The following is a 115,343-nucleotide window of genomic DNA, read 5'->3' as shown; positions in this document are numbered from 1 at the left end:
GCCATCACTAATAGCTTTTGCTTTTAATGCTAATATTTTACTTTTATCTTCAATTATTTGAATACAGCTATATATGTTGGAGACGGTTGATAAAATAGCTGCTTCACTTAATTCAAATAACTCAATGTTACCATTTTGATTTTCTGCTGTTTTTATCATTATAATGGATTTTCCCATTGATGCAGCTTCGAAGAGCATTGAACCAGGAGCTGTAATGATTACTTTTGATTGATACATTAAGTCAGCTAAGTTTGGAGGTGCTTGATGCCAAGTTATGTTTAAATTTGTATTTTCAATGAGGCTTTTTAGCGTTTTTCCGTGTGCATAACCCAAACCTGTAGTTAAACAAATTTTACCCTTGTATTGTCTTACATCAAGTTCATATAACGAAGCAAAGCTATTGTTTTGAGGATCTGAGGCGCCAAAACATATAAATATGTCATAGGCTAAGTGCTCATCGTTTAATTTTCGAATGAATTCATCTCTGATAATTCCATATTTAGGACCCAGTAGAAGTTTGCATTGCTTAGGCACAAGCTTTTTATAAGCGCTTAGTCTAGACTCTGATGCCGTATCAATTAGTAAATTACAAAGATGTGCTCTATCAGCTAGATCATCGATTATAACTATATAATCAGCTATTAATTGTTGCTCCCATTGAATATCTATTTCATAATGGTCAATTAAAATACTTTTGATATTGTATTTTTCAAGTATTTGGTTGGTTTCTTCAAGTCCATTATTTGCTGTAGATACTTTTAAATAACTAACTAACTGGCTCTTTAGTAAAGATTTCGCTAAAGCAGACTCTTTTACAATGAATCTAATTTTTATATTTTTTTCGGCTAAAGTGTTTGCTAACTCTAAACAGCGCATTAAATGGCCGGCACCGATTAATTCGTTGGCATCTGTTCTTATGGCTAATTGCATTATCTCACCTTAAAAACGGGCTCTAATAGTTTACCTTTAAAAATATCATACAAATTTTGCGTTTCTATTGTATTTTTTAAAATAAAAATAACTTCATCGTATGCATTAAGTAATTTCTCTATATCATCATGTGTATGGGCAAAGCTAAGGTTATGACTACCACCAATTAAAATACCTCTAGTGCACATCTCTTGAATAAATAAAGATTTTAGCTCTAATGAGGAATATTTTTGAGTGTCTTTAATAATAATAAAAGACCATGACGGATGGCCTGCAGTACTCAGCCAATCTTTTACATCGTGTTTTTCTATTAATTTATTAAGCTCACAAATTAATTTTTCACCTAAAGTGTGAATATGTGTCAGTACTCTTTCTTGCTGCATTTTTTTTAATGTTGTTTTTGTAGCAACTAAAGACATGGTTTCGCCCGCAAAGGTGCCGGAAAAGAAAATGTCTTCCATCAATGACATTATTTCTTTCTTTCCAACAATAGCTGAAATAGGGAATCCGTTTGCCATGCCTTTGCCAAAGGTTGCTAGGTCAGGTGTAATATTAAATAAGCCTTGAGCACCATGTAGATCAAACCGAAAACCGGTAATTGTTTCGTCAAAAATTAGTACAGAGCCATGTTTTTTACAAAGTGCTTGTACTCCTTCAAGAAATCCAGCTTCTGGAAAGGCTATATTCATTGGCTCCATAATTACAGCAGCAAGCTGTTCAGGGTATTCAGTAAAGAGCCTTTCTAATGAGCTAAGGTCATTGTATGTAAACGTATGGGTAAGCGCTCTAACACACTCAGGAACACCTAAATTTCTGGTTGTTGAGCCAATATACCAATCTTGCCAACCATGATAACCACAGACAGCAACATGCTCTCTTTTTGTATAAGCTCTTGCTAGTCGAATAGCAGCAGATGTTGCGTCACTGCCATTTTTACCAAAACGCACCATTTCAGCGCAAGGTATTAGCTTTGTGAGTTCTTCGGCGACTTCCATTTCTAACCTATGAGGAAGGGAGAAAGTGATCCCTGAGCCAAGCTGGTCAATAACAGCTTGATTTACATCGGCATCACAGTAACCTAAAGAAACAGAAAGTAAGCCATTCACAAAGTCAATATACTCATTATTATCAGCATCCCACACTTTAGAACCTAAACCTCGTTCAATAAATAAAGGTGCTGCATTTTGTGGGAACGCAATTCTACTCTTACTAAAAGTTTGGGAACCTAGAGGAATGGTTTTTTCAGCTCTATGTAGCCACTCCGCTGAATTAGTGTAATTATTCATAGCCTTCTTCTTTATCTTGTTTTAATGATTTAACCATTCCCTCATTTCGAGCAATTTGGGAGTTTAATAAGTTCAGCTCTGGTTTATGCGATAACAATTCCAGTATATCTTGATAATTAAAATTAGGCTTTTTTACATATAAATTTTCATATATTGATGAAATCAACTCAAAGTCATTGGGTTCGTCAACAGTCCATCTATAGGCAGAGAGGTCTTGCTCACTTTGGATATTCTGTAACTTATACTTATCAGGGTGACTTGTTATATAAGGTGTTACGTGTTCTAGCTCAGAAGGCTTTTCTGCATATTTATAAGCGTTATGTAAGGCCTTTTTACTGATCACTTCAATATCGAGACCATCAGGGTATGTGGCTACTAAGCAGTTTGAAGTATAATCATTGTTGTTTTTTAAATGACTATTAATGACATAGTCCATGAGCTCAGGGTCAATCACTGGGCAGTCAGCTGTTATTCTAACGATAGCATCACAAGGGTAATTGAGTTCAGCATGAAAGTACCGGCTGAGAACATTGCTTAAACTTCCTCTAAAGCATAATAAATTATTCTCATTGCATAACTGTTCAATAATGTCGTCACTTTCATCAGTACTTGTGACAATAACTAGGTTGTCTACTAATTTTGCTCGTTGTACACGCTTAGCTTGTTGAATAAACATAGGTAAACCTTGGAGGTTCTTTAAAACTTTATTAGGTAAGCGTGTTGATCCTGTCCTAGCTTGCATGAAAGCATTTATCATATTTTTAATCCTAGCGCTTAATTAACCAAGCCATTGCGATGGATTGATTAATGCTAAATTACTTGAAGCTAAAGAGGCTAAAACGTCATCCGAGGGGAGTGTAAGCTTTTTTGCGGCGCAGTAGCTGTCTATTAATTGTGTTAACTGTTCTTGTGAGCAACATCCTATAATTGCATTTTCGATATGAGGGGCTTTTTGCGCAATAATTGCTAATGCGAAAGTTAGCCGATTGCAGCCTAATTCATTAATAACACGATTATACTGAGAAAACTCATTATTAAACTGTGAAAAATAAGCGTTATTTTGAATCATTGGCTCTAATAAAAGCCCTTGTAAAAATATCGAGCGAGCGTGAAGCTTTATATTTTTTTCTATTAGCTTATCGATAATTTCAGGTTGTATAAAACGTTGATCTAACCAATTAACAGGAGCTTGAATCAGATCTAAATTAAACCTTTCACTAAGTAATTCAAGTTCTTTAGGATTATAAACAGAAACACCTATTCGCTTAACTATGCCTTTGGTTTTTAACTGCTCTAGCTGCGAAAAATAGTCTTCCCCTGAACTGCTTAAAAGCAACTCACAATTATGAAATAACACTGCATCAATTGAGTCACAGTTCAGATTTTTTAAGCTTTTTTCTACCTGCGCGTGAATATTTTCACTTGATACTTTAGTAACAATAGATAAAGCTTGGCTTAAACCCGATTGGCCAATATTACTCTCGCTAATTCCATAAGCTGATGCCGTATCAACCACTGTAATGCCAGCGTCTAGCGCAGCACTAAGTATTCGTTTGATCTCATTTTTTTTTACCTGCCCAAGGGTGTTACTAATACCATAATTCAAACCAAATTGGGCGGTTCCTAAAGCGATTTTCATAGTTGTTTAGCTAATGTTTCTATTATGAAGTTTTGTTCTGAATTAGTTAATCCAGGATGCAAAGGTATGGTGAGAGCGCAGCTGTAGTATCTCATTGCATTTGGAAAGTCATTTGCCTTAAAGCCAAGCTCTTTGTAATAAGGTTGTATATGAATTGGAATGTAATGCAAATGACTCGTTATGCCTTGCTCTCTTAAACTACAGATAAGAGAATCATGTTTTACAATTGCATCACCAGACAAGGTTAAAATATATAGATGGTAACTAGAATAGCTTTGGTGTGATTGAGTTAAATGATTGATAGACATATCTTTTAGCTTGCTAGTATATACTTTAGCTAGCTGATTGCGTTTTGCAACAAATTCATCAAGCTTTGAGAGCTGGCTAAGGCCTAGTGCAGCTTGTAACTCAGTCATTCTATAATTAAAGCCGAGTTCAACTTGCTGATAGTACCAAGGGCCATGACTTGGCTCTGTCATTTCACTCTGATCGGATGTAATCCCGTGACTACGTAAACGCACCATTTTATTAGTAAGTCGTTTGTTGTTTGTTACCGCCATTCCACCTTCAGCTGAGGTGATTATTTTGACTGGATGAAAGCTAAATACGCAAATATCTGAAAACTCACAGCTGCCCACAGGCTTACCTAAATATTTTGCACCAATAGCATGTGAAGCATCTTCAATAATCTTAAAGCCATATTCAACTGCAAGTTGATATATAGCCTGCATATCACATGATTGACCTGCCAGGTGAACTGGGATGACTACCTTTGGTAAACGATTATTTTCTTTAGCAATAATAAGTTTTTTTTCTAACTCATCAGTGCACATATTCCCTGTTGCTACATCAATATCCACAAAGTCTATTTGAGCACCACAGTACAGTGCACAATTTGCGGAAGCAACGAACGAAATAGGGGAGGTCCACACGATGTCATCTTTCCCCACATTTAACGCTAAACATGCAACGTGCAATGCTGATGTGGCACTGTTTGTTGCACATGCATAGGTGCTGCCACAATAATTTGCGATGGCTTGCTCAAAAGCGGGTACTTTTGGGCCTTGCGTTAACCAATCAGATTTTAAGACATCAACTACTGCGTCGATGTCTTGTTGAGAGATAGCTTGTTTGCCGTATGGGATCATGGAGTCATTACTTTTAAATTAAGGCTTCAATATTGAAGGCTTCAATTTCTTCAATCGTCATGTAATGTGGGTTGTTCAAAGAGTTATATTCAAAGCCTTGCTGAACTTTTTTTCCCTTTTCATTAAGTGCATTAACTGTAAAGTCATTACTACGACTGCTAAATTTGATGCCTGGTGCAATTACAAAATGATCGTTATATTCATAGGTTTCAAAACACAGATCGGCAGGGCACATAACTTCATGAAGTTTCTCTCCTGGGCGAATACCAATAATTTTAATAGGTAATTCAGGAGCCATTGCTTTTGCTAAATCAGCAATTCGAATTGATGGGATTTTAGGTACGAAAATTTCACCGCCCAACATGCGCGCGAAATTTGTTAAAACAAAATCAACACCTTGTTGAAGGCTTATCCAAAAACGAGTCATTTCGTCATGAGTGATAGGGATGTGATCACGGCCTTCATTAATGAATTTTTGGAAAATAGGCACAACTGACCCTCGCGAACATACTACATTCCCATAACGCACTACTGAAAAAGTCGTTTTATGGCCGCCTGCAATATTGTTTGCCGCTACAAATAATTTATCCGAGGCTAATTTAGTGGCACCATACAAATTAATAGGGTTAGCTGCTTTATCTGTAGAGAGGGCAATGACTTTTTCAACATTGTTATCAAGTGCTGCATTAATGACGTTTTCTGCGCCATTAATATTAGTTTTGATGCATTCCATTGGGTTGTACTCTGCGGCAGGTACCTGCTTAAGGGCTGCAGCATGGATGACATAATCAACGCCACGCATTGCGCGATTTAGTCGTTCTTTATCTCGAACATCACCAATAAAGTAGCGCATGCAAGGCTGATCAAAATCTTGCTGCATCTCAAACTGTTTTAACTCGTCACGAGAAAAGATAATAATTTTTTTTGGACTGTACCGCTCTAATAGTGTTTTTACATACTTTTTACCGAACGACCCTGTTCCACCTGTTATTAAAACTACCTTTCCATCAAACATGAGATTCTCTCCACAGCTAACCAGCCTAATATTGCCAAATCTATTTTAAAAGTTAGATTTATACTTATTTACAGCTTTTTTATTTTTTTGATTACCAACTATTTTAACCGCTAATAGTTGTTTTTGAGCATCCATTTTAGCAGATAGCTGTTCTATTAGGTTAATTAAAAACTCAAGTTCAGTCGCAGAGTAAAAAGCTTTTTCTCTTGTAAGTGATTCACTTATATATGTATCAAGCTTATTATGAATACTCAGCGCTTGCTCAATATCCCAATCCTCTGAGTCATTAATCAAACTCACTAGCTCATTACAATATTTGCGAGTTTCACTATCTGTAACTTGTGAACTCGTTATTTGCTTTAAAGCCATTATAGTTGTGGTTCTCTTTGCTCGAATGGAATTGCTTCCCAACCTGATTTAATCTCTTTAATCAAGGTAATTACTTCATCGATTTTATCTATATTGTTTTCAAGGTTTGCAGTTAATAAGCAGCGCTGGCAGTAGTCATACAAAGAGTCTAAGTTAGTTGATACTTCATTATTGTGTTCAAAATTTAATACCTGCTGCAACGCACCAAGTAGCACAATACAATCAGAGATTGCGTTGCCTTTTTTTTCTAACTCTTTACGTTCAATAAATCCTTTTGCAGCAGAGAGCTTGCCAACAATATTCACAAACACGAGTTTAACTTGGTCGTAAGGCGTCATTTCTTTAACACTGCTAACTGTTATTTGACGGTATTTATTGATTGATGCATGAGCCATAGGTAATTCCTCAAATTTTAATAACATGTTCAGAACTCTAAGCAAGTTTAGTTCCAACATAAGTTTGACTATTACTTTATCGGCAAAAACAGTCACACCTTTAAGTAATAATAGCAGTTTTTATGTGTTTCTTCTGTGTGGAATCGTATCATTGAAAATCGCATTATATGTCGTTTAATTCATCCTAAGTATGTATATCACTAAAACTACCTAGGCAATTAATAGTTATAAAGTATTGACTTTGTGCGGCCAGTGTCTGTTTTTTGGCGTTAATGTCAAAAAATCGCCGCTATTGCTTGCATCCAAACCCAACTGGCTTACAATTTGATTAATAAAACAAATTAGTGAAATAAATGGCTCGCTAAAGATGATCTTAATTTTAGATAATAATAACAATCGCTCTATTGGATTATACGCATCGCTTACTTTTATTGGTGAGGCTGTACAGTTGCAAACAGAAGCTGACTTTGAACAGGCATGCAGCCACTATCAAAACAAAGAATGTATTGTGGTGTTAGGTGCTTTGCAGTCTTTAGATCACGAAAGTTTAATTAAACGATACCCAACATTTCCTTTTTTACTCATTGGTGAAACGCTTAAACCTTTGTTGAGTTTGGCTAATGTTGTGGGGTTGATATGTGAGCCATTTACTCATGAAATAACCACACAGCTGTTACACGACTGTCAGCAATATCAGCGCATGTTGCCGCATGAACATAAAAATAACAAAGAGAAAAGCACCTTTGATGGTCTTGTTGGTGAAACCAAAGCGGTAAAAGATTTACGCTTTTTAATTACGCAGGTTGCTAAAACCGATGCTAACGTACTTATTTTAGGTGAGTCGGGCACAGGTAAAGAAGTAGTTGCCCGTAACGTACATTTGCTCTCTAAGCGTAACAAAGGCCCATTTGTGCCAGTAAACTGTGGGGCTATTCCTGCTGAGCTATTAGAAAGTGAACTATTTGGTCATGAAAAAGGCGCGTTTACTGGGGCTATTTCAGCACGTAAAGGCCGGTTTGAATTGGCGCAAGGTGGCACGCTATTTTTAGATGAAATAGGGGATATGCCGCTGCAAATGCAGGTTAAGTTACTGCGAGTACTACAAGAGCGTAGCTATGAGCGCGTTGGCGGTACCAAAGCGATTCAAGCCGATGTACGTGTTATAGCTGCAACCCACCGTGACCTTGAAAGCATGATAGAAAAAGGCTCATTTAGAGAGGATTTATACTATCGTTTAAATGTTTTTCCTATTGAGAGCCCATCTCTTGCTCAACGCGCAGAAGACATACCATTACTACTTAAAGAGCTTATGCGCCGTGTAAATGAACAAAGCGGTACTACGGCTAAGTTTACAGAGCGTGCTATTGATAGTTTAAAAGAACATTCTTGGCCGGGTAATATTCGTGAGCTCGCTAACTTAGTTGAGCGTATGGTTATTATGTTCCCAGACAAGGTGGTTGATGTTCCTGATTTACCCAATAAATACCGCTACATTGAAGTTGAAGCCTATGAGCCACAGTACCCAGAAGAGCTGATGGAGCGTGATGCCTTTAATGATATTTTTAGTGGCGGATTTAGCGAAGATGAAATAGATCTAGAAGATGATTTTGTTCAGGCTGCACCTGGTTTATTGCCCGATGAAGGTATTGAGCTCAAAGAGTACTTAGCTGAGCTTGAAATTAACTTAATCACCCAGGCATTAGAGCGCTTTGATTACGTTGTTGCCCGTGCTGCTGAAGTGCTTGGCGTAAGACGAACCACACTGGTCGAAAAAATGAAAAAATATAACCTTTCTAGAGATTGAGAGCTAAGTGCATGTGCTAGGTACTAGGCGCTAGGTGTTAGGTTAGAAAAAATAAACACCGCGTTTAATGCAAACTCGGCGCTATACTTGTCAGCGGGTTTACCCCGCGTCTCGTAACCCGTAACCCCCACCTAGCCTAGCTTTTTAACTTCTTCTTTTCTAAAGCAATTATTACTATGATCGTTAACCATTCCACAGGCCTGCATGTAGGCATACACTGTGGTTGGGCCTAAAAACTTAAAACCGCGCTTTTTTAAATCTTTTGCAAATAACGTTGATGCTTCAGTAACTGCAGGGTAATCCGCAAGCGTCTCTAAATCGTTTACCTGAGGTTTATTACCAACAAACCGCCACTGGTAATCACTAAAGCTGCCAAACTCTTTTTGAATAGCAATGAAGCACTTTGCATTATTAATTGTTGCGGCTATTTTTAAGCGGTTGCGAACAATTCCCTCATTTTGCATTAATGTTTCTAGGTCCTGCTCAGTAAAGGCCGCTACTTTATTTACATCAAAGTTTGCAAAGGCGTTTTTATAATTAGCGCGCTTTTTTAATATGGTGTACCAACTTAACCCTGCTTGTGCAGATTCTAACGTTAAAAACTCAAAAAGTAGTTGATCGTCATACACAGGAACGCCCCATTCATGGTCATGGTAATCCACATAGTCGGGCTTTGAGGTATCTAACCATGGGCAGCGGCACTGAGTCTCTTTATTCATGCATGTTCCTTTGCGCGTCATTTTTACGACACGCGTTTTGTTGGTTTAATTTATTGAATTTACTAGTAAATAATTTTGGTACATATTGTGCATTAGATACAGTATCTACATTATTTTAGAGAGTTGATTATGGCCCTTGCAAGTGTGCTAAAACCCCAGTTTATTTCTGCTAATCAGTATAACCCATGTTTACTGCAAGAGGAGTATGTTGGTGAGTTGAGTGATTTGCGTCAACAAGCAAGTTGGCTCTCTCATCTGGTTGATACCATGCCTGCGGGCGTGATTGTACTTGATGGTAAAGGAATGATCGCTAAGGCAAACCAAATAGCTATCGATATGCTCGGCGAGCCATTAGAAGGAGAGAAGTGGTTTAGCGTTATTCAGCGCTCATTTCGTCCTCATCAAGATGATGGTCATGAAGTGTCGTTAAAAGATGGACGCTTAATAAAGCTCGATATTACTGCACTCGCGCCTGAGCCTGGGCAACTTATACTAATGACCGATTTAACCGAAACCCGACGCTTACAAAAGCGAGTCGCGCATATGCAGCGTTTAAGTGCCTTAGGTAAAATGGTTGCGTCTTTAGCTCATCAAGTACGCACACCGTTATCAGCGGCTATGTTGTATGCCGCAAATTTAGGCTCAAAACGCTTACCCGAAGCGTCTCGCGGCAGTTTTCATACTAAATTAATGTCACGTTTAAAAGATTTAGAAACCCAAGTAAACGACATGCTGTTATTTGCTAAAAGTGGTGATCAGCAAGTTGTTGAGCAAGTGTCGATGCAACAGCTACTAAGTGAAGTTAAAGCCGGTGCCGATGCTATGGTAGCGCTCAATGATAGCGAATTAAATGTGAGCTTACCTGAACCCGATATTGAAATTATGGGTAACAAAACAGCATTGGCAAGCGCAATTCAAAACCTAATTCATAATAGTATTCAAGTCATTGGCAGTGGTGCACAAGTACATCTTAGTGCTTTGCGTGATATGCAAGATCCTGATTATGTTCGCATTAGTGTTAGTGATAATGGCCCTGGGCTTGATTTAGCACAAACTGAAAAAATATTTGAACCCTTTTATACCACTAAAAGCCAAGGTACTGGTTTAGGACTTGCCGTTGTAAGTTCAGTGGCCAGTGCACATCAGGGACGTGTTGAAGCAAACAACAACCCACAAGGGGGAGCAATTTTTAGTATGTTGCTACCTATTAGTGTCACATCTAAATTAGGGGAGTCACAATGAGTAACACTATTTTAGTTGTAGAAGATGACGCCGGACTTCGTGAAGCATTAATTGATACGCTTGAAATGTCAGGTATAGCCTGTATGGCCGCCAATAGTGCCGAGCAAGCCATGGTGCTACTAAAAAAAGAAGCATTTTCATTGGTGGTCAGTGATGTACAAATGGGCGCAATGAGCGGCTTGGATTTATTACGTAGTATTAAATTAAATTACCCTGATTTACCCGTACTAATGATGACGGCCTACGCCACTATTGATGATGCTGTAGAGGCTATGCGTTTAGGCGCGATTGATTATATGGCCAAGCCATTTGCACCAGAAGTGCTATTGAATATGGTGAGTCGTTACTTACCAGAAAAAGAAAAAGAAACAGACGGGCCCATTGTCGCCGACCCTAGTAGTATTCAATTACTCGAACTTGCTAATAAAGTTGCTCGTTCAGATGCCAGTGTGATGGTGCTTGGGCCAAGTGGCTCTGGTAAAGAAGTACTGGCGCGTTATATTCATGACAAATCAAAACGCTGTAATGAACCGTTTGTAGCGATTAATTGCGCTGCTATTCCAGAAAATATGCTCGAAGCCACTTTATTTGGTTATGAGAAAGGTGCGTTTACCGGTGCGATACAGGCTTGTCCTGGTAAATTTGAACAAGCGCAGGGGGGTACTATTTTACTTGATGAAATCACCGAAATGGATTTAGGCCTGCAAGCCAAGCTGTTACGTGTACTTCAAGAGCGTGAAGTTGAGCGTTTAGGTGGTCGTAAAACCATTGCACTGGATGTACGTGTGCTTGCCACAAGTAACCGAGAGTTAAAAGAAGCGGTTGCTGAAAACCAGTTCCGCGAAGATTTATACTATCGACTCAATGTTTTCCCACTGCTATGGCGACCACTGTGTGAGCGCCCAGGGGACATTATTGTGTTGGCTAAGCATTTGATTGAACGTCACTTAAGTAAAAGCAAAGAGCCAATGGCGTATTTAGATAGCAGTGCAGAGCAAAAACTGCTTAGCCATAGCTGGCCCGGTAACGTACGCGAACTAGATAACGTTATCCAGCGAGCATTAATTTTACGCAGTGGAAATAGTATTGATGAGCATGCTATTTTTATCGAAAATCTAGCCCCAACGCATTTTGTGGCAGAAACTAAAGCTGACATTGAACCTGTAAAAAGTAGTCTCAGTAACGCTTATTATGATGAAAAAGCAGCGCCTGCAGATGAGCAAAAAAATGATTTGTTAGCCGTCGATACTGGTAGTTACAAAGATGAGCTTAAAGATAAAGAACATCGTATTATTTTAGAAACCTTGGCACGCTGCCAAGGAAAACGTAAAGAGGTCGCCGAAACCTTAGGTATTAGCCCGCGTACTTTACGCTACAAATTAGCACAAATGCGTGATTTAGGTATTTCCCTCCCAGCATAACCCCCATAAGCCCTAAGTTCAATCACTTGAATTTAGGGCTGTCAAAACTCTGACTGCTTAATTATTTTACTTAAAGCTTTGTTTTAATTGGTTTTAATTTCTGGCATGTTTTGTGCTTTATTCTCTTTAAGAGTTTACTGCATTATCAGAGACAATTATGAAAATTCAAAACAGTGCTTTATTTCAAGAAATGCAATCAATGGCTGCGGAGGCCACACGTAGTAATCAAGTTAATAACTTGCCAACGCAAGTGCAATCAACCTCTACAGCACAGTTTGGTGACATGTTGAGTAATGCCCTTAATACAGTGCATGAACTTCAGCAAGACACAGGGCAAAAAGTAAAAGCGGTAGAGAATGGCGACAGAAGCGTATCGCTTGCCGAGGCTATGATTGCTTCGCAAAAGTCTTCTGTGGCATTTGAAGCTACGGTACAGGTTCGTAATAAGCTTGTTGAGTCTTATAAAGAAATTATGAACATGCCTGTTTAACTAGGTAGTGGAGAATTATTGTGGCGCAATCTAATCAATCTACAGATCTGGCACTTGCTGATGGCATGATGGAGCAAAGTGAAAACGAAGATCAACAAGAGCAAAAATCAGGCTATTTCAGTGCCCTTGGCGGTGTTGATGTTTTACGTCAAATTACCCTGATTGTTGCATTAGCTATTTGTTTAGCCATTGCTATTTTCGTTATTATTTGGGCTCGTCAGCCAGATATGCGCCCTTTAGGTAAAATGCAAACTGAAGAGTTAATAGAAACACTCGACTTTTTAGATGCACAAAAAATTGACTACCAACTTGATGGCAATGTGGTCTCGGTGGATGAAACTGAATATCAAAATATCAAGTTATTGATGACCCGTGAAGGTTTAGATCAAGGGCCTACATCAGGTAGCGACATTATTATGCAAGACATGGGGTTTGGGGTAAGCCAACGTTTAGAGCGTGAGCGCCTTAAACATGGCCGTGAGCAACAACTTGCCCGTACTATAGAAGAGCTAAATAATGTTACTCGCGCCAAAGTATTGTTAGCGATTCCCAAAGAAAATGTGTTTGCCCGTAGAGAGAAAAAACCCTCTGCAACTGTTGTACTTACTCTTAAACGCGGTCGCTCTTTAGATGGCGAAGAAGTTGACTCGGTTGTTGATATGATAGCTTCAGCGGTACAAGGGCTTGAGCCTTCGCGCGTTACTGTGACCGATCAAAATGGTCGTTTATTAAATTCAGGCTCGCAAACCTCTTTAGCTGCACGCTCGCGTAAAGAATACGATATAGAACGTAAACGTGAGCAAGAATACCTAGAAAAAATCGACAGTATTTTGATCCCCGTGGTTGGATTAGGTAATTACACCGCACAAGTAGATTTAAGTATGGACTTTAGTGCGGTAGAAGAAACACAAAAACGTTACAACCCAGATTTACCTGCGGTAAGAAGTGAAACGACCTTTGAAGAAAATAATATTGGTGGCCTAGCGGTTGGTATTCCAGGCGCGCTTACTAATCAGCCACCAGTTAACTCAACTATTCCTGAAGATGCGATGGCGGGCGGTGCAGGCACTGCAACCTCACCGAGTAGAACTCACAAAGAAGCCACTCGTAACTATGAACTCGATACCACTATTTCACATAAGCGTCAGCAAACTGGAGTGATCCGCAGAATAAGCGTCTCTGTTGCGGTTGATTACCTGCCTACGGTGGGTGAAAATGGTGAAACAACTATGACGCCACGCTCGGTTGAAGCCCTGTCAAATATTCGTCGCTTGTTACAAGGTGGCGTAGGCTTTGATATGCAACGTGGCGATGCACTTGAAGTAGTGACCGTACCATTTGTTCGTGAAGACTCAGCGCTTGATTTCGAGTTACCTTTATGGGAACAAGATTGGTTTATGAAAATGATGCGCTTAGTATTAGGTGCACTGGTTATTATTGTACTGATTTTAGCTGTCGTTAAACCTATGCTTAAACGCTTAATCTACCCAGATAATACACTTGAAGAATACGATGAAGATTCTCTTAGTTCAGGTGTTGATCTTGGTGACAGCACATTAGATATGCTAAATAATGACTTTGATTCTGCTTCTGTTGGCTTCTCAAGCGATGGTACACTACGCTTACCAGACCTACACGGCGACGAAGACTTACTCAAAGCGGTTCGTGCCCTTGTAGCCAATGAACCAGAACTATCATCACAAGTAGTGAAAGCGTGGTTAACAGAAGATGACTGATCAAGAACAAAAACAACTACCTCAAGCGTTTGATGTTGATAAACTTGATGGTGTAGATAAAGCGGCAATATTATTGCTGAGCTTAACTGAAGAAGATGCAGCGCAAATCCTCAAGCACTTAGAGCCAAAACAAGTGCAAAAGGTCGGTATGGCCATGGCGGCAATCGATGATTTGTCGCAAGCTAAAATTAGCGCGGTTCATAATTTGTTTATTGAACAAATTCAAAGCTTTAGTACGATTGGTTTTCAGTCTGAAGACTTCATCAAAAAAGCACTTACAGCCGCATTAGGTGAAGATAAAGCCGCCAGCTTGATAGACCAAATAGTGATGGGCTCAGGCGCTAAAGGTCTTGATTCATTAAAATGGATGGACTCTAAACAGGTGGCTAACATTATTCGTAATGAGCATCCACAAATTCAAACAATTGTTCTCTCTTACCTAGAGCCTGAACAGTCGGCTGAAATTTTAGCGCAATTTCCTGAAAAAGTGCGCCTCGATTTAACCATGCGTATTGCTAATTTAGAAGAAGTACAACCGGCAGCATTACAAGAATTGAATGAAATTATGGAAAAACAATTTGCCGGTCAAGCGGGTGCACAAGCTGCGAAAATGGGTGGCTTAAAAGCTGCGGCAGATATCATGAACTACCTCGATACCAATGTTGAAGGGCAGTTAATGGATTCAATCCGTGAGCATGACGAAGAAATGTCGCAACAAATTCAAGACTTAATGTTTGTCTTCGAAAACTTAATGGATGTAGACGACAGAGGCATTCAAGCAATCCTGCGTGAAGTGCCGCAAGATGTATTAATGAAAGCCATTAAAGGGACCGACGATGCCCTTAAAGAGAAAATTTTGGGTAACATGTCAAAACGTGCCGCTGAAATGCTCGCTGATGATTTAGAAGCTATGGCTCCTGTGCGCATTAGTGAAGTAGAAGCGGCGCAAAAAGAAATTTTATCAACAGCACGTCGCCTTTCTGATTCAGGTGAAATTATGCTTGGTGGTGGCGGTGGTGAGGAGTTCTTATAACCTATGAGTCACTCTAAAGGTCGCCCATTACATGCAGATGAAGCTGATGAGTTATTAAAAAATTGGCCAATTCCTGATGTTGCTCCCGATGAGCGAAGCTTTCGCAATCGCTCTACGGCTTATGGCACACCCTTAGCCGAGCTATACCGTAAAGAAATAGCAAAAGAACAAGTAGAAGAACCGGAAGAACCAGAGCTGCCTTCATTAACTATGGTAGAGCTGGAGCGTATTCGCCAAGATGCCTACGAAGAAGGCCTTAAACAAGGGCACGAACAAGGCTATATAGATGGCTTTGACAAAGGCGTAACCGAGGGTAAAGAGGCGGGTTACAAAGAAGGTGTAGAGCTGGGTAAAACACAAGGCCAAGAAGACGTTAAACCATTAATTGATGAGCAGTTGACCAGCCTGCGTGGCTTACTAGATAGTTTAAGCGACCCGCTTAAAAAAGTGGACGAACAAGCAGAAAAACAGCTGGTACAGCTAGCCACTATGCTCAGTGAAGCGATTATTTATCAAGAAGTAAAAACATCACCTGATATTATTTTACATACTTTGAAAAAAAGCATTGATGCACTTAATGCAGAACAAGAAAAAGTTCGAATTCATCTTCATCCAGATGACTTATCGCTGATAAAAACCAGTTATGGCGAACAAGCTATTGAAGATAATCATTGGCAATTAATTGCAGAACCCACTCTAGAGCGGGGCGGTTGTGAAGTTAAAACAACGTTATCATCTTTAGATATGACCTTGAAAACCCGTGTCAAAGAAACGTTGGATAGCTTTTTGCATAACAGTGGTATCTAACTTTTTTATTGGCGTGTTATGTCTGTGAGCGATACTTCATTAAGCGAACGCTTATCTCAATACCAACGGCATATTAAAATTCCAGCGCCTGCAGTCGCGGGAGTTTTAACGCGTGTGGTTGGTTTAACACTGGAAGCCAAAGGTTTGCGCGCTCCGGTAGGCAGCCAATGTAAAATTGAAACAATGAACGGCTTTGTTGACGCTGAAATTGTTGGATTTAACGATCAAACTTTGTATTTAATGCCTAACGACCACATTTCAGGCGTACTTCCTGGTGCGCGAGTTATCCCCCAAGTTAATGACACAGGTTTGCCTGTTGGCATGAGCTTACTTGGTCGAGTGGTAGACGGCTTAGGCAGACCTTTAGATGGCTTAGGTAAAATTAATGCAGAACATACACTCAAATTTGCTCAAAATGCAATAAACCCTCTTGCAAGACGCCCCATTAGTAAGCCTATGGATGTGGGGGTACGTGCTATTAACTCGGTGATTACTGTCGGCCAAGGCCAGCGCATGGGCTTATTTGCAGGCTCTGGTGTGGGTAAATCAGTATTATTAGGCATGATGACCCGAGGCAGTGAAGCCGATGTGATTGTAGTGGGTTTAGTCGGTGAGCGTGGTCGAGAAGTAAAAGAATTTATTGAAGAAATACTGGGTGTTGAAGGGCGTAAACGTTCAGTTGTTGTTGCAGCCCCCGCTGATGCCTCACCATTAATGCGATTAAAAGGCTGCGAAAGTGCGGTAACCATTGCAGAGTATTTTCGAGATCAAGGTTTAAACGTATTGTTATTACTCGACTCGGTGACGCGTTATGCTATGGCACAGCGTGAAATCGCGCTGGCTGTAGGTGAGCCCCCTGCAACAAAAGGCTACCCACCTTCAGTATTTGCTAAATTACCTGCGCTGGTGGAAAGAGCGGGTAATGGCGGGGAAGGGCAAGGCTCTATTACTGCCTTTTTTACCGTACTGAGTGAAGGCGATGACATGCAAGACCCGATTGCTGATGCTGCACGTGCCATACTTGACGGACATATTGTTTTATCACGTGATTTAGCCGACAGCGGCCATTATCCTGCCATTGACATAGAAAAATCGATTTCACGGGTTATGCCACAAGTGGTGTCTGAGTCGCACATGCAACAAGCTCGTGTGCTTAAGCAAGTGTATTCAATGTATCAACAGAACAAAGACATGATCACCTTGGGCGCTTATCAAAAAGGCAGTGATCAAATGCTCGATCAGGCGATAAACATGATGCCAAGAGTGAACGCATTTTTACAACAAGGGATGCGTGATGTGATTAGTTATGATGACGGCCTTCAAGGGCTAGCGCAATTATTAGGACAAGCATAATGGCTAAAAATAAACTGCATTTGTTGCTCAGGCTCGAAAACGAAAAAGAAGAAACGTTACGCATGAGCTACTTGCAAGCTAATCAAAATTTGCAATTAAATCAGCAAAAGCTGCAAGGCTTAAATGACTTTCGACTTGAATACACGCAGCAACTTCATATTAAGGGGCTGTCGGGTTTATCAAGTGCCGGATTTAGTCAGTATCATGCATTTATTGCTAAAATTGAAGAAGCGATCCGTCAACAAGCAAGCATTGTTAATACCGCAAAGCAGGTGGTTAGCCAGCGTAAAACTTTGTGGTTAAAGCAACAAGTAAAAGCGAAAGCGGTTGCTAAGTTAATTGAAAAACAACAGATAAAAGCGGATATATTGGTCGCTAAGAATGAGCAAAAAATGCTCGACGAGTTTTCCTCTAATCAGTTTTATCAAAGGCATAAAGCACTATAAGGTAGGCATGCTAATTGCTTAGATTCTACAAGAGCAATGATTTTTAGGATTGTGCGGTGGGCTGTTGCCGCTTTTATTAGGTGATTTATGGCGATAAATGATATTTCAATGTTAGCGGTATCTGAGCAAGACTCATACTTAGTTAAAAAAGACAGTGATAAAGCAAAGTTAGACAGCAGTAATGATGCGGGCTTTTTTGATCAATTAGCACTTGCTAACCAAGCCTCTGAAACACATAGTGCGCAAGCCAAAGTGCCACAAAAACAACAATCAGATGAACAAGTCGACCTAAAAGAGCAAACCAGCGAAGAAAAGCCTTTGAGCGGTGAAGATATGCTGGCGCAAATTAATGCGGCACAAGTCATCGATACCTCAGTAAAAAATAACCCCCATGGTGGTGCGCAGTTAATAGACAAAGACGCTGTTAAAATAAACGCTAAGCCTGAAGATAAGCTGGCACCTATTGTTATTAATTTACCAAGTGATGAAATTGTTGATGATACGGCCATTGTGCAGTCACAAAAGACTGTAGGTTCTGAATCAGCAAGCAAAACTGCAGCTGAGTCTTCACAGCTTGACACGAAACCTTTAGCTACAGCTGCCCCAACCGGACAGTATGAGGCTGTTACAAATGAACTCGCGGCTGCTAAACCATCGGATAAGCCGACCGAGACTATGAACATTAAAGCATCGCTAGATGCTTCCGTTTTGGCGCTGTTATCAAAAGATGATAATGCCATTAAAGCAGATAAATTATTGGCAAATTTAACACCTGCTCAGCAAGGTGAATTAGCCACTGAGCTTAATGCGATGAGCAAGCCAATTAATAAAGATAACCTAGCGGATTTAAAGCAATTACTCAGTAAGTATGTGAGTGAAAGTGAGAAGCCGCAAACTCCTCAACAGGCCATTAATACGCAAATAAGCGCGTTAACTACTCCAGAAAAACAGGCTTTACTCAATCAGTTACAGGGGTATATTAAAAATGAGTCTTTACCAACGAAAGAACTTGCCTCGTTAAAAGGGGTAATTAGTGATTTAGAGACAGCCATTAACGCGGACAGCTTGTTTAGCGCCAAAGATAAGCCGCTATTTTCAAATAATGCTTTGGCGGGAGCAATAGCGCCAAAAGCACAGGCTGGTACTGAATCAGCTAATGTAAAACCTGAGCTAAAATTAGAGAGTTCAAAATCGGTAGCTGATAACCCTGAAGAGCTTGCCAAACAGTTAGACGCGCTACAAAAAGAGAGCATGCGCGGCACTAATGCTGAGCAAATGCCACCGCGTGCAGCACAAATTTTCTCTCAGATCATTAATTTATTTGATAAACAGTCGCTTAATACACTCGCTAAATACGATACTTTAGGGTACGAACAAGCTATTATTGAAGCGCAAAGCTTGCAAGCAGGGCAGTTACAAAGTACTGCACAAGCTAAACAAGTAAGCATTGATCCTGCCACGTTACAGGCATTAAACATTATTAAAAGTGATGCGGCAAAAATGCTACAAGAGCGGGTTAGCTCAATGTTAAGTATTAATAATAAAGAAGCTGAAATTCGCCTAGATCCGCCAGAAATGGGCAGCATGCAAATTCGTATTAGAAGTGATGCTGAGCAAGCACAAATCAACTTTGTAGTGCAAAACCAGCAAGCCAAAGAAGCGCTGGAGCAGTCGTTACCTAGGCTTAGAGAAATGCTGATGCAGCAAGGTTTAGAACTAGGTGAAAGCAGTATTTCTTACGGTGATTCCTCAGGTGAGCAAGCACAGCAACAAGAAGGTGATGCACAAGGGCAAATGGCCAATAATCGCTCTACAGATGAGACAAATAGTGAGCAACCAGATAAGCAAATACAGGGTTCTGGACAACAAACGTCATCATCAATAGATTACTATGCCTAAGTCCTGCTATTATAATAGTTAAAACAAGCAAATACCTTTGCAAATAAAGGAAATACAATGGCTGAAGATACTAATTTAGAAATAGAAGAAGTAAGTAAAAGTAAAAGCAAACTCATAATAATTATTGCCGCTGTATTACTTATTGTTGGCGCTGTGGCAGGGTACTTTTTATTATCAGGTGGTGATGAGCCAGTAGAAACCCTTGCTGATGATGCTGCCAATGGTGAGGTAGCTGCTGCGCCAACAAGTTCTTCGGCAACGGTTGGCAGTGCTTTATATGTTGCTATGCCTAGACCGTTTATTTTTAATGTGCCAGGGGCTAGTCGCGATAGAATTGTACAAATTAAAGTACAATTATTAGTGCGCGGCGATGGTAATGAAGAAACGGCTAAAAAACACATTCCACTGATTGAAGGCACACTCCTGAGTGTATTTTCCATGACAACGGCTGATGAACTTAGCACCAGTGTAGGCAAAGAAACACTGCGTTTTACTGCACTTGATAAAGTACAGGCCGCTATGATGGATGTTGAAGGGAACAAAGTAATTGAGCGGGTACTATTTACCGGCTTTGTGATGCAATAAGGGGCCAGTGTGAGCGATTTATTATCCCAAGACGAAATTGATGCACTATTACATGGTGTCGATGAAGTCGAAGAGGAAGATATACACGACGGTGAAGATGGTGAGGGAAGTACACTACAGTACGACTTTTCTTCGCAAGATCGCATCGTGCGTGGTCGCATGCCGACACTTGAAATTGTTAACGAGCGATTTGCCCGTCACATGCGAATTAGCTTATTTAACATGATGCGCCGCACCGCTGAGGTGTCAATTAACGGCGTGCAAATGATCAAGTTCGGTGAGTACATACATACCTTGTTTGTACCAACGAGTTTGAATATGGTGCGTTTTCGCCCACTAAAAGGCACCGGCCTTATTACCATGGAAGCACGCTTAGTATTTATACTGGTAGACAACTTCTTTGGTGGCGATGGCCGTTATCATGCCAAAATTGAAGGACGTGAATTTACCCCAACAGAACGCCGAATCGTGCAAATGCTGCTAAAAATAATCTTTGAAGATTACAAAGAAGCATGGGCACCGGTGATGGATGTGTCGTTCGAGTACCTCGATTCTGAGGTAAACCCTGCGATGGCTAATATTGTTAGCCCAACCGAAGTAGTGGTTATCAGCTCTTTTCATATTGAGCTGGATGGTGGCGGGGGAGACTTTCATATTGCGCTACCTTATTCAATGCTCGAACCTATCAGAGAGCTATTGGATGCGGGTGTTCAGTCTGATACTGAAGATACCGATTTACGTTGGAGTAAGGCGCTTCGTGACGAAATAATGGACGTAGAAGTCGATTTATCGACCCAGCTACTTGAAGTTGATTTAAGCTTAAAACAAATAATGGAGCTCAAAGCTGGGGATATAATTCCAGTTGAAATGCCTGAGCATATTACCGTATTTGTGGAAGAACTCCCTACATTTAGAGCTAAAATGGGTCGTTCACGCGATAACGTTGCGCTACAAATTAGTGAAAAAATTAAACGCCCTGATTCAGTTAAATCTGAGCTGCATGTCTTTACCAAAGGCGGCAAAAAAATTGATTCAGATGCAGAATTAGCAGAACTAGAAGATGATTTACACCTTTCAAACGGTGTAGACTTAGACTGGTAATTGATTAAAAGGTTAAAAGTATGAGCGATGATCAAGATACAATGGACGAATGGGCAGCAGCACTTGCTGAAGCTGAAGGCACTGACGATAGTCCTGAGGTCAAAGTAACCGAGCTTGATGAGCTTGATGATTCAAAGCATGAACTCAGCGGTGAAGAAAAACGTAAACTCGATACTATTTTAGACATTCCCGTTACTATTTCTATGGAAGTAGGGCGTTCTAAAATTAATATTCGTAATTTATTACAACTTAACCAAGGTTCGGTCGTTGAGCTTGACAGGGTTGCCGGCGAACCGCTCGATGTTTTAGTTAATGGTACTTTGATTGCGCATGGCGAAGTGGTTGTGGTGAACGATAAGTTCGGTATTCGTTTAACGGATGTAATTAGCCAGGTTGAACGGATCAAAAAGTTACGATGATAGCACTAGTCAGTTTAAGCAATTCGGTGTTTGCAGCAACAGATGCTGCAACACCGACCACAGATATCGTATCCATGGTGTTATCTTTGGGTATGGTTGTGGTGTTAATTTTAGTGTTGGCTTTTTTTGTAAAAAAGCTCAATCCAAATTTAACCAATAACGATGAGTTTAAAGTGATCCGCAGTCTTCCGTTGGGATCACGTGAGCGCTTAATGGTGGTTGAAATAGATAATGCACAGCACCTATTAGGGGTTACTCCACACAGTATTAATTATCTACACAAGTTAGAAACCCCCCTAACAGAAAAAGAGTTACCAGAATTAGCGAAGCGGTTTGGCAAAATGTTGAATCCGCAACTTAATCAAAATAAAAAGAACTAATATTATGACTAAATGGCTGCTTTTCCTATTTGCCATGGTGTTCGTCCCAGGGGTCAATGCCGAGGGGATTGACGCGCTGACGATCACCACTAATGCCGATGGCACCCAAGACTACTCAGTGACGCTACAAGTGTTGGCGATCATGACGGCTATGAGCTTTATTCCAGCCGCCATTATCATGATGACCTCTTTCACTCGAATTATTGTTGTTTTAGCTATTTTGCGCCAAGCCATTGGTTTGCAGCAAACGCCTTCGAATCAAGTATTACTAGGTATGTCGCTGTTTTTAAGTATTTTTATTATGGCGCCAATTTATGAGCAAATAAATGAGCGAGCTATCGAACCGTATTTAAGTGAACAAGTAACGTCACTTGAAGCACTTGATTTAGCCAAAGAGCCAATGAAAGCGTTTATGCTCTCACAGGTACGTATAAAAGATTTAGAAACCTTTGCTAAAATAGCAGGTTACGATCAGCTTGACTCGCCTGAAGCAACGCCAATGGTTGTGCTTATTCCTGCGTTTGTGACCAGTGAGTTACAAACCGCTTTTATTATTGGTTTTATGTTTTTTATTCCCTTTTTGATTGTCGATTTGGTGGTTGCATCGGTATTGATGGCCATGGGTATGATGATGTTATCGCCCATGATTGTGTCGCTACCGTTTAAAATTATGTTGTTTGTATTGGTTGATGGGTGGAGCTTGGTGATGGGTACACTCGCTAAAAGCTTTGGCTTGGGCACGTAGTTGTGCACTCTTCATTGAACCAACCACACTAGGAGTCGTCCATGGAACCTGAAGTATTTGTTGATATTTTAAGTGGAGCCCTATTTTTAGTGATTAAGCTGGTGTCTGCCATTGTGGTACCTGGCTTAATTATTGGGTTGGTTGTGGCTGTGTTTCAGGCAGCAACCTCAATTAACGAACAAACACTGAGTTTTTTACCGCGTTTATTAATCACCATCAGTGCTCTGATTGTGGGAGGACATTGGTTTACTCAAGAGCTAATGGACTTTTTTAATCGCTTAGTGCTGCTTATCCCCGAAATTGCAGGTTAACAATGGAATTTCCATTTTCCGTTGTCATTCAATGGTTAAGTGATTTTTTACTGCCCTTAGTGCGCATCAGCTCTATGATCATGATCATGGCGGGTATTGGCGCAAAAAACGTACCTGCTCGAATAAAAATGGGCTTGGCTGTTGTGGTCACCTTCTTAGTTGTTCCTGTTCTTCCTGCTGCTACATTTACTAATCTATTTTCTTTTGAAATGATTTTAGTGGTACTCCAACAAATGTTGATTGGTGTCGCAATTGGTTTTGCGTCCACACTATTACTCAATACGTTTGTGTTAGCCGGTCAAATTCTTGCTATGCAAACCGGTTTAGGTTTTGCATCTGTTGTTGACCCCTCTAATGGGATGAGTGTGCCTGCAGTGGGGCAATTTTATCTAATATTAGCTACCTTATTATTTTTTGTGTTTAATGGTCATTTAATGATGATTCAAATGGTAGTGCACAGTTTTGAAGTACTCCCGATTGATGGCAATTGGTGGGCGGTTGATCATTACTGGGACATAGTGACATGGGGTGGTTGGATGTTTACCACTGCATTAGTACTGTCATTAGCACCATTAACCGCCATGCTGGTTATTAATATGGCATTTGGTATTATGACCCGTGCTGCACCGCAGTTAAATATTTTCTCGATAGGCTTCCCGTTTACCTTAGTGGCAGGGCTCGTTATTATTTGGGCAACGCTCGGTAACTTTGTCACTCAGTTTGAGTTCCAATGGCTAAAAATGGTTGAGCTGATGTGTACTCTAGTTGGTTGTTCCCCTTAGGAGAGCGTAATGGCTGAAGATTCCGGACAAGAAAAAACCGAAGAACCCACCCCCAAAAAAGTTGATGATGCTAAAAAGAAAGGCCAAATAGCGCGTTCTAAAGAGTTAGGTACCATGTTTGTGCTTATTTTTTCTGCTATTTCCTTATTAATGTATGGGCCTGAAATTGGCAAAGGCTTGTACCGCATTATGGGAAGAATGCTGAGTCTTAACCGCAATGAAACCTACGACACCACCAAAATGTTTGCCGTATGGGGAGAGGTGGCCGACGTACTGTTATTTCCTATGTCGATGTTTGTACTCATTATTGTATTGGCTGCATTTATCGGTAATACCATGCTTGGCGGCTTTAATTTTAGTTGGCAAGCAGCTGCGCCCAAGGCCAGTAAAATGTCGCCAATGAAAGGCTTTACCCGCATGTTTGGTCCACAAGCGGCTATAGAATTGCTTAAGTCATTATTAAAGTTTGGCTTAGTAGCCGCATTTGCTATTTTTTTAATTAATACGTTTTTTGATGAAATCTTACATTTAAGTATAGAAAGTGCGCCTGGCAATATTGTTCATGCTTTGGAAATTTTAGCGTGGATGTTTTTAGGCATGTCTTGCACCTTAATTATTATTGCTGCTATTGACGCCCCATTTCAAAGCTATAGTCATAACAAACAGCTTAAAATGACTATGCAAGAGGTAAAAGACGAATATAAAAACTCAGAAGGTGATCCGCAGATTAAAGCGCGCATAAGGCAAACCCAACGTCAAATGTCGCAAAAGAGAATGATGCAGGATGTGCCAGACGCCGATGTTATTGTTACCAACCCTACTCACTATTCCGTAGCTTTAAAATACGATACAGAGCGAGCAGGCGCGCCTATTGTATTAGCCAAAGGTGTGGATGAGCTCGCCATGCAAATTCGTAAAATTGCATTGGGTAATGAAGTGCCTATTGTTGAGTCTCCAACTTTAACCCGAGCGCTTTATCATACTGCAGAAGTGGGTGAGCAAATCCCCGATCAGCTCTTTACTGCGGTTGCTCAAGTGCTTGCTTATGTGTTTCAGCTTAAACGGTTTAAAAAAGGCCGTGGAAAACGCCCTGTTGCCCTTAATAAAAAGCTGCCTATCCCCGATGAATTTAAGTATTAACTGCTAACCAACTAACTTGGAATAGTTATTGCAATTTCAGCGTAGTGTCAATTTTTTGAAATTGTAGAGTTATGGAATTTAAAGCGGTATTACAACAACTTAATAAAGATAAAAAAGAATATGCGAAGGGCGTTGGTACACCGCTTTTGGTGTTGGCTGCGCTGGGCATGGTTATTTTACCGCTGCCTCCATTCCTGCTTGATATATTATTTTCGTTTAATATCGCGCTTGCGTTAGTTGTATTACTGGTCACTGTATACACCATGAAGCCGCTTGAGTTTGGTATGTTCCCAGCGGTGCTGTTAATTGCAACCATAATGCGCTTGGCACTCAATGTGGCCAGTACCCGGGTGGTACTGCTTGAGGGTCATAACGGTGGGGATGCTGCTGGTAAAGTCATTGAAGCATTTGGTTCAGTGGTAATCGGTGGTAACTACGCCGTGGGCTTGGTGGTGTTTTTAATTCTGATCATCATTAACTTTGTGGTAATCACCAAAGGTGCTGGTCGTATTTCAGAAGTATCAGCGCGTTTTACTCTAGATGCTATGCCAGGTAAGCAAATGGCCATAGATGCAGATATGAATGCCGGTTTTATCAGTGCCGAGCAGGCCAGAGAACGTCGTGAGGAAGTAACCCGTGAAGCTGACTTTTATGGTTCTATGGATGGTGCTAGTAAATTTGTAAAAGGCGATGCTATTGCTGGCATAGTCATTTTAGTAATCAATATTGTGGGTGGCTTATTTGTTGGCATGATCCAACATGATTTAAGTTTTTCACGCGCTATGGAAGTGTACACACTATTGACCATTGGTGATGGCTTAGTCGCGCAATTACCTTCATTACTACTTTCAATTGGTACTGCAATTGTTGTAACCCGTCAAAATGAATCGCACAACATGGGCGATCAGTTTAAGAAGCAATTAGGTAACGAAAAGTCGTTATTTATTGCCTCAGGTATCCTTATTACTATGGGCTTAGTCCCAGGTATGCCACACCTTGCATTTTTAAGCTTAGGGGCGCTTTTAGGTTACCTTGCATACTATACTCAGCAAAATAAACTGAAATTAGCCGCTGCAGAAGCAGAAGAAGCCGAAAATGCCGCCTCAGGTACCGGAATTGCGGCTAAACAAGAGCAAAAAGAACTGGGTTGGGATGATGTTCAACAAGTTGATGTTATTGGTTTAGAAGTCGGTTACCGACTCATTCCTCTCGTTGACCAATCACAAGGTGGCGAGCTGTTAAACCGTATTAAAGGAGTGCGTAAAAAACTATCTCAAGAGCTGGGCTTTTTAGTGCCGCCGGTGCATATACGCGATAATCTAGAACTCGACCCAAATGCATACCGCATAACCATGATGGGTGTATCAAGTGGTGAGGGTGAGCTTAAACATGGTGATGAATTAGCGATTAACCCAGGCCAAGTATTTGGCCCGCTAAAAGGAATTGAAACTAAAGATCCTGCGTTTGGTTTAGATGCAGTTTGGATAAAACCTGATCAAAAAGATGAAGCACAGTCTTTAGGTTACACGGTGGTTGATTCGGCGACCGTGGTGGCAACCCATATTAGCCAGTTACTCACCAATAGCGCCGCATTATTACTCGGACATGAAGAAGTACAAAACTTATTAGATATGTTAGGTAAGAGTCACCCTCGCTTAGTTGAAGGACTTGTACCTGAGGTATTACCGCTGACCACCATCGTTAAAGTACTACAAAATTTATTAAATGAAGGGGTAGCAATACGAGATATGCGCTCAATTGTTCAAACCCTTGTTGAGTATGGCCCTCGTAGCCAAGACCCCGATGTATTAACGGCTGCAGTGCGAATATCACTGCGTAGATTAATCGTCCAAGATGCCGTTGGTATGTCTTCTGAAATCCCTGTCATAACCTTGGCGCCCGAGTTGGAACAGATGTTGCATCAGTCACTTCAAAATGCAGGTGATGAAGGTGCCGGAATAGAACCAGGGCTTGCTGATAGACTTCAAACATCATTGAATGAAGCGCATCAAAATCAAGAAATGGCCGGTGAACCTTCAATATTGCTAACGTCAGGAATGTTACGCACTGTGTTATCTCGATTTGTTAAATACACCATTCCAGGATTGCGAGTGATGTCTTATCAAGAGATACCAGATGAAAGACAGATCAAGATTGTCAGCTCTGTAGGCCAACAATAAGATTTTAAAGGGGTTTGAATTATGAAAATTAAACGTTTTTTTGCTAAAGACATGCGCACTGCACTAAAAGAAGTAAAAGAAGAGTTGGGTGTTGATGCGGTTATTATGTCAAATAAAAAACTAGCTAATGGCGTTGAAATTGTTGCTGCAGTTGATTACGACAAAGCAGCGACAAAACCGCCAGAGCAGCCTCAAAGCCAACCCGCTGCAAGAGCTTCATTTGCACATACTGAGCAAAGTTCACATAATTTTGTTAAACCAGAACCGCAACGCGCTCAACCTAAGCCACAAGCAAAGGTTGCAGATAGCTTACAAGCCTTACTAGAGCGTCAGTCTCCACGTCCTCGTTCAGCAGAGCTTGCTTCAATGTTTTCACACTCTGGCATTGACACTTCTGGTCACTATCAAGAACAAGAGCCTGTGCAATCACGACCTAAAAATATGTTTGAACGTGAACAAAGCGCGCCAGTGCGCCCTCGCACCCAAGCCGATAGCTTAGGTTTTGACGATTTAGACAGTGGCTTTGACGATTTAGATTCACCTAGCGCACCGCGTCAGCAAACAATGCATAAAGAATCCAGTGACATCAGCACAATGCGTGAAGAAATGAACGCAATTCGTCAACTATTAGAGCACCAAGTATCAGGTTTAATGCAGCAAGATATGGCACGTCGCGACCCGACCCGTGCATGTATGATTGACCGCTTAGTCGGTATGGGGATAGAGAAAAATGTTGCTGAGCAAATGGCATGTTTTGTACCAGACGATGTGTCTCGCCAACAAGGCTGGAAAGCTTTATTGAACATGGTTGAAGATCAAATGCAAACTACGAACAACGAAATACTTCGCCAAGGCGGTGTTTTTGCGTTAGTCGGGCCTACAGGCGTGGGTAAAACCACCACAGTTGCAAAACTGGCAGCATTGGGTGCACAAAAATACGGTGCCGATAAAGTAGCGCTTATTACTACCGATACTTACCGTATTGGTGCTTATGAGCAGCTAGCAACGTATGGTCGTATTATAGGTTGTGGCGTTAAACAAGTTAAAGATGCAAATGAATTAGCAGAAGTTTTATACCATTTACGAAATAAACGTCTAGTCTTAATTGATACAGCGGGAATGAGTCAACGTGATTTACGCTTAACCGAGCAGTTAAACACCTTAATGCGTAATCAGCGTGTTGATATACGTAGTTATTTAGTATTAAGTGCGACGGCGCAAATTAATGTATTACAAGAAACAGTAAGGCACTTTAAAAAAGTACAGCTAAGCGGATGTATTTTTACTAAACTTGATGAGTCATTGAGTTTAGGTGAGATTATTAGTATTGCGATTCAAAATCGTCTCCCAATAGGGTATCTTACTAACGGTCAGCGAGTACCAGAAGATATTAGAGTGGCAAATGCCGAAAAACTAGTAAAAAAAGCTGAGCAATTGTATTTAAAAAGAATAAAAGCACAACAATCACGACACCAATCAGTGGCGTCGAGCACAGTAGAGATGTATGATTAACACAGTTTTAGATCAAGCAAGCGGCCTTCGCAAAATGAGCAAGAATAATAATAACGGCGTAAAAGTTATCGCTGTCACCGGCGGCAAAGGTGGAGTGGGTAAAACGAACGTATCCCTTAACACGGCAATCGCGTTAGGCCAACAAGGCAAACGTGTGCTTGTACTAGATGCTGATTTAGGATTAGCGAATTGTGATGTGATGCTTGGACTGCGCGTTGAGCGTAATTTATCTCATGTTTTATCGGGCGAATGTGAACTTGATGATATTTTAGTCGAAGGTCCCGCAGGCATAAAAATAGTGCCTGCAACATCGGGTTCGCAAAGTATGGTTGAGTTATCACCCTCAGAGCACGCTGGACTTATTCGTGCATTTAGTGAACTTAACACCGACTTTGATATTTTAATTGTTGATACCGCTGCGGGTATTTCCGATATGGTGCTGAGTTTTTCTCGCGCAGCGCAAGATGTGGTTGTGGTGGTATGTGATGAGCCTACATCAATTACCGATGCCTATGCTTTAATTAAAGTACTTAGCCGTGAGCACGGCGTTTATAAATTTAAAATTGTTGCCAATATGGTGCGTAGTTTACGCGAAGGGCAGGAATTGTTTGCAAAACTTTCAAAGGTTACCGACCGATTTTTAGATATATCAATGGAGTTGGTTGCAACGGTTCCATATGATGAAAATATGCGCAAATCAACGCGCCGCCAAAAAGTAATTGTTGAGGTTTTTCCTGGGTCGCCTGCTGCAATTGCTTTTAAAACACTGGCTACAAAAATTGCTAAGTGGCCAACACCTAGTCAAGCCTCGGGTCATTTAGAGTTTTTCATTGAGAAACTAGTTAGTAACTAACAATGACAATACCGGTGAATAGAGCTATGGGATATCAGTCAACACAAAATTTAAATATGATTGTTGAAAAGCATGCCTCATTAGTCAAAAAAGTGGCGTGCCATTTAATTGCTCGTTTACCGGCCAGTGTGCAGCTAGATGATTTAATTCAATCGGGTATGATTGGTTTAATTGAAGCTTCAAAAAACTTTGATGCGAGCAAAGGCGCAAGCTTTGAAACCTTTGCCGGTATTCGTATTCGTGGTGCGATGATAGACGAAATGCGCCGAGGCGATTGGGTTCCACGTTCAGTTCACAGAAAAAGCCGTTTGGTTGCAGAGACTATTGTTGCGCTTGAGAACAGTTTAAACCGTGAACCTAAAGATAGTGAAGTTGCTGAAAAACTTGAAATTTCGCTAAATGAGTACCATCATATTTTAAACGATGTAAATGTAAGCAAAGTGTTAGGTATTGAAGACCTTGGTATAGATGACGATGTGATTACACCTCATGGCCAAGATTTAGCACTAGACAAACCGTTCAATAATGTTAAAAATGAACGGTTTAATGAGTCTTTACTCAGTGCAATAAAGTCGTTACCGGAAAAAGATGCAATGGTGCTTTCTTTGTACTATAACGATGAGATGAATTTAAAAGAAATTGGGCATATACTCGATGTAAGTGAATCGCGTGTAAGTCAGATACATGGTCAGGCGATGATTAAGCTTAAAGCAAAAATCAATGACTGGATAAACTAGAAGTAAGTAAATAAAGGTTCAGGCCTCACTGGAGGATGTTTTGGATAAAAACATTAAAATTCTTGTTGTTGATGATTTCTCAACAATGAGACGTATTATTAAAAACCTGTTGCGCGATTTAGGTTTTACCAATGTTCAAGAAGCAGATGACGGGTCAACTGCTTTGCCTATGTTGCAAAATCAAGCGTTTGATTTTGTTGTAACAGATTGGAATATGCCAGGCATGCAAGGTATTGATCTTTTGAGGGCAATTCGAGCTGATGAAAAATTAAAGCATATTCCTGTTTTAATGGTTACAGCAGAAGCTAAAAAAGAACAAATAATTGCTGCGGCCCAAGCAGGTGTTAATGGTTATATTGTTAAACCATTTACTGCAGGTACATTGAAAACTAAATTAGAAAAAGTGTTCGAACGCTTAGGTTAATGAGAGGGAGAGGCTTATGTCAGCACCTGCTGCGCCTCAGATTACTTTAGAACAAGCTCGCCAGTTAGTTGTTTTTTTAGAAAATGGTGAGCAAGATAAAGCGAATCAGTTAATTTTAGAAACAGCTTCACAAGAGCAATCACAGTTATTTGCTGAGGTGGGTAAGTTGACGCGTCAACTGCACGAAGCTTTAAAAAGTTTCGAGTTAGACACGCGTTTAACAGACATTACCACTGATGCCATCCCTGACGCAAAAAAACGCCTTAACTATGTCATGGAAATGACAGAAAACGCAGCCAATAAGACAATGGATGCGGTTGAAGCAAGCTTACCATTAGCACAAGAAATCGCTGACGAAATAGCTGATATCAAGCCAACGTGGGATCGTTTAATGAACCGCGAAATAGAGCTTGGTGAGTTTAAATCACTTTGTCATAGTATTGATAAGTTTATGAGCAGTTCTCATCACAAAACCGATGAGTTACAAATGCTGATGACTAATGTGCTGATGGCTCAAGACTATCAAGATTTAACCGGTCAGGTTATTCGCCGTGTTATTGAACTTGTCCGTGAAGTTGAAGAAAGTTTAATTCACCTGTTGACTGCATTTGCAGCGCAAGGTGGTGAGGTTGAACCAACTGAACAACCAGAAAAAATAGAAGATCCCATTGTTGCACAAACACTAGCAGGTCCCGAAGGGCCTATTATTGATAAAGAAACGCGTAATGATGTTGTATCTGATCAAGATGAAGTTGATGATCTATTATCAAGTTTGGGCTTCTAATAGGAGAGTACTGCATGAGCTTTGAAGTCGATGAAGATATTTTACAAGACTTTTTAGTAGAGGCCGGAGAAATCCTTGAGCTTTTATCTGAACAGTTAGTAGAACTGGAAAACAACCCAGATGATACTGAGCTACTAAACGCAATATTTCGCGGTTTCCACACTGTAAAGGGTGGCGCTGGCTTTTTGGCTATGACAGAGCTTGTTGATGCATGTCATGGTGCTGAAAATGTGTTTGATTTACTGCGCCAAGGTGTAAGAACAGTTAACTCTGAATTAATGGATGTGATTTTACAAGCACTGGATACCATTAATGAAATGTTTGCCACGATTAAAAATCGTGACCAGCCAGAGCCTGCTGATCCAGAATTACTTGCAGTACTTCACAAACTTGGACAGCCACCGACAGCAGAAGAGCTTGCCGGCGATTCTGTGGTTGAAGATATAGCTCCTGTCGAAACCCCATCGGTAGAGCCCGAACCAGTTGCAGAGCAACCGAGCAACGATGCTGAAGAAGACCCGTTTGCTTTTGATGAATTATTTAGCGGCCCAGATAGCAGCAGTACTGAGTCTCAGATTGATGAAATAACCGAAGACGAATTCGAAAGCCTACTTGATGAACTTCATGGAAAAGGGCAAGCCCCACAAGAAAAACAATCATCATCAAGTGACAATGATGTCAGTGGTGATATAACTGACGATGAGTTTGACAGCTTATTGGATGAACTTCATGGTGTAGGCAGCTTTGGCGAAGTGAGCCAAGCAACCGCAAGTACACCACAACAAACACCATCAGCCCCTGTGGCTCCACCAAGTAACGAGCAAAGCTCGGGCGATGATGAAATAAGTGACGACGAGTTTGAAGCGTTACTTGATGAACTTCATGGTAAAGGTGCACCTAAGTCGATAGAAACACCGGCTCCTGTAAGTAAACCAGAACCAGTGGCAGCTAAAAAGCCAGAACCAGTTGCTGCAGCTAAGCCACAGCCTAAACCAGAGCCAGCTAAGCCTGCTCCTGCGGCACAAGCAGCTAAAGCTGCGCCGCCTAAAAAAGCAGCGCCTCCACCGGCAGAAACAACAGTACGTGTTGATACCAAACGCCTAGACCAAATAATGAACATGGTGGGCGAGTTAGTACTTGTGCGAAATCGCTTAGTGAGTTTGGCGACTAATTCTGATAGCGAGGCTATGGGTAAAGCTATTTCCAACTTAGATGTTGTGACTGCTGATATCCAAGGTGCAGTAATGCAAACACGAATGCAGCCAATTAAAAAAGTATTTGGCCGTTTTCCTCGTGTTGTACGTGACTTAGCACGAACACTTAAAAAAGATATTAATTTATTACTTGTCGGTGAAGACACCGATTTAGATAAAAATTTAGTGGAAGCATTGGCCGATCCATTGGTGCATTTGGTTCGCAACTCGGTCGACCATGGTATTGAAATGCCCGATATTCGTGAAGCATCGGGTAAACCTAGAACAGGTACGGTGACTTTATCAGCTTCGCAACAGGGTGATCATATTCTACTTACCATCCAAGATGATGGTGCCGGTATGGATGCTGAAAAGCTTAAAAAGATTGCGATTAGTAAAGGGGTGCTTGATCACGACCAAGCGAGTCGTCTTTCTGATACTGAAGCTTATAACCTTATTTTTGCACCTGGGTTTTCAACCAAAGAAGAAATCTCAGATATTTCTGGCCGTGGTGTTGGTATGGATGTGGTTAAAACAAAAATCACTCAGCTCAATGGCTCGGTTAACATAAAATCAGAAATGGGCGTAGGGACTACTTTAGAAATCAAAGTTCCACTAACACTTGCGATATTGCCTACCTTAATGGTGGTGGTGGGAGAGCAAACCTTTGCCTTGCCGCTAGCGGGTGTAAGTGAAATATTCCACTTAGATTTAACAAAAACTAATGTGGTTGATGGCCAGCTAACGATTATTGTTCGTAAAAAGTCGATTCCATTATTCTACCTTGAACATTGGCTTATAAAAGGCGCTGATAGAGGTCAGCGAAAAGCACAAGGGCATGTCGTTATTGTGCAAATAGGGACTCAAAAAGTAGGGTTCGTTGTTGATTCACTAATAGGTCAAGAAGAAGTGGTGATCAAGCCTCTAGATGCATTATTGCAAGGTACGCCGGGTATGGCGGGTGCGACTATTACCTCTGATGGTGGAATTGCACTGATATTAGATGTACCGAGTATGCTAAAGCATTACGCTGGATAATAAAAAGTAGGTATAAACTTATGCCTACCCATTCATTGAATAAGAGAGCGAAATGGCTGTTAAAGTTTTAGTAGTTGATGATTCAAGCTTTTTTCGCCGCAGAGTGAGTGAAATTCTTGAACAAGACAGCGGCATTGAGGTAATAGGCTTTGCTGTAAATGGCCGAGAGGCCGTCGAAAAAACAGCTCAGTTACGTCCTGATGTTATCACCATGGATGTTGAAATGCCGGTGCTGGATGGTATTAGTGCTGTGAAAGAGATCATGGCGAGTAATCCAACACCTATTTTAATGTTTTCATCGTTAACACGAGCAGGGGCATCTGCCACTTTGGATGCGCTTGATGCTGGGGCGATGGACTTTTTACCTAAAAAGTTTGAAGATATTGCTCGCAATAACGATGATGCAATTAAGTTATTGCAAAATAAGGTTAAGGAAATAGGCCGCCAGCGTATTGGAAGAATTACGAGAACGGCCCCATCTCCAAGTATTAGTAAACCAGCGTCAAACAGCTCTGAGCGCTTTTCTAACCTTGCTAAAAAGCCGATAGTTCAACCTGATCGTAGCTTTAATAATGCGAGTCCTGCACCTACTAGCAGCAGTGCCTCAGCGCGTGCCAGTGGTAAGCAGTATCAGTTAGTTGCTATTGGTACATCCACAGGTGGGCCGGTTGCACTGCAAACTATTTTGACGCAATTACCTGCTAATTTTCCACACCCTATTTTACTTATACAGCATATGCCTGCTGCATTTACCCCGGCCTTTGCTACTCGCTTAGATGGCTTGTGTAAGATTAAGGTAAAAGAAGCGCAGCAAGGCGATAGATTGCAACCTGGGTGCGCTTATTTAGCGCCAGGTGGCCAGCAAATGATGGTAGAAGGACGTGGCTCTAATAGAACCCTTCGTGTGTTTGAAGATAAAAATGAACGAGTAAACTATAAACCAAGTGTTGATATTACCTTTGCCAGTGCGGCCAAAGCGTATCAAGGTGATGTGCTTGCCATTATTTTGACAGGCATGGGTGCAGATGGTCGTGATGGTGCTCGCATGCTTAAGCAAACTGGCGCTACAATTTGGGCTCAGGATGAAAAAAGCTGTGTTGTCTATGGTATGCCTCAGGCTATAGCCAGTGCAGGTTTAGCGAGCGAAAGCATTAGCCTTCATGATGTGGCTGCACGTTTAAAAAGAGAGGTTGGCTGTGGATAAGCTTTCTGTTTTAGGATTACTGGTTGCATTAGGTGCTATTGCAATCGGTTATTCTTTAGAGGGAGGTGTGGTATCTGCGCTGTTTAATGGGCCTGCACTAATTATTGTATTAGGCGGTACATTAGGTGCGGTGATGCTACAAACATCAGCCAATACATTTAAAAAAATGCTTAGTATTACTCATTGGGTTTTTGTTACCGACGACCATGATATTGAAGATGCTATTGAGCAAGTAAAACGTTGGTCGCATAAAGCCCGTCAAGAAGGGTATTTAGCATTAGAAAACGAAGCACTTGCGCATTCAGATCCCTATGCTGCCAAAGGACTGAGTTTATTAGTTGATGGCTGTTCAGAGCAAAAACTACGCGATACCCTCGAGATTGACTTATTACTTGAGCGAGAACGATTACTTGATGCTAGCCGGGTATATGAAGCAATGGGTGGGTATAGCCCAACTATTGGTATTTTAGGTGCGGTACTTGGGCTTATTCAAGCCATGTCATTTATTAACGATCCTGAGCAGTTAGGAACGGGTATTGCCACCGCGTTCATTGCAACTATATATGGTGTTGGTTTGGCTAATTTATTATTTTTACCTATGGCCAATAAGCTAAAGCAACGGGTTGAACAAAAGATGCTTTATCACGAAATGTTAGCGGAAGGTGTAATTGCTATTAGCCAAGGTGAGAGCCCTATTAATATTGAACTAAAGCTTGAAGCCTACCGCGTTGAACGTCCAATTTTACAGGCCCATTAGCGCCTATGTTACGCCGTCGCTTACGTCATCACCAATTAAAGAGCCAACATACTGAGCGTTGGTTAGTTTCTTATGCGGATTATATGACCATAATGTTTGCATTTTTTGTTGTATTGTATGCAATTGCGATAAACAAAGAAGACAACATCAAGGTTTTATCTGATTCTCTTGAGCATGTTTTTGATAAGTCTGCAAAACAATATTCTCAGCAGGGTAACGGGGTAAATGGTGATGCTTTATTGCTTGAAAGGGTGACCCCTGAGGCTGAAATTCTCTATGGCGAAAGTATTCAAGAGCTAGAGCAAGGCCCAATGTTACTCGATGGTCAAAGTGACAATAGCAATATTAGTCAACGCCACTTAGGTAAGCCGCTGGATAGTTTATTGGCTAAATTACAATCGTCGCTGATTGATGAGATACGCAGTGGCGAGGCTAGCTTAGAACTAAGCCAAGACTGGTTGGTTATTGAGCTCAATTCCGGATTGTTGTTTGCCAGTGGTAGTGCTGTTGCACATAACAAGGCCAAAGAGATTGTAAAAAAAATTGAAGCAATCATCGCATCAGTCGATAACTATATAAGAGTACGCGGGTATACAGATAACGAAACCATACGAAATGAAATATTTCGTTCTAATTGGGAGTTATCAGTGGCGCGTGCAACCTCAATATTAGTTGAGCTAGAGCGTTTGGGCATTGAATCCGCGCGCATGGCCATTGAGGGGTATGGTCAATACTCGCCCTTTGCCGATAATAATACCGAAGCTGGGCGTGCTGAAAACCGTAAAGTCGTGATTGCACTTTCTAAATATGGTTTAGTACCAAAGCCCTCTGATGAACAAACGAAATCATCAATTTCAGTATCAGAGCAAAGTCAGCCAGAAATTGAGCTACCTGCCCAAGACGATACAATAAAAATAATCCGTTTACCGCATGGTGGCATCCGTGTTACAACGCGCAACGAACAGTAATTAGGATGTAATGTGAAAGTTTGGACAGTAGCCAATCAAAAAGGGGGAGTAGGCAAAACCACTACAGCGGTTAGCCTTGCAGGGATCCTTGCGCTTCAAGGCAAGCGCGTGTTATTGATTGATACAGATCCTCATGCTTCACTAACCTATTACTTTGGTATTGATTCAGAAGATTTAGAGGTCAGTGTTTACGATATTTTTACTCGCAGCTCGAGTATGAAAAGCGAAGAAATATTGCAAGCATTATGCCCCTCAACAATTGAAAATCTTGATATTTTACCTGCAACTATGGCGATCGCGACACTTGACCGTAGCATGGGTAATAAAACGGGAATGGGCCTGATTTTAAAAAAAACACTGGCTAAAATTAGCGAGTATTACGATTACGCAATTTTAGATTGCCCACCTGTTTTAGGTGTGCTGATGGTCAATGCGCTTGCCGCCTGTGAAAGAGTGTTAGTGCCGGTGCAAACTGAGTTCTTGGCGCTTAAAGGGCTCGATAGAATGATGCGTACTATGGAGTTAATGCAAACCTCTCAAGCGAAAAGCTATGGATATACTATAATTCCAACTATGTATGATAAACGAACCAAAGCATCGCTTGAGGCCTATAAAACATTACAAGAAACGTATAAAGAAAAAGTATGGCCAGGCGTTATTCCTGTTGATACTAAATTTAGAGATGCAAGTTTAGCGCAAAAAGTACCGGTAGATTTTTGCCCAAATGCGCGTGGAGTCTATGCTTATAAAGCATTACTTAAATATTTAATAAAACAAGGTTAATAAATGAGTAAGCAATTATTTGCTAATGAAAAAGTAGTCACTCAGTACTTAGGGGCGTTATTATCTGATGACGAACCAACAAAAGACCTTGAGCCTGTTGCTAAACTGCTTGAGCAGGTAACGTATGAAGAGCAAAAAGAACAACCAGTAATAGTTGAGCCTGTTGTTGAAGTTGAAAAGCTTAATAAGCAAGTATCGAATGTAGAAATTGACACCCACCAAGAGCAACACGTCGTGCCTGAGCAAGAGGTGGTTGTAGGTGGTGAAGCTGACTACTTTGATGGTGAGTTTCAAGCGCTGTTTTTTGAAGTGGCAGGGCTTACTTTAGCGGTGCCGCTAAAAGCCTTAGGTGGCATTCATGAGCTTGGAGAAGTAAATCATTTATTTGGCAAGCCTAAGTGGTTTAAAGGGGTTATGATCAACCGAGAAGAAAAGCTCAATGTTGTTGATACCGCTCGCTGGGTTATGCCTGAAAAGTACGATGAGCAGTTAGAGGCATCTTTAAATTATCAATATCTCATCACTTTAGGTGATAGCCAATGGGGTTTATTAGCAGAAAAACTAATAAATAACATTACATTGAGTAAAGAAGATGTAAAATGGCGTACAAATAACAGTAAGCGCCCATGGCTTGCTGGAGTAATTAAAGAAAAAATGTGTGCTTTAATAGATGTTAATAATTTAAACGCACTATTAGAGAAAGGCTTAGATAGCCGTCACAAGTAATGACCATTACGAGGTAAGAGCATGAGTGAAGATAAATTACTGTCAGCTAAGAAAAATGCAGATAATAATGATGAGATTTTGCAGTGGGTTACGTTCAAGCTAGAAGATGAAACTTATGGCGTAAATGTAATGCAAGTGCAAGAAATACTGCGTTACACCGAGATTGCTCCTGTACCAGGTGCACCTTCGTATGTGATTGGTATTATTAACTTACGTGGTAATGTTGTTACCGTTATTGATACTCGCTCTCGTTTTGGTTTACCTGATATTGAAGCGACGGATAATTCACGTATTTTAATTATTGAAGCAGAAGAGCAAGTGATTGGCATTCTAGCCGATAGCGTTTCTGAGGTTGTTTACCTACGTAGCTCTGAAATTGACAGTGCGCCAAATGTAGGTACAGAGGAAAGTGCTAAATTTATTCAAGGTGTATGTAACCGCGACAATGAGTTACTTATTCTGGTTGATTTAAATAAACTACTTAGTGATGACGAATGGGATGAGTTAAGCGATATATAAGCTTCTCTACATAAAACTATGTTATTACTTGGTATTGCTATTGCGGGTTTAGTTTTTGGACTATTCTCGCTGCTTTTAATTGTGATGTTTAAAAAGCGCTATGCGAGTGAGCTTGGCGCGCAATTACAACAGTTTAAAGATTCATCAGAGCAGATTAATATTTTACGTAGCGAAGTGTCAGAGTTGCGAACCGGTTTACTGAGTATTGGTAAGCGTGTGCTTGAGGTAGAACAACAAAACCAAGAGCTGGTACAGCAACAAGCAGCTCAAAAATACGATGATCCCGATGCTAAAATATACTCTCGTGCAGTAAAAATGGTTGAGTTAGGTGCTGATTTAGATGAGGTTATTCGCGAATGTGAATTACCCCGCGCCGAGGCTGAACTGTTGTTTTCATTACACAAACAAAAAGGCGCTTAGCGCCTTTTTTGCTTTTATAACACTGCGTTATGCTTTTATATTTAGCTTTCCCTGAAAGTCTTGCCAACCAGGCGGAAACTTTCCTCTAACCACGTATGAAAACGCAATGAGCTCAGCAATAACAAAGTACAACTCTTTGGGGATCTCTTCTGCGAGGTCTAATTTCGATAGCGTATTTGCAAGTGCTTCATCTTGATGGATTAAAATTCCTTTTTCTTTGGCTAGGGCAATAATTTCATCCGCCAGTTCACCAAACCCTTTAGCACTTACAATGGGTGAATGTCCCGCCTCGTAGAGTAGTCCAATTGCTGAATTGCTTTTTGATGACTCAGTCATGGCTAAACCTTAATATTAATAATGGCATGCGATTGGTAAAATGCTTGATGGTTATCATCCGCTCGTTTTAGTTTAAGCTCACCCACTTGTAAGCCTTGTTTTGCCAGTTTTGAGCGTAAATTATCAAGATGTGGATGAGCTAAAGCGCTCACCGCTTGGGTTGAGGCTAACAACTGACAATCTAAAGCTTTATCCATGAGTTCTGCGATTATTTGTAGCTTACCCAGCTCGGCATAATCAAAGTTGAGCCTAACAAACCAGACATTTTTATCCGCTAGTTTACCGCTACTGTGCTTTTTATACTGCCCTAAAGTTATTTCTGTTTGCGCCGCTTCAGCAGGCAGCTTCATCGGTAATAAAAATTGCACTAAGGCGTTTGTGTCAGGTTGTTGGCTAATAGCAGGCGTTTGTACTTGACTTAATGTATTTTTAATTTGGGTTAATTCACCTGCTAATGCTTGTACTTGTGGTTGCTGTAATTGTTCCAACAATTTATTGGCGCTATTACCTACTTTAAACGTCGGTAATAAAACTTGCAGTAAAGCTTCTAAACCCGTTTGATTATTAATACTCACCGCACTTGGATTTTGGTTAATGATAGGCGCGGCTAAAATGCTTAATGAAAGCTGTTCAACACCTCTATTAAACGAGCTCTGTAAAGTGTCGCTTTGAAGTTGTGTGGGCTTTATGGTGCTGAGTATTTCGCGCTGTATGGTTGCTGGGTGTAAATTAGTATCTGACAACATGCGATTAAAAGCCTGATTAACTAAACGGTTTAAATCGGTTCCTTGATCAGTCAGTTTGCTTGTAATGGTATTAAGTTGGCTGCTTATTATTTGGTTGGTCGCATCTTTTTTTTCTATTGAGGTGATTGGACTGTGTTTTATAACCGTCGCTAATAAGAGTTTTTCTAAAGGCTGTAAGCTCTGACCAAATGTAACTGCGTTAGTTGGTGAGGATGAAAAAGGAGTCACTAAAGGAGATAAAGCGTGTGCTGCTAACGGTTGTTGTTGCCACATAGAAACGCTTGATTTTATTTGCTGGGTAAATTGCATTAGGGGCGGCGCTAAATTTGACACGTTTTTTAATTGTGTGATGTCAATTTTTTGCATTGAGGTGAGCCATTTTTGCTGATCATTGCCAGTAAATTCTGGTTTTTGAGATGAGCTTAAGGAAGTCGTAAATGGCTTGCTTTCAAAGTACTTTACCGCATCTAAAATACGTGTTTTAAAATCAGCAAAACTGCTTTTTAACCATGATTGTATGGGACTGTTTATCGTGCTGAGCGGATGCTGTTTACTTGGCGAGGGATCAATTAGGCCTTGTGACTGTTGCAAAGAGAGCATCTCATTAAACGGTTTACTAAATGAGTTTTTAAGGCTCACAGTCATAGTGTGATAAGCGGTTTTGATCAGTAATTTATCTGCTTGGTGAGTAATGTTTACCTTAGTCGGGATGGTAGGTAGTTCACTTAATTGTCGATGACTTAGGTTAATAGTTAATGAGTCTTTAAAAGAGTTTGGGCTTAATACCGCAAACTTAGGCATAGCATGAAGCTGAGCAGGAGTTAAATTACTGGCAAGCAACTGTGTTAGTTTGGCTTGGTTTATTGGCTGTGAATGCACTATATCAGCAAAACGGTTAATAATATTAAGTCGTGTACCTTTGCTATCCGTTTCAATCATCCCCTTTATTAAAGGCTCATCTGCGAGTAATTGTGCAACGTGTTTATTAATAGCAATACTGGCATTAAATTTTTCAATGACCAACTTTGGTGTGGGTTGTAACACCACCTGAAGTGATAGTGGACTGTTTTGAATATCACTTTGGGTGTTTATAAAATTTAAAAATCGTTGCAACTGAGCCGGTTGTTTAATTGTTAAAGTTGTATTGTTAGGGATGATGGTTAAGCTTTTACCATCTGCACTTAACTGTATGTTAGCGCTTGCTATTTTTTCAACGTTTGTGAATGTCTCAGTTGTCCCAAGGCGAATCGTTTGCCAATGCTTATTCATAAACACATCAAGCGTGACTGAATCTTTAGAAAACTGAATATTTTTTGCCGCCAGCACTTCAGGTGGCAGTGTTGCTAACGCAGCCTTACCTGAATCAGTTGTTTGATTACTAACCTGTGGGTTAGACAATGTGATGTGCGTTGGTGTATTCATTATTTTATATCAAGTTTTCTTTATTTTAAGTAAATCGATTCTAAAGCAATATTCGTATTACCCTATCATTATGGTAGACTTACGGCTAATTTTTGGCAGAGAGAATCGTCATCTTGTTACACATTAAGTCCGTTACTTGTATCAAGCAAGAGCGTTGTTTGTTTGATGAACTTAATTTTAGCCTTAAAAGCGGTCAAATCATGCAGTTAGCTGGCCCTAATGGGGCTGGTAAAACATCATTATTGCGCATTATTGCTGGTTTTTCGCTGCCGGATGAAGGTGATATTTTATACCTAAATCAATCTATCAAAAAATATTATGACGAATATGCCAGAGACTTATTATTTATAGGCCATAAAACCGGTGTTAACGTACAACTTAGTGCACTTGAAAATGTAGCACATTGGTTGGCTATTAATGGTTATGTTGATACTCCTGACTTATACCCTTTATTAAGTAAGTTAGGTTTAGTGGGGCTGGAAGATGTACCTGTAAGAACGTTATCTGCGGGTCAACAGCGACGGGTGGCTCTCGTTCGATTATGGTTATCTGAAGCGAAGTTATGGATTTTAGATGAACCTTTCACGGCGCTAGATAAAAGCGGGGTTGCCTTTTTACAGCAACGTTTTACTGAGCACTTATCAAAGGGGGGCGCTATTTTGTTAACAACACACCAAGATTTAACCACCCACTTTAGTGACTTACAAACGTTGACTTTGGAGTACCGCCACTAATGACACGACAGCATTCATATTGGCAGTTATTTGTCGCGGTATTTAGCAAAGACGTTAAGCTCGCTTTTCGTCAGCGCGCTGAAATAGTTAATCCTATCTTGTTTTTTTTAATTGTTATCTCACTGTTTCCATTAGCCATAGGGCCTGAGCCAGGCTTGTTATCAAGGGTGGCACCGGGCATTATTTGGGTGGCGGCTTTATTATCGACCATGCTTGGCCTTGATAAACTATTTAGAGATGATTACCACGACGGCTCTTTGGAGCAGCTCATTGCTTCGTCATACCCCTTATCATTAACGGTGCTGGGCAAAGTAGCCGCACACTGGGTGATCACCGGCCTCCCGTTAGTGCTAATGACTCCTTTATTTGCTTTACTACTAAATTTAGAAACGACTGCCTTAGTGGCAACTTTATTAACGTTATTATTGGGCACGCCTTTATTGAGCTTCATTGGCGCAATAGGGGCGGGCTTGACTGTGGGATTACAAAAAGGCGGCATTTTAATGAGTCTGCTCGTTTTGCCTTTGTATATTCCGGTTTTAATTTTTGCAACTTCCGCTATTGATACCAGCACTATGTCGCTGGATTACAGTGGTCAGCTTGCAATCCTTGGTGCGATGTTAGTCGTTGCGACTATCAGTGCGCCAATTGCCATATCATCAGCATTAAAAGTGAGTGTAAGTTAATATGTGGAAGTGGTTACATCCGTATGCGAAAGCAGAGCGAGCATATCAATTATGCAATACTCTACTGCCATATTTTGCAGTAGTAACGGTTATTAGTATGGTTGTTGGTTGGGTGTGGGGGTTAGGTTTTGCTCCTGCCGATTACCAACAAAAAGACAGTTACCGTATTATTTTTATTCACGTGCCCTCCGCTATTTTATCTATGGGCGCCTATTCATCAATGGCGATTGCTGCCATTGTTGCGCTTGTATGGCAATTACGCAATGCAGAGCTTGCGGTGATTGCAATAGCACCCGTAGGTGCCTGCATGACCGCAATAGCCTTAATCACCGGTGCTGCATGGGGTAAACCTATGTGGGGTGCTTGGTGGGTATGGGATGCAAGACTGACCTCTGAACTTATTTTGTTATTTTTATATCTAGGGGTGTTGTCTTTGTACCATGCCTTTGAAGATAAAAAATCAGCCGGTCGCGCCGCCTCTATTTTAGCTATTGTTGGGGTTATTAACTTGCCTATCATTCACTTTTCGGTGGAATGGTGGAATACCCTGCATCAAGGGGCAAGTATCACTAAGTTTAACCGCGACGCGGTAGATCCAAGTATGTTTTGGCCGTTAATGATTAATATTTTAGCCTTTGCCGCGTTTGTTGGCACTGTGACTTTAATTCGTCTTAAAAATGAAATTTTACACCGTGAAAAGCACCGCCCATGGGTGCGACAGTTGTTAACTAAGGGGTAATTATGCAGTTTGACTCGTTTTCAGATTTTATTGCAATGGGAGGCTATGGCTTTTATGTATGGCTTTCTTTTGGTACATGCGCATTAATTTTATTAGGCATTTTATTTAGCTCGTTACGCGACAAAAAACAAATTTTAGCGTCGGTAGAGCAGCAAATTGCGCGTGAAACTCGAATTAAAAATTCTAAGCAGGAGCAAACCTCGTGAACCCTAGACGTAAAAAACGCCTTTTGGTTATTATTGCCGTACTCTTTGGTATTGGTGGATCAATTGGTTTAGTGTTGTACGCCTTACAAGAAAACATTAATTTGTTTTACACCCCCAGTGAATTAATTGATGGTAAAGGCCCGAATAAAGAAAAGCCTCATATAGGACAAAAGCTCCGCATTGGCGGTATGGTTGTCCCTGGTACAGTGCAAAGAAATGAGCAAAGCTTACAGGTAAGCTTTAAGTTGATTGATACTGGCCCATTGGTCACGGTGCGTTATCAAGGAATTTTGCCTGATCTATTTCGTGAAGGGCAAGGAATTGTTGCACAAGGTGTGTTAGTTGAACCTAACGTCATTGAAGCGTTTGAAGTACTGGCTAAACATGATGAAGAATATATGCCAGCCGAGGTTGCCGAGGCAGTAAAAGGAATTAAGCACGAGAAACCAAAATACAATTTAGATAGTGGGAGCTAATATGATCCCAGAACTTGGTTATTTTTCCCTAACATTGGCCATGGTACTGAGTATTCTGTTGTGTATTTTCCCACTTTGGGGTGCACACACAGGAAACCTTCGTTTGATGCGCGCTGCGCCATCACTTGCTATTGGTCAGTTTGCATTTGTTGCTTTGTCTTTTGCTGCGCTTATTTATGCCAGCTTAACTGATGATTTTACCGTATCTTATGTAGCGTATCACTCAAGTAGCACCTTGCCTTGGTATTATAAAATAACCTCAACATGGGGTGGCCATGAAGGCGCTATTTTACTGTGGTTATTAATGCAGGCCGGTTGGACCGCCGTTGTTGCTGTGCGTTCAAAGTCACTGCCTTGGGTACTTCGTGCTCGCGTATTAGGTGTGCTTGGCTTTTTAGGTGTCGGATTTATGATGTACACCTTGCTACTTTCAAGTCCGTTTGAACGTTTACTGCCCTATTTCCCTGTTGAGGGACGCGATTTAAATCCATTATTACAAGACCCAGGGATGATCATTCACCCTCCATTACTTTATATGGGGTATGTCGGTCTTTCTGTTGCTTTTGCCTTTGCTATTGCCGCGTTGTTAACCGGCAAGCTTGATAACACCTGGGCAAAATGGTCACGCCCATGGACAATGACGGCATGGGGCTTTTTAACCTTAGGTATCACCATAGGTAGTTGGTGGGCCTATTCAGAGCTAGGCTGGGGCGGCTGGTGGTTCTGGGATCCTGTTGAAAATGCATCACTCATGCCATGGTTAGTCGCAACCGCGTTACTGCACTCTTTAAGTGTGACTGAAAAACGTGGCGTATTTAAATCATGGACAGTGTTACTGGCTATTGCGGCATTTTCATTAAGTTTACTAGGCACCTTTATCGTTCGCTCAGGAATTATTGTTTCGGTGCATGCCTTTGCAACAGACCCTGATCGTGGCTTATTTATTCTTGGCTTTTTGGCCGTAGTTGTTGGCGGCGGTTTAGCGTTATATGGCTTGCGTGTCTCACAAGTTAAAAGTGAAGGGCGTTATAAATTTGTATCGCGTGAAGTGGCACTTTGGTTAAACAATATTTTCTTAGTGGTTGCTACGTTAATTGTACTGTTAGGTACATTATTACCTATGGTGCACAAGGAAATGGGGCTAGGCAGTATTTCAATTGGCGAACCTTTCTTTAATAAAATGTTTGCTATTTTACTGGTGCCATTTGCTATTTTAATGGGCATTGGGCCTTTCCTGCGTTGGAAGCAAAATAAGTGGGCCTTTTTACAAAATAAAATATTTGTAGGCGCATTAGTCAGTATTATCATTACCTGTGCGTGGTTATTTAGTAGCTATGAGGTAGTGACTCCATTAACACTTTTAGCAACCACGCTAGGTGTATGGATATTTGTTGCCACTTTTATTGATTTATATACCAAAGCAGCGGTTCATGGCTCGCTTAAACTCGGTATAAAGCGCTTAGGTTTAAGCTATTGGGCAATGGTGCTGGGGCATGTTGGTTTAGCCTTTGTTATAGCGGGCATTACACTCACCTCGGCGTATTCAGTTGAGCGTGATGTATCAATGAAGCCTGGTGATAGCGTACAGCTAAATCAGTATCAATACCGCTTTGAAGGTGTGAAGACTATTCGTGGTGCAAACTACAGTGGTCATGCAGGTGTCGTGACGGTATTAAAAGGGAATGACACTGTAACGCGTTTATATGCAGAAAAGCGTCGTTACGATATTGGTATGCAATTTATGACCGAAGCCGCTATTGATGCCGGATTCACTCGTGATTTATATCTTGCGCTTGGTGAGCAACTAAGTGAAGGGGCATGGTCATTACGCATTTACCATAAACCGTTTGTACGTTGGATGTGGATTGGCGGTATTCTGATCTCACTCGCTGGTTTTGTGATTTTATTCGATAAGCGCTATCGCGCCTCACCGCGAAAAGATGAAATAGAGGGGGCAGTATGAACCGTAAACTTATCGCAATTGCCCCTTTATTAATTTTTATCTTTATCTGTGTGTTTTTATACCAAGGGTTGTTTGCCAACCCGCGGGAAATACAAACAGGGCGAATTGGTCAAACGGTGCCTGCGTTTAATTTACCTGATTTAATGCAAGACGATAAACGTTGGACTGATGAGCAGCTAAAGGGTGACGTGTATTTGCTAAACGTTTGGGGTACATGGTGTCCGACGTGTTTAGCTGAGCTTGGCTATTTAACTAAGCTACGCGAGCAAGGGGTTAAAATTATCGGCTTGTATTATGTACAAAGTTACGACGCCGATTTTGATGGCCCATTTGATATGCAAGCGCTGCGTGATGATGTGAGTAATATGCTTTCACGTGCGGGCGACCCTTATCAATTTAATATTTTAGATTTAGAACGTTCATTGTCTTTAGATTTAGGGGTGTCCGGTGCACCAGAGACATTTTTAGTAGATAAAAATGGCACCATTTTGTTACATCACACTGGTGATATAAACCCTCGAGTTTGGCGTGCTAAGTTTGCGCCTATTATGCAGGAGCTGCAGCCATGAGATTGTTTTTATTAACCCTTAGCTTGTTTGTTAGTGTAGCTGCGTTTGCTCAGCAAGACCGTTATCAATTTGATAGCAACGAGCAAGCTGTTCGCTTTGAAGAGCTAACAAAAGAATTACGTTGCCCGAAGTGTCAAAATCAGAATATTGCTGACTCTGATGCCGTTGTCGCAAAAGACTTGCGCGAGCGAGTGCTGGCGTTGGTAAAAGATGGCAAAACCAAAGATGAAGTTATTGATTACATGATTGATCGATATGGCTATTTTGTTCATTACGATCCACCGGTAACACCTGCCACGTTAATACTGTGGGTACTTCCGGTACTCATCGTAATAATTGGGTTTGGCTTTATTGTGATTCGCCAACGTAAAGCGTCGGTAAAACAAACCTGGAGTGACGCTGATGAAGTGATGCTCAATAAGCTGATTAAACAAAATAAACATCAGGAGCAAAGTTAAATGATTTTAATGTGGGCGTCTTTTGCTTTACTCACACTCATTGCATTGCTGTTTATTATTGTGCCTTTTTTAAAAAAAGAGCGCATAGTAACCATCACCCATAACGCCAATGCACAGCTTATCAGCATTTATGAACAGCGTTTAGTTGAATTACAGGCAGATTTAGATAATCAACGTATAGACTCGCAAAATCACAGCGAAGCTATTATTGAATTAAAACGCCGTTTACTTAATGAATTATCGCCGGAGAAGTCACTAAATAGCCGTGGTGACAATCGTATATTTGCTTTAACAGGGGCGGCGTTTTTAATTGCATTAGCAGGTATTTTCTATGCAATGACAGGCAGCCAGCAACAAATTGCAGCTTGGCATGATGCAATGGATAACTTGGCCGATTATGGTCAGCGCGCCGTAATGCAAAAGGGCGAGCCGTTAACTAAAAATGAGTTACAAGCGTTTGCCCTAGCACTGCGTACTAAGTTAAGTCAAAGCGGTGATGATGAAGTCGCTTGGATGTTGTTAGGGCGTGTTGCTTTAATGCTAAATGAATTTGATATGGCGAAACAGTCATTCGATAAAACATTAAAAATAAACCCTGATAATATGCAAGCGCTTATTAGCTACTCTCAGGTGCTATTACTTGAGGGCAGTGAAGAAAACATGACTCGTGCAGCGGGTATGCTTTCTAAAGTACTGCAAGCTCAACCAAATAACCTTGATGCGATTTCGTTACTTGCACTAATCGCCTTTGAGAGAAAAGACTGGCTACAGGCAAAGGCAGCGTTTGAGGTGCTACTTGCAAGTATGGATGAGTCTGATACGCGCTATGCTATGATCAACCAACGTATTAGCGAAATCGATCTACAAATTGCTCAGCAAAACGTGGCAACCAGTGGCGAGCAGTTAGCGGCTCAAAGTATTCAAGTTACCGTTGATATCGATAGCCAACTTGCAGACAAACAGCCCAATAACGGTATTTTGTTTGTGTTTGCTAAAGCGGCTAAGGGATCACCGATGCCTTTAGCCGTGGTCAAACTAACAGACTATAGCTTTCCAATTACGGTTGAGCTGAGCGATGCTAATGCCATGATGGCAGGGCTAAACTTATCGAGTGCGAGTGAAATTATCATTTCTGCGCGTATCTCTAATGATGATTCAGTTATGCCAAGCACTGGGGAGCTTGAAGGGCATTCTCAAGTGCTTGCTTCTAAAGAGGTGCGCCAAGTGCAACTGAACATTGATACATTAATACCTTAAGGATTTGAGATGTTAAAACAAGGCTTACTTTTATTATGTTTACTCACGTTATCGGGTTGTGCTCAAGTGCCTGAGAGTAAATATGATGAGCGCGATCCCATACAAAGTGTAAACAGACCTATTTATGACTTTAATATGGACGTACTTGATGCTTATATTTTAAGGCCTGCGGCAGTGGGTTATATAACAGTAACCCCACAGCCTGTGCGTCGAAGTATTGTGCATTTTACCGATAATATTACAGCACCGGTTGATATTATTAATGCGGGTCTGCAAGGAAAGCCAAGCAGTGCCGGAATTAATTTTGCGCGCTTTTTAGTGAATTCTACGGTGGGAGTGTTTGGCTTATTTGACGTTGCAAGTTCGTTAGGGCTTGAAGTAACTGATGAAGATTTTGGCCAAACCTTAGGTGTGTGGGGAGTAGGCGATGGTGCCTATTTAATGATCCCGGCAATGGGGCCATCAACTGCACGTAACTTAACCGGTGATGTTGTTGATAATGTGGTTTTACCTAAAATTGCACTGACTACACCACAAACAATTTTAGTGTTTGCGTTAAAGGCGGTTGAGGCAAGGGCGTCTTTAATGGCTCAAGAGGGTTTATTAAATGATTCATTAGACCCATACCTGTTTGTTAAAGACATTTACTTTCAGCGTCAGTTATATGAACTCTACGATGGCAATCCGCCAATAAAAGAAGAGCCTGAAGATTTTGACGAAGATTTCTTAGAAAGCCTTTGATAAAAATAAAAACGCCAGCAAATGCTGGCGTTTTATTTTTAGTTATTAATTACTAATGAGCGCTTTAATTATCAATCATTATCTGCATTTGTTCACTAACCCAATTAAGTGCTTCGTGGTAAGCATCAGGCACATCATCACCTAAGTTAAGCTGTTGGGCTTTATCGTTAGCAGCGTGCCAGTTACCCTGCTCATAGAGGGTTACTAAGTTTAAATACTCAGCAAGCAGCCCTTCATTGTTTAACAGTGCCGCTTTTATCTCATTTGAAAGCGGTAGTTTAAGCATTACACTGTCCATCTCTTCATCTAGTATGGCATCCATAAGCGACATCATGCCGGTTAAAAATGCTATTCCTGTATCTCTAAGTTTGCCATGTGAAATTGCTAAAAGCTCACAAAAACGCGCGCGTGTTAGCGACAACCTAATAAGCTCCAGAGGTTTGTCTGCAGAGACTTGTGCGGCAAATAATAAAGAGAGTAGTTTTTTTATTTCAGCCGCGCCCAATACAATAAGCGCTTGTTTTATTGTGTTTATTTCAGAGCGGCGAGCAAATGCTGCCGAGTTTGAGTAGCGTAGCAGCTTATACGATAAGTTAACATCACGCTCAAATACATCGGTGATTTTTTTAAGATCCATTTCTACGCTGGATGTTTCATAGAGTAGCTCAGCCAGTGCCATGCCCGATGGCGGTAATGCCTTGCTTTGCACCATTTCTGGTTTTGAAAAGAAAAAGCCTTGAAAGTATTCAAAACCTAGTTCAAAAGCTTGATTGTAAAGCGCGTAAGTTTCAACCTTTTCAGCAAGTAATTTTATGTGTGGATAAGGTTTTAAATCCTCTATGATCGTTTTAACGTTTTCAATATCACAAGTTAAAAAGTCGACTTTAATAATATCGATAAACGGATAAAAGTGCCGCCATACAGGTTGATGTGCATAGTCATCTAGCGCTAGCGTATAGCCTTTTTCTTTTAGGTCTTTAACAATTGCCAATAAGCGTTTACCTGGCTGGACGGTTTCGAGTATTTCAATTACCACCCCATCTTTGTTTAAAAGGGTTGGGTAGCCTTTTAACAAGGTGTCTAAGGTAAAGTTAATATAAGCGGGTTTATTATCAGTTAAATCTTCTAAGCCAAAGTTAAATTGACTGCCTTCAATCAGTCGAGACGTGGCTTCATCGCCGTCAATATTTGGAAATACGTTATCAACTCCATCACGAAATAAAAGCTCATAGCCAATTAGTTCTTTATTGCGATCTAAAATAGGTTGCCGAGCAGCGTAAAAATACATATAAGATTCCGAAAGAGTAGAAATTGATTAACATTGTAATAATATATTGGAAAACATTCAAAATAGCATCGGTAAAATGAACATTATTAATAAAATACTATGGTTGGTTTGGTATTTCTTAATCTAATTTTATTGTTTTTCATTTTATTTGTTGCAAAAGTGAGCTAACCGATGGTTTTTTATCTACTTAAATGAGCGGGTTGGAGTTATTAGCAATTACCGTGTTATAGTTCAGTAGAAAGCTTTTATTCCAATACTGTCTTAATTATAAGATTTCAAGAGTCATTATTTGGATTAAAAGCCTGTTATTACTTATTTAAGTGGAGGCAAATTTGGAAACAGGAATGATTATTTCACTGGCATTATATTTTATTGTAATGCTGGGAATAGGACTATACGCATATAAGCAATCTACCAGCGATATATCAGGGTATATGCTAGGTGGTCGTAATTTAGCCCCCAGTGTTGCTGCCTTATCAGCGGGTGCATCAGACATGAGTGGTTGGTTACTTATGGGCCTACCTGGCGCAATGTACTTGTTTGGGCTTAGCAAGGTTTGGATTGCTATTGGCTTAGTGTTAGGCGCATGGGCAAACTATTTCTTAGTCGCCCCAAGACTGCGTGTTTATACTGAAAAAGCAAATGACTCTATTACCATCCCTGATTATTTTGCAAATCGTTTTGATGATAACAAGAATATCCTTCGTGTGATCTCTGCAATTGTTATTATTGTGTTCTTTACTTTGTATACTTCATCAGGCGTTGTCGCCGGTGGTAAGTTATTTGAAAATTCATTTCAGATGAGTTACGAAATGGGTTTATACATCACCACAGGTGTGGTTGTTGTTTACACCTTATTTGGTGGCTTTTTAGCGGTTAGCCTAACAGACTTCGTGCAAGGTTGTATTATGTTTATCTCCTTGCTTGCAGTACCTATCGCTACTTATATGATGCTTGATCAGCCATTTATGGATACTTTAGCAAATGCAAATTACCAGCAGTTGTTAAGTTCACCAAAAGCCAGTGAAATCCATTCATTGAATATGCTTGATTGGTTTGCTGGTGGTTCTACCATTGCTATTATTTCAGCGATGGCTTGGGGCTTAGGCTACTTTGGTCAGCCACATATTATTGTTCGCTTTATGTCTATTCGCTCAGTAAAAGAAATGCCAACTATGCGTCGTATTGGAATGTCTTGGATGACACTATCTGCGATTGGTGCGGTATTTACCGGTTTATTTGGTGCTGCCTTTATGATTGAAAACCAAATGCCAATTGCCGATAAAGAGACCATTTTCTTAGTATTAGCTGAACTTATTTTCCACCCATTAATTGCTGGTTTCCTACTGGCTGCTATTTTAGCTGCGATTATGAGTACGATTTCATCGCAATTATTGGTGTGTTCAAGCTCGCTTACTGAAGACTTCTACAAGATTTACTTAAACCGCGATGCCTCGCAAACTGAGCTGGTGTTAGTAGGGCGTATTAGCGTAATACTGGTTGCGTTATTTGCTATTTACCTAGCGTATGACCGTAATAGTTCAATACTTGATTTAGTTAGTAACGCATGGGCTGGTTTTGGTGCTGCATTTGGTCCACTTGTCTTGTTTAGCCTTTACTGGAAACGTATGAACTTAAAAGGGGCTATTAGCGGTATGGTTGTTGGTGCTTTAACAGTGCTTGTATGGATTTATGCGCCTATTACCATTAATGGTGAGAGCTTAAGCAGTGTAATTTATGAAATCGTCCCAGGCTTCATTTTAGCGAGTATTGCTATTGTGGTAGGAAGCCTTGTGACAGCTGAACCGAAAAAAGAAATTACTGATCTGTTTGATGAAGTTGAATCGTCATTGTAACTGATTAGCTAACGTAAAGTGTTGGTTTTTATAAATGCCAATCAGTTTAACTGGTTGGCATTTTTTATTAGCTTTAGCTGACCTTTAGCTATTATTATTTAAAGGCATAAAAAAACTGAATTCGAATACCGAATTCAGTTTTTTAATAATTACTATTGAGCTTTTGAAAGTACTAACTCGCTGCTTTATCTTTTATATCCGCAACGTTATCTGACTTTGTTTTTTTAGCTTTAGTGGGTACTTCTTTACCACCTTTAAGTACGGCCATAAAGTCGTCTTTACTTTTTGCAATCTCCAGCGCGAGCGACTCAACCTGTTGTTCACTTAGTGGCACATCTACTTTTTCAAGCATGAGTTCTAGTGACTCGGCAATATCGAGCATTTTGTCATAGGCATCAGCTTCTTTTTTAGTAGTAAACGTCATGCGCTCGACTCCGTTTCGTTCTACAACATATTTAACAACAACAGCCATGATTTCTCCTGCTTACTTACGTGGCAATATGATTAATTTAAATCATTAGATTACTGTTTTTATATACAGTACAAGCTTGCGCGTGGTTTTGCAAGCTTTAGCCTTAGTTTATCTGCAGCTTGGTTGACAATAAAGAGTAACTCTACTTTATTTATTAAGTCACTTTATAACGCGTTGCAGTAAAGGAGTCGCAAGGAGTGATTGTTACCGTTAGTACTTAGTAACCACAACGTTATGTAAAAGTGCTGGGTGTAAATAATCAACGAATGTTCATGTAAGAACACAAAAGGAAATAGTATGAAATTAATTAAAATCATCTCATTAGCCGCTGCTTTATGTTTATTACCTATGGGTAGCACCTTTGCGCAAAGCGATATGCTATCAGAGCAGATGCAATCAGCCGTGGTTAATATTAATACTGCTGATTTAAAACAGTTAATTAAGTTACCAGGTGTTGGCAAGAAAAAAGCACAGGCAATTATCGATTATAGAGAAACAAATGGTGATTTCTCATCACTTGAAGATCTAGCTAAAGTAAAAGGGGTGGGTAAAAAAATGCTAGCCAAACTTGATGGAAAGGTGGCGTTTTAACTTAAAAGGGCGCTATGCGCCCTGATTAAACTGTTTTAAGGCAGCACCAAGGTGCTTTTTAGCAAAATTAACATCTACGGGGGCGGTTAGTAGCGGGTAGCTTAAACCAGCCACAATCAAAAAGGGCACGAGTAGCCATCCTTCAAAAAGGGTAAATATTAAAAAAAATGGGCTTAGCAGCATAAGCTTTACAATACGCATTAACACTCTGTCACTAGGAGAGAGCATACTTAACGAGATCGCAATAACGGTTTGTCTTTGACGAACTTTTAAGTGTTTAAGTTCGTCAACGTGGCTTGAAAAAAAAGTAAACATATTAAAGTGACTTTTTAGAGATTAATCGACTGGCCACTAACGCAATAAGTGTGGCGGTAAACAATACAAAAATAACTTCCATCCATGCTGGCATACTTAAGCCTGCAAATTGCCAATCTATGTTTCCGCAATCACCGGTTGCCTCAAAAAATTGCGGTATCCAATGATGTAATGGCATAAACTCTGGAAAATTTGGCTCAAACTCACAGCTAAATGCGAAGGGGTCAGTGGTTGTTTGCATTTCAATGTGCTCACGAGCTATTAGTAACCCCCATACACTTGAAACCCCCCACACTGTATAAGCGACAATACGGACTACGAGGTTGTTTGGTTTACTGGCGCCAATAATACCGGCAAAAAGTAAGCCTAATACCGCGGTGCGTTGGTAAATACACATAATGCACGGTGCTAATCCCATGTTGTATTGAAAAAAGAGCGCGATGACTTCAAGCAGAAAAACAATCCCACTGAATAATAACCAAGGTGTACGTTGAGTACTTAGATTAGCAAGCCAGTTCATAACAAATCCGTATTTAAATAAGGGCTTAGATTATGACGTAGGATAAACAGCGGAGCAAGTAAAAGGGAAAAAGTGAGGAGCTATGAAATTTCCTAGCTCCTCAAAGTCGGGGAAGCTCTTAATGCCCAGAATTCGCTACAGGGATGTGGTGTTGTATTATCCCCCAGTCATAAAACAAACTGGTTATTTCACTCAAGCCAAAATAAGTCGCGCTTAACCCAACAAAGGTAAGCACAAAAGTGTAAGGTAAAGCCATATACACCATTCGACCGTAAGATAGGCGTAACACGGGAGCTAGTGTTGATGTAAGTAAGAATAAGAAAGCAGCTTGACCATTAGGGGTGGCCACGCTGGGTAAGTTTGTGCCGGTGTTTATCGCCACTGCAAGTAAATCAAATTGGTCTCGAGTTATTTGACCTGCTTTTAGAGCTGCAGCAACTTCATTTATATATACAGTGCCGACAAATACATTATCACTGACCATTGAAAGCAATCCATTAGCGATAAAAAACATCACCAATTGTAAGTGCCCTTCAAATGTTAGTACCCAAGTAATCACAGGGGTAAAGAGTTGTTGATCGATGATTACTGCAACCACACTAAAAAATACACAAAGTAGTGCAGTGAAGGGGAGGGCCTCTTCAAAGGCTTTACCGAGTTGGTGCTCTTCTATTATGCCGGCCGACGACGTGGCTAAAATAATTACCGATAAACCAATTAAGCCCACGGTTGCTAAATGTAACGCTAAGCCAGTAATTAACCAGATAGCGATAAGTGCTTGAATTGTGAGGTTCACTCTATCGCGTTTGGTGCGTTTTTTATCAAGTGTTTGTGCATGGTTTTTTAAAATAGCATGAATTGTTTCTGGCAGTTTTGCCCCATAGCCAAAGGTTTTTGTTTTTTCTAATAAAAAGGTTGTTAATAAGCCCGCAAAAAGCACGGGTAAAGAAACGGGCAGCATTCTTAAAAAGAACTCTCCAAATAGCCAACTTGCTCGCTCTGCAATAATTAAATTTTGTGGTTCACCAACCATAGTACACACGCCGCCAAGTGCGGTCCCAATCGAGGCATGCATGAGTAAATTACGTAAAAAAGCACGAAACTCTTCAAGCTCTTGACGGTTTACCTCTTTTACTTGGTTATCATCGTTAATATCGTGCTCACTAATAAAATCTTTTCCTGAGGCCACCTTGTGATAAATACTATAAAAGCCCATGGCCACCGCAATAACAACCGCCATTACAGTTAGGGCATCTAAAAAAGCTGATAAAAACGCAGCAGCTATTGCAAAGGCAAGCGATAAAACGGTTTTACTTCTTACTGAAACCACTAACTTGGTAAAAATATACAGCAGCAGATCTTTCATGAAATAAATACCGGCAACCATAAAAATAAGTAATAAAAGCACATCTAGGTTTTGTGCTATTTCATGTTCAACTTGCGTGGTTGATGTCATACCAATTAATAGTGCCTCAATGGCAAGTAGACCACCAGGTTGCAGTGGGTAACACTTGAGCGCCATGGCCAGTGTAAAAATAAACTCAATAACCAGTACCCAGCCAGACAAATAAGGGTTTAATTGAAACAGCAGCGGGTTAATTATTAAAAATGCAATAATGGTGTATTTATACCATTGAGGTGCTTTACCTAAAAAATTTATAAATATTGCAGATGGGACACTCTGTTGCATGATTTTTCCCTAGGGAGGCGTTTAATAGTCTGGTTAATGTCATTAACTTAGTCCAGCTTATAGAGGGTGTAAACAACTAAATAATAATAGTCAAAGTGTCTGGTATGAATAATAGGTTGGCATTCATATTGTGTTTAAAACCTATCGGTAAAACTAGCGAATCATACAAGTAAAGTTGCCTTTTTAATCACATACCTAGGTAATTTAACTTACTTTACTTGTTAGTTGTGGCTTGTCTGGTACAATCAGTCAGTTAATCGTATGTAGCGATGTGATGTGAATTAATTCGAGTAGGAATTGAATGAGAATTTTTAAAGCGAAAAGCCCAGCAGGATTTGCTGAGGAATACATAGTAGAGTCAATCTGGAATGGTGATTTTCCTCCAGGTTCAATTCTGCCTGCTGAGCGTGAACTCTCAGAGTTAATTGGTGTTACTAGAACCACATTACGAGAAGTATTACAGCGATTAGCTAGAGACGGTTGGTTAACAATACAACATGGTAAACCTACTCGCGTTAATAACTTTTGGGAAACCTCAGGATTAAATATCCTTGAAACACTGGCACGTTTAGATGAAGATAAAATGCCAGAGCTAACCGATCAGTTACTCTCAGCACGTACTAATATCAGCGCAATTTATACCCGTGCAGCTATAAAACTTGCACCAGAGCGTGTTATCGAAATTTTATCACAAAGCGATGAATTAGAAGACAGCGCGCAAGCGTTTGCAGATTATGATTATAAAGTTCATCATGAATTAGCTGTTGCCGGTAATAATCGCATTTATGTGCTCATCCTTAATGGCTTTAAAGGTTTTTATTCTAAGATTGGCTGCCATTACTTTTCAGATCCTCGCACTCGCGAGCTTGCACGCCAGTTTTATAAAGACTTAACTAAGCTTGCTGAGAATAAAGAGCACGATGGTGCAATATTCATGATGCGTAAATATGGTCATCAAACCGGCGAAATATGGCAACATATTCGCGGTGATATGCCTAGCGATATTATGGATTAGTAAAAAGAACCTGCTTAAAGCAGGTTTTTTTATGATTAAAAATCAGTCCATTTATCAAGCGTTCGCTATTTTAGAACGGTGCTATCTATAAATACGATTGTTAATTTATTTTTGATAGCCATAGAATAATGTTTAATTAAATATGGTTGCTATTGTAATTTTAAAATTAGTGCCCATATTAGTAATCAGTATTGCGTAAGCAATTGACAATAAACTCAAAATATTTGGAGAATAAAATGGGTGTATTAGTAGGCCGTCAGGCACCAGACTTTACCGCTGCAGCTGTTCTAGGTAACGGTGAGATTGTAGATAGCTATAACCTTCACGAAAAAATCAAAGGTAAAAAAGCAGTAATCTTTTTCTACCCACTAGATTTCACATTTGTATGTCCTTCTGAGCTTATTGCTTTTGATAAGCGTTATGCAGAATTCCAAAAACGTGGCGTAGAAGTAATTGGTGTTTCTATCGATTCACAATTCTCACACAACGCATGGCGTAACACGGCTGTAGCAGACGGCGGTATTGGTAAAGTTCAATACGCACTAGTTGCAGACGTTAAACACGAAATCTGTAAAGCATACGACGTTGAGCACCCAGAAGCGGGCGTTGCATTTCGTGGTTCTTTCCTAATCGATGAAGAAGGTAACGTACGTCACCAAGTAGTGAACGATTTACCACTGGGTCGTAACATTGACGAAATGATCCGTATGGTTGATGCACTAGCATTCCACAGCGAGCACGGTGAAGTATGTCCTGCTGGTTGGACTGAAGGTAAAAAAGGAATGGACGCAAGCCCTGAAGGCGTTGCTAAATTCTTATCTGAAAACGAAGGCGAGCTATAATTTAGCCCTTTAGTTTAAGAAAAAAAACCGCCAAAATGGCGGTTTTTTTATTATTTTAAATTAAAACGAAAAGCTAACTTTAGTGTAAATGTAACGACCACGAGGGTTGTGTACACCCGATGCGTAACCATACAGATCTGAATCACCGTCACCAATTGCAAACGGTGGCTCTTCATCAAATAAGTTGTTCACACCTAGTGATACTTTTGCTGACTTAGTAATACGGTATGATGTTTGTAAATCTACCAGTACTTGTGAATCAACAGTACGTGATGTATTACTATCGAAGTCTAAGTTACCATCGAAGTCAATATCTGGCGTATCTTCAAACTCACCTACATAACTAATGTTCATGTTTGTGTTGAACTGACCAATTTCCCAGTTAGTTGAGAAAATCCAGCGATGCTCTGGGTAACCATATTCGCCGGTATAATCGCGGCCGTCTTTTTCAAATTTATCTTGATAAGCCCATTCTAAATTGAATTTTAGTAAGCCTAAATCATCCAGTGAGTGGTTGTAATTTGCTGAAATATCAACGCCCGAAACTTCTTGTGATGATACATTTTCAAAAGTACTGAAAATCTTTTGAATAGTCCCTAAACTGTCCGTACCTGAAGGAGGTAAGCGAACACATACGGTACTGTTTTGGTTATTACACTCTGAGTTGTAAATTGGACCAAACTCTTGCTCATCAATTTTATTGTCTTGGGTGATACTCCATACATCTACACTCAAACCAAAGTCAGTTGTAGGTGCCCAAATAAAGCCGACGTTCCAAGATTCAGACTCTTCAGCTTCTAAATCAGGGTTACCGGCAAATTCAATGTTGTAATCTAGCGGATCACAATCTTTACCTGTTGCATCACAGCGATAGTTATCAATAAAGAACTGACTTTCCTGAGATGGCCCTAAACCTACTTGTGCAAGTGACGGTGCTCTAAAGCCTTGCGCCCATGAACCACGTACTGTGATTTCATCTGTAGGTGCCCAGCGTAAAGCGACTTTAGGATTGGTTGTGGTACCAAAGTCACTGTAATCATCGTAACGACCAGCAAGTTGTAGCTCTAAGTTCTCAGCAAGTGGAATTGAAAACTCTACATAGGCAGCGTATTGGTCACGCTCTGCTGCAGCTGACACAGACTCGGTACCAAAGATTAATCCTCGTTGGAATTGATCATCTGGCGTATCCGTTACGTCCTCTTCGCGGTATTCAATACCGGCCGCCATCATGACAACATCATCACCAAAGCTAAATGCTTCACCTGAAATGTTAGCATCGAACGACGTCATATGAGACTCGCCTTGACGAACCAAACTCGTAGTAATTCTATCAATTACGGCCGGATCGTTGTAAGTGCCGCCAAATGGGTTGTAGTTACCGGCATCAATTTCTTGTTGTAAGAAGTCGGTGCGTACCCAACCTTGTGAGCGATCCCCAGTTTGTAATGACTTACTACGTCCTTTTTGTACCGCTGTTTCCCAGCTCCAATCGTTTATTTCACCTTTTAAACCAGCAACAAAACGTAATGTGTCTGATTCGATATCCCATTGGCGCGCACCCGCATCTACGGTTCTGTAACGACCTATTTCAATATCTTGGCCGAATGGGTTATTAGGGTGACTACCTGGTACTGTTAAGCCCGCATCTTCATCAAGTGGCGTTGGGGCACCTGCTGCAATTGAGCTGTTGTGCTGAACGGCCATTTCTAAGAAGCCCGTTATGCCATTATCAAAGCGGTATTCAAATTGTGAAATAGCACCTACACGTTCTGATGCCGGTGCAATATAGCCAAATGGACCATAGTCAAATAAACAACTGCCACTTGATGTTGCATTTTCTGCGGGACACGCAGGGTCAATTGTTTTAACGCCATCAACATAGAAGTAGCCAGGGAAGCCACGTGATGAACGGAAATCTTCACCGCCATATGGAGATTGATTAGCAGTACCTAAACGCCCCATTTCATCTGATGATAAAGAGGTATTTTTAAAGTAATCAATAATAACGGATGCGCTACTTTTTGCACTAGTAGTACCCCAAACAATACTGGCTGTAGTTTCTTCATAGTTAGGGCCATCTGTGCCGCCGTAACCTAAGTTTACTTCAATACCGTCAATATCTTTTTTCAAGATAACATTTACAACACCCGCTACAGCATCAGAGCCATAGATTGCTGAGGCGCCATCTTTTAAAATATCAATACGTTCGATTGCTGAAACAGGAATACTGTTGATATCAACGAATGAGTTGGTGATCCCTTCAGCAAATGCACTGATTGCAACACGACGACCATTAATAAGTACCAAGGTAGCATCGGCGCCTAAGCCACGAAGGCTGACGGCAGCTGAGCCATTTGCGGTTGAGTCTTGGTTATTACCACGGGTTGAAAAAGTACCATTACCTGCAACAGGCATTCTTTCAAGAAGCTGTTGTAGGTTGTCATAACCCATGTTTTCGATGTCTTCTTTATTAATGGATTGTACTGGAGACGGGCCTTCGATGTCCGAACGTTTGATACGAGAGCCTGTTACTTGAATACGTTCTACTTTTTCTGCAGTTTGCTGTGCAGCATAAGTCGTTGTACTAAAACCTGCTGACAATGCGATAGTAGCACCGATGATTAAGCTCGGTGTAAATGCAATTGATTGCTTCATCCTTAAGTCCTTGTTGATATGTTATAATTTACTTGTTTTACAAGTCGAATTATTAATACCATGTAACTTAACTGTTATCAATTGGCCACAAAGATGATTTTGTTATCTGCACTAATATGTACTGATTTTCTCAATAAAGGTAAACGATAGGATGCTCGCTATTTGGCGCTGTAACGTGATTTAGTTATTATTAATAAACAAAACGCCGAGCGACTTTAATTTGTAATAATTTGTATTTTCCTAAAAATTTAGCAAAAAAAAGCCTAACATGATGTTAGGCTTTTTTATTTAAACTTTATGTTTCATTAAGCGTTCTTTTTCACGGGACCAATCTTTATTTTTACCGTCTTCACGTTTGTCATGCATTTTCTTACCTTTCGCTAAATGGAATTCAAGCTTTACCCAGCATTTTTTCCAATACATAGCTGTGGCAATTAATGAATAACCATCACGCTCGGTTGCACCAACCAAACGGTCAAGTTCACGTCTGCTTAGTAATAATTTACGATAACGCAGCGGGTCGCAAATAACATGGGTTGATGCACTATTTAAAGGCTGGATTGTGCTGCCTAATAAAAACGCTTCACCGTTTTTAAGATGAATATAAGTTTCAGAGATATTTACTTTACCTGCTCGGATACTTTTTACTTCCCAGCCTTGGAGTTCAATACCTGCTTCAAACTTGTCGTGTAAAAAATACTCGTGTCGCGCTTTTTTATTTAGCGCGATGGTATTACTTGTCGATTTTGATGAATTTTTCTTAGCCATAGTGCCCTATAATATACGTTATACGAGATGTTTTACATCGATTTTTTTAAATTATACATGCAAAAGCGAAGGATTCATTTAAGCGCGATGAAAGTTTGGGGAAACGCACAAAGCTTGCTAAAATTCCTGCACACAGTTGGGAGTGAGTATGCCACAAATAGAGAAAAGTGCGCTGGTTATGTACAGCACTAAAGAGATGTTTGATCTAGTCAATGATGTAGAAGCTTATTCGCAGTTTTTACCTAATTGTTCAGACTCAAAAATTATTAAGCAGCATGATAATAACATGACCGCCAGTTTAGAAATATCTAAAGCCGGTATAAAAAAATGGTTTACCACTGAAAATACGCTAATTGATGAGCAAACAGTGATGCTTCGCTTGGTCGATGGGCCTTTTAAAACCTTACAAGGTCGCTGGCATTTTCAGCAATTAGATGCGCATGCGTGCAAAGTGCATTTACAGCTAGACTTTGAATTTTCTAGTAAGTTAATAGAACTTGCGTTTGGTAAAATTTTTAATGATGTAGCTAAAAATATGGTGAGTGCCTTTACTCAACGTGCAAAAGCGGTATATGGAGAGCGAGCATGATCAATATTGAAATTGTGTTTGCGTTGCCAACGAAAGCAACCACGTTAAATATAGAAGTATTCCAAGGTACCACCGCAGAGCAAGCAGTGATCCAATCAGGTATTATTAAGAAGTGCCCTGAAATTGATGCAACCGCTTTAACTTTAGGTGTATGGAACAGAACGGTAAAGCTTAATCATGAGCTTAAAGACGGCGATAGAGTTGAAATTTACCGCCCATTAATTGCCGACCCTAAAGATGCCCGCAGAAAGCGCGCCGAAAAAGCCAAAGAAGAGGGCCGCGCAAATAAAGTAACCGGTGGCCGACCGTTAGATCGTTAGATACAAAAAAGGTGAGCTATGCTCACCTTTTTAAATTAAACCCAAATGGCTTATTGCTCTAAAGGGGTTGTAAAGTTTTCTGGTTGCTCATAGTCACCAGAGACCGTCACCAACTTTTCATTTTCAAAGTTTAATACTAATGATTTATATTGTTCATTAGCGCGCCCTTTATTAAAGCTATAAACGTAACGCCAAGTATTTTTATCGAAGGCGTCTTCGGCAATCGGTCTGCCTAGTACATAAATTACTTGCTCGCGAGTCATATTAACGCGAAGCTTATCAACGTCTGATTGTTCTAAAAAGTTACCTTGAGGGATGTTGATTCTGTACACCCAGCTAGAACAACCTGCGGCTGAACTAAGCGTTAAAGCGACGATAAGCCAAAGAGAAAAAGTTTTTAACGACTGCATTGTTAGTTGTGATCCTTATTTTTTATAGTCTGCATGATACCGATTAGTCACTCAAGGTAAAACCCTTTTGAGTAATTGTTTTTGTTTAGCGCGTTAAGGCGAGGTTTTGACCATTAATAATCAAAAAAGTTTAAACGATGAGTTGTGCAATAGTAAAATTAAACCGGCTGTTTGGTCACTGTATATTGTGCAAACACGGTTTGGTCATTGGTATACCGGCATTACAGTTGATGTAGCGCGTCGTTTAGCAACGCACCAAGCGGGTAAAGGGGCAAAAAACCTCAAAGGGAAAGGACCGCTGGTGCTCATTCATCAGCAACAAGTTGGGACTAAAAGCGACGCAAGTAAATTAGAATATGCGATTAAAAAACTTCCACGGGCAAAAAAAGAGGCTTACGTTGCTGCTTTTAAGGGGGGACTGAATACCTCAGGGTTTGTCAAAAGCTGATTAATAAATGCCTCAATTAGCAATACTGCTTCTTGATAAAGAGCAGTGTTAATATTTTCGAGCGTATCTTTTGCTGTGTGATGATAGTTATCGGCGCCCATCGAGAAGTACACATACGGAATTTTTTGTTTAGCGAATGAATAATGGTCGCTGGCTCTGTGCCAGTCTATTTGTTTCGTGTTGGTGAGTCGACTCATTTTTCGTGATGAATAAACGGGCTTTAATTCGACACTCGTATTTTTTATTTGGCTAAATAGTGGAGTGAGTTGACCTTTTAACGAACGACTTGTTAGCGCGTATAACCGCTTATGCGATTTTTTAATTGCCAACATATCTAAGTTAATATTTAAAGCAATAGGAGACTGGCGCATTGTTTTGGCAAAGTGCTCACTGCCGTGTAAACCGTTTTCTTCAGCGTCTGTTGCAACAAACACAAAACCATAGGATGATTGCACCTTTAAAGCGTTCGATAAGTATAGTAATGCGGCAACACCCGAGGCATTATCGTTAGCACCAGGATGTAATTTTCCGGCTTTTAGGCCTAAATGGTCGTAATGCGCTGTAATAACAATAACAGGCAAATTTTTTGCTGTTTTGGTCGCAACAATATTTACGCCTTGCGCCTTAGAAAACAGCCCTGATGGATAAGTAAAAGGTTGTTCAATAACCGTCAGTTGATGCTCTTTAAAGCGTGCTTTTAAATATTCTCTGGTGAGTAAAGCCGAGTGACTATTCGTTTTTCTGCCTGCTAATTTAGAGCTGGTTAGCGTTGTTAAATCAGTGAATAACTGCGGCTCAATCGGCTTTGAGAGTCCACTCCAACTTATAAAAAATACAATGCAGGTTAAGCTAAATAATTTAATAATGATTCGCCTTAACGATAAGTGATTTTAATGCGATGAGTTTATTATCATAGCGTTGTTTGTCATGTGTAAAGTCTGCTTTTTTTCTGGCTTTACGCAAATGAAATTCCGCCCTAGCTATATTATTTAACTCAAAGTAACTTCGCGCCAGTCCAAAGTGGCTTTCATGTAAGGTTGGTGAAATAGCGTTCGCTTTTTTATAGTGGCTAATTGCGCCTGTAAAATTACCACTTACATACTCACTGTTACCAAGCGAGATATGATAGTAAGGATTTTCTTGGCGTTTTTTGTCAAGCTCAGCCAATAGCTTTTCGCCTTCGGCCACTCTATCTGTGAGTGTGTATAATAATGCTAAGTTACCTTGTGCAGTATTATTATCAGTATTTAAGGCAATAGCATAGCGATACATTTGCTCCGCTTGCTTTAAATCATCTAATTGTTTAAAGAGTACCCCTAAATTGCCCCAGCTAGCACTAAATGAAGCGTCCGTATTGATTGCTGCTTTGAAATAGCTAAACGCTAAATCATAGTGTTTATTTACCAGTGCCTCACCCCCTTTATTATTATAAAACATGGCGGTCACTCTTTTTTTTGAAAGCAATGAGGTTGCAAAACGGGCTTGTCGGCTATTGGGATCAAAATCAATGATTAAACGCTTATTACGCTGATAAACAAGTGAGCTGTCTTTGAGTTTCGTTTTATTGTCTATGGCAAGGTTGATGTGCCCCGTGAGTAAATTAAATCCCTGATTTAGTGACCAATACTCCGGAATGTGTACTTTTTGAAAGCGAGCTTTAAGCCCTAAATGCTCAGCTAAACTATATGCTAAAATTGATAGTGACAAGCAATTGGCGTTTAAGTTTTGATAGCTCTGAGATGCGGTTTGTGTCGTGGTGGATTGATAAGATAAAGCGCTATCGCCATTTGTGAGTAAAAAACTAAGTAGGCTATACGCTATTTCATTAACTGATTTACTCGATTGCACGTAAGCATTTAATTGCTGTTTGAGGCTATCGTCGAGTTGAAATATTTGTTGCTCAGACTCTACCAGCTGCTGTTGTAATTGCATGGGAGGAGTAATAGTGGGGATTGGCACGCTTATATTGGCGTTATCTGTGGTGCTACAAGCACACAGAGCCAGCAGACACACAATCAGTAAATAATGTTTACCTTGGAGAGCATTCATACACACCTCTGTACAAAAAACACACTTAAGTATAGTGGTTATTTTGTACAGAGGTTATTTTTTAATGTAACACTCTATTTAACGTTGCTGATTAAACGTTGCAACGAGTGCATCAAGTGTTTGTGCGCTGGTGGCTAAATCACGAATTGCTTGTTCTGTATTGATTTGTTCACTCATTGACTTATCACTGATCTCACTTATTTGCTCAATACTACGACCTACATCATTCACAACGCTACTTTGCTGTTCGGTGGCGGTGGCAATTAAGGTCGCCATATCGTTAATTTCATTGGCTGTTTCAGTAATGGTATTAAGTAACTCAACCGAGTTTTGCATTGCGCTTACGCTTTGTTGTGCTTTATCTTTTGATTGACCGATATCGCTGACAACGTCATCTGAAATATGAGTGAGTTCTTCAATCATTGATTGAATTTCAGTGGTCGATTGTGAGGTACGATTCGCCAGCGCTCTTACTTCATCAGCAACTACAGCAAAGCCTCGTCCATGTTCACCAGCACGAGCAGACTCAATGGCTGCATTAAGAGCCAGTAAGTTAGTTTGTTCAGATATACCTCTAATTGAATCCACAATACTAGCGATATCAATAGTCTTTTTAGAAAGCAAAGCAACTTGCTCGGTTATGCCGTCAATGTCGCTGGCAAGGGCTGAGATTGTCGTTTGGCTTTGTAACACTTGTTGATGGCTTTGCTTGGTGTTATCGCGGCTATCGTTGGTTAACTTAGCTGCATTGGCAGCACTTTGCGCTATTTCTTGCACTGTAGCGCCCATTTCATTAATGGCTGCTGCAACTGAAATAGTTTGCTCTTTTTGCTTATCAAGCGCTAAAGAGTTTTGCTTGGCTTGCGAAAATACATGATCTGAGCTGTGGCGAATACCGTGGCTCTCATTAGCTACTTGCACAATAGCGGTTTCTATTTTTTCAATAAATTGATTAAAGCCGGTGGTTAAATTATTTAGCTCAGGTTGGGGAGATGTTGGTAAGCGATAGGCTAAATTTGCATCGCCACGCCCTAAACGCGAAAATAACTCAGCCATTGTTGATAACGGTGAAGCTAAAGAGCGAGCTAATAAGTAACTGATCACGCTTGCGATTAGCGCAGTGATGATAGTGAAAGTGAATATTTGCCACTCTAGGGTATTTACACTAGAAAAGACTTCGCTTTTTGGGACTTGAGCTAAGACAAATAAGTCAGTGTTTTTAATCGGTGTGGCTGCAATGAGTGTGGCTTGCCCGTTGATATTTACTTCCTCTAAAGCGAAGCCGTTTTTATTAAGTAATTTGTTATGAATATTAGCGCTGTAAATACTATCTATATTAACCTTAGCGACTTTGTCTGCATCTTTATGTAACTGAATTAATCCGTTTTTATCGGCAATAAACACAAACCCTGATTGCTCAATTTTAAATTGTTGTAGCAGCTTTTGCATATCTGTAATGCTTTTTGCTAAGCCTGCCAAGCCTAAACCATTAGGTTGTTGGTGGTTAACAAACATTTTTACATCGTTTTCAGACTCTTGATAAATACTAATTGAGTAAGGTTGCTTTGATTGTGTAAAAGCAAAAAACCAGCCATCTGCGGCATCATTTTTTAAAACACGTAAAAAGCCATCTTGATTCCAATATTGTGCAGTGTTTTTATTCGCCCACGAAGCCGTGGCAAGATCGTATTGGTCAACCAAACGATTGAGCTCTTTAAGTAATAGCGTGTCGTTGTTGTTGCCAGCATTTGCCCAATCTAAAATAAAGGTATTTGCCGAAAGCTGCTGTGCTGCACCAAGAAGTTCATTGATCTCCCCACCAATATGATTACTGATTGTTTGCAATTTACTTGGCAGTTCAGATTCGATCATGCGTTGCTCAATAATATTCTTTGAGTTATGCAAAGACGTCAAACCAATTAATACAGCAACACAAATAGCAATAATGCTTCCAAGGGCTGTTATTTTTTGAGTAATAGAGAGATTTTGTATCGTCATGATAGTGCTTATATTTACAACTGAGGCAATGAGGGGAATTATTTTAGCACATTATTTATTTTCAGCTATTGATGATTAATTTGCACTTAAAAAAGCCCACAGCAAAATGCAAGTGGGCTTGGTTTCTAACAAGTGAAAGTTCTAGGATTATAGAATTAAACTATTTTTTTCATTGCGGACATGTAGCCGCGTAATTTTGCGCCTACTTTCTCAACAGGGTGCTCACGTAGAGCCGTATTTATTTGAATTAAAGTTTGGTTATCAACTTGATTACTTTGCTCATTTAAGCCTTTACCAATAACATCAGTATCAATACCTTGCATAAATTCTTGTAGAAGCGGCAAACAGGCATGGTTATATAAATAGCAGCCGTACTCAGCGGTATCTGAAATAGTGCGGTTCATTTCAAATAACTTTTTGCGTGCAATAGTATTGGCTATCAGCGGCGTTTCATGCAGTGACTCATAATAGGCAGATTCTGCAATAATACCGGCCGCTGTCATGGTTTCAAATGCCAGTTCTACACCCGCTTTTACCATTGCCACCATTAAAATACCGTGGTCAAAAAATTCTTGCTCAGCAATTTCTACATCGCCTGCAGGGGTTTTTTCAAAATGAGTTTCTGCAGTTTCAGCACGCCATTTTAGTAAGTTAGCGTCATCATTTGCCCAGTCTTCCATCATTACACGTGAAAATGTGCCATCGATAATGTCATCTTGGTGTTTGTTATAAAGAGGACGCATAATTACTTTAAGCTCTTCACTTAGCTCAAACGCTTTAACCTTTGCAGGGTTTGATAAGCGGTCAAGCATGTTTGTCACACCGCCATATTTAAGTGCTTCTGTGATCACTTCCCAGCCATATTGAATAAGTTTTGAGGCGTAACCGGCATCAATTCCTTTTTCAATCATTTTGTCAAAACATAAAATAGAGCCAGTTTGTAGCATGCCACATAAAATAGTTTGCTCGCCCATCAGATCAGATTTCACTTCAGCGATAAATGATGATTTAAGTACCCCCGCGCGATGACCACCCGTACCTGCTGCATAGGCTTTCGCTTGTGCCAAGCCATGGCCCTGAGGATCATTCTCTGGGTGAACCGCAATTAATGTAGGTACACCAAAGCCGCGTTTATACTCTTCACGTACTTCTGACCCCGGGCATTTTGGTGCAACCATAATAACGGTAATGTCTTCACGAACTTGCATGCCTTCTTCAACAATATTAAAGCCATGTGAATAGGCAAGGGTTGAGCCGTGTTTCATTAATGGCATGATGGCATTAACAACTGCAGTATGTTGTTTATCAGGTGTTAAGTTAAGTACTACATCGGCTGTTGGGATTAACTCTTCATATGTACCCACTTTAAAACCATTGTCAGATGCATTTAAGAATGACTGACGACGCTCAGCAATGGCTGAATCACGTAGTGTATAGGCTACATCTAAACCAGAATCACGTAAGTTTAAGCCTTGATTTAGGCCCTGTGCGCCACAGCCTACAATTACCAATTTTTTACCTTTAAGTGCAGCAACACCGTCGTTAAATTCGTCTGCGCCCATAAATTCACATTGTGCCAATTGCGCTAATTGTTCGCGTAAAGGTAAGCTATTAAAATAATTTGCCATGATAAGTTTCCTATTAATTCAGTTTGTTAGATGCATTGCTTTTGCTTTGCTTGGAATAACAATATGAAAAATCTTTTCTTGCGTAAAATGATATATTTGAATTAAAGTGTTTCATAATATGAAATACTGGTGTTGTTATGGATCATAAGCATTTAAATTACTTTTTGGCGTTGGCAAAAACGCTTCATTTCTCTCGTGCCAGTGAGTTATGTCATGTAAGTGCGCCCACTTTAAGTCGTAATATTAAGCAGTTAGAAGATGAAGTAGGGGTGATGTTATTCCAGCGAGATAATCGCAGTGTAAAGCTTACCCGCGAAGGCGTTGCATTTAAGGAGTATGCCAGTGCTACGCTTAATAATTGGCAGCGCTTTAAGGCTAATTTAAACGAACCGCAACAACATATTTATGGCAATGTGAGCCTTTATTGCTCCGTTACCGCGTCTTACAGTTTTTTGCATCATATTTTAGAGCAACTGAGAGCTCAGCATCAGCATATTGAAATTACCTTAAATACGGGCGATCCCGCCTTGGCTATTAACCGAGTGTTAGATGGACATGAATCTATGGCCATTGCAGCCAGACCCAGTAAATTACCTGCACAAATTGCATTTGTAGATATTGGCTACTCGCCATTGGTATTAATTGCGCCCACTATTCAATGTCCGATCACAGAAAAATTAGCCACTAGTAGCGAAACTATTGATTGGTCTGAGCTTGAATTTATTGTTGCTGAACAAGGATTTTCAAGACAAAGGTTGGAGCAGTGGTGGCGAAAAAATAATGTGCAAGGAAAAATTTACGCGCAAGTGGCAGGGCATGAAGCTATGGTATCTATGGTGAGTTTAGGGTTAGGCGTGGCCATGATCCCAAAAATTGTACTCGATAATAGTCCGCTAAACGATAAGGTTCAGGTTTTAGAGTATAAAGGCGAGCCACCACAGGGGTTTAAAATTGGTTTGGCTGTATTACATAAAGAACTAAACGACCCTGCTATTAGTGCGCTTTGGAATATTGCACAAAATATGGGGGAAAACATAATATAGGTTTGTTGGATGATAAAAAACTGTTAATATAAATCGCTAATATTTATGTGTTTATTAACATCCTTGTTGTGATGTCTAAGAGTTTTAATTATGGATAATACGGTTTCACTTGCTCATTCTGCCCAGTGTTTAAAAAAAGCCATTCCGTTGATGGTTAAATACAAAATGCCTGTAACGCCAATAAATTATGCTATTTGGTACTGTTATGTACAGGGCGACAACCCACAACTAAACACAGAGCTTGATAAAGTCATCTCTTTGCACAATACGTGTTCAGCTCAAACCGCCCAAGAAATTTTTAATAAGCATATTAATGACGAAGAGCTTGCATTTTTTCAACAAATGTCTGAAAGGTTTCATGGCACCGTAGAGCAAATGCAGTTTGATCTTAGTGACTCCATTCAATATTCGAAAAGCTTTACTACCTCGTTAGTTGATTCACAAAATGAATTAAAAACGCTCTCTAGTATTAACTCATTTAATGAGATCCTTTCTTGCGTTGAGCGCCTAACTGACGAATCAATTGCGATGCAAGATTACGCCCGTGGATTCCAAACCAAATTAGCGCAAGCGTACAACGAAATTAAAGATTTAAAAGAAGCGCTTAGCGTGACCCAAGAAGCGGTTGATAAAGATTCCTTAACCGGATTATTTAATCGCGGTAAGTTTGATACAGACATTGTTGAGTTTTGTTTGAACGCCTCTTCACAAAATGAACACGGTAAATTAGCGGTGTTGATTATGTTCGATATTGATCATTTTAAACGTTTTAATGACGATTTTGGCCATCAAAAAGGCGATGAGGTACTCAAGCTAGTCGCTCAAAAAGTGCAAAATAGTGTACAAGAGCAATACAGAGCTTATCGTTTTGGTGGTGAAGAATTTTGTATTACGGGTTACTTTGAAAGCATTAATGATGCGATGGCATTTTGTAATCAGCTTCGTTTGAGCATTGCCAAATTGACGATTCGTAAAAAAGAAGACAGTAATAATAAACGTAATATTTCAGCCAGTTTCGGCATTGCTTTAATGGAGCCTTTTAGTAAAAGCTGTTTATTAGTTGAAAAGGCAGATAGAGCACTTTATTTAGCTAAAACCCATGGTCGTAATCGGGTCGAAATAGCGGCCGATATGTAAACGTGTTCTGTTTGTATCAAATTTGTTAATGATTGTAACCCTCTAGAGCTTGTGTTCATACTACTTGCTACTATAGGGTCAAAGCCACTTTATAAACTAGCGATTAACTTCATGCGGTTCCATCTGAGAATAAACACATGCCTGTTATTAGTGCTATTAAGCACTAATGCTATTGCTCAGAAGCAGCAACATATATCCACTGATGAGCTTAATCTTAGTGTGAGTGTTGGTGCTGGGGTGATCACAAATCCTCTGTATGGTGCAGATAACATCCCCTTAGTTGTTATTCCGCAAGTGGCTTATTATGGTCAAAATTGGTTTTTTGATAATGGCCGTCTTGGTTATTCTTTTTTACAAAGCAAACAACATAACGTTAGTTTTGTGTCAGAAATTAACCCTGAGTCACGCTTTTTTATTGATTGGCATCCACAAAATATTTTCCCCTTTAAAACAACCGCTGAGAACGAGATATTAGAATCGCTACACACTGACTCACCTCGTCAAGTAAATATAAATAATATACAAAAAAGACGAGTCGCACTTGATGCCGGTATCAGCTATTTTTTTGTAAAGCAGCAGCAAGTATTTTCTGTGCAATTATTGCATGATGTAAACAGTGTTTATAATGGCTACAGGGGATCGTTGCAATGGCAATATCACCATGAGTTTAAGCAATTAACGTTAAAGTCGACGTTAGGCGTTAATTACAAATCAGCCCAACTAAATAACTATTTTTATGGTTTAAATAGCGCTGAATCTATTTACGGTGAAATAGAAGTTGGTAGTAGTTGGCAACCTTATGCTAAAATCGACGCCCGTTGGCCTGTAGATGGAGTCAACGCGCTTCGTTTTCATTTAGCCTATTATGATTATTCAGCAATGGATAGCAGCCCGCTTTTTGAACATGACTATTCAATGACCGCCTTTATAGGATTCGAACATACATTTTAATATGAAGTGTTTTATGTTGGTTGTGCTTACAGCTTCATTTTTTAGCAACGCTAGCGTTGCAAAAGCCTCTTCACTTAACGTATCACCCAAAGTCTGTGTGGTTTCCGAACAACAAGAATTTTGTGATCTTGAGTTAAAATTTAAGTGGCAACTGTCAGCCGCTAGCGATGTATGTTTATACCAACAAGATACACAATTACAATGCTGGCAAGGTGTCAAAAAAGGCCAACTTAGTTATAAAGCGCGTGTTCAGGTGGAGACCATATACTCCCTGATTAATCCCCATACAGGTGTATCGTTAGCGAGTGTGCAAATAGAAGTGCAAACCGCATACGCTAAGAAAAAACATCGGCTACGCTCACCTTGGAGCTTTTTTTAATTTAGGAGCAGTAAATGCCAAAGATATTACTTGTTGAAGATGATTTAGGGTTGCAACAATTAACCAAAGACTATCTTGAGCATAATGGCTTAGAAGTTGACGTTTTAGAACGCGGTGACGAAGTGTTCCCTTATCTTAGTGAAAACCACGTCGACTTGATCATTTTAGATGTAATGTTGCCAGGAAAAGATGGCTTTAGCGTATGTCGACAAGTACGTGACAAATACACTCTCCCTATCTTAATGCTAACAGCAAAGGGTGAAGACTTCGATCAAGTCATAGGCTTAGAACTCGGGGCTGACGACTACGTTATAAAACCGGCAGAGCCGCGTGTACTTCTTGCTCGAATTAGTGCATTGCTTCGCCGTGGACAGCCAAGTGTTAAAGCGATTGAAGAACTTCAATTTGGTGACTTATCAATAGATAAAACCAGCCGCATTGTAAAGCTAAGCGGTGTTGAAATTGTCCTGACTTCTCATGAATTTGAATTGCTGTGGTTATTGGCTTCAAATGCTGGTGAAGTGCTCAGTCGAGAGCATGTCCATCAACATATGATAGGGCGTGAGTACGACGGGTTAGACCGCACGGTGGATGTTCGTGTATCACGCATTCGTAAAAAGCTCGGTGATAACAGTGATAAACCCTATCGAATTAAAACGGTATGGGGGCAAGGCTATCTATTTGTATCAGATGCGTGGGATATGTAATAAATGCAAGGTGTTAGGCTAGGTTAATGGGAAAGCTATTTATAAGCCTTTACGTGTATATTATTGCCTCTTTGTTTATTGTTAGTGGCGTTATAGAGCAGTTTTGGCCCTATGATGAATCTCAGCAAAGTGTATTGTTAGATGACGAATTCGGGCAGTCTTTATGGCTGCTTTCACAAACCCCAGATGGGCTTGAGCAGCTTAAACATAATTTTGATAGCCAAGTCATTGCCCAGCAAGATCTGGTGCTCCCACCAGAACAGCAAGCACAACTATTTCAAAACCATTACCTTTATTTATATGATAAACAGCAGCGTATCGTTTGGTATGTAACGCTAAATAATTCACAATTGCTACAAGTAGGCCCTGTAGGTGTTAAACACAGCAGCTCCGGGACTGTGTTACCGTATTTACTGGTGTTGTTTATTATAAGTTTACCAATAGGTTTGTGGAGCTTTTTGTTGTGGCGAGACTTTGCAAAGCTGAGTCATGCATGCGAGGCAGTGGGTGGCTCGCAAGACTTTCAATTAAGCGATAGCTCAAAGTCATTCTTCTTACCCATCACCGATACATTGCAAGTAATGCAGCAACGTATTGAGTTTTTACTGAGTGCTCAGCAAGAGCTCACCTCTTCTGTATCTCATGAATTTAGAACGCCATTAGCGCGGTTGAAGTTTGCTATTGCAATACTTGAGGATAAAACTCACGATACCAAAGCACAGCAGTATTTATCTGACATGCAAATGGATATTCATGAACTGGAGTCCTTGGTATCTGAAATGTTGGAATACGCCCGTTTAGATACACAGCAACCTAGTCTACAATTAGCCCTTTGCGATATCGTTGCATTAATTAAAACTAATATTGAAAAAGTAAACTTTGATACCCGTATTAAACTAACAACAACGCTCCCCACTCAATTTATTTACTTATGCGATAGTCATTTTATGTCGCGGGTGCTGCAAAACTTAATCAGTAATGCACTTAAACATGCCTCGAAAAGTGTACATATTAGTTTAAGTACTGCCGATGAAAAGTTACTGCTAGTGATTGAAGATGATGGCCCCGGCATTGCCTTCTCTGAGCGCGAAAAAGTATTTAAGCCGTTTACGCGCTTAGATAAAAGTCGTGATAAAAAAACCGGTGGGTTTGGGTTAGGACTGGCGATAGTGAGTAAAATTGTGTCATGGCATAAAGGGCAGTGCACGATTGAAGACTCTACACTGGGTGGGGTTAAGTTTATTATTAGCTTAGACTAGTAAATTCCACACAATAAAAAGCGCCTTAAAGGCGCTTTTTTGCGGTTTAAAACCAAAAAATCAACAAGTAGCAAATAGATAGACAGGCCACTTATAGAAAAGTTCTATTTATTTACTATTTTTTTCTAGTAATGGCATCAACATTTGCTCTAAACCATTAAGCTTCACTTCGTACATCATTGCAAGTTGAGAGCCGAGCTTGCTTTTAGGAAAGCCTTGCTGTTTAAACCACACTAAATAAGGCTCAGGCAGCAAAAGTAAGGGGCGTCCCGCATATTTACCAAACGGCATAATGGTATTAATGGCGACTTTAAGTTGTTGAGGATCCATTATTGACATCTTTTATGAGTAGAGGTGTTAAGTGTAAGGGATAATAAAGAAATAAAATAGGCTGTAACGGGCAAGTAACAGCCTATTGATAGAGGGAGTAGGCCCTCTAATTTGAGAATCTTATTGGTTAATTAAAAGCAAGGGGTCCAGTTGTGTATATTTTATTTAAATACACACTTAGGTATTAGCTTTACTAAACCAACACAGACATTTTACCTTATTTTTAAACCAATAAAATATGCAGATGTAAAGGAATGTAAATGCAATCTATTTGCATCTAAACCCTATTAAGGAAACAGGGTTTGCTTTACATGCTCTGCAAAACCGCTACCTGCTTCTAAGTAAAAGTTGTAAGTAGAGTCTATTCCCATTTCTTCTAATTCTTTTTGCTGATCGGGGTAGTTGGCAATCGCCGTTACTTGTCCTTTATAACCCGATGCTTGTAATTGCTCTAAGGCAAAAATATTTTGCATGTGCTTAGGCATAGCTAGCATTACCATTTCAACGTGGGAGTGGTTAACACGTTGCCAAAAATCAGGATCGGTGGCATCGGCAATTAATACTCGGCGACCTCGCTTTACATGCTTATCAACTACCTCAGGCTTAATATCAATACCTGCAACAACATCCGGATGAGTTGCGTTTATTGTTTCATAGGCACCTGTGCCAATTCTACCCATGCCAAAAATAACAATTTTTGTGTCATTTAAGTTTACTGGGAGCTCTTCAGCTAAGCGGGTTTTGCTTTCAAACTTTAATAAAAAGCGTTCAATTTTAACGTATAGCTCGTTAGAGCGTTTATTTAAAGGAGAAGCAATTACAAAGGTGATCGACACCGCAATCGCAATAACAGCAAGCCACTCAGAGGTAACCATGCCGGTAGATGCGGCAACTGCACACACAATCAAACCAAATTCGCTAAAGTTAGCTAGGCTAAATGCTGTTAACAAAGAGGTACGCGCACGAAGTTTAAATAGGTTGGTTAGTATGTAATAAAGCAGGGTTTTAATTGGAATAATTAATACCAGCACTAAAGCGACGACTAAGGAGTGGGCAGTAAGCTCTGCACTTAAACCAATGCTTAGGAAAAAGCCAACTAGCAATATATCTTTTAGGCTAAGCAATGACTTAGACAATTCACCGGCTTTTTTGTGTGGTGCGAACATCATACCTACAATCAAAGCACCTAAATCACCTTTGAGACCTGCAAATTCAAAGGCGTTATAACCTGCTACTAAGGCAAAGAAAAACCCAAATAGCGGCAGTAACTCACCATGTTTAGAGCGGTTTAACACCCAGTACATAGCAGGGCGAAATAAAGGTAAGGCAATAATTAACCCTAAGGCCCAAATATTCGGTAACTTACCGGTACTGACCGCTAAAAATATAACCGCAAATATATCCTGCATAACTAAAATACCAATGGCTATTTTACCGTGCAGGCTTGCCATTTCACCGCGCTCTTCAAGAACTTTTACCGCAAATACGGTGCTTGAAAAGCTCAGAGCAAAACCAACTAACAGCGCACTTTGCCAACTTAAATCGACGAATAATGGCAGTGCAAAAACACCCAGTAGTAGCATAAAGCCACTAAACAAAGCGCTGCTTAGAATAATATGTAAGGTGGCCGGAGCCCAGACTTGAGGTTTTATTAAATTTGAAATTTTAAGCTTGAGGCCAATACTAAAAAGTAGCAGTGTAACCCCTAAAGATGCAATTGTTTCCAGCAGTTCCGTGCTTTTATAACCCGCTAAATTAAGAATAAATCCAGCCATAAGAAAGCCGATAAGTGGCGGCAATTTTAGCTGGTATATACCAAAACCGCAGACGAAGGCGGTAGCAAAATAAATTAGTTCCATAGTTATTAATACCACTTTTTTAGGCACTGTAGTGTAGCGAAAAACAATGCTTATTGACAATTAATCTACTTATTTAACGCAGTTAGTTACGTGATAGTGAGTATTTATCAAATGATTGCTACTGTCAGTTTATGCAGAGGTAAAGTAGCTTCAATGTATAAAAAACGCACATATATGGCTAGTTTTATGGTAAACAGCATGTAAATAGCAGTTTTTCGCTGACAAGAGCTTTTAAATGTGGTTAAGATGCCATAACGAAGGAGTTTAAGCGTAAGCAAACATTAGAGTTGCTTAGCTTAAGGAGAAAATATGTTTAAAAAGATTTTAGCATCGGTAGGCATTGGTGCCGCCAAAGTAGATACTATTTTAGAGACCGAGCATCTTCAGCCGGGGCAATTATTTAACGCGCAAATTGTAATTACTGCAGGCGATGTGAGCCAAGAAATTACCGGTTTAGACTTAATGTTAGTTACCCGTGTCAAAGTGGCGAGTGAAGACGGTGATTATTTCACTAATCATGTGATTGACCAGTGGCGCATTACCGATATTGGTATTATTGAGCCCGGTGAAGTAAGAACTATTCCGTTTGAAGCCCGTTTACACTCAGAAACGCCTATAACTGAAATTAATGCAGGTTATAATCAATCTTATGTATGGTTAGAAACAGGCCTTGATATTGACCTTGCGCTTGATCCAACAGATAAAGACCATTTACACATTTATCCTAATGAGGCGGTTAAAACATGCATGCAAGCGATGGAAAAGCTTGGTTTTAGTTTAGTTAAAGCCGATGTAGAGCAAGGCCATTTACGTGCTCCTACTTTTCAATCTGTGTCGGGGTGTTATCAAGAGCTTGAGTATCAGCCTAATAGCCGCAGTTTGTTTGGCATAAAAGAAATTGAGTTGTCGTTTATTCCTGAAGCGCATAAAACCCATGTATTGATTGAATTAGACAGAGCGTTTAGAAGTGATGGCTATGTTGATTTAACCATAGAGCATGACCATGTTAATTTATCGCAGTTATGTGATCAGTTAGAGCGATTATTTGCTTAATCGCTTTAGGGGCTTACTTTAGGTAAGCCCCTGCAATAAAAAAGGTATTTAAATGGCGTTTAAATGTGAGCCATTCTCTGCGCTCGACTCCCAAACCCTGTTTTCAATCATGCGTGTACGTGTCGACGTATTCGTTGTAGAACAAGCATGTCCTTACCCCGAACTTGATGATCACGATATCGCAGACTCTACACATCATGTCTATTTACTTGATGGGCTATCGGTGCATGCCTATGCCCGTTGTTATGAAAAAGATGCTCAGTACAGTGCGATAGGGCGTGTATTGGTTGCTCAATCACAGCGAAGTTCTGGATTAGGCAAACAGTTAGTCAATGAAGCAATAGCATGCTGTAAGGCGCAATGGCCGACTCGCGATATTTATATTGGCGCACAAACCTACCTACTGAATTTTTATCGCGCATTCGGTTTTGAATGTGTTGGTGATGAATATATAGAAGATGGCATACCCCATCAGGATATGATTTTAAAGCAGTAGTATCGCTCCACTAAAAAGGCCCACTGATGTGGGCCTTTTTTATGCATCTTTTAACTAGCTTAGTAGGGAATGTAAGAATACTAAGCTAATGGCAATAGGGCATACAAACTTAGTATACCAAGGCCATATCTTCCAAAATAACGTATTATGCACCTCAGGGTTACCTTGTTGAATCGCTTTTAGTAGTGACGATCTGTACCAGATCCAACCTACAAATATACAGCACATAAGCCCTAATAAAGGTTGTGCAACTTTGGTTGTTAGGGTGATCACTAAGCCAAATAAAGTGCCTAGGTTACACACAATGGTAATGCTCACTATGGCAATTAAAGCGCCTATTAACCACGTTGCTTGAACACGTTTCATCGCAAAGCGCTCTACCGTGTACGACACTGGCGCTTCTAACATGGAAATAGATGAAGTTAGTGCGGCAATACTCATCAATGCAAAAAAAGCAAAGCCAACAAATAAACCTACACCACCCATGCCATCAAATAAGGCAGGCAATACCTGAAATACGAGAGTATCTTCAGAGAGAAGTTTACCTGTAGTTGAAGAGAATATTTCAACACCTTGCGCTTGTGCCACGTACATAGCAGGGATGATCAATAAACCCGCTACAAACGCTATAAACACATCAATTAAGGTTACATACGCGCCAAGGGACACAAGGTTTTCTTTTTTACTGATATATGAGCCATATATAATCATCACACTGGTGCCCAGTGACAGTGAAAAGAAAGCTTGGCCTAAGGCACTCACTAACAATGTAGGGTCAAAAATAGAAGAAAAGTCAGGGACTAAGTAAGCTTTTAACCCCTCAACAGCGCCTTCTTGAGTCATCACGTAGGCAATTAAGGCAAACAAAATACCGAGCAGAGCGGGCATTAAGCGTTTAGACCATTTTTCAATGCCGTTTTCTACACCGCGGCTGATAATAGCAACAGTTAAAATAATAAATAAAACAGTGAAAAGAATATTACGAGTAAGCGACTGCTCACTTAACCATAAAGAGGCGGCATCAGCGCCTACTAATGTGGTTACCGGTTCTAAAGTGGCACTTAACATCCAACCGGCAACAATGGCATAAAAACTTAAAATAAATCCAGCACATAAAATACCACCAAAACCGACAGCAAAGGCAAATTGCTTTTGCCATGGTCGCGTGGTTAATTTAGTTAATGAAGAAACCGCATTAGCTTGCCCATGGCGACCTATCATCAGTTCTGCCATTAAAGCGGGGTAGGCTAAAAAGAAAGCCAGTACTAAATACGCGACTAAAAATGCAGCGCCCCCATTACTTGCTGTTTGAGTCGGAAAACCCCAAATATTACCCAAGCCAACAGCTGATCCTGCCGCAGCCATTATAAAACCAAAGCGGGAGCTAAACTCACCTCTTACTGCACTCATATTATTCTGCTTCTCTATTTTTTCGACGCCGTGACAATCTACTGGAATTGTAATTAAATAAAAAGTGCTTATTTGTCTCTGTTGCACAATTATTGCGTTTTATTTAGCTGTATAAATAACACGTGCGTATTTTGATTATAAATAGCACAATTTTTTTAATTATATTTCGTTTATCAGCTGTATTGAGCATCTTTGCATTGTTGATTAATGTTCAAACTGAGCGATGGTTAATGTGAAACAGGCGCCTGAGAGCCGTTCACTTTTACTCACTTTTACGGTGCCATGATGCCAATCGGCAACTTTGGCGACGATTGCTAACCCCAAGCCATAACTATTATCACTGCGATTACGGTGGCTGCGTTCACGAAAAAATGGGCTAAATACTTTATGATTATTTTCTTGAGCAATGCCTGGTCCGTCGTCGGCGATGTTCACCACCAGAAAACGTTCTTGTACTGAAGCGGTTACTTGAATGCTGTGATTTGCAAAGTCGCAGGCATTATTAATTAAGTTGGAGATTGCTCTTGCCAGCCAATGTAAGTCAGCATAAACGGTATGATCATCACATTCTAAAGAAATATTAAGCGAGCGAGAGGTTATTCTAGGCTCAAGTTGCAATACAATATCACTTAGGTATTGTTTAAGGTTTGCTGATGAGTAAGTAAGCTTATTCGCATTTTGCTCTAAAGTAGCAAACGTTAAATAGCTTTTTAGCATTGACTCCATATGGTCTAAGTCGGTTTCCATGCGAGTTAAATAATGCTTTATTTTACTCTCGTCATGACTATCAAGAGCGGCGTCGACACCAAAGCGTAAGCAAGCAATTGGAGTTCTAATATCATGCGATAAGCTGGAGGCCATTAGCTTGTTTTCAGCAACTAGCTTTTCAATTTGACTCGCCATACGGTTAAAGGTCAGTTCCACATCTTTTATATAGGTAAATCGAGAGGGGGTAATACGCGCTTTAACATTACCAGATGCAAATTGCTTTGCTGCTTCGTTTAACACCGTAAGGCGCTTTGCTAAAGGGGTAATAATAAAACCCATAAAAACACATAAGCCAGTGTAAAATAATAGCGTTAAAATAATATCGTTTCGTTGTGTGGCCTCATAGGGTTTATCTAAACGCATGGTTAAATGATAAGGACTTAACTCATCATTTGTGTAGAGCATATAAAAGCCTTGCTCGTCTTCGAGTATTAATCCGCCTTGGGTTTGCATTTTATCTAATAGCGCTAAGGGCAGTGCCAGCGACTGATTTAATTTGTAGTTAAGTATAAGGTCAAAGTCAGCGGCTAGTTTTGTTACTTGTTGCGGGCGAGCATCGGGTTTAAGCGCCGTGAGCTGTTTACTTAACCCGACAATAATCTGGCTTTGAACGCTAAACTCATCCAAAGGCGCATGCGCTTGTTGGCTAAATGCATCAATAAGCCAACCTAAAACAATAATTGAAAGCAGCGCACTGCCTAGTAGTGAAATATAAAACTTTTTCATTGATGCTATTCCATAATAGGCTGGGTGTACTGAAGTGACTTTTATTACTATCGCGCTAATTATTTTAAGCACTCAGGCATTAAAACTTACCACGCTGTAGTCACAAACAAATAACCACGTCCCCAAATGGTTTTAATTTTTTCTGGTTTTTGTGGGTCATCATTAAACTTTTTACGCAAGGCAGAAATAAGCACATCAACGCTTCTATCTAAGCCATCATATTCCCTGCCTTTGGTTGCTTTAAACACCGCATCGCGGGAAACAACTTGTCCTGCATTACTGGCTAAGTAATGCAGTAATAAATACTCTGCGCTTGAAATGTTCACATCCTGTTGGTTAAGGGTAACGTTGCGTGACTCGGTATTAATACTTAATTGACCGATATTGATCATATTTGCTTGATCATCGGTTTTAGGCGTGTCGCTACTGTAGCGCAAGGCAGATTTAATGCGTGCAAGCAATGCGCGAGGGCGTACTGGTTTTATTATATAATCGGTAGCACCGACTTCTAGCCCAATGACTTCATCCATTTCTTCATCGCGGGCAGTAAGCATTATAATTGGGGCATGATAAAAGCTACGTAGATCACGACATACACTAATACCATCAAGCCCTGGCAGCATAATGTCGAGTAAAATAAGTTGTGGGTTTAAACGTTTTACTTGGCTTATTACCTCATCACCTCGATGACATACATGTACAACATAGCCTTGCTCTGTTAAATACTCAGTGACCCATTGTGCAAGAGAAATATCATCTTCAACCAGTAAAATAGTACCGTAATTATCCATAAGCTTTCTTCGCATACCTAAATGATGTTTAGCTATCATAATGTTTATAGTGTGTGACTAAAATAACCGCCAACGCCGCTTTTTTTGCCTATTTTGATACACCCATTGTAATTTTACTTCTGTGACGGCAATGACTTGTGATGTATTACTGTCAAATAGTTCAAACGAAATACTTTGCGTTGAGTCAAAGGCATAATTAAACGAACCTTGTCGCTGTTTAAGCCAGCACTGCATAATGTACTTTGAGGTGGCATCGCGTAGACAATAATTTCCCACTTCTACTTGCTGCCATGACAAAACAACATCGGCGTAACAGTGACGTCCTTCACGTAAGGCCACACAGGTATCAGGTACTGCACTCAATTGAGCGGGTATTTGCACTGGGGCTGCCAGCAAAGAGCCTGAATAACTAAACAATAAACAGTAAAAAAATCTAAAGTACATAACGCACGCCTACCTTGGCTTTGTGTTGATATCCTTGGGAAATAATTGGGCTGTCATCAATTTCTTTTGAAAACCAAGTAGTTAACCAGCCTGCTAAAAAGACCCAATCTTGATTAATGGGATATTCAGCATGAAATTCAAACATAATACTGGTACTGGCATTGGTTTGATAAATAGGGCGAGTTGCGTTTGCTTCATCGCTATCAATACCAAAATAATAGTTTGTAAAATCTGCAGAGTAGGCACTTAGGCCAATACCAGAGCGAAACTCCCAATTACGCCAAGGCTGAATATGACTAAAAAATACGTTTGCCACCCAGCCATTATGAGCACCAGATATATCATGTAAGTATTCAAGGGAAATTTGTGAGTTTTCAAATCGACGTGTTAATCGAAGGCCAGTATCAAAATCATAGTTACGTTTTTTGATACCGCGCAGTGGCTCAATAATGCCATCGTTATAAATACCTAAGCCTTGTTCGTCAAACCCGGCTTGCGAATTAGTACCTAATAAATCAAGGCCCCAATCGTATTTGTTAATTAAGCTATAGCCTAAAACAAGTCCACCGCTGAGTTGATTATGATCAAAATCAAGGTAAAAATTATCGTAAGAAACCGCAAGGCTTAAATCTAACTCGGCGCCAACATCATAAGAATTCATCCCCACCAAATAAGAATCTTCTATGTAATAACCAGCTCCTGCACTCCAGTCCCAGGCAAACCCTGTAGTGGGTTCCAATGTGTTATCGGCATAGTAACGATTGCTTGCTGTGCTCTGGCCACTAAAAATGAGCGCAAACAATAAGGCTGTACAACGGAAAAAATGTCTTTGTGGGAAATGCTTCATCCTTGGAACCTAAATTAGAGTTTGCTTAAAAGGGTAGTATATTGTCAAACTCTTGGCTAAATCTGTAAAAAAATGTAGCGGTCGTCCTGCAACTACTGAACCTTAATTTTATCGATAAGTATACTGCTTAAGTAAAATTGCATCATGGGAGTTAATGCGCTTATCTCAGTACGTGTACATGGCCCATTTAATTTAGTTAAACGACTCAGTTTAGTAATGGTTTTATAAGCAGGGGCCGTTACTTCATTTTTAAGTTCAGCACGCTTAAGCCGAGCCTGTTCGGTATTATGTTTATGAATAAACGCAACAACTTCTAACTCGTTAGTGATCTTCTTTTCTTCAGTAAAGCTATAGATTAGGGGCTCACGGTGAAAGCTTGCACTATCTATTGATGATTTGGCAAACCAAACTACATCTCCCGATGCTTTGTGTGTAAGGCGCATACTAACTTGTGCCAGTATATTTGCGCATTGTTGAGAAGGGAATTGCTGTGCTACTTTTGAAAACAATGAATAAGGTTTTTCTGGCTGCGCTAGGATGTACTTAGCATCATCTATAAACTCAAGGTCAACTTGATGGATAGCTAACGTGTAATCACTGTTATCGGTTGTGGTAACTTTTAGTTGTTTATCGTTAAGTGCTTGGCTAATTTGAGATACTAATGTGTCGGTGACACTTGCACGGTCTACGATCACTCTGACAGTCTGATTTTTTTTAATGTTATGTGCAGGTAATTGCACCGATTTTACTTTCGGTGAAGCATGCTCGGTTTCATATTTAAGTTGGTAAGTTTGACTCTTAAGCAAAGGTTTTGCAGGCATTGCTAAAGGTTCTGCAGGCTGCTTAACTACGGCACAACCTGAAGCTAATACAATAAAAAGTGATACAACTAAAAAACGCATAAATATTTTACATCCACTCAAAAGCCATTAATCGAACATATTGTACGTTAGTCCGAGCAAAAGTTCATGATATTATAGAGGCTGATTATGACTAAAAAAGAAAAATTAGCTAAGAATGAAGTATTTTAACTCCTTACCCTTTTATTTTTTTGCTTTATGTATTTTAGGGACGCATTTACAGGCAAGCGCAAGCACAGATCCTGACTGGGAAGCTTTTGTTAAAAATTATGGACGCTACGTAGAAAAAAAACTAAAAGTAAAAAAGATTCCGGGCGGAGCGCTTTCCATCGTCAACGCACAAGCGCGTGACTATATACATACTATGGGGCATACCAAAGTGCGCAGTGGGCAAAAAATTAATCCACACACTCGGTTTCGTTTGGCCTCAGTATCTAAAACGTTTGCAGGGTCGTTAGCGGCAAAACTTGCAAATGAAGAACAACTTAATTTGTATTTTCCTGTTAGTCATTACATTCCTGAATTTAAACAAACCGACTACAAAGATGATTTAAAGGTTTTTCATATTTTAAGCCATTCTAGTGGGCTAGTACCGAATGCATACGATAATTTAATCGAATCGCGAATGGGGTATAGCGATATTGTAGAAAAGCTATTAAGTGTAAAACCCATATGCGAACCCGGTGACTGTTACGGCTATCAAAATGTCATGTTTAGTTTAATTGATGACGTGATTTTAAAAAGCACCAACAAAACTTATACTCAGTGGCTCAATGACGCATTTTTTATCCCTCTAAAAATGAACGATGCAAGTTTAGGCTACGATGCCATGGTGCAAGATAGTAACTACGCACACCCTCATGTGCGTGGGAAAAAGCGTTGGTACAGTGCCCGTTTGAAAAAGAATTATTATAAAGTCGCTCCGGCAGCTGGGGTAAACGCTAGTGCGTCAGATATGGCTATTTGGTTAAATGCGCAATTAGGGCAATATCCATCGGTATTATCCTTAGATGCATTGGCCACGCAAACGCGTCCTTATACACATACTAAAAAAGAACGCTACAGACGAGTATGGCGAGAGCACATGAACGAAGCCTACTATGGGCTAGGCTGGCGTGTGTATGATTATGATGATGAAACGCTTTATTACCACAGTGGTTGGGTGCAAGGTTATCGCAGTGATTTGGTTGTGTTTCCACACTTAAATGTTGGCTTTAGCTTAATTTTAAATGCAGAAACTGGACTCATAAATGAGCTTACAACTGAGTTTATAAATCGCCTATTAGCATATAAACGAGAGAAGCAATAATGAACGCCCACATAAAAACATTGTTAATAGCATTATTACTTATTTGCCAACCCGCCTTTTCTGTCCCTGAACAGGTTTACTTGTTTCGACATAGCGAAAAACAAACAGGGGAAAATCCATTTCTAACTGCCCAAGGCCAAGCGCGTGCTGAGCACTTGGTTTCGTTAGTTAACACCTATCCAAACATAACGTTATTCAGCAGTAACTATAACCGTACCCTAAACACGGCAGCGCCATTAGCCGCGTATTATAATATTAAAGTTATTACCTATGATGCTGCTGATCTAATGACATTGAAAAAACAATTATTAGCACAAAATGGCGTTGTGGTAGTAATAGGGCATAGTAATACCACACCGCAGTTGGCTTCATTATTGAGTAACCAAGCTATTGAAAGTATGGATGAGAGTCAGTACGGGCATTATTATTTAGTGGGTAAACTAGAAAATAATAGTTATGAAGTTAAAACGCTGACAATGGGTTTTTAAGCAGGCATAAAAAAACCAGCAATGGCTGGTTTTTTTGTTTTACCTTTAAATGGCCTTATTAGCCACGAGGTAATTGAATTTTTTTCTCAGGGCTTTGACGATAAAGCACAATCGTATGACCGATAGTCTGTAATTTAGTAGCCCCTGTTTCGCGAACAATAGCATCAAAAATAAGCTTTTTGGTTTCACGATCGTCTGTTGGCACCTTCACTTTAATTAATTCGTGAATTTCTAGTGCGCTTTGGATTTCAACTACTACGCCTTCGGTTAAACCGTTAGAACCTAGTAAAACTACAGGCTTAAGGCTATGCGCCTGACCTTTTAAAAACTGCTTTTGTTTGTTTGATAATGTCATGATATTACAAATTTTGCTGAATATGGCTTGAATTAAGGGTATTCTAACGCCATCTAGAGAATATTACTAATTAGTTGCGTGTTAATTTATGACAAATAAAAAACAGTCAGCCAGTTCACAACGTTGGCTTAAAGAACATTTTGATGATAAATATGTTCAAGAAGCGCAAAAAAAAGGCTGGCGCTCTCGAGCTGTTTTCAAATTAGACGAAATCCAAAACAAAGATAAGTTATTGCGCCCAGCGATGACAGTTGTTGATTTAGGAGCGGCCCCAGGGAGTTGGTCACAATACTTAGCTGAAAAAGTGGGTGACAAAGGCCAAGTGGTTGCGTGTGATATTTTACCTATGGACTCTTTAGCGGGCGTTGACTTTTTACAAGGCGATTTTCGTGAAGAAGCGGTACTTGATGCATTGTTAAAACGCATTGATGGTAAAAATGTAGATGTGGTATTGTCTGATATGGCACCTAACATGAGTGGCAATAACTCGGTTGATCAGGCAGGTAGCATGTACTTGGTTGAGCTTGCACTTGATATGTGCAACCAAGTTTTAAAGAAAAATGGCGCGTTTATTGTTAAAGTATTCCAAGGTGAAGGCTTTGATCAATATTTGCAAGATGTACGTAATAGTTTTAAAGCAGTGAAGATACGTAAACCGGATGCCTCGCGTCCCCGTTCTCGGGAAGTATATATAGTAGCGACTGGATACAAACTGTAGTACAGTTGCTTGGCGTTTAGTTGAATTTAAATTAATTGGATACAAGAGGTTAACCCCTTGAGCGATATGGCGAAAAATCTAATACTCTGGCTGGTTATTGCAGTAGTGCTTATGTCAGTATTTCAGAGCTTTAATGGCGGCGATCAAGTTGATCGTCAAACAAGTTACAGTCAATTTGTAAAAGACGCCCGTAGCGGCTCTATACAAGAAGTGTCCATTGAAAGTGGTAGTGGCACAATTACTGGCATAAAAAATAGTGGCGAGCGTTTTCAAACCATTATGCCTATTTATGACAAAGACATTTTAAATGATTTGTTAAAAAGCGATGTGAACGTTAAAGGTGTTAAACCTGAAGAGCAATCGTTTTTAGCAAGCATTTTTATTTCTTGGTTCCCTATGATCCTGCTTATTGGTGTGTGGATTTTCTTCATGCGTCAGATGCAAGGTGGCGGTGGCAAAGGCGCCATGTCATTTGGTAAAAGTAAAGCCCGCTTAATGAGTGAAGATCAAGTCAAAACGACCTTTGCTGATGTAGCTGGTTGTGATGAAGCCAAAGACGATGTAACCGAGCTGGTGGACTTTTTACGTGACCCTTCTAAGTTTCAAAAATTAGGCGGTAGTATTCCTAAAGGCGTACTTATGGTCGGTCCTCCAGGTACAGGTAAAACATTACTTGCCAAGGCGGTTGCTGGTGAGGCAAAAGTACCGTTCTTTACTATTTCGGGTTCTGACTTTGTTGAAATGTTTGTAGGTGTAGGTGCATCACGTGTACGTGACATGTTCGAACAAGCTAAAAAAGCAGCTCCTTGTATTATCTTTATCGATGAAATTGATGCGGTAGGGCGTAAACGTGGCGCTGGTATGGGGGGCGGCCATGATGAACGTGAGCAAACTCTAAACCAAATGCTTGTTGAAATGGACGGCTTTGAAGGTAATGAAGGTATTATCGTTATTGCTGCGACAAACCGTCCTGACGTACTAGACCCTGCGTTACTTCGTCCTGGTCGTTTTGACCGTCAAGTAGTGGTCGGTTTACCTGATATTCGTGGTCGTGAACAAATTCTCAAAGTACATATGCGTAAAGTGCCATTAGGCGATAACGTTGAAGCGGCCGTGATTGCACGTGGTACACCAGGATTCTCGGGTGCTGATCTCGCTAACCTTGTAAATGAAGCGGCTTTGTATGCTGCGCGTGGCAATAAACGTGTTGTTAGTATGGCTGAATTCGACGCTGCGAAAGATAAAATCATGATGGGCGCTGAGCGCAAGACCATGGTTATGAGTGAGCAAGAGAAAGAAATGACGGCTTACCATGAAGCTGGCCACGCAATTGTAGGTCGTATGGTGCCAGAGCACGACCCGGTTTATAAAGTATCTATTATCCCACGTGGCCGAGCGCTAGGTGTGACTATGTATTTACCAGAACAAGATCGTGTTAGTCACTCTAAAGAGCTTTTAGAATCAATGATTTCAAGCCTTTACGGTGGTCGTATTGCTGAGGCAATCATTTATGGTGAAGACAAAGTAACCACGGGTGCAAGCAACGACATTGAACGTGCCACTGATATTGCGCGTAAGATGGTGACTCAGTGGGGCTTAAGCGAAAAATTAGGTCCATTACTTTACGCTGAAGATCAAAGTGAGATGTACATGGGTGGCGGCGGTGGTCGCTCTATGAGCATGTCTGATGAGACGGCGAAAGTAATTGATGCAGAAGTACGTTTATTCTCAGACCGCAACTATCAACGTGCAGAATCAATATTGAAAGAAAACATTGATATTCTGCATGCAATGAAAGATGCATTAATGAAGTATGAAACCATTGATGCGAAGCAAATTGATGATTTAATGGCTCGTCAGCCTGTACGTGAACCACGTGATGCGCATGACCGTCATGAAGCTAAACCAGAAAAAGAAGATGTTTCTAAAGACAAACCAGTTGATGAAGTACAAAAACCAGCTGATGAATCTAAAAAAGATGAAACAAACCTTGATGATAAAGCTGAATAATCGTTAAAATAACATATCCAAAAGCCCCGAAGTTCGGGGCTTTTTTGTATCAGTTTGATGTAAATAACTAAAATTATCACATATTAAGGTTAGCGATGAATAATAAAATTAACCTTGCGCGTGGCCGAACGCTTGATTTTGCAGAGCCTGTGATTATGGGGATCGTGAATGTTACCCCTGATTCATTTTCTGATGGCGGTCAGTTCTTAAATACAACTGCCGCGCTGAGTCATGCGATGCAATTACTTGATGATGGTGCGACCATTTTAGATATCGGTGGCGAGTCAACACGCCCAGGCGCACCTGATGTTAGCCTTGAAGATGAGCTAAAGCGTGTTATTCCTATTATTAAAGCTATTCGTGAGCAAAGTGACTGCGTTATTTCAATCGATACCAGTAAAGCTGAGGTGATGCGCCAAGCGATTGAAGCCGGTGCTGATATTGTCAACGATGTACGGGCATTGCAAGAGCCCGGCGCAATCGATGTGGTTGCACAGTTTCCTGAGGTAGCAGTGTGTTTAATGCATATGCAAGGGCAACCTCGTAGTATGCAACACGCTCCTCACTATAATGACTTAGCGGGTGAGATAAACGATTTTTTTAGCCAGCGAATAGCCGCATGTGAAGCTGCTGGCATTAAACAAAGCCAGTTAATTTTAGATCCTGGTTTTGGTTTTGGAAAAACACTAAAGCATAATTATCAAATATTGGCTCAATTTAACGATTATGCAAAATTGGGACTTCCTTTGCTCGCGGGATTATCGCGTAAGTCAATGATTGGTAAATTATTAAATAGAGACACAGACGATAGATTGGCAGGCAGTTTAGCTGGAGCACTGATCGCCGCACAAAACGGTGCACACATTATTCGTGTGCATGATGTAAAAGAAACCGCAGATGTGCTTGGCGTATATCAAGCCTGCAAACAAGGAGTACTTTAAATGAAAGAAAGAAAATATTTTGGCACGGACGGTGTGCGTGGTTTAGTAGGTCAAGGTCCTATTAACCCAGAGTTTGCGATGAAATTGGGTTGGGCCGCAGGGCGTGTACTCTCACTTCATGGCACTAAAAAAGTCATTATAGGTAAAGACACTCGTATTTCAGGTTACATGCTGGAGACTGCTTTAGAGGCTGGATTAATTGCAGCAGGTATTGATGTTATTCTTTTAGGGCCTATGCCAACGCCTGCAGTTGCTTATTTAGCGCAAACGTTTCGCGCTGAAGCGGGGATAGTGATCAGCGCATCACATAATCCTTATTATGATAACGGCATTAAGTTTTTCAATGGCCAAGGTTTAAAGTTAGATGATGAGGTAGAGCTACAAATTGAAGCGATGCTTGACGAGCCTATGACCTGTGTTGCTTCTGACAAGTTAGGTAAAGCAACACGTTTATCTAGCGCTGATGGCCGTTATATTGAATTTTGTAAAAGCCAGTTTCCACAAGGATTATCCCTTGAAGGAATTAAAATTGTTTTAGATTGTGCTAATGGTGCTACATACCATATTGCTCCTTCTGTAATGCGAGAGCTTGGTGCAGAGGTGATCACCCATGCATGTGAGCCAAATGGCGTAAACATTAACCATGAATGTGGCGCAACCCATGTTGATACATTAAAGCGTAAAGTACTAGAGCATAAAGCGGATGTCGGTATCGCCTATGATGGCGACGGCGACCGTGTGATGATGGTTGATCATAATGGCCGGGTATTCGACGGTGATGATTTGGTTTATATTATTGCTTGCCAAGCTGCACAAGATGACAATTTAGGCGGTGGTGTTGTTGGCACGGTTATGTCGAATATGGGACTTGAAAATGCGTTAAAAGCAAAAAACATTGCTTTTGCTCGCAGTAAAGTCGGTGATCGTTATGTGATGGAACTGCTGCAGCAAAAAGGCTGGAAAATTGGCGGTGAAAGCTCAGGGCATGTGTTGAATTTAGATTTAATCAGCACGGGTGATGGTATCATCTCAAGCTTACAAGTGCTTGCTGCTATGGTAGCACAAAATCGTACACTTCAAGACTTAGGAGCCGGTTTTACTAAGTACCCAATGAAAATGATTAACGTACGTTACACTGCCGGTACTGATCCGACCCAAGCACCCGAAGTGCTCGCTGCAGTTGCTGAAGTAGAGCAAAGCTTAGCAGATAAAGGGCGCGTATTACTGCGTAAATCAGGCACTGAGCCTGTAGTACGAGTAATGGTTGAAGCTGAGCAAGAAAAAATAGTAATAGATAGTGCACAGAAAATAGCAGCGGTTGTCGAATCTATGAGCAAACAAACTGATTGATAACAATAACCTCTTGTAACTTTGGGCGAGTCGAGTTAATATCTCGCCCGCTTTCTAATGTGGAGTGGGAAAATGGCAGCACGCAAAGCGATGGTCGCAGGCAACTGGAAAATGAATGGTTCATTAGAACTCGTTCAACAACTGTCTGATGCTATTAACGATGTTAAATCTTCTGAAGTAAACATTGTTTTATTTCCTCCGTTTCCTCTAGTCCCAGCAATGATTGCAAGTGGTGTAACAACAGGCACGCAAACAGTGTCTGAAAATACCCCAGGTGCGTTTACTGGTGAAGTAGATGCAGAGCTAATTAAGCAGCTAGGTGCGAAATATGTACTGGTTGGTCACTCTGAACGACGCAGCATATACAAAGAAAGCAATGATACCGTTGCTGCAAAATTTGCTCGCGCGCAACAAGTAGGTCTAACGCCTATTTTATGTGTTGGCGAAAGCGAAACAGAGCAAGAAAGCGGTCAAACAGAACAAGTAGTTGCTGCGCAGATTGACGCAGTAATTAATAAATTAGGTGTAGCAGCACTAAAAGAATCTGTGATAGCATATGAGCCCGTTTGGGCTATAGGCACAGGTAAGACTGCATCGCCTGAACAGGCACAAAGTGTTCACAAATTTATCCGTGACAAAATTGCTGCACTAGATAGCGATTTAGCACAAGGGCTAACCATCTTATATGGTGGTAGCGTTAATGAAAAAAATAGCGAATTATTATTTGCGCAAACAGATATAGACGGCGGCCTAATTGGAGGCGCAAGTTTAAAAGCAGAATCATTTACTGCTATCTGCAATAGTGCAAAAGGGACCGTATAAGATGTACGAAATTTTATTAGTAGTGTATTTAATTGTAGCTTTAGCGCTTGTTGGTATGGTTTTGATCCAACAAGGTAAAGGTGCGGACATGGGGTCATCATTTGGTGCCGGCGCATCGTCTACAGTTTTCGGTTCTTCTGGGGCTGGGAATTTCATGACGAAAACGACAACGGTATTAGCTACAATCTTTTTTGTGCTTAGTATTGTGTTAGGTAACCTAACTGCCGGTCAAATTAAAAAGACTGACGAATGGGAAAACCTAGAAGCGGCTCCAGCTGTTGAAACAGTGACTCCAGTTGAAGAAGATGTGCCAGTCACATCAACTAAAGAGCAAAGCTCTGACGTACCAAATTAATTTAGTTTTAAATCGTTAAGTTGTTTATTTCCCTCAAATAAACATGCGGACTTAACACTAAGCAATAGCTTAAAAAATGCGGATGTGGTGGAATTGGTAGACACGCTACCTTGAGGGGGTAGTGCTTTCGGGCGTGGGGGTTCAAGTCCCCCCATCCGCACCAAATACAAAAACCAGTAACAGCAATGTTACTGGTTTTTTTGTGCCTACAATTTAAAATATTAAACAACTCTTTTAGGATTAATGTTGATCATTGAGTAGAACACTCTATATTTCAATTGTTAGTGTTTACGAAAGATTATTACGGTATATTTAACTTTATGTATAAAAAGCGTCTAAAGTTAAAAATAAAGTTAACATTTGTGCATCTTAAGCCGATAATAACTATAGATAATTAAACGGAGTAAATGAATATGGCTTCAGGTTTCTCTTTTAAAAACCTCAGCATTACTAAAAAAATACATGCAATTACATCTATAGCGATCATCGCATTCTTAGTAATCGTTTTGGTTAACTACTTTGCCATGAACGAAAATCGCATATCACTCAATGAAATGGAGAAATCGTCTTATAAAGTAGCCAAATTAACCTTGGCTAACGTAAGTATTTTAGAAAAATTAGATGAATTATACACCCAGGCTGTAACCTTTGGTGAGCAAGACTTAGTAACAAAGGCGAGTGAAACCTATGCGCAGTTGGTTACTAATCTTGGTGCGATTGAGGCAATTAATACCTCTTATATTGATAATGATACAAAAACACGACTAGCTAATTACGAAAAAATATCTGCAACTATTGCCAATGGTATGGTTAATGGCACGGCAGATTTCAGTAAAATTCAACAACAAGCTCAGCTTAAAACAAGCCTATACGAAGCCGTATTAACCAGCTTTAAAAGCGCACAGCAAAAAGCAGATGATCGCTTTTTCCAGCTTGTTGCTAATACAAAAGCACGCTCAGATGACGCACTTAACTTAATGCTGGTTGTTGCGGTAGTTTCATTAGCACTGTTATTACTTATGGCTATTTGGATAGCGCGTAATATCGGTTCATCAGCTAGTGATGCCGCTAATAATTTAAGCCTTTTGGCAAGTGGTAAAGGGTCGTTAAGTACCAAGCTTGCTGTTAACTCAGAGGATGAAATAGGACAGGTATCTATAAACTTTAATGCTTTTATTAGCCTGCTTAGAGAAACCGTTTTAGAAGTCATCGCGGTATGTGAACCGTTAATGGAAAATTCAACCCGTCTTGTACAAGGGATGGAGCGAGCGGAGAGAGCGACCACCAAACAAACCACCGATGCAGATGTTGTTAAACAGTCGATGGAAGAAATGAAGCAAAGCGTGGGTGATATTTCACAATCAGCTGCAAGCGCATCTAATGCCGTGCAAACCGCAGAAAAAGAAGTAGATCAAAGCCGAATACAAGTAAAAATGTCTGTAAATGCGTCGCGAACGCTAAGTGATGAAATTAATATAGCGGCCAGCACCATTAATAAGTTAGCTGATGACACTAAAAATGTATCGCAAATATTAAATGTAATTACATCCATTGCCGAGCAAACAAACTTATTAGCCCTAAATGCCGCAATAGAAGCTGCACGCGCGGGTGAACATGGCCGAGGCTTTGCCGTGGTTGCAGATGAAGTCCGTGAGCTTGCCTCTCGTACGGCGCAGTCAACTAATGAAATACGTGAATTGTTAAGTACATTAAGTGTGGCAGCTAATGAATCTGTAAGTGCGATGACCTCTGCAAGAGATATGGCAACCGATAATGCTAGTGCAGCAGAGCAAACCGGTGTTTCGATTGAAAAAATTGCAGAGCAAATACTAGAAATTAATGGCATGAACTCGCAAATTGCAGCAGCAACAGAAGAGCAAACCTCTGTTGCTGCAATGGTTGTAGACAACGTATCTAATATGCATGTTTCATTTGAAGATACTATGAGCTCACTAAAAGCAGTAAGAGATGTGGCTAAAAACTTACATTACCTTTCAGATAACTTATTAGATGCAACTGCTAAGTTTAAAATTGAGTAGTTGCTAAAGCACATTACTTTAACGTTTTATGATTTTGTAAAACGTTAAGGGATAAAAAAGCCCGCAATAAAGTATTTATTGCGGGCTTTTATTTTAATTTAGCAGATTAATACTTACCCACTACTTTAACTTTATCACTTACTTTGGCGCTATCGATATAGCCAATTGCATCTGCATTAGCAGCGACAAAATCAATCACAGCTTGGTCATTATCAAGTTTACCCGGCGGTGTACCTTTACCTGTAAATACGAGCTTTGACCAATAGGCATTTAACTGACTACCCGATTTACCAACAAGTTTGTCGTTAAATTCATCAGCGACTGCAGTGCCATTTTGATTAACAGGATTAACTTTGGTGCCATCGGCAAACGATTTGCTCTTGCCAAGGTATATTTTTTTAATATCGTCTTGGCTTACTGCATTAGCATTCGCAGGGTTAATGATGACTGCAACTTCAGCAAAAACTGCTGAGCTACATAATGTTAGCATGCTGGCTAAAATTAATTTTTTCATGATTCGCTCCAATTAAAATACTAAATCAACGCCAACGGCCACTACGTCGGTTTCAGTATTTGTTATGTCATCTTTTAAGCGGCTAAAGTCTACTTTTAAGGCAGCCATTGGGTGGAAATCATAACGAGCACCAATAGTGTACACATTACTTTTTGCTTTAGAGCCTTCCAAAACTTGGTTAAGGCCAGCATTTAATTGCGGCACAGTTGGGATTGCATTATAACGATTACTGTCATGCTCATCATCGTTATTTTCATAGGTTAAATGAACAAGCCATTCATCCATACGGTAGCCTAAAGATGTGTAATATTGAGTTTGCTTAGCGAGCGCGCTGTTATCTACTTCAAACTGTGTGTATTCAGCGTCAAACAAGATATTATTGTAATCAATTGAAAAGCCAAGCGCTAAAAATGCACCATCGTCTTCGTCAATAGCAATACTGTTAGCTTGGTCAACAAAACCTGAGTTACGAAGGGCTTGCTCTAAGCCGTTAAGGGCCATACCTTCGGCCGTATCATTTTCAATCTCAATACTCGTTTCGGCAACAAAGTAAGCAGCGCGAGCACTGAACCAATCGTAACTTAATGTCCAGTTTAACCCTGCAATATCATTAAGCTCGGTATCACCATTAACAGATACTACGGCAATATTATCATCGAAGCTGCCGTAAATAACCTGTAGAGTAGAGTCCCAATCACCAAGCTGAGTTGTATGTAATAAGCTTAGGCCTTCATAGGTTGAAAAAGGTAAGTTATATACAGACTGAGGTGGGCGCACCCAACGGTAGGTATAGCCAACATCTAAAAAGTCAGAGTAACGATAAAACGGTGCACGCATTTTACCAGCACTGATCTGTAATTCGTCAGATATCTCATAAGTTAAGTATGCCCATTCAAAATCGGCATCAAAATCATTTTCGCCGCGAGCCACTATTTGGGCTGTAGCGGATAGCTTCTCTTGCAAATCAGCAGTTAGCTGAAGAGCAAATACGCTTTCATTTTTGAATGAAATATCATCATCATATCCATATAAAGTTTGATCACTATCGAGCGACTTACCACCGACAATAGAAGCAAACCCATTAATACGAACTTCAGCACTCGCGTTGCTTGTGGCAAGTGCGCAACAAATTGCTACTGCTACAGATAGTTTTTTCATTGTGTATCCTATTTAATTTCATGTGTATCCCGCTGCAGTATAAGACGAGTATTAACTTTTTTCTAATTAAAATTAATAAATTAAGTACTTTTCACCACCTTTTTGCAACAAGAACACATGATTGTGATTGAAAATTAAGGCTTTTATATTTTAAGGTAATGTAACTAGCTGAGTTTTTTAGAATTATTTATGATGAGATAATATTTACTGCAGTACGCATTAAGTAGTAATTATTTTTTTAGTTATAAACGTGAATTTATATTTTTTAGGTTATCTTGGCACCAACGAATTGCTTGCTGTTTATTTTTGACCGCTATTTTTTTATAAATTTTATGTAAGTGCACTCTCACCGTCGCTTCACTTATAAATAAACTATCAGCAATAGCACTGGAATGAAGTCCGCTAAAGAGTAGATTGAGTACTTTAATTTCTTTATCGGTTAGGTTAGCTGTTTGCAAAGCGTTTTTTTGCTCTGTATCGAGCATTTGGCGCATCCAAATGTCACTAATGGTTCGTGGAAACCACAATTCACCTTGTTTAATTGCATCTAACCCTCTATTGAACAACTCTTCACTAGTATCTTGATAAAAAAGACCTTTTAAATTTGGCCATTCTTTGAGTGAAGCCGCATCGGTATTTTTAGGGATATTAAAAATAACGAGCCCTTGGTAATTATTAGTATGAATAAATTGGTTTAAAAGTTCGTAATTAGTAAGAGAATTTAGGGCTGAGTAGCATACCAACAATATGTCGTTATTCAATGTAGTAAAAAATAATGGATTATAGTGGTTGTTGTTAAAAAGCATGTTAGCTGATTGTGTGGTCTGTTTTTTTATCATGCTTTCACCTAAAAATGGCTTTACTGTAGACTTAAATATAAAGGGTCTTTGGATATTGTCATAATCTCATGTAGCTTTAATGTATTTTTCACAATAAATTATGTGTGCGATTTATGCACAACATGGCTGCTGGCTAATGTTAAAGTCTTAATTTAAAACCAAAGTTGCGTCATTATTGAGATAATTAGTTCAGATTAAAAACTGAAAATTAATTTTTTTGTATAAACTAAAGTTAAATATACATTTTGTAACTTTTATGTAATACAATACACTCCCAGAGGAAAGATGCATCTAAGCATCTTTTTTTATGCCTACAGTTTATGTTTACACAACATATAACGCATAATTAAATTAATACCCTTTGGAGAAAACCTTGAAATTACGCACCCTCTCACAGTTAAGTTTAGCGGTTATTGCAGCCCTAACAACTTCCGTAAATGCACAAGAAGCTAAAACCACTGCCAAACAAGACGCGTTTGAAAAAATTGAAGTTACAGCACGTAAACGTACCGAGAGCCTGTTCGAATCTCCAACTGCAATTACATCAATAGGCGCTAACCTTATTGATAAAGCCAATATGGGTAACTTAGAAGACATTGGCAAATACGTTCCTAACTTAAACATTACTCGTTATGGTGTTGGTAACGCGGCACATGCTTCTGTATTTATTCGCGGCATTGGTTTACAAGATCACATTATAACAACCGATCCCGGTGTAGGTGTTTACCTAGATGGCGTTTACCTAGGTCGCCAAATGGGGTCTAACTTATCGCTTCCTAATGTTGAGCGAGTTGAAGTTCTACGTGGACCACAAGGCACGCTTTATGGCCGTAATACATTAGGTGGTGCAGTAAACGTAATTACTAAGCAGCCTGGTGATGAAGGTATTTTAACGACAACTGCTAAAGTGGGTAGCCGTGGGCGTATTGCTGGCGATATTTACTTTAATAATGCACTAACCAATGATTTAAGCATGTCAGCCAGTGCGTCATACAAACAACGTGACGGTGTAGGTACGGCGGTAAATTTAGCTAACCCTGAAAAAGAAATTGGTGAAGAGCAAGAGTTTAGTGGTCGTATCGCGCTTAAATACGAAGCCACCAGCGACTTAGCGTTTACTTTCTCATTAGATGGGGTTGATAATGAATCAGGTCAATCACCTTATACTATTGAACTAACAGATTCATTAGATTCAAATGATGTATTCAATGGCGATTTCCCATTATTAACTGAAGACTTAATTCCATCGAATCCAGATGATTTAGGCACAACAGTTGCCGGTATTGAATCAACCTCATATTCAGGTTGGGGTACGTCATTTACCGCTGATTGGGCAATTAATAACACGTATACAACTAAGTTTATTTCAAGCTACCGCACTTCTGAGTATGAAGGTGGCTTAGATGATGATGCATCACCACTTAACTTATCTGAGTTCCCAGAAGTAGGCGGTGCAGATCAATACTCTTTTGAAGTTCAGTTAAACGCAACGTTTGACAAAATGGACTTTGTATCAGGCTTATATTTCTTTAATGAAGATGGTTTTACTCGCTCAGAAGATTTTGTATTTAGCCCGTTTAACACGCCAAATGGTCTGTTAAATGATGGAGTTACTCCGTCATTTGGTGGCTTTGGATTTTTTGAAATCAATCAAGAAACAAACTCATACGCAGCTTACATTAACGGTAGTTACGATTTAACGGATGATTTAACAATTGGCGGTGGTCTTCGTTACTCAGAAGATAAAAAAGACGCGAATGCGATTTTCCCAAGCTTTTCAGAGCGTAAATACATTAGTGCAGACTTTAATGCAGTGACATGGGATATTAATGCTTCATACCAGCTTAGCAATAATATGAATGTGTACGGCCAAGTACAAAAAGGCTATCAAACAGGTGGTTTCCCGCCGCGCCCATTTGGTGGTCCAGATCAGTTTGTATCGTTTGATGAAACCAAAGCAGTTAACTACGAAATTGGTTTAAAAGGCCAAGTACATGAAAATGTGTCTATGATGCTTGCGATGTTTGTTACCGACTACACTGACTTAGCACTACCATTCTCAGATCCAACTGCGGGTGGTGGCTTTGTCACTATCGTTGAGAATGCAGGTCAGTCTAAAGCGCAAGGTATTGAACTTGAAACCACAATTGCAATAACTGATGACTTTACTATTCGCAGTGCGGTAGGTTATTTAGACTCAGAGATTACCGAAGTCGCCGAGGGCGTACAAGGTATTGGTAAAGGTGATTCACCAGCATTGACCCCGCGTTGGACAGTGATGGTTGCGCCTTCTTACTTTGTAGATTTAAGTAATGGTGGCACAGTTGCATTGAATGCAAATTACTCATACCGCAGTGAAATGCAAGGTCAATCAGTTTTCAATAAGAGTGAAACGATTGATTCGCGTGAGCTCGTTGGCTTTAATATTTCTTACACTAACCCATACGGTGATATGGAAGTGACGTTATATGGCGAAAACGTATTAAACGAAGTTTACGATGTAGGACGTCTACAGCAAACTGGCTTTGTTGGCGTTATGCGCAGTAATGATCGTAGTGAGTTTGGTTTAAAATTCAAAAAAGACTTTGAACTATAATCTATATTTTACTTTAAAAGTAAAACAAAAAAGGTAAGCCATGGCTTACCTTTTTTTTATGGTTAAAAATAATTAACCTTCTTTATGTTCTTTACGTGCCTGCTCAATTTCTGCGGCAATTTCACGTGCTTTTTGCTTGGTTTTTTCAGTCAGCTCGCCAGCCGCTTCTTTGCTTTTAATCCATGCATCAACAGCTACTTCTTTGCCGTCGTCGTACATGTCTAAGCCCATTTCTTTACTCTCTTCAAGTAGCTCATTTAATGATTCATCATTTTTAAGCTCATTGGTTTTTTCCTTTACTTCATTCCAAGTTTCATCAAGCTTTTCTTTCACTTGAGCGCTTGTTTCTTTTGCATCTTGTTTTACTTCGTTGGCATCTTCACAGCCAGTTAACGTAATTAAAGTGCCTAATAAAGCTAAACCTGCTAATTTCTTCATTTACTATCTCCTTTAGAGAAAATTATATTTCAGAGGTAACTATACAACAATGAAAATGAACATAGCTGTAACAACACGATTAAGTTTTAAATTAATGGACGAACATGATTGGCCGCAATTATACGAGCTCGATCAAGACCCAGCCGTTATGCAGTATTTAACACAAGGTAAACCCACTTCGCTTGAAGAGATAAAAACAGTCAGTATTCCTAGAATGCTTGCTTATCGTAACGAGCAACAAGGGTGGGGGTTATGGCAAGTAACCTTGCGTGAAAGCAATACCTTTATAGGATGGGTGCTTGTTCGGCCGATGGGCTTTTTTTCAGATACGCCTGATTTTAGTGATATTGAAGTGGGCTGGCGGTTTAAGCAAGCGAGTTGGGGCAAAGGGTATGCTATTGAAGCGGCAGGCGCTATTTGTTCAGAGCTTGAAAAACAACGCCAAGTAAAGGCAATTAGCGCTACAGCACTGACCTCAAATGTTGGCTCAATTAATGTTATGAAAAAACTCGGTATGCAGCTTAAACATTATTATATTCATATAGAGGATGGCTCAAATTTAACCGCCGTACTTTATTCAAAGTCATGTGGATAATCTAACAACAATCCTAAGCTCTTTAAATGTGGCGTATAAATATTGACCTAGTGTTTGTTACTGTGCATTAATGTTTGCCATCAATGTATAAAAATAACCTAAGGATATGGGATGGGATCACTTTTTTCACCACGCATGCTAATTATTAGCAGTGTCTTAATAATACAAGTAGGCTTTTTTAATGTAGCGGCTAAACAAAGTGCGGTGGCGATGCCCGACACATTTAGTGCCCACGCTGCAAAAGCCGTGTTAGAGCAAGGCGGCAACGCGATTGATGCAGCTATTGCTGCTCAGTTTGTATTAGCCGTTACGCTCCCCGAAGCGGGTAATATTGGTGGCGGTGGGTTTATGCTTATCCATAAAGATGGAAAAGGTGATTTTATAGATTACCGCGAAACCGCGCCCAGTGCCGCGCATCGTGATATGTATTTAGATGAGCAGGGGCAAGTAATTGAAAATAAATCTATTTACGGCATACACGCTAGTGGCGTGCCTGGCAGTGTCGCAGGAATGTGGTTAGCCCATAAAAAGCATGGTACGTTACCGTGGAAAGCGTTAGTGCAACCTGCGGTAACATTAGCAGAGCAGGGCTTTGTTGTGCCTGAAAAGTTGGCTCAGCTGATTGAGGACTATATAGCGCATCTAAATAATAAAAACATTAAAGTAAATTTTGCCAGTTATTTTGCTACAGCTACGGCAGGTGCGCTTTTTAAACAACCAGAGCTAGCTGCCACACTCAAACGCATTCGCGATGACGGTCAAGATGGCTTTTATCAAGGTGAAACTGCCGCAATTATTGCAAAATTTATGCACCAACATGGCGGGATCATTAACCAAGATGACTTAAAACGTTATCGTGCTAAATCGCGGACTCCTATAAAAGCGAACTGGAATGGCTACCAAGTGCTTACTTCACCGCCACCAAGTTCAGGCGGCATTGCTATATTGCAATGGCTGAAAATGTATGAGCTAAAAAAACCAACGCCTGCACAACAACATAATTCAGTAGGGTATGTGCATTTATTGGCTGAAATAGGTAAGCGAGTATTTGCCGATAGAGCAGAGTACTTAGGCGATCCTGATTTTTACCAAGTACCTACAGCAAAACTACTTGCAGAAAATTATCTTAAAAACCGTAGTAGCAGTATAGATTTAAAGGCTATTTCAACCACCGAAAACATTAAACCCGGTTTAAAAGAAAGCGAGCAAACCACTCACTTTTCCATTGTCGATAACATGGGTAACGCTGTAGCTAATACCACCACCATTAATTTAGGCTTTGGTAGTGGTGTGGTGGTAGAAGGCGCAGGCTTTATTTTAAACGATGAAATGGATGACTTTAGCGCTAAACCCGGGGTTATGAATGTATTTGGTGCCATTGGCGGCAAAGCAAATGAAATTCAGCCGCATAAACGTATGCTCAGCTCTATGACCCCCACTATTTTACTCAGTAATAATCAGGTGAAAATGGTAACAGGGTCGCCAGGTGGCACTACTATTATTAGCTCGGTGTATCAATCGATACTCAACGCGATTGAATTTAATATGAGCGCCGATGATGTGGTAAATAGCCCGCGTTTTCATCATCAGTTATGGCCAAAAAATGTTATCAGAGCACATGCCGGCTTGGAGCCATCAGTAAAACAACAGCTGATAAAAATGGGCTACACAGTGGACGAACGCCACTTTGGTGATATGCATGTGATTATTAATCATAATGGCAAATTAGATGCGGCGTCAGAGCAAAGCGGTAGAGGAAAAGCAATCGTGTTTTAACGTTAGCGTTTGCATGGCAATCCCCCCAAACTCTTGTTTGGGGGGATTGCCAATAGAGTATTACTTATTATGGGGTATTAACCTATTGCAGGTATTAGCCCTGCCATTTGCAGGCATTGCGCACTAATAATTGAAATGCCACACAAAGCGGCTATGGCTAAACCAATATTACCGCTTCGTACTTTATAACCGCTTTTTTCAACGCCTTGACGCTGTTTGTACACCATACTCACCGGCAAAAATACAGCCAATATCACCAATGCAATGGCGGCATAACCTAATGCCATAATAAACCCTTGCGGATAAAATAAGGCAAACCCAAGAGGAGGAATAAAGGTAATAAATGCGGTTTTTATTCTATCTGCGCCCGTATCTGCTTTTTTGAATGTGTCGGCAAAAAAGTCAAACAACCCTAAGCTCACTCCTAAAAATGACGTTGCCAGCGCTAAATCAGCAAAAAGCTTAACGGCTGTAGAAACGCTCGTGTTGTTAGCAATATTTGCCACACTGGCTACAAACCCGCTTAAGCCTTCACTTTCGAGAAGTTGGGCTTGGCTCATTATACCTTGGCTTAATACCTGCCAAAAAATATAAATAACCAGTGGTAAAGAGGCGCCTGCAATCATAACTTTGCGTAAGGTTTTTATGTCAAGGCCAACGTATTTAACAATAGAAGGAATAGAGCCATGAAAGCCAAAAGAGGTAAATACCACCGGAATAGCCGAAAGTATCAGCCCTTGCTCAACCGGCATTTCAAGTAAGTGCTGGCCATGCACATAAGGCGTAAGCATATAAAATAAGCTACCCAATACCACTATTTTTATACTAAACAGCACTCTATTAAGCTTATCTACCTTGCTGGTGCCTAAAGTGACAACACCTGCAATCACCACCGCTAAAATAACGGAGCCTAACTGTGGGGCAATACTTAAGTTAAAACCAGTGTTTATACGTTCTTGTAGCTGGGCTCCGCCACCTGCTATGTAGGCCGCGCATAACGCATAAAATAAAAATATCATTGAAAAGTTAGCCACATACTGACCGCGCTTACCTAGCCAAAGCTTAGCCAAGGTATTTAAGGTGGCGTCGCGAGGGGCGTATTGATGTAGTTCCAACATAAGTAAAGCGGTGTAGGTCATAAGTAACCAACAACCGATAATTAATACCATCGCGGTATTAAATCCAAGCCCTGCAGAGGCGATAGGCAGGGCAAGCATACCTGCACCTATGGTGGTTCCTGCAACAATTAACATGCTACCTATTGTTTTATTTTTAAGCACTTAATGATCCTGATCAAACGTGAGAGACACGCAAGATATAACTAGTTGTGTAAAACTTAAATAGTTTTGTCATAAAAGAGACAAAATAAAATGTAATCTTCTATTTACAACTGTATTAAAAAAGCCAAAATCATCAAAAAAAGGAAATTTAACTTATTAATATAAATGAAAAAATAAAAAGCTAAATGTTAATAATTAAAAGGGAGGTTGTTTGCTATGTATAAAATAGGCATCACAAAAATGGTATGTATTGACCGAAAGCGTTATCCATTACACCGTCGGTCGAAAAGGAATACGACAATTTACATTTTAGCGATTTGAATCACTAAGCGGCGGTTTTTATCACGGCCTAAAATATTGTCATTAGTATCTACAAAGCGTTTTTCACCAAAGCCTTCAGTAACCACTTTAGCTTCATCAACGCCTAAGCCAACCATGTAATCTTTAATCTCCTTAGCACGCTTTCTTGATAAATCGAGGTTATTCCAGCGACCACCGTAACTATCGGTGTACGATGCAATACTGATTGACTCTATACTGGGGTCGTTTTTCAAATACTCAGCAATTTTATCAAGGCGTTGTTGCGATGACTTAGTTAACTTACTGCTATTAGATTCATAGTTCATTATAGTGAACGAAATATCTTCAAAATTGTATGGCAGTAGTTCATCGCGACACTGTAAAAACGCCCAATACGCTTGCTTAAAGTTAACATTAGACATGCCCACGGCAATTTTATCGGCACTATTTTGCCAGTCTTGGTAGTAAAAAGTGGGTTGGTTACCTTTTTCAAGCTCAGTAAGCATTTCCCATGCTGTTTTATTACCTAGTTCACCATCAAACTTTTTAAGTAATTTCATATCAGCAATATCACGGGCAGGGCGACCTGCTCGCCAACTAGGTGGCACCGCTTTTAAACCGGCAATCGCGTAATTTTCTGGGCGTACCACCATGTCTAAATTAAAAGTGAGATCTTTGTTTTTACTTGCTGATGCTTTAAAAACAGCTTCACCATAGTAGGGAACTTTATGATTTAATTGGCATTGTAAGCGAGTTGTTTTAACCAAGTTCCAGTTTGAATTATCTTGGTTAGCCGTGTACTGGCGCATTGCCGCAGTTGTATTCAAACTATACAGCACACTACTAATGCCTAGGCTAATAAATAACAACTTACACTTCATTGAGAATTCTCCAGTTATCTAGCTCTGCCAAAAAAGTGACAAAAACCGTAAAATATTACGCAACAGCAAATAATTCAGCGCAAACGCTAGGGTCTGTTGACCTTTCAAGGTTAAATTTGCAGCAGCCTGTTTGGTATTTAGGCAAGGCAGCGCCTATGTGGTGTGGTTATTCCCCATAAATAGGCGATAACAAAGCATCAATGCCAAACAGGCGCTGCCCGAAGGGTTCTGCCTAGGGGCGATTTACTCTTTGTTGCTCGGTTTTTACTTAGCCCACTAGGTTACAAACCTCGCGCCGCGATTAAACCGCCCCTAGCTTGAACAAATTTTAATCCGCAACGGTCAACAGACCCTAATTACTAAGCAAGTAACATGCCTATAGTTTAACTGCAATTAATCAATAAATCCCCTAGCCGACAGGGGCCCAATTTTGACATAATAGACAGCTAATCCCTATAAACCAAGAATACTATGGCAAATACTGAGCAAACACTTTTCGCACAACGCTTTCGTGGCTTTTTTCCAGTGGTTATTGATGTTGAAACCGCCGGTTTTAACAAAGAAACCGACGCACTACTTGAAATTGCAGCATCCGTTTTAAAAATGGATGACGAGGGATTGCTTAGCATAGATCATACTGTTCATTTTCATGTGCAACCGTTTGAGGGCGCAAACATTGAACAAGCCGCCATTGAGTTTAATGGTATTGAGCCTTTTTCAGCACTGCGAGGGGCAGTCCCTGAAGAAGAGGCGATTAAAGAAATTTGTAAAGTAGTGCGCAAAGCGCAAAAAGCCGCAGGGTGCCAGCGCTCTGTGGTGGTTGCTCATAATGCTGCTTTTGATCATGGCTTTTTAAATGCGGCTATTGAGCGTAATAACATTAAGCGCACACCATTTCATCCGTTTGTTAGTTTTGATACCACATCACTTGCAGGCTTGGCATTAGGGCAAACAGTATTGGCTAAAGCGTGCCGCGCGGCAGGAATAGAGTTTGATAACAAACAAGCACACTCTGCGTTATACGATACAGAACGCACCGCTGAATTATATTGTTTAATTGTCAATCGTTGGCAGCAACTAGGTGGTTGGCCACTTGCTATAGATGAAACACAACAAAACGAAGACGAAGTAAGCAACCAAGATTAGCATAAACTCAGCTCATATTAATGAGTGTTCACTGTGTGGGCTGAGCCAGTCTTAATATGCGTTATTAAAACGATTGCGTTATTTTACCTTCACTGTGAGTGATTAAATGTGGTGGATAATTACGCGAAAAGCTAATTGATTCTCGTGCAATTTTAAGCTCCACCCCGGGGTGCATAAGCTCATTAACTTTTAAACGACTGAGCGCTAAAAGCTGCGCCATTTTATTTCTTAGCAACTGCTTTTGCTGACTGATACTGGCGCTTCGGTTTGCTATGTGTTCTTCATTCGTTGTTATTTTATTCAAAAACTGCTGACGCTGTGCGCTTGCAACTTGTTTATTAATTCGCTGGCGCGCTTGCTGTAGTTCAATTGACTTACTGATTAAAACTTTTTCAAAGTCAGTGATTTGCGCTTGTTTTTGTTTTAGCACATACCATCGCTGTGCGATGCAAACACGGGTTTTAGTTCCTGCTGGTGCGCCCAATTCACCTGTTTCAATGCGCATTGCGTCTAGAATATGACCACCAATAATTTTCCCTTTAGGATCTTTTGCGCTGCCAACCCTAATTAAATTTCCAGCACTCAAGTCACAATGTAATGATTGGCGTTCTATTAATAAGTTTTGCTCCGTTTTTATGTCACAGTATTGAGAGTAACCAAGTGCAACGGTTCGTTTAGCAAAAATAGAACAGGTGAATGGCTCATCGGCTTCTCGTTTTCTGCCAATTGCCCCCTTTACTATTGTGATGGCGCTATTACTTTTTAACTGCGCCGATTCAACAAAACCTAAAACAGTAATATCGCCGGTAGCAGTCACGCGCATGCCATCTTTTATATCACCACTGACTATAATACTGCCATCAAATTCAACATGGCCGGTACTTGGGTCAATATTATGAAAACATAAAACATCATCAACACGCATACCACGGGGAAGGGCAACCGGTACACCAGTACAGTCGGCAATTAGTAAGTTGGGGTTATCGGGCGCAATTTTAGTACCGTCAAAAGGTTGTAATTTATGCTCTTTGCCAGGGATTGCAGTTAGCACATCTCCAAACACAGTAAAGCCATCAACTCCCGATGTTGCTGGAATACGCCGCATTAGTTCACACCCAGGTTTTACAGTAATAATATCACCTAGGTTTCTCATATCGACTTTACCACCGCCCTTAGCTTGCGGGCTAAGTACGCGGTCTTGCGCTGTGCAGCAAAGACGCACAAATTTGGCATCGTTACCCACTTTAGGCGCGCGACCAAAAGCGACTTCAGCGCAATGCGTGCTTCCTGAGGGTTGTTCAAATTGTTGTGCCAATAACTGTTCTAATGCATGAGAGCTAATACCCTTTACAATCCCTGCCTGAGCTAACACGTCAATTGCTTGTTCCATGTTAAGTAATTTACCGCCCTTAGCAGTAATAAGGGTAGCTTCAACAAGCATATTTTTTTCATCAATGTTAATGGTTAGCTTTGCATCAATGGCTTGAGCAACCACCAAAGAGGGGGTCTCTTCGTCGTTATTTTGAGCAAACAACTTACCAATATTGCTAACAATAATGTCACACTCGCAATATTCTGACTGCCTAATTAATTCAATAAGCTGTGTTGCTGTTGAGGCTAAACCTGAGACATTAGGGTGGGAGAGCAAAGAGATATGCCCCGTTTGCTCATCAAAAGAAAAAACCGACATTTATAAATCCTCTAGGTAATATGCCTGTTATTATTTTTTATATTGTATTAGACCAAGGTCTAGCCCTACATTTGAGCATAAAGCATCATACTTGTTAAGTAATTGTTTCTTAATTATCCAATATTTTACATTTAAAAGTGTGTTTGATGCAGGATTAACCAACCAATAAAATAAAACGCCTAAGGTGTTGAGTATTGATGGGTTACTCAGTTATACTGCTTGCACGCTCTGAATGAGTAACCTTATTCAGGGGCTGATTAGGATTCGACGGAATTCAAGAAGCCCAAGGTGCATGTCGAGGTGCGGTTTGCCTCGTAAAAAAGCCGCAATTTAAAGTAATCGCAAACGACGATAACTACTCTCTAGCAGCTTAGGCTGGCTAGCGCTCCTTCCATGTATTCTTGTGGACTGGATTTTGGAGTGTCACCCTAACACCTGATCGCGACGGAAACCCTGGCCGGGGTTGAAGCGTTAAAACTAAGCGGCCTCGCCTTTATCTACCGTGTTTGTCCGGGATTTAAAGGTTAATTAAATGACAATACTAAACATGTAGTACCGACGGTCGAGGCTTTTCGGACGGGGGTTCAAATCCCCCCAGCTCCACCAATAAAGGTTTTTAGATACGTTGCTAAGAACCGTGAAAGACCCGCAACGCTAGTTAATTCGAGCCTTGCGGGTTTTTTTATGCCTATAGTTTAACCATTAGTGACCGTTTAAAACTTGTAACAACCGCGATTTGTTGTAACACTAAACGTAACAACTGGAATTTTACATAGGGATCGTTGTTACAAATGGCTATTCACAACCTCAAAGCAAAGCAAGTCGACTCGGCTAAACCAAAAGCTAAGGAATATAACCTTACTGACGGTGGCGGCTTAACATTACGAATAAAGCCCAGTGGTGGTAAATTTTGGCTTTATAACTACACAGCGCCAATTACTAAAAAACGTAAAAATATGGGGCTTGGCTCTTACCCTGATATAAGTCTTAAAACTGCTAGAGAACGCCATAAAAAATATAAAGCCCTAGTGCTTGAAAATATAGACCCTATCCACCAGCGCCAGCTAGATGAAAAGCAAGCACAAGAAACACACCTACAAACATTTAAAGCAGTTTCTTTAATGTGGTTTGAGAAAAAGAAAACAGAAATAAAACCACAAACAGCACAAGCCGCTTTAAATCTGTTAACTAATCATGCCTTTCCTGCGTTTGGTGATGAACCAATAAGTAAATTAAAAGCCTTTCAAGTAATAGAGCTAGTGCGACCCATAGAGGCAAAGGGCAGCTTAGAGACTGTAAAAAGACTATGCCAGCGTATTAACGAAGTAATGGTGCATGCGGTTAACTGTGGGCTTATAGAAGCCAATCCACTAGCGAATATAAGGCAAGCATTCCAAGCGCCTAAAAAAAGCGCTATGCCGTCTATTGAAGTGGATAGGCTACCTGAGCTAATGAGTGCCTTAAATCGTGCCAGTATTAAGCTTACAACGCGTTGTTTAATCGAATGGCAGTTACACACCATGACACGCCCTAATGAGGCTGCAACAGCTAAATGGCAAGATATAGACTTAAATACTGGCGTGTGGGTTATACCAGCCGAGCAAATGAAAAAGGGCAAAGAGCAACGCATACCCCTTACACCGCAAGCACTCGCTTTACTTGAATTAATGAAACCAATAAGTGCGCACCGTGAATATGTATTTCCCGCTGATAGAGACCCACGCAGCCACGCGAACGTGCAAACAGCCAATGCAGCAATAAAGCGTATGGGGTTTAAAGGCGAGCTGGTGGCACATGGCTTGCGCTCGCTTGCCAGTACAACGCTTAATGCACAAGGATTTGACCCTGACGTAATAGAGGCAGCTTTAGCGCATGTTGATACAAACGAAGTAAGGCGAGCATATAACCGCACTGACTACTTTGAACGAAGAAAAACCATGATGTGCTGGTGGTCTGAGTATATAGAAAATGCGGCTAGTGGAAGTAGTTCGTTAGCTGGGCTTAGCTATCTAAAGGTATTGAAATGAAAATCGAATACATCCCCCATAGATTTGGGAAACCATCTAAATCAGCTATTAAAAATTATGAGAAATCGCTTGAAGCAATCGAAATTTATATAGAGAACTTAGTAACTTCTCATGCAGATTTGCTAAATCAAGTTGACGTCGATAAAGCTGAACATGCACTTGAATATGGTTTAATACAGAACTTTGATGTGTCACACGGCAATGATATTGATGTGACGACTCACGTTAGAATGTATTCAAGATTATATATAGAAGAACTTATTAAGAGAGCTTATCAAATGGGGGTGTGTAGTGGTGATACAAAGGGAGCTAGTTGGGCTTTAAATGAAACTAGAAAGTTGGAATCAAAGAAAAATAGAGCCAAACGAAGTAAGCCTAATATTTCAACCGAAAAGATAAGAAGTGATATTGAGCATCTGATAAGTCAAGATTTTAGAAGTTTTGGTGAGGCAATAAAAGATTATAAGCTTGAGCGCTATGTTAAAAAATATAAGGATTTTTTAGCTACTAAGGACACGTACCCAACGATAGGTGATCAAGCTATCAAGAATCATATTAGAAAAATAAGAGAAGAAATCCTACAAAAAAGTGATAAATCACCTTGATATTTATCACGATGATACATGACTAGGAAACTGAAATAGCTTAAATAATTCTTCAGGTTAATATTTGTATTGCAAACTTATTAACGACCTTAGGAGGTCTTAAATGTCACTACTTGAATTAACTAGAAAAGAGCAGGCACGTCCATTATGGGCATGTGGTAAAACCCTATTTCAGCAAAAAATTAATGATGGGCTAATACCTCCACCTATAAAAATAGGTAAACGCGGAGTTGCATTTTATAAGTATGAAATAAACGCAACCTTAGCAGTAACCATTGCAGGCTACAACGATGAGCAGATAAAAGAATTTGTTCGTGAACTAGTCGCAAAGCGCAAAAATCTACTTAAGCAATACACTCACTTGGAGGCAGCTAATGATTAATTTAAATGAACTGCCAACACCAATCACATTGGAATATTTGGAAAAGTTAGCACCAGAAGCTTTTGAGGAGCTAGTTCGAATGGACATTATTCACCGTTCAATCTTGCTCGCATGGCTTAACGGTCAATCTACAAGCCCAATTGGTAGAGGGTATGCCGATGTTGAATTAGATAAGGAAGATGCAAAGCATAGCCACCTTAAAATGAAATGCTTTATTGATTATCAAAGTAAGCGTGAGGTTGGGCTAAAGGTTTCTCACTCTATGACAGAGCTACAACGATTTGAGTTTTTCAATAAACGAGCGGCTCAGCGTGAAAAAGTTAAGCGTAAAGTCAAAAAGGAAAGAGAGCAAAGGGCAAAAAAGAGCCTTGTTAAAATCCTTGAGCAACTTGGTATTGAGCAGGTTAAAACCATTATTGTGACCGAGCATTTAAAGGTTACTGGTGCGGCTAATGAGCCTGTCTTTGATAAGGAAAAGCCGACTAATGGTTAGTTAGACGGCTTTAGATTGGTTATTTCGAGGGCTGGTGGCGAGTAGCTAAACTGCCACTAGCTTTAAGCATTATATAATAAGTAAAGCTCATAATAAAAATGCTTTCAGGTGAGTTTCCACTAACATTGAAGGGCGTGTGTATCCAGTCTTTTCCCTTAAGCCTTTTTTATTGCGGTCTTTAACGGCAGTGGTTTATAGGTTTGTTTTCATTAAAAATGAAGGTTGTTAGTTACTACTTACTGTATAAAGTCGAGTTAGCCAGCCGTGGAATAATGACACTAGTGAAAACACCCCTTTTATCATTCGGATATTTATATTATCTAATAGGAAGTATTTGTGTCTAATTATCAGTATGTGAGTCACTCACCTGTAATTTGCCATAAACAGAACATTTGGCAAGTTCATACGTCAAAGAGCGGCATTTACACAGCGCAAATGAAGAGTATGTTAGATCAGCTTGAGGCAGTTTTAACACATTATAGCCAAGTTTTAGTTTTACGATTTGATATCGGTATTCCATATCAAACAAATGATAACCGTTTTATTATTGCTGTTATGGAAAGTTTAAGCGGTTTTATAAAGCAAAGGTATAAAATGCCTATCTTTGGCTACCATTGGACGCGGGAGCAAGAAAGAGCGAAAAAGCAGCATTATCATGTGGTAGTTATTCTTGATGCTAACAAAGTATGCTACCCAAGTAAGATAAATGAATTTATTTTAGAAATGGGAAATACATTGGGTGTGCGTCCATGGATTCCAAAAAATTGTTTTTATAGATTTAAACGATATGAGCATGATAAAAAGCAAGGCGCTATATGGCGTATGTCTTACCTTGCTAAAGCCAGAGGGAAGGGCTATAAACCAGCACAAACTAAAAACCACGGCTCAAGTAGGGTTAAACCTAAGCTTTAAGGAATGTATACAATACAAAGCAATTAAACACTTTATATCTAACTTTGTTTGCTGTCAGGTTATCAAACATTGTCAAAAATTGATTTTTAAATGGCTCTACTTATTTTAAGAGCTTAGCGAATGTATTTGTTTTTGTACTGATGAAATCTAAATTATCCTAGCCTTTATACCTGATAAAACCTCAACTGTATGAGCCGTTAATACTTAGTAAAACTTAGTTTAATAAGCCTAACAAAACCTTACAAAACCTATCATTTTAGGCTTATAAAAAGACAGTATCAAATAAACACCTTACAGCTGTTTTGCGGAGAGATATGCACGTGTATTCATTAAGCTCTTAAACATGCATCATATTAGGCTTATAGCTTTGTAAGCTTTTTACTACAAAGTTTTAAGTCGGTATCTTACATTTGTTTGCATAAATACTCGCAAGCCATTTAGGTTTTGGTGTTAGTATAAGGTATAGGTTTATATCTTTATTCAGTTTCTACTACTAAATTTAAGGAAAGCCATGAGGCTGTTTTTAAGTGTTTTATTTTTATTTTTTTTACTCCCTGTAAAAGCGGCAACTATTGCAGAGCTGTTTGGTGATGGTGTTTTTGGTACACAGTGGGGTGATACGATTGAAGCTGTCGCAAACAAATTACCCAATACTACCAAGGAAAGTGTTGGTGATATTGCTTGGCTTGAATTGAAAGATTCAAAAGAAGTATTAGGGGTTAAAAGGCAAAATAGAAATACGTCATTTGTGTTTGATTCTGAAATGCGGCTTAATGGCGTTGGTGTATATTTTGACGTTGAAGACTATCCGTTGTTATTAAATAAGCTCACCACATTGTTCGGTAAGTACACTCAACTAGAGAATAATAAAACAGCAATGCAATGGGTGAGTGGTGACTTTACTCTAGTTTTAGTCTTTGTTAATGCTGGGCTTAGTGCGCATGTTGTGCTCTCAATAAGCTATAACGGCTTAAAAAAACCAAAAACTAGTAAAGAAGAGCTGGGGTTTGATTAACCCTAGGACTGTTAAACTATATAAAGGGAATTGTATGAAAATATTAAATTTAGCACTATTTGGCGCATCGGTATTTTTATTAAATGCTTGTGCTTATAATGTAAATGTAGGTAGTAAGGAGGCTGCGGCTAAAGGTATTACTTATAATTACGATAAGTTTAAGTCTGAAGGGTGGTTAAGGTCTGAGGTTTATGTGGGCGGCATGTCAGAACCTGTAACAAACTACAATTATCGTGCAAAGTACGGAAAAGATTCAAGTACACCTGACTTCATTCAATTATACGGAAAGATGTTTTCACAAAATGGCTGGTGTTTTATAAATAGCGCCTATGATTCTACTGGGAGAGAGTACAAACTTCATGAGGTAGATCGTAATGTTGCATCCAATTCAGCTATGGGTGTTAGCTATGTAGTTGTGCATGAGTATTTTGCAATTGATATTTCCGTTGAGCGATTGGAAGAATTCGCCAAGGCAGACATTGAATTGAAAGCCACTGGAAAGAAGTGTGACACGATTTTTAAAGTTGATCATAGGGTATCAGCCGCGTTTTTAGATGAAACTAAAAAGCGTATGAACAAAAGTTAAATGTAATCCAAATAATGTAGTTATTAATACAGTCGATTCAGCTGCAAATCGAGAAGTTGAACCCACGGAAAGATAATAAGTAACAATAATAGTAACAACAGCAGGTTTTTATTTTGCTTGTCTATATATTTTTCAATTGGTTATATGTTCGGTTCAGACTCCCCCAGCTCCACCAATAACGGTTTTTAAATTCGTTTGTTTAAAAACCCTAAAAAACCCGCAACTTGAGCAATCAAGTCGCGGGTTTTTTTATGGCTAAAATGATTGAATTTATTGTGCATTGATTTATCTTGCGCTGACCGCTGACCGCTGACCGCTGACCGCTGACCGCTGACCGCTGACCGCTGACCGCTGACCCCGAACCCTACAACTAATAGACTAGTCGCTTACTTACCTATTTTTTGTATTATGAGCCAATGAATAACTGCGAGCTTTGATATGGATATTTTTACAGCTGAACACATTTCCCCTTTAATTTCGCTTTTACTGGTTTTACTGGCGGGGGTTACTTCGTTTGTATCGGCGGCTTTTGGTGCGGGCGGCGGTTTAATGCTGTTGGTGGTAATGGCGTCGGTTATGCCGATGGCAATGGTTGTGCCGGTTCATGGTTTAGTGCAGTTAGGCTCTAATGCCAATCGATTATTGTTAAGTATTGCCCATCTTGATAAGCCGATGTTGTTGTATTTTACTCTGGGTGGATTAATTGGTGCCGGGTTGTCGAGCCAAGTAGTGAGCGATATTAACCTTGATAGCATGAAGCTGTTTGTGGCTTTATTTGTGATTTATTTACTGTGGGGAACAATCCCTGAATTTAATAAAGACTCACGATTAGGGCGTTTAATAGCGGGTGTAATTACGACATTTATTTCTACTTTTGTGGGAGCAAGTGGGCCTCTGGTGGCGAGTTATTTACACATTAATCATTACGATAAGCTTAAATTTACCGCGACTTTTTCAAGTATTATGACCTTGCAGCATAGTTTAAAAGCCGTTGTTTATGCGGGGCTGGGTTTTAGCTTTTGGCAATGGTTGCCCTTAACACTTGCGATGATTTTAAGCGGAGCCATTGGCACCTGGTTAGGGATTCGTTTACTTAAGCGGCTCTCTGTGGAGCGTTTTAGAGTTATTTTTAAAGTGATTTTAACTCTGCTTGCCATGCAGCTTGCATGGCAAGGGGTGAGTGTAATGCTTACTTAATAGCGGCTTTTATTGGTTTATCGCCATCAAATAACTCAAAAATACGATTGCTATTAAATGAGTTTGTAGCAACGTGAAGCAATGCGTTGGCTACATTTTCGCGGCTAATTTTAGCCTTTGACTGATCGCTAGGGCGCTCTGTTGTTACTTCCAAAGAGGCACTTTCGTCAGTTAATGTTCCTGGGCGGATAATTGTGTAATTGAGTCCACTGTGAATTAAATGCTCATCAGCCATATGTTTTGCTACTAGATAGGGCTTTAAGTCACTATCTATCGCATCAGGATCGTCTGCACCAATAGAGCTGACCATAATAAAGTGTTTTACACCGTGCTCTTTAGAATAAGTTGCTGCTTTTGTCGCTGCCCACAAATCAATAAGTACGGTT

The 115,343-nt window shown here is 40.1% G+C and carries 118 protein-coding genes, 1 tRNA gene and 1 other RNA gene (2 of these 120 only partly in view); 80 read left to right on the top strand and 40 right to left on the bottom strand.

Features of this window, described 5'->3' with window-relative positions; translation table 11 throughout:
- The 8 genes in view from pseG to fliS are tightly spaced (at most 45 nt apart) and all read right to left on the bottom strand, a layout consistent with a single transcriptional unit that may run on beyond the window.
- Positions 1 to 930: the 5' portion of a UDP-2,4-diacetamido-2,4,6-trideoxy-beta-L-altropyranose hydrolase gene (gene pseG / locus PSM_RS11090; RefSeq protein ID WP_013465571.1), read on the bottom strand. It extends 54 nt beyond the left edge of the window; the window shows 930 of its 984 coding nt (coding positions 1-930); the start codon lies at positions 928 to 930; its stop codon lies off the left edge, out of view.
- Complete coding sequence (locus PSM_RS11085) at positions 930 to 2,216, bottom strand: aminotransferase class III-fold pyridoxal phosphate-dependent enzyme (protein WP_013465570.1); 1,287 nt, start codon at positions 2,214 to 2,216, stop codon at positions 930 to 932. Before PSM_RS11085 ends, pseG begins: the two co-directional genes overlap by 1 nt.
- Complete coding sequence (locus tag PSM_RS11080; RefSeq protein WP_016899224.1) at positions 2,209 to 2,973, bottom strand: cytidylyltransferase domain-containing protein; 765 nt, start codon at positions 2,971 to 2,973, stop codon at positions 2,209 to 2,211. Before PSM_RS11080 ends, PSM_RS11085 begins: the two co-directional genes overlap by 8 nt.
- A 21-nt stretch (positions 2,974 to 2,994) precedes the next feature.
- The gene (locus PSM_RS11075; RefSeq protein WP_013465568.1) at positions 2,995 to 3,855 is read right to left on the bottom strand and encodes an aldo/keto reductase; all 861 of its coding nucleotides are present in this window, start codon (positions 3,853 to 3,855) and stop codon (positions 2,995 to 2,997) included.
- Positions 3,852 to 5,003 carry a UDP-4-amino-4,6-dideoxy-N-acetyl-beta-L-altrosamine transaminase gene (gene pseC / locus PSM_RS11070; protein WP_013465567.1) on the bottom strand — a complete coding sequence of 384 codons (1,152 nt, stop codon included), beginning with the start codon at positions 5,001 to 5,003 and terminating at the stop codon, positions 3,852 to 3,854. Before pseC ends, PSM_RS11075 begins: the two co-directional genes overlap by 4 nt.
- A 13-nt stretch (positions 5,004 to 5,016) precedes the next feature.
- Positions 5,017 to 6,018 carry a UDP-N-acetylglucosamine 4,6-dehydratase (inverting) gene (gene pseB, locus PSM_RS11065; RefSeq protein WP_013465566.1) on the bottom strand — a complete coding sequence of 334 codons (1,002 nt, stop codon included), beginning with the start codon at positions 6,016 to 6,018 and terminating at the stop codon, positions 5,017 to 5,019.
- A 45-nt stretch (positions 6,019 to 6,063) separates the two neighbouring features.
- Positions 6,064 to 6,387 (bottom strand): hypothetical protein, encoded by a 324-nt coding sequence (locus tag PSM_RS11060; protein WP_013465565.1) that lies wholly within the window; start codon positions 6,385 to 6,387, stop codon positions 6,064 to 6,066.
- Positions 6,387 to 6,782, bottom strand: a complete 396-nt coding sequence (gene fliS, locus PSM_RS11055) for a flagellar export chaperone FliS (RefSeq protein ID WP_013465564.1) — start codon at positions 6,780 to 6,782, stop codon at positions 6,387 to 6,389. Before fliS ends, PSM_RS11060 begins: the two co-directional genes overlap by 1 nt.
- Before the next feature lie 367 nt (positions 6,783 to 7,149).
- Here fliS and PSM_RS11050 point away from each other — a divergent pair, with 367 nt between their 5' ends.
- The gene (locus PSM_RS11050; protein ID WP_013465563.1) at positions 7,150 to 8,586 is read left to right on the top strand and encodes a sigma-54 dependent transcriptional regulator; all 1,437 of its coding nucleotides are present in this window, start codon (positions 7,150 to 7,152) and stop codon (positions 8,584 to 8,586) included.
- 131 nt (positions 8,587 to 8,717) lie between these two features.
- Here PSM_RS11050 and PSM_RS11045 read toward each other — a convergent pair whose 3' ends face one another.
- Positions 8,718 to 9,305: a DNA-3-methyladenine glycosylase I gene (locus PSM_RS11045; protein ID WP_041695752.1), complete on the bottom strand. Its 588-nt coding sequence runs from the start codon at positions 9,303 to 9,305 to the stop codon at positions 8,718 to 8,720.
- 129 nt (positions 9,306 to 9,434) lie between these two features.
- Between PSM_RS11045 and PSM_RS11040 the strand changes: the two genes are divergently transcribed.
- The 31 genes from PSM_RS11040 to PSM_RS10890 all read left to right on the top strand — a co-directional run bounded on the left by PSM_RS11040 (position 9,435) and on the right by PSM_RS10890 (position 39,293).
- Positions 9,435 to 10,547, top strand: coding sequence for a sensor histidine kinase (locus PSM_RS11040; RefSeq protein WP_013465561.1), 1,113 nt, complete (start codon positions 9,435 to 9,437; stop codon positions 10,545 to 10,547).
- Positions 10,544 to 11,968 (top strand): sigma-54-dependent transcriptional regulator, encoded by a 1,425-nt coding sequence (locus tag PSM_RS11035; RefSeq protein ID WP_008112175.1) that lies wholly within the window; start codon positions 10,544 to 10,546, stop codon positions 11,966 to 11,968. The genes PSM_RS11040 and PSM_RS11035 overlap by 4 nt, the downstream gene beginning before the upstream one ends.
- A 157-nt stretch (positions 11,969 to 12,125) precedes the next feature.
- On the top strand, positions 12,126 to 12,458 hold the full coding sequence (gene fliE, locus PSM_RS11030; RefSeq protein WP_016899229.1) for a flagellar hook-basal body complex protein FliE: 333 nt from the start codon (positions 12,126 to 12,128) through the stop codon (positions 12,456 to 12,458).
- Between the two features lie 20 nt (positions 12,459 to 12,478).
- Complete coding sequence (fliF, locus tag PSM_RS11025; protein ID WP_008112179.1) at positions 12,479 to 14,194, top strand: flagellar basal-body MS-ring/collar protein FliF; 1,716 nt, start codon at positions 12,479 to 12,481, stop codon at positions 14,192 to 14,194.
- Entirely contained in the window at positions 14,187 to 15,227 is a 1,041-nt protein-coding gene (gene fliG, locus PSM_RS11020) for a flagellar motor switch protein FliG (RefSeq protein WP_013465559.1), read from the top strand. Before fliF ends, fliG begins: the two co-directional genes overlap by 8 nt.
- Before the next feature lie 3 nt (positions 15,228 to 15,230).
- Positions 15,231 to 16,034: a flagellar assembly protein FliH gene (gene fliH / locus PSM_RS11015; protein WP_013465558.1), complete on the top strand. Its 804-nt coding sequence runs from the start codon at positions 15,231 to 15,233 to the stop codon at positions 16,032 to 16,034.
- An 18-nt stretch (positions 16,035 to 16,052) separates the two neighbouring features.
- Positions 16,053 to 17,387: a flagellar protein export ATPase FliI gene (gene fliI, locus PSM_RS11010; protein ID WP_008112184.1), complete on the top strand. Its 1,335-nt coding sequence runs from the start codon at positions 16,053 to 16,055 to the stop codon at positions 17,385 to 17,387.
- The gene (gene fliJ, locus PSM_RS11005) at positions 17,387 to 17,833 is read left to right on the top strand and encodes a flagellar export protein FliJ (protein ID WP_013465557.1); all 447 of its coding nucleotides are present in this window, start codon (positions 17,387 to 17,389) and stop codon (positions 17,831 to 17,833) included. The genes fliI and fliJ overlap by 1 nt, the downstream gene beginning before the upstream one ends.
- Before the next feature lie 87 nt (positions 17,834 to 17,920).
- Positions 17,921 to 19,732: a flagellar hook-length control protein FliK gene (locus tag PSM_RS11000; RefSeq protein ID WP_013465556.1), complete on the top strand. Its 1,812-nt coding sequence runs from the start codon at positions 17,921 to 17,923 to the stop codon at positions 19,730 to 19,732.
- A 57-nt stretch (positions 19,733 to 19,789) separates the two neighbouring features.
- Positions 19,790 to 20,317 (top strand): flagellar basal body-associated protein FliL, encoded by a 528-nt coding sequence (fliL, locus tag PSM_RS10995; RefSeq protein ID WP_013465555.1) that lies wholly within the window; start codon positions 19,790 to 19,792, stop codon positions 20,315 to 20,317.
- 9 nt (positions 20,318 to 20,326) lie between these two features.
- Positions 20,327 to 21,418 carry a flagellar motor switch protein FliM gene (gene fliM / locus PSM_RS10990; protein ID WP_010387912.1) on the top strand — a complete coding sequence of 364 codons (1,092 nt, stop codon included), beginning with the start codon at positions 20,327 to 20,329 and terminating at the stop codon, positions 21,416 to 21,418.
- A 20-nt stretch (positions 21,419 to 21,438) separates the two neighbouring features.
- Positions 21,439 to 21,837 carry a flagellar motor switch protein FliN gene (gene fliN, locus PSM_RS10985; protein ID WP_013465554.1) on the top strand — a complete coding sequence of 133 codons (399 nt, stop codon included), beginning with the start codon at positions 21,439 to 21,441 and terminating at the stop codon, positions 21,835 to 21,837.
- The gene (fliO, locus tag PSM_RS10980) at positions 21,834 to 22,217 is read left to right on the top strand and encodes a flagellar biosynthetic protein FliO (protein WP_013465553.1); all 384 of its coding nucleotides are present in this window, start codon (positions 21,834 to 21,836) and stop codon (positions 22,215 to 22,217) included. The genes fliN and fliO overlap by 4 nt, the downstream gene beginning before the upstream one ends.
- 4 nt (positions 22,218 to 22,221) lie before the next feature.
- Positions 22,222 to 22,962: a flagellar type III secretion system pore protein FliP gene (fliP, locus tag PSM_RS10975; RefSeq protein WP_013465552.1), complete on the top strand. Its 741-nt coding sequence runs from the start codon at positions 22,222 to 22,224 to the stop codon at positions 22,960 to 22,962.
- A gap of 41 nt (positions 22,963 to 23,003) precedes the next feature.
- Positions 23,004 to 23,273: a flagellar biosynthetic protein FliQ gene (locus PSM_RS10970; RefSeq protein WP_010387922.1), complete on the top strand. Its 270-nt coding sequence runs from the start codon at positions 23,004 to 23,006 to the stop codon at positions 23,271 to 23,273.
- Between the two features lie 2 nt (positions 23,274 to 23,275).
- Positions 23,276 to 24,055: a flagellar biosynthetic protein FliR gene (gene fliR, locus PSM_RS10965; RefSeq protein WP_013465551.1), complete on the top strand. Its 780-nt coding sequence runs from the start codon at positions 23,276 to 23,278 to the stop codon at positions 24,053 to 24,055.
- Positions 24,056 to 24,064: 9 nt separating this feature from the next.
- Complete coding sequence (flhB, locus tag PSM_RS10960) at positions 24,065 to 25,195, top strand: flagellar biosynthesis protein FlhB (protein WP_013465550.1); 1,131 nt, start codon at positions 24,065 to 24,067, stop codon at positions 25,193 to 25,195.
- Between the two features lie 71 nt (positions 25,196 to 25,266).
- Positions 25,267 to 27,375: a flagellar biosynthesis protein FlhA gene (gene flhA / locus PSM_RS10955; protein ID WP_008112204.1), complete on the top strand. Its 2,109-nt coding sequence runs from the start codon at positions 25,267 to 25,269 to the stop codon at positions 27,373 to 27,375.
- 21 nt (positions 27,376 to 27,396) lie between these two features.
- Positions 27,397 to 28,887: a flagellar biosynthesis protein FlhF gene (gene flhF, locus PSM_RS10950; RefSeq protein WP_013465549.1), complete on the top strand. Its 1,491-nt coding sequence runs from the start codon at positions 27,397 to 27,399 to the stop codon at positions 28,885 to 28,887.
- Positions 28,880 to 29,740, top strand: coding sequence for a MinD/ParA family ATP-binding protein (locus tag PSM_RS10945; RefSeq protein ID WP_010387928.1), 861 nt, complete (start codon positions 28,880 to 28,882; stop codon positions 29,738 to 29,740). The genes flhF and PSM_RS10945 overlap by 8 nt, the downstream gene beginning before the upstream one ends.
- A gap of 26 nt (positions 29,741 to 29,766) precedes the next feature.
- The gene (locus PSM_RS10940) at positions 29,767 to 30,477 is read left to right on the top strand and encodes an RNA polymerase sigma factor FliA (protein ID WP_008112209.1); all 711 of its coding nucleotides are present in this window, start codon (positions 29,767 to 29,769) and stop codon (positions 30,475 to 30,477) included.
- A 40-nt stretch (positions 30,478 to 30,517) separates the two neighbouring features.
- Complete coding sequence (cheY, locus tag PSM_RS10935; protein ID WP_008112210.1) at positions 30,518 to 30,901, top strand: chemotaxis response regulator CheY; 384 nt, start codon at positions 30,518 to 30,520, stop codon at positions 30,899 to 30,901.
- Between the two features lie 16 nt (positions 30,902 to 30,917).
- Complete coding sequence (locus tag PSM_RS10930; protein WP_010387932.1) at positions 30,918 to 31,685, top strand: protein phosphatase CheZ; 768 nt, start codon at positions 30,918 to 30,920, stop codon at positions 31,683 to 31,685.
- Between the two features lie 14 nt (positions 31,686 to 31,699).
- Positions 31,700 to 33,916, top strand: coding sequence for a chemotaxis protein CheA (locus tag PSM_RS10925; RefSeq protein WP_013465548.1), 2,217 nt, complete (start codon positions 31,700 to 31,702; stop codon positions 33,914 to 33,916).
- A 52-nt stretch (positions 33,917 to 33,968) separates the two neighbouring features.
- The gene (locus PSM_RS10920; RefSeq protein ID WP_013465547.1) at positions 33,969 to 35,120 is read left to right on the top strand and encodes a protein-glutamate methylesterase/protein-glutamine glutaminase; all 1,152 of its coding nucleotides are present in this window, start codon (positions 33,969 to 33,971) and stop codon (positions 35,118 to 35,120) included.
- Positions 35,113 to 35,877, top strand: a complete 765-nt coding sequence (locus tag PSM_RS10915; RefSeq protein ID WP_013465546.1) for a flagellar motor protein — start codon at positions 35,113 to 35,115, stop codon at positions 35,875 to 35,877. The genes PSM_RS10920 and PSM_RS10915 overlap by 8 nt, the downstream gene beginning before the upstream one ends.
- Positions 35,878 to 35,882: 5 nt before the next feature.
- Positions 35,883 to 36,845 (top strand): flagellar motor protein MotB, encoded by a 963-nt coding sequence (locus tag PSM_RS10910; RefSeq protein WP_013465545.1) that lies wholly within the window; start codon positions 35,883 to 35,885, stop codon positions 36,843 to 36,845.
- 12 nt (positions 36,846 to 36,857) lie between these two features.
- Complete coding sequence (locus PSM_RS10905) at positions 36,858 to 37,628, top strand: ParA family protein (RefSeq protein WP_013465544.1); 771 nt, start codon at positions 36,858 to 36,860, stop codon at positions 37,626 to 37,628.
- Between the two features lie 3 nt (positions 37,629 to 37,631).
- Entirely contained in the window at positions 37,632 to 38,354 is a 723-nt protein-coding gene (locus PSM_RS10900; protein WP_008112224.1) for a chemotaxis protein CheW, read from the top strand.
- A 21-nt stretch (positions 38,355 to 38,375) separates the two neighbouring features.
- Entirely contained in the window at positions 38,376 to 38,873 is a 498-nt protein-coding gene (locus PSM_RS10895) for a chemotaxis protein CheW (RefSeq protein ID WP_008112225.1), read from the top strand.
- 18 nt (positions 38,874 to 38,891) lie between these two features.
- On the top strand, positions 38,892 to 39,293 hold the full coding sequence (locus PSM_RS10890) for a DUF2802 domain-containing protein (RefSeq protein ID WP_013465543.1): 402 nt from the start codon (positions 38,892 to 38,894) through the stop codon (positions 39,291 to 39,293).
- A gap of 27 nt (positions 39,294 to 39,320) precedes the next feature.
- Here the strand turns inward: PSM_RS10890 and PSM_RS10885 are convergent, their stop codons facing one another.
- Together PSM_RS10885 and fliK are read right to left on the bottom strand one after the other, a co-directional pair.
- Positions 39,321 to 39,629: an EscU/YscU/HrcU family type III secretion system export apparatus switch protein gene (locus PSM_RS10885; protein WP_010387940.1), complete on the bottom strand. Its 309-nt coding sequence runs from the start codon at positions 39,627 to 39,629 to the stop codon at positions 39,321 to 39,323.
- Between the two features lie 2 nt (positions 39,630 to 39,631).
- Complete coding sequence (gene fliK / locus PSM_RS10880; protein WP_013465542.1) at positions 39,632 to 41,797, bottom strand: flagellar hook-length control protein FliK; 2,166 nt, start codon at positions 41,795 to 41,797, stop codon at positions 39,632 to 39,634.
- A gap of 113 nt (positions 41,798 to 41,910) precedes the next feature.
- Here fliK and ccmA point away from each other — a divergent pair, with 113 nt between their 5' ends.
- The 10 genes from ccmA to PSM_RS10830 are packed head-to-tail and all read left to right on the top strand — an operon-like array spanning position 41,911 to position 49,626.
- The gene (gene ccmA, locus PSM_RS10875; RefSeq protein ID WP_138764392.1) at positions 41,911 to 42,531 is read left to right on the top strand and encodes a cytochrome c biogenesis heme-transporting ATPase CcmA; all 621 of its coding nucleotides are present in this window, start codon (positions 41,911 to 41,913) and stop codon (positions 42,529 to 42,531) included.
- Positions 42,531 to 43,217, top strand: coding sequence for a heme exporter protein CcmB (ccmB, locus tag PSM_RS10870; protein ID WP_013465540.1), 687 nt, complete (start codon positions 42,531 to 42,533; stop codon positions 43,215 to 43,217). The genes ccmA and ccmB overlap by 1 nt, the downstream gene beginning before the upstream one ends.
- Position 43,218: 1 nt before the next feature.
- Positions 43,219 to 43,956: a heme ABC transporter permease gene (locus PSM_RS10865; protein WP_010387946.1), complete on the top strand. Its 738-nt coding sequence runs from the start codon at positions 43,219 to 43,221 to the stop codon at positions 43,954 to 43,956.
- Between the two features lie 2 nt (positions 43,957 to 43,958).
- On the top strand, positions 43,959 to 44,162 hold the full coding sequence (ccmD, locus tag PSM_RS10860) for a heme exporter protein CcmD (protein ID WP_008112240.1): 204 nt from the start codon (positions 43,959 to 43,961) through the stop codon (positions 44,160 to 44,162).
- Complete coding sequence (gene ccmE / locus PSM_RS10855; protein WP_008465420.1) at positions 44,159 to 44,638, top strand: cytochrome c maturation protein CcmE; 480 nt, start codon at positions 44,159 to 44,161, stop codon at positions 44,636 to 44,638. The genes ccmD and ccmE overlap by 4 nt, the downstream gene beginning before the upstream one ends.
- Position 44,639: 1 nt before the next feature.
- Positions 44,640 to 46,601 (top strand): heme lyase CcmF/NrfE family subunit, encoded by a 1,962-nt coding sequence (locus tag PSM_RS10850; protein WP_013465538.1) that lies wholly within the window; start codon positions 44,640 to 44,642, stop codon positions 46,599 to 46,601.
- Entirely contained in the window at positions 46,598 to 47,170 is a 573-nt protein-coding gene (locus PSM_RS10845) for a DsbE family thiol:disulfide interchange protein (protein ID WP_013465537.1), read from the top strand. Before PSM_RS10850 ends, PSM_RS10845 begins: the two co-directional genes overlap by 4 nt.
- Positions 47,167 to 47,628, top strand: a complete 462-nt coding sequence (locus PSM_RS10840) for a cytochrome c-type biogenesis protein (protein ID WP_013465536.1) — start codon at positions 47,167 to 47,169, stop codon at positions 47,626 to 47,628. The genes PSM_RS10845 and PSM_RS10840 overlap by 4 nt, the downstream gene beginning before the upstream one ends.
- A complete protein-coding gene (ccmI, locus tag PSM_RS10835; protein ID WP_013465535.1) occupies positions 47,629 to 48,885 on the top strand; it encodes a c-type cytochrome biogenesis protein CcmI in 1,257 nt (418 codons plus the stop codon).
- Between the two features lie 9 nt (positions 48,886 to 48,894).
- The gene (locus tag PSM_RS10830) at positions 48,895 to 49,626 is read left to right on the top strand and encodes an MlaA family lipoprotein (RefSeq protein ID WP_008112252.1); all 732 of its coding nucleotides are present in this window, start codon (positions 48,895 to 48,897) and stop codon (positions 49,624 to 49,626) included.
- A gap of 64 nt (positions 49,627 to 49,690) precedes the next feature.
- Here the strand turns inward: PSM_RS10830 and PSM_RS10825 are convergent, their stop codons facing one another.
- Entirely contained in the window at positions 49,691 to 50,914 is a 1,224-nt protein-coding gene (locus tag PSM_RS10825; protein WP_013465534.1) for an EAL and HDOD domain-containing protein, read from the bottom strand.
- Between the two features lie 344 nt (positions 50,915 to 51,258).
- Here PSM_RS10825 and putP point away from each other — a divergent pair, with 344 nt between their 5' ends.
- On the top strand, positions 51,259 to 52,770 hold the full coding sequence (putP, locus tag PSM_RS10820; RefSeq protein ID WP_008113313.1) for a sodium/proline symporter PutP: 1,512 nt from the start codon (positions 51,259 to 51,261) through the stop codon (positions 52,768 to 52,770).
- A 172-nt stretch (positions 52,771 to 52,942) separates the two neighbouring features.
- On the opposite strand, the gene PSM_RS10815 is transcribed toward putP, so the two are convergent.
- On the bottom strand, positions 52,943 to 53,242 hold the full coding sequence (locus tag PSM_RS10815; protein ID WP_013465532.1) for a YebG family protein: 300 nt from the start codon (positions 53,240 to 53,242) through the stop codon (positions 52,943 to 52,945).
- Positions 53,243 to 53,539: 297 nt separating this feature from the next.
- On the opposite strand from PSM_RS10815, the gene PSM_RS10810 reads away from it, so the two are divergent.
- On the top strand, positions 53,540 to 53,833 hold the full coding sequence (locus PSM_RS10810; RefSeq protein ID WP_013465531.1) for a ComEA family DNA-binding protein: 294 nt from the start codon (positions 53,540 to 53,542) through the stop codon (positions 53,831 to 53,833).
- A 12-nt stretch (positions 53,834 to 53,845) separates the two neighbouring features.
- Here the strand turns inward: PSM_RS10810 and PSM_RS10805 are convergent, their stop codons facing one another.
- From PSM_RS10805 to nhaB, 3 genes are all read right to left on the bottom strand, one after another.
- Positions 53,846 to 54,148, bottom strand: a complete 303-nt coding sequence (locus tag PSM_RS10805) for a DUF6170 family protein (protein ID WP_013465530.1) — start codon at positions 54,146 to 54,148, stop codon at positions 53,846 to 53,848.
- Position 54,149: 1 nt separating this feature from the next.
- Positions 54,150 to 54,668 carry a disulfide bond formation protein DsbB gene (gene dsbB, locus PSM_RS10800; protein ID WP_013465529.1) on the bottom strand — a complete coding sequence of 173 codons (519 nt, stop codon included), beginning with the start codon at positions 54,666 to 54,668 and terminating at the stop codon, positions 54,150 to 54,152.
- 118 nt (positions 54,669 to 54,786) lie between these two features.
- Positions 54,787 to 56,358, bottom strand: coding sequence for a sodium/proton antiporter NhaB (gene nhaB / locus PSM_RS10795; protein WP_013465528.1), 1,572 nt, complete (start codon positions 56,356 to 56,358; stop codon positions 54,787 to 54,789).
- A gap of 301 nt (positions 56,359 to 56,659) precedes the next feature.
- On the opposite strand from nhaB, the gene fadR reads away from it, so the two are divergent.
- Both fadR and PSM_RS10785 read left to right on the top strand, forming a co-directional pair.
- The gene (fadR, locus tag PSM_RS10790) at positions 56,660 to 57,373 is read left to right on the top strand and encodes a fatty acid metabolism transcriptional regulator FadR (protein ID WP_008109093.1); all 714 of its coding nucleotides are present in this window, start codon (positions 56,660 to 56,662) and stop codon (positions 57,371 to 57,373) included.
- A 236-nt stretch (positions 57,374 to 57,609) separates the two neighbouring features.
- On the top strand, positions 57,610 to 58,215 hold the full coding sequence (locus tag PSM_RS10785; RefSeq protein WP_008109095.1) for a peroxiredoxin: 606 nt from the start codon (positions 57,610 to 57,612) through the stop codon (positions 58,213 to 58,215).
- Between the two features lie 60 nt (positions 58,216 to 58,275).
- Here the strand turns inward: PSM_RS10785 and PSM_RS10780 are convergent, their stop codons facing one another.
- Both PSM_RS10780 and smpB read right to left on the bottom strand, forming a co-directional pair.
- The gene (locus tag PSM_RS10780; protein ID WP_013465527.1) at positions 58,276 to 60,870 is read right to left on the bottom strand and encodes a TonB-dependent receptor; all 2,595 of its coding nucleotides are present in this window, start codon (positions 60,868 to 60,870) and stop codon (positions 58,276 to 58,278) included.
- A 288-nt stretch (positions 60,871 to 61,158) separates the two neighbouring features.
- Complete coding sequence (gene smpB, locus PSM_RS10775) at positions 61,159 to 61,638, bottom strand: SsrA-binding protein SmpB (protein ID WP_013465526.1); 480 nt, start codon at positions 61,636 to 61,638, stop codon at positions 61,159 to 61,161.
- A 148-nt stretch (positions 61,639 to 61,786) separates the two neighbouring features.
- On the opposite strand from smpB, the gene PSM_RS10770 reads away from it, so the two are divergent.
- On the top strand, positions 61,787 to 62,227 hold the full coding sequence (locus PSM_RS10770; protein WP_013465525.1) for a type II toxin-antitoxin system RatA family toxin: 441 nt from the start codon (positions 61,787 to 61,789) through the stop codon (positions 62,225 to 62,227).
- Complete coding sequence (locus tag PSM_RS10765) at positions 62,224 to 62,547, top strand: RnfH family protein (RefSeq protein WP_013465524.1); 324 nt, start codon at positions 62,224 to 62,226, stop codon at positions 62,545 to 62,547. The genes PSM_RS10770 and PSM_RS10765 overlap by 4 nt, the downstream gene beginning before the upstream one ends.
- Before the next feature lie 50 nt (positions 62,548 to 62,597).
- Here PSM_RS10765 and PSM_RS10760 read toward each other — a convergent pair whose 3' ends face one another.
- On the bottom strand, positions 62,598 to 62,957 hold the full coding sequence (locus PSM_RS10760; RefSeq protein WP_013465523.1) for an outer membrane protein assembly factor BamE: 360 nt from the start codon (positions 62,955 to 62,957) through the stop codon (positions 62,598 to 62,600).
- A 106-nt stretch (positions 62,958 to 63,063) separates the two neighbouring features.
- Between PSM_RS10760 and PSM_RS10755 the strand changes: the two genes are divergently transcribed.
- Positions 63,064 to 63,405, top strand: coding sequence for a GIY-YIG nuclease family protein (locus PSM_RS10755; RefSeq protein WP_016899245.1), 342 nt, complete (start codon positions 63,064 to 63,066; stop codon positions 63,403 to 63,405).
- Here the strand turns inward: PSM_RS10755 and PSM_RS10750 are convergent.
- The 4 genes from PSM_RS10750 to ilvC all read right to left on the bottom strand — a co-directional run bounded on the left by PSM_RS10750 (position 63,351) and on the right by ilvC (position 69,080).
- Positions 63,351 to 64,070 (bottom strand): M28 family peptidase, encoded by a 720-nt coding sequence (locus tag PSM_RS10750; RefSeq protein WP_255314614.1) that lies wholly within the window; start codon positions 64,068 to 64,070, stop codon positions 63,351 to 63,353. The genes PSM_RS10755 and PSM_RS10750 overlap by 55 nt on opposite strands.
- Positions 64,071 to 64,263: 193 nt before the next feature.
- Positions 64,264 to 65,454 (bottom strand): tetratricopeptide repeat protein, encoded by a 1,191-nt coding sequence (locus tag PSM_RS10745; protein ID WP_013465521.1) that lies wholly within the window; start codon positions 65,452 to 65,454, stop codon positions 64,264 to 64,266.
- 78 nt (positions 65,455 to 65,532) lie between these two features.
- Positions 65,533 to 67,452: a methyl-accepting chemotaxis protein gene (locus tag PSM_RS10740; protein ID WP_013465520.1), complete on the bottom strand. Its 1,920-nt coding sequence runs from the start codon at positions 67,450 to 67,452 to the stop codon at positions 65,533 to 65,535.
- A gap of 155 nt (positions 67,453 to 67,607) precedes the next feature.
- Positions 67,608 to 69,080 carry a ketol-acid reductoisomerase gene (ilvC, locus tag PSM_RS10735; RefSeq protein WP_013465519.1) on the bottom strand — a complete coding sequence of 491 codons (1,473 nt, stop codon included), beginning with the start codon at positions 69,078 to 69,080 and terminating at the stop codon, positions 67,608 to 67,610.
- Positions 69,081 to 69,217: 137 nt separating this feature from the next.
- Between ilvC and ilvY the strand changes: the two genes are divergently transcribed.
- The 6 genes from ilvY (at position 69,218) to PSM_RS10705 (ending at position 74,556) form a co-directional block, all read left to right on the top strand.
- The gene (gene ilvY, locus PSM_RS10730) at positions 69,218 to 70,123 is read left to right on the top strand and encodes an HTH-type transcriptional activator IlvY (RefSeq protein ID WP_013465518.1); all 906 of its coding nucleotides are present in this window, start codon (positions 69,218 to 69,220) and stop codon (positions 70,121 to 70,123) included.
- Positions 70,124 to 70,213: 90 nt separating this feature from the next.
- Positions 70,214 to 71,260: a GGDEF domain-containing protein gene (locus PSM_RS10725; RefSeq protein ID WP_013465517.1), complete on the top strand. Its 1,047-nt coding sequence runs from the start codon at positions 70,214 to 70,216 to the stop codon at positions 71,258 to 71,260.
- A 111-nt stretch (positions 71,261 to 71,371) separates the two neighbouring features.
- A complete protein-coding gene (locus PSM_RS10720) occupies positions 71,372 to 72,211 on the top strand; it encodes a MipA/OmpV family protein (protein WP_049775589.1) in 840 nt (279 codons plus the stop codon).
- A 13-nt stretch (positions 72,212 to 72,224) separates the two neighbouring features.
- Positions 72,225 to 72,590 (top strand): DUF3019 domain-containing protein, encoded by a 366-nt coding sequence (locus PSM_RS10715; RefSeq protein WP_013465515.1) that lies wholly within the window; start codon positions 72,225 to 72,227, stop codon positions 72,588 to 72,590.
- 14 nt (positions 72,591 to 72,604) lie between these two features.
- Positions 72,605 to 73,297 carry a response regulator gene (locus tag PSM_RS10710; RefSeq protein ID WP_013465514.1) on the top strand — a complete coding sequence of 231 codons (693 nt, stop codon included), beginning with the start codon at positions 72,605 to 72,607 and terminating at the stop codon, positions 73,295 to 73,297.
- A 26-nt stretch (positions 73,298 to 73,323) separates the two neighbouring features.
- Positions 73,324 to 74,556, top strand: a complete 1,233-nt coding sequence (locus PSM_RS10705; protein WP_013465513.1) for an ATP-binding protein — start codon at positions 73,324 to 73,326, stop codon at positions 74,554 to 74,556.
- Positions 74,557 to 74,664: 108 nt separating this feature from the next.
- Here PSM_RS10705 and PSM_RS10700 read toward each other — a convergent pair whose 3' ends face one another.
- On the bottom strand, positions 74,665 to 74,886 hold the full coding sequence (locus tag PSM_RS10700) for a DUF3820 family protein (RefSeq protein WP_013465512.1): 222 nt from the start codon (positions 74,884 to 74,886) through the stop codon (positions 74,665 to 74,667).
- Positions 74,887 to 75,173: 287 nt separating this feature from the next.
- On the bottom strand, positions 75,174 to 76,745 hold the full coding sequence (locus PSM_RS10695) for a cation:proton antiporter family protein (RefSeq protein WP_013465511.1): 1,572 nt from the start codon (positions 76,743 to 76,745) through the stop codon (positions 75,174 to 75,176).
- A 309-nt stretch (positions 76,746 to 77,054) separates the two neighbouring features.
- On the opposite strand from PSM_RS10695, the gene PSM_RS10690 reads away from it, so the two are divergent.
- Both PSM_RS10690 and PSM_RS10685 read left to right on the top strand, forming a co-directional pair.
- Complete coding sequence (locus PSM_RS10690) at positions 77,055 to 77,798, top strand: sporulation protein (RefSeq protein WP_013465509.1); 744 nt, start codon at positions 77,055 to 77,057, stop codon at positions 77,796 to 77,798.
- A gap of 52 nt (positions 77,799 to 77,850) precedes the next feature.
- The gene (locus tag PSM_RS10685; protein WP_013465508.1) at positions 77,851 to 78,294 is read left to right on the top strand and encodes a GNAT family N-acetyltransferase; all 444 of its coding nucleotides are present in this window, start codon (positions 77,851 to 77,853) and stop codon (positions 78,292 to 78,294) included.
- 54 nt (positions 78,295 to 78,348) lie between these two features.
- On the opposite strand, the gene PSM_RS10680 is transcribed toward PSM_RS10685, so the two are convergent.
- The 6 genes from PSM_RS10680 to PSM_RS10655 form a co-directional block, all read right to left on the bottom strand.
- On the bottom strand, positions 78,349 to 79,704 hold the full coding sequence (locus PSM_RS10680) for a sodium-dependent transporter (protein ID WP_013465507.1): 1,356 nt from the start codon (positions 79,702 to 79,704) through the stop codon (positions 78,349 to 78,351).
- A gap of 204 nt (positions 79,705 to 79,908) precedes the next feature.
- On the bottom strand, positions 79,909 to 81,198 hold the full coding sequence (locus PSM_RS10675; RefSeq protein ID WP_013465506.1) for a HAMP domain-containing sensor histidine kinase: 1,290 nt from the start codon (positions 81,196 to 81,198) through the stop codon (positions 79,909 to 79,911).
- Between the two features lie 86 nt (positions 81,199 to 81,284).
- Positions 81,285 to 81,989, bottom strand: coding sequence for a response regulator transcription factor (locus PSM_RS10670; RefSeq protein ID WP_013465505.1), 705 nt, complete (start codon positions 81,987 to 81,989; stop codon positions 81,285 to 81,287).
- A 57-nt stretch (positions 81,990 to 82,046) separates the two neighbouring features.
- Entirely contained in the window at positions 82,047 to 82,433 is a 387-nt protein-coding gene (locus PSM_RS10665; protein ID WP_016899250.1) for a DUF3019 domain-containing protein, read from the bottom strand.
- Complete coding sequence (locus PSM_RS10660; protein ID WP_013465503.1) at positions 82,423 to 83,280, bottom strand: MipA/OmpV family protein; 858 nt, start codon at positions 83,278 to 83,280, stop codon at positions 82,423 to 82,425. Before PSM_RS10660 ends, PSM_RS10665 begins: the two co-directional genes overlap by 11 nt.
- Positions 83,281 to 83,372: 92 nt before the next feature.
- The gene (locus PSM_RS10655) at positions 83,373 to 84,182 is read right to left on the bottom strand and encodes a hypothetical protein (protein WP_013465502.1); all 810 of its coding nucleotides are present in this window, start codon (positions 84,180 to 84,182) and stop codon (positions 83,373 to 83,375) included.
- Positions 84,183 to 84,297: 115 nt separating this feature from the next.
- On the opposite strand from PSM_RS10655, the gene PSM_RS10650 reads away from it, so the two are divergent.
- Together PSM_RS10650 and PSM_RS10645 are read left to right on the top strand one after the other, a co-directional pair.
- Positions 84,298 to 85,449, top strand: coding sequence for a serine hydrolase domain-containing protein (locus PSM_RS10650; RefSeq protein WP_013465501.1), 1,152 nt, complete (start codon positions 84,298 to 84,300; stop codon positions 85,447 to 85,449).
- Entirely contained in the window at positions 85,449 to 85,937 is a 489-nt protein-coding gene (locus PSM_RS10645; RefSeq protein WP_013465500.1) for a SixA phosphatase family protein, read from the top strand. Before PSM_RS10650 ends, PSM_RS10645 begins: the two co-directional genes overlap by 1 nt.
- A gap of 58 nt (positions 85,938 to 85,995) precedes the next feature.
- Here the strand turns inward: PSM_RS10645 and yhbY are convergent, their stop codons facing one another.
- Positions 85,996 to 86,292, bottom strand: a complete 297-nt coding sequence (gene yhbY, locus PSM_RS10640; protein WP_008112687.1) for a ribosome assembly RNA-binding protein YhbY — start codon at positions 86,290 to 86,292, stop codon at positions 85,996 to 85,998.
- 88 nt (positions 86,293 to 86,380) lie between these two features.
- Between yhbY and rlmE the strand changes: the two genes are divergently transcribed.
- The 8 genes from rlmE (at position 86,381) to PSM_RS10600 (ending at position 94,527) form a co-directional block, all read left to right on the top strand.
- Positions 86,381 to 87,010 carry a 23S rRNA (uridine(2552)-2'-O)-methyltransferase RlmE gene (gene rlmE / locus PSM_RS10635; RefSeq protein WP_013465499.1) on the top strand — a complete coding sequence of 210 codons (630 nt, stop codon included), beginning with the start codon at positions 86,381 to 86,383 and terminating at the stop codon, positions 87,008 to 87,010.
- 66 nt (positions 87,011 to 87,076) lie between these two features.
- On the top strand, positions 87,077 to 89,020 hold the full coding sequence (ftsH, locus tag PSM_RS10630; RefSeq protein ID WP_033104106.1) for an ATP-dependent zinc metalloprotease FtsH: 1,944 nt from the start codon (positions 87,077 to 87,079) through the stop codon (positions 89,018 to 89,020).
- Between the two features lie 95 nt (positions 89,021 to 89,115).
- A complete protein-coding gene (folP, locus tag PSM_RS10625; RefSeq protein ID WP_013465497.1) occupies positions 89,116 to 89,961 on the top strand; it encodes a dihydropteroate synthase in 846 nt (281 codons plus the stop codon).
- Positions 89,962 to 91,311, top strand: coding sequence for a phosphoglucosamine mutase (glmM, locus tag PSM_RS10620; protein WP_013465496.1), 1,350 nt, complete (start codon positions 89,962 to 89,964; stop codon positions 91,309 to 91,311).
- 72 nt (positions 91,312 to 91,383) lie between these two features.
- A complete protein-coding gene (tpiA, locus tag PSM_RS10615; protein ID WP_013465495.1) occupies positions 91,384 to 92,133 on the top strand; it encodes a triose-phosphate isomerase in 750 nt (249 codons plus the stop codon).
- Between the two features lies 1 nt (position 92,134).
- Positions 92,135 to 92,488 (top strand): preprotein translocase subunit SecG, encoded by a 354-nt coding sequence (gene secG, locus PSM_RS10610; protein WP_013465494.1) that lies wholly within the window; start codon positions 92,135 to 92,137, stop codon positions 92,486 to 92,488.
- Positions 92,489 to 92,566: 78 nt separating this feature from the next.
- Positions 92,567 to 92,651 (top strand) — tRNA-Leu (locus PSM_RS10605).
- A 250-nt stretch (positions 92,652 to 92,901) separates the two neighbouring features.
- A complete protein-coding gene (locus PSM_RS10600; RefSeq protein ID WP_013465493.1) occupies positions 92,902 to 94,527 on the top strand; it encodes a methyl-accepting chemotaxis protein in 1,626 nt (541 codons plus the stop codon).
- Positions 94,528 to 94,633: 106 nt separating this feature from the next.
- On the opposite strand, the gene PSM_RS10595 is transcribed toward PSM_RS10600, so the two are convergent.
- The 3 genes from PSM_RS10595 to PSM_RS10585 all read right to left on the bottom strand — a co-directional run bounded on the left by PSM_RS10595 (position 94,634) and on the right by PSM_RS10585 (position 97,038).
- Positions 94,634 to 95,041, bottom strand: coding sequence for a phosphate ABC transporter substrate-binding protein (locus PSM_RS10595; RefSeq protein ID WP_013465492.1), 408 nt, complete (start codon positions 95,039 to 95,041; stop codon positions 94,634 to 94,636).
- Positions 95,042 to 95,053: 12 nt separating this feature from the next.
- Positions 95,054 to 96,199: a porin gene (locus tag PSM_RS10590; RefSeq protein WP_013465491.1), complete on the bottom strand. Its 1,146-nt coding sequence runs from the start codon at positions 96,197 to 96,199 to the stop codon at positions 95,054 to 95,056.
- Positions 96,200 to 96,441: 242 nt separating this feature from the next.
- Positions 96,442 to 97,038 (bottom strand): LuxR C-terminal-related transcriptional regulator, encoded by a 597-nt coding sequence (locus tag PSM_RS10585; RefSeq protein ID WP_013465489.1) that lies wholly within the window; start codon positions 97,036 to 97,038, stop codon positions 96,442 to 96,444.
- A gap of 373 nt (positions 97,039 to 97,411) precedes the next feature.
- On the opposite strand from PSM_RS10585, the gene PSM_RS10580 reads away from it, so the two are divergent.
- Positions 97,412 to 99,634 (top strand): TonB-dependent receptor, encoded by a 2,223-nt coding sequence (locus PSM_RS10580; protein WP_013465488.1) that lies wholly within the window; start codon positions 97,412 to 97,414, stop codon positions 99,632 to 99,634.
- Positions 99,635 to 99,706: 72 nt separating this feature from the next.
- Here the strand turns inward: PSM_RS10580 and PSM_RS10575 are convergent, their stop codons facing one another.
- The gene (locus PSM_RS10575) at positions 99,707 to 100,072 is read right to left on the bottom strand and encodes a hypothetical protein (RefSeq protein ID WP_013465487.1); all 366 of its coding nucleotides are present in this window, start codon (positions 100,070 to 100,072) and stop codon (positions 99,707 to 99,709) included.
- A gap of 49 nt (positions 100,073 to 100,121) precedes the next feature.
- Between PSM_RS10575 and PSM_RS10570 the strand changes: the two genes are divergently transcribed.
- On the top strand, positions 100,122 to 100,667 hold the full coding sequence (locus tag PSM_RS10570) for a GNAT family N-acetyltransferase (RefSeq protein WP_013465486.1): 546 nt from the start codon (positions 100,122 to 100,124) through the stop codon (positions 100,665 to 100,667).
- A 111-nt stretch (positions 100,668 to 100,778) separates the two neighbouring features.
- On the top strand, positions 100,779 to 102,443 hold the full coding sequence (gene ggt / locus PSM_RS10565) for a gamma-glutamyltransferase (RefSeq protein WP_013465485.1): 1,665 nt from the start codon (positions 100,779 to 100,781) through the stop codon (positions 102,441 to 102,443).
- Between the two features lie 77 nt (positions 102,444 to 102,520).
- On the opposite strand, the gene PSM_RS10560 is transcribed toward ggt, so the two are convergent.
- Positions 102,521 to 103,723, bottom strand: coding sequence for an aromatic amino acid transport family protein (locus PSM_RS10560; RefSeq protein ID WP_083494660.1), 1,203 nt, complete (start codon positions 103,721 to 103,723; stop codon positions 102,521 to 102,523).
- A 302-nt stretch (positions 103,724 to 104,025) separates the two neighbouring features.
- Positions 104,026 to 104,904 (bottom strand): flagellar protein MotY, encoded by an 879-nt coding sequence (locus PSM_RS10555; protein ID WP_013465483.1) that lies wholly within the window; start codon positions 104,902 to 104,904, stop codon positions 104,026 to 104,028.
- Between the two features lie 471 nt (positions 104,905 to 105,375).
- Between PSM_RS10555 and rnt the strand changes: the two genes are divergently transcribed.
- On the top strand, positions 105,376 to 106,050 hold the full coding sequence (rnt, locus tag PSM_RS10550; protein WP_013465481.1) for a ribonuclease T: 675 nt from the start codon (positions 105,376 to 105,378) through the stop codon (positions 106,048 to 106,050).
- A 64-nt stretch (positions 106,051 to 106,114) separates the two neighbouring features.
- On the opposite strand, the gene PSM_RS10545 is transcribed toward rnt, so the two are convergent.
- Positions 106,115 to 107,740, bottom strand: coding sequence for a DUF342 domain-containing protein (locus tag PSM_RS10545; protein WP_013465480.1), 1,626 nt, complete (start codon positions 107,738 to 107,740; stop codon positions 106,115 to 106,117).
- 249 nt (positions 107,741 to 107,989) lie between these two features.
- Between PSM_RS10545 and ssrA the strand changes: the two genes are divergently transcribed.
- The 9 genes from ssrA (at position 107,990) to PSM_RS10505 (ending at position 114,957) form a co-directional block, all read left to right on the top strand.
- Positions 107,990 to 108,346: a transfer-messenger RNA gene (gene ssrA, locus PSM_RS18440) on the top strand.
- Between the two features lie 185 nt (positions 108,347 to 108,531).
- Complete coding sequence (locus tag PSM_RS10540) at positions 108,532 to 109,767, top strand: integrase domain-containing protein (RefSeq protein WP_013465479.1); 1,236 nt, start codon at positions 108,532 to 108,534, stop codon at positions 109,765 to 109,767.
- Positions 109,764 to 110,372, top strand: a complete 609-nt coding sequence (locus PSM_RS10535) for a hypothetical protein (RefSeq protein ID WP_013465478.1) — start codon at positions 109,764 to 109,766, stop codon at positions 110,370 to 110,372. The genes PSM_RS10540 and PSM_RS10535 overlap by 4 nt, the downstream gene beginning before the upstream one ends.
- Before the next feature lie 103 nt (positions 110,373 to 110,475).
- The gene (locus tag PSM_RS10530) at positions 110,476 to 110,754 is read left to right on the top strand and encodes a helix-turn-helix transcriptional regulator (RefSeq protein ID WP_013465477.1); all 279 of its coding nucleotides are present in this window, start codon (positions 110,476 to 110,478) and stop codon (positions 110,752 to 110,754) included.
- Positions 110,747 to 111,247, top strand: a complete 501-nt coding sequence (locus PSM_RS10525) for a hypothetical protein (protein WP_008465777.1) — start codon at positions 110,747 to 110,749, stop codon at positions 111,245 to 111,247. The genes PSM_RS10530 and PSM_RS10525 overlap by 8 nt, the downstream gene beginning before the upstream one ends.
- Before the next feature lie 336 nt (positions 111,248 to 111,583).
- Complete coding sequence (locus tag PSM_RS10520) at positions 111,584 to 112,159, top strand: YagK/YfjJ domain-containing protein (protein ID WP_008465776.1); 576 nt, start codon at positions 111,584 to 111,586, stop codon at positions 112,157 to 112,159.
- 511 nt (positions 112,160 to 112,670) lie between these two features.
- Positions 112,671 to 113,174 carry a hypothetical protein gene (locus PSM_RS10515; protein WP_013465476.1) on the top strand — a complete coding sequence of 168 codons (504 nt, stop codon included), beginning with the start codon at positions 112,671 to 112,673 and terminating at the stop codon, positions 113,172 to 113,174.
- A gap of 34 nt (positions 113,175 to 113,208) precedes the next feature.
- On the top strand, positions 113,209 to 113,760 hold the full coding sequence (locus PSM_RS10510) for a hypothetical protein (protein ID WP_013465475.1): 552 nt from the start codon (positions 113,209 to 113,211) through the stop codon (positions 113,758 to 113,760).
- Between the two features lie 438 nt (positions 113,761 to 114,198).
- The gene (locus PSM_RS10505; protein WP_013465474.1) at positions 114,199 to 114,957 is read left to right on the top strand and encodes a sulfite exporter TauE/SafE family protein; all 759 of its coding nucleotides are present in this window, start codon (positions 114,199 to 114,201) and stop codon (positions 114,955 to 114,957) included.
- On the opposite strand, the gene PSM_RS10500 is transcribed toward PSM_RS10505, so the two are convergent.
- A protein-coding gene (locus PSM_RS10500; RefSeq protein WP_013465473.1) for an NAD(P)-binding oxidoreductase crosses the window boundary here: on the bottom strand, positions 114,950 to 115,343 show its 3' portion. It continues 242 nt past the right edge of the window; only the last 394 of its 636 coding nucleotides appear in the window; its start codon lies beyond the right edge, outside the window — the gene reads right to left on this strand; its stop codon occupies positions 114,950 to 114,952. The two genes, PSM_RS10505 and PSM_RS10500, sit on opposite strands and share 8 nt — an antisense overlap.

It is taken from the genome of Pseudoalteromonas sp. SM9913 (assembly GCF_000184065.1).
Taxonomy (GTDB): Bacteria; Pseudomonadota; Gammaproteobacteria; order Enterobacterales; family Alteromonadaceae; genus Pseudoalteromonas; species Pseudoalteromonas tetraodonis.
The sequence above is the reverse complement of the archived record's forward strand: the minus strand, read 5'-3'. Positions and strand labels throughout refer to the sequence as shown.

Coding starts and splice junctions, on each gene's coding strand:
- PSM_RS10590 (WP_013465491.1), bottom strand. CDS start 96,199: ATGAAAAAACTATCTGTAGCAGTAGCAATTTGTTGCGCACTTGCCACA.
- PSM_RS11080 (WP_016899224.1), bottom strand. CDS start 2,973: ATGATAAATGCTTTCATGCAAGCTAGGACAGGATCAACACGCTTACCT.
- PSM_RS10760 (WP_013465523.1), bottom strand. CDS start 62,957: ATGCAGTCGTTAAAAACTTTTTCTCTTTGGCTTATCGTCGCTTTAACG.
- PSM_RS10700 (WP_013465512.1), bottom strand. CDS start 74,886: ATGGATCCTCAACAACTTAAAGTCGCCATTAATACCATTATGCCGTTT.
- ilvC (WP_013465519.1), bottom strand. CDS start 69,080: ATGGCAAATTATTTTAATAGCTTACCTTTACGCGAACAATTAGCGCAA.
- PSM_RS10725 (WP_013465517.1), top strand. CDS start 70,214: ATGGATAATACGGTTTCACTTGCTCATTCTGCCCAGTGTTTAAAAAAA.
- PSM_RS10710 (WP_013465514.1), top strand. CDS start 72,605: ATGCCAAAGATATTACTTGTTGAAGATGATTTAGGGTTGCAACAATTA.
- fliI (WP_008112184.1), top strand. CDS start 16,053: ATGTCTGTGAGCGATACTTCATTAAGCGAACGCTTATCTCAATACCAA.
- fliG (WP_013465559.1), top strand. CDS start 14,187: ATGACTGATCAAGAACAAAAACAACTACCTCAAGCGTTTGATGTTGAT.
- PSM_RS10570 (WP_013465486.1), top strand. CDS start 100,122: ATGAAAATGAACATAGCTGTAACAACACGATTAAGTTTTAAATTAATG.
- PSM_RS10970 (WP_010387922.1), top strand. CDS start 23,004: ATGGAACCTGAAGTATTTGTTGATATTTTAAGTGGAGCCCTATTTTTA.
- PSM_RS10655 (WP_013465502.1), bottom strand. CDS start 84,182: ATGCGTTTTTTAGTTGTATCACTTTTTATTGTATTAGCTTCAGGTTGT.
- ftsH (WP_033104106.1), top strand. CDS start 87,077: ATGGCGAAAAATCTAATACTCTGGCTGGTTATTGCAGTAGTGCTTATG.
- PSM_RS10595 (WP_013465492.1), bottom strand. CDS start 95,041: ATGAAAAAATTAATTTTAGCCAGCATGCTAACATTATGTAGCTCAGCA.
- yhbY (WP_008112687.1), bottom strand. CDS start 86,292: ATGACATTATCAAACAAACAAAAGCAGTTTTTAAAAGGTCAGGCGCAT.
- flhA (WP_008112204.1), top strand. CDS start 25,267: ATGGAATTTAAAGCGGTATTACAACAACTTAATAAAGATAAAAAAGAA.
- ccmD (WP_008112240.1), top strand. CDS start 43,959: ATGCAGTTTGACTCGTTTTCAGATTTTATTGCAATGGGAGGCTATGGC.
- ilvY (WP_013465518.1), top strand. CDS start 69,218: ATGGATCATAAGCATTTAAATTACTTTTTGGCGTTGGCAAAAACGCTT.
- PSM_RS10525 (WP_008465777.1), top strand. CDS start 110,747: ATGATTAATTTAAATGAACTGCCAACACCAATCACATTGGAATATTTG.
- PSM_RS10810 (WP_013465531.1), top strand. CDS start 53,540: ATGAAATTAATTAAAATCATCTCATTAGCCGCTGCTTTATGTTTATTA.
- fliL (WP_013465555.1), top strand. CDS start 19,790: ATGGCTGAAGATACTAATTTAGAAATAGAAGAAGTAAGTAAAAGTAAA.
- PSM_RS10705 (WP_013465513.1), top strand. CDS start 73,324: ATGGGAAAGCTATTTATAAGCCTTTACGTGTATATTATTGCCTCTTTG.
- PSM_RS10535 (WP_013465478.1), top strand. CDS start 109,764: ATGAAAATCGAATACATCCCCCATAGATTTGGGAAACCATCTAAATCA.
- fliR (WP_013465551.1), top strand. CDS start 23,276: ATGGAATTTCCATTTTCCGTTGTCATTCAATGGTTAAGTGATTTTTTA.
- rlmE (WP_013465499.1), top strand. CDS start 86,381: ATGACAAATAAAAAACAGTCAGCCAGTTCACAACGTTGGCTTAAAGAA.
- PSM_RS10895 (WP_008112225.1), top strand. CDS start 38,376: ATGAGTGAAGATAAATTACTGTCAGCTAAGAAAAATGCAGATAATAAT.
- smpB (WP_013465526.1), bottom strand. CDS start 61,638: ATGGCTAAGAAAAATTCATCAAAATCGACAAGTAATACCATCGCGCTA.
- PSM_RS10850 (WP_013465538.1), top strand. CDS start 44,640: ATGATCCCAGAACTTGGTTATTTTTCCCTAACATTGGCCATGGTACTG.
- PSM_RS10780 (WP_013465527.1), bottom strand. CDS start 60,870: ATGAAGCAATCAATTGCATTTACACCGAGCTTAATCATCGGTGCTACT.
- PSM_RS11050 (WP_013465563.1), top strand. CDS start 7,150: ATGATCTTAATTTTAGATAATAATAACAATCGCTCTATTGGATTATAC.
- fliJ (WP_013465557.1), top strand. CDS start 17,387: ATGGCTAAAAATAAACTGCATTTGTTGCTCAGGCTCGAAAACGAAAAA.
- pseC (WP_013465567.1), bottom strand. CDS start 5,003: ATGATCCCATACGGCAAACAAGCTATCTCTCAACAAGACATCGACGCA.
- PSM_RS10680 (WP_013465507.1), bottom strand. CDS start 79,704: ATGAGTGCAGTAAGAGGTGAGTTTAGCTCCCGCTTTGGTTTTATAATG.
- PSM_RS10545 (WP_013465480.1), bottom strand. CDS start 107,740: ATGTCGGTTTTTTCTTTTGATGAGCAAACGGGGCATATCTCTTTGCTC.
- PSM_RS10660 (WP_013465503.1), bottom strand. CDS start 83,280: ATGAAGCATTTCCCACAAAGACATTTTTTCCGTTGTACAGCCTTATTG.
- PSM_RS10770 (WP_013465525.1), top strand. CDS start 61,787: ATGCCACAAATAGAGAAAAGTGCGCTGGTTATGTACAGCACTAAAGAG.
- fliK (WP_013465542.1), bottom strand. CDS start 41,797: ATGAATACACCAACGCACATCACATTGTCTAACCCACAGGTTAGTAAT.
- PSM_RS10515 (WP_013465476.1), top strand. CDS start 112,671: ATGAGGCTGTTTTTAAGTGTTTTATTTTTATTTTTTTTACTCCCTGTA.
- PSM_RS10540 (WP_013465479.1), top strand. CDS start 108,532: ATGGCTATTCACAACCTCAAAGCAAAGCAAGTCGACTCGGCTAAACCA.
- PSM_RS10765 (WP_013465524.1), top strand. CDS start 62,224: ATGATCAATATTGAAATTGTGTTTGCGTTGCCAACGAAAGCAACCACG.
- flhF (WP_013465549.1), top strand. CDS start 27,397: ATGAAAATTAAACGTTTTTTTGCTAAAGACATGCGCACTGCACTAAAA.
- PSM_RS10805 (WP_013465530.1), bottom strand. CDS start 54,148: ATGTTTACTTTTTTTTCAAGCCACGTTGACGAACTTAAACACTTAAAA.
- PSM_RS10505 (WP_013465474.1), top strand. CDS start 114,199: ATGGATATTTTTACAGCTGAACACATTTCCCCTTTAATTTCGCTTTTA.
- glmM (WP_013465496.1), top strand. CDS start 89,962: ATGAAAGAAAGAAAATATTTTGGCACGGACGGTGTGCGTGGTTTAGTA.
- PSM_RS11060 (WP_013465565.1), bottom strand. CDS start 6,387: ATGGCTTTAAAGCAAATAACGAGTTCACAAGTTACAGATAGTGAAACT.
- PSM_RS11075 (WP_013465568.1), bottom strand. CDS start 3,855: ATGAAAATCGCTTTAGGAACCGCCCAATTTGGTTTGAATTATGGTATT.
- PSM_RS10585 (WP_013465489.1), bottom strand. CDS start 97,038: ATGATAAAAAAACAGACCACACAATCAGCTAACATGCTTTTTAACAAC.
- fliE (WP_016899229.1), top strand. CDS start 12,126: ATGAAAATTCAAAACAGTGCTTTATTTCAAGAAATGCAATCAATGGCT.
- flhB (WP_013465550.1), top strand. CDS start 24,065: ATGGCTGAAGATTCCGGACAAGAAAAAACCGAAGAACCCACCCCCAAA.
- PSM_RS10745 (WP_013465521.1), bottom strand. CDS start 65,454: ATGAATGCTCTCCAAGGTAAACATTATTTACTGATTGTGTGTCTGCTG.
- ggt (WP_013465485.1), top strand. CDS start 100,779: ATGGGATCACTTTTTTCACCACGCATGCTAATTATTAGCAGTGTCTTA.
- dsbB (WP_013465529.1), bottom strand. CDS start 54,668: ATGAACTGGCTTGCTAATCTAAGTACTCAACGTACACCTTGGTTATTA.
- PSM_RS11000 (WP_013465556.1), top strand. CDS start 17,921: ATGGCGATAAATGATATTTCAATGTTAGCGGTATCTGAGCAAGACTCA.
- PSM_RS10645 (WP_013465500.1), top strand. CDS start 85,449: ATGAACGCCCACATAAAAACATTGTTAATAGCATTATTACTTATTTGC.
- PSM_RS10925 (WP_013465548.1), top strand. CDS start 31,700: ATGAGCTTTGAAGTCGATGAAGATATTTTACAAGACTTTTTAGTAGAG.
- fliH (WP_013465558.1), top strand. CDS start 15,231: ATGAGTCACTCTAAAGGTCGCCCATTACATGCAGATGAAGCTGATGAG.
- ccmI (WP_013465535.1), top strand. CDS start 47,629: ATGATTTTAATGTGGGCGTCTTTTGCTTTACTCACACTCATTGCATTG.
- PSM_RS10785 (WP_008109095.1), top strand. CDS start 57,610: ATGGGTGTATTAGTAGGCCGTCAGGCACCAGACTTTACCGCTGCAGCT.
- PSM_RS10600 (WP_013465493.1), top strand. CDS start 92,902: ATGGCTTCAGGTTTCTCTTTTAAAAACCTCAGCATTACTAAAAAAATA.
- fliP (WP_013465552.1), top strand. CDS start 22,222: ATGACTAAATGGCTGCTTTTCCTATTTGCCATGGTGTTCGTCCCAGGG.
- secG (WP_013465494.1), top strand. CDS start 92,135: ATGTACGAAATTTTATTAGTAGTGTATTTAATTGTAGCTTTAGCGCTT.
- PSM_RS10650 (WP_013465501.1), top strand. CDS start 84,298: ATGAAGTATTTTAACTCCTTACCCTTTTATTTTTTTGCTTTATGTATT.
- PSM_RS10825 (WP_013465534.1), bottom strand. CDS start 50,914: ATGTATTTTTACGCTGCTCGGCAACCTATTTTAGATCGCAATAAAGAA.
- PSM_RS10900 (WP_008112224.1), top strand. CDS start 37,632: ATGAGTAAGCAATTATTTGCTAATGAAAAAGTAGTCACTCAGTACTTA.
- PSM_RS10945 (WP_010387928.1), top strand. CDS start 28,880: ATGATTAACACAGTTTTAGATCAAGCAAGCGGCCTTCGCAAAATGAGC.
- PSM_RS10840 (WP_013465536.1), top strand. CDS start 47,167: ATGAGATTGTTTTTATTAACCCTTAGCTTGTTTGTTAGTGTAGCTGCG.
- PSM_RS10530 (WP_013465477.1), top strand. CDS start 110,476: ATGTCACTACTTGAATTAACTAGAAAAGAGCAGGCACGTCCATTATGG.
- PSM_RS10675 (WP_013465506.1), bottom strand. CDS start 81,198: ATGAAAAAGTTTTATATTTCACTACTAGGCAGTGCGCTGCTTTCAATT.
- PSM_RS10720 (WP_049775589.1), top strand. CDS start 71,372: ATGCGGTTCCATCTGAGAATAAACACATGCCTGTTATTAGTGCTATTA.
- PSM_RS10940 (WP_008112209.1), top strand. CDS start 29,767: ATGGGATATCAGTCAACACAAAATTTAAATATGATTGTTGAAAAGCAT.
- PSM_RS10740 (WP_013465520.1), bottom strand. CDS start 67,452: ATGACGATACAAAATCTCTCTATTACTCAAAAAATAACAGCCCTTGGA.
- fliO (WP_013465553.1), top strand. CDS start 21,834: ATGATAGCACTAGTCAGTTTAAGCAATTCGGTGTTTGCAGCAACAGAT.
- PSM_RS11040 (WP_013465561.1), top strand. CDS start 9,435: ATGGCCCTTGCAAGTGTGCTAAAACCCCAGTTTATTTCTGCTAATCAG.
- folP (WP_013465497.1), top strand. CDS start 89,116: ATGAATAATAAAATTAACCTTGCGCGTGGCCGAACGCTTGATTTTGCA.
- fliS (WP_013465564.1), bottom strand. CDS start 6,782: ATGGCTCATGCATCAATCAATAAATACCGTCAAATAACAGTTAGCAGT.
- PSM_RS10920 (WP_013465547.1), top strand. CDS start 33,969: ATGGCTGTTAAAGTTTTAGTAGTTGATGATTCAAGCTTTTTTCGCCGC.
- nhaB (WP_013465528.1), bottom strand. CDS start 56,358: ATGCAACAGAGTGTCCCATCTGCAATATTTATAAATTTTTTAGGTAAA.
- PSM_RS10885 (WP_010387940.1), bottom strand. CDS start 39,629: ATGACTGAGTCATCAAAAAGCAATTCAGCAATTGGACTACTCTACGAG.
- PSM_RS11035 (WP_008112175.1), top strand. CDS start 10,544: ATGAGTAACACTATTTTAGTTGTAGAAGATGACGCCGGACTTCGTGAA.
- PSM_RS10690 (WP_013465509.1), top strand. CDS start 77,055: ATGTTTAAAAAGATTTTAGCATCGGTAGGCATTGGTGCCGCCAAAGTA.
- PSM_RS10865 (WP_010387946.1), top strand. CDS start 43,219: ATGTGGAAGTGGTTACATCCGTATGCGAAAGCAGAGCGAGCATATCAA.
- pseB (WP_013465566.1), bottom strand. CDS start 6,018: ATGTTTGATGGAAAGGTAGTTTTAATAACAGGTGGAACAGGGTCGTTC.
- fadR (WP_008109093.1), top strand. CDS start 56,660: ATGAGAATTTTTAAAGCGAAAAGCCCAGCAGGATTTGCTGAGGAATAC.
- PSM_RS10555 (WP_013465483.1), bottom strand. CDS start 104,904: ATGAAGTGTAAGTTGTTATTTATTAGCCTAGGCATTAGTAGTGTGCTG.
- fliN (WP_013465554.1), top strand. CDS start 21,439: ATGAGCGATGATCAAGATACAATGGACGAATGGGCAGCAGCACTTGCT.
- PSM_RS10815 (WP_013465532.1), bottom strand. CDS start 53,242: ATGGCTGTTGTTGTTAAATATGTTGTAGAACGAAACGGAGTCGAGCGC.
- PSM_RS10665 (WP_016899250.1), bottom strand. CDS start 82,433: ATGTACTTTAGATTTTTTTACTGTTTATTGTTTAGTTATTCAGGCTCT.
- PSM_RS10670 (WP_013465505.1), bottom strand. CDS start 81,989: ATGGATAATTACGGTACTATTTTACTGGTTGAAGATGATATTTCTCTT.
- putP (WP_008113313.1), top strand. CDS start 51,259: ATGATTATTTCACTGGCATTATATTTTATTGTAATGCTGGGAATAGGA.
- PSM_RS10715 (WP_013465515.1), top strand. CDS start 72,225: ATGTTGGTTGTGCTTACAGCTTCATTTTTTAGCAACGCTAGCGTTGCA.
- PSM_RS10685 (WP_013465508.1), top strand. CDS start 77,851: ATGGCGTTTAAATGTGAGCCATTCTCTGCGCTCGACTCCCAAACCCTG.
- PSM_RS10830 (WP_008112252.1), top strand. CDS start 48,895: ATGTTAAAACAAGGCTTACTTTTATTATGTTTACTCACGTTATCGGGT.
- PSM_RS10890 (WP_013465543.1), top strand. CDS start 38,892: ATGTTATTACTTGGTATTGCTATTGCGGGTTTAGTTTTTGGACTATTC.
- tpiA (WP_013465495.1), top strand. CDS start 91,384: ATGGCAGCACGCAAAGCGATGGTCGCAGGCAACTGGAAAATGAATGGT.
- PSM_RS10695 (WP_013465511.1), bottom strand. CDS start 76,745: ATGGAACTAATTTATTTTGCTACCGCCTTCGTCTGCGGTTTTGGTATA.
- PSM_RS10510 (WP_013465475.1), top strand. CDS start 113,209: ATGAAAATATTAAATTTAGCACTATTTGGCGCATCGGTATTTTTATTA.
- PSM_RS10930 (WP_010387932.1), top strand. CDS start 30,918: ATGTCAGCACCTGCTGCGCCTCAGATTACTTTAGAACAAGCTCGCCAG.
- ccmB (WP_013465540.1), top strand. CDS start 42,531: ATGACACGACAGCATTCATATTGGCAGTTATTTGTCGCGGTATTTAGC.
- PSM_RS11085 (WP_013465570.1), bottom strand. CDS start 2,216: ATGAATAATTACACTAATTCAGCGGAGTGGCTACATAGAGCTGAAAAA.
- PSM_RS11045 (WP_041695752.1), bottom strand. CDS start 9,305: ATGAATAAAGAGACTCAGTGCCGCTGCCCATGGTTAGATACCTCAAAG.
- PSM_RS10910 (WP_013465545.1), top strand. CDS start 35,883: ATGTTACGCCGTCGCTTACGTCATCACCAATTAAAGAGCCAACATACT.
- PSM_RS10575 (WP_013465487.1), bottom strand. CDS start 100,072: ATGAAGAAATTAGCAGGTTTAGCTTTATTAGGCACTTTAATTACGTTA.
- rnt (WP_013465481.1), top strand. CDS start 105,376: ATGGCAAATACTGAGCAAACACTTTTCGCACAACGCTTTCGTGGCTTT.
- PSM_RS10845 (WP_013465537.1), top strand. CDS start 46,598: ATGAACCGTAAACTTATCGCAATTGCCCCTTTATTAATTTTTATCTTT.